Here is a 110,947-nt window from a genome sequence, read left to right as displayed (position 1 = left end):
GTTCGGTAAGCCTGCACCTTGGTCGAAGGATCTGCTTTGATAGTGGCTCAACCTCTACCAGGCCTGCATCAGCAGCAGCGTTGACAGTCTTCCTCCCTACCTGCCATGGAAGCTCTTCAAACGAAATACGATTCAGAGCTCGCAATAACAACGCTAATCGTACCGTCGGTTGATGCATCTGCATGCCTGGCTCCTTATCGATTGTAGATACGTAACCTCCCCAGCTTCTCGATGTTCCACGGCTGCGTGAGCGCGCTTGCACGCAGCCGACTAGTCAGGACTGAATGTCGCTTAGACCGATCAAAAGTACCAGCCGGTTGCCGCTCGGCAGATCGATGTAGCCTTCGTCTTTGAGCGCGTATAGAACGTTGACGATGGTATCCTGGCTGATCCCTTGGTCGATCAGGGGCGGCCCGATCTTGTAGAGGCTGACCGACACGCCTGATTCAAGCTTCATTTCCCTCAACAGCGCTAGAAGAGCGGATCGTGCATCGATATTGGTCATCGGCGAAATCTGCTCCAGGCTTTTCAGTTTAGCAAGCCCGCCCAAATTCGAGCGCAGCGCGTTATCGCCTCGGACCGTTCACCCGGTCACTTTGTATTTTGGTGCACGTGATCATCATCACTGTGCCGAGCGTCTCGCTGAATTCCTCGGTGCCTGGTCCACCAGACGACTTGCGCTGGATTAGGTCGCCTGTGACAGACCGCAGCATCCCGCCGCCGCCAGACATGCGATAGGCGGCAATCTCCCAAACGTCATCGGCAAGACGCCAATGGACGACGGTGTTGTTCATGAGGAGGATTTCGTTGAAGGGGACTTGATCGGGCATCGCGGGAATATCGTGACCGCTCGCGATTTGGTCAATCGGAATCGGTGGGTATGTCGTTCTCGTCCAGCTTCGTGCGGCGCCAGTGGTAGAGGGGTTGGTAGCGATCGGGCATGCGGGTGAGTGTCTCCCACAGATGCTTGTCGAGTGGGTTTCTCCCACAATGCTCCCACAAAGGGAGGTTCAGCAGTATTCGAGAAGATGGGAATTGCCGAGTTATCTCAGGCGTTTGTCGGTGGTCGGAGTGGAGAGATTCGAACTCCCGACCCTCTGGTCCCAAACCAGATGCGCTACCAGACTGCGCTACACTCCGTGCCAACGAGGAGCGCAATACACGGTTCGATCATGCGCCGCAATAACTAAAATCGTCTTTTCACAAGGATCGGCTCTCTCCCCCTCATTCAGGTTGATGTCAGTATCGAATGCCATCCCCCGCGGCTTGGTCGCCCGGCATCTTTGCCGGGCATGCGGTTTCAGGATGGGTAGACTTGGAAGACACGGTTTTAGCGGAGCCCAGCGAGAGCTTTCGACTGAGGATCGGGAGCGTGACGCTATCGGTATTAACGGCGATCTATATTCTCGTGGTGGCCAACCACACCTTCTGGACCCGCGCTTTCGACTATCTCTCCTCGGCCCCGGTTGCCTTCGCCGCTTTCGTGATTGGCATTGCGACGCTGACCATTGCGGCGCTCACGACTTTCTCCGTGAAATACCTGACCAAGCCGGCCCTGATCTTCTTTTTGATGGTGGCGGTGGTGTCGTCGTGGTTCACGGACCAGTTCGGCGTGATCATCGACAAGGAGATGATCCGCAATGCGGCGGTGACGACGCAGGCGGAATCGGCGCATCTGATCACGCCGTCCTTCCTGCTGCACATCCTGCTCGCCGGCGTGCTGCCGTCGCTGTTCATCATCTGGGTCAGGGTCGTTCACAAGCCGTTCCTGAAGAAGTTCGTGTGGAACATGGCCGTCATCGTGCCCTGCCTTGGTATCACCATTGCGGCCGGGCTCGGCTTTTCGCAGACCTATGCCTCGGTCGGGCGTCTCCACAAAGACTTGATGCTGACGCTCAACCCCTTCGTTCCGATCGGCAGTGCCGCGCGTTTCGCCTTCGCCTCGGAGGATGACCGCTATATCGTGCGTCGGCCGCTCGGCACGGATGCGCATCAGCGCACGGCGAGCGCCAATGGTAAGCCCCGGGTGACGATCATCGTGGCCGGCGAGACGGGGAGGGCGCAGAATTTTTCGCTCGGCGGCTATCCGCGCGAGACAAATCCCGAGATGAAGGCGCGCGGCGTCGTCTATTTCAAGAACGCGACGAGCTGCGGCACTTCCACGGCGGTGTCCTTGCCCTGCATGTATTCGGTCTATCCGCGGGCGGACTATACGCACCGCAAGGGGCTCGAGACCGATAACCTCACGGATATTCTCGGCCACGCCAAGGTGGACGTCGAGTGGTGGGACAATGACACCGGCAGCTATGGCGTCGCCAACCGCATCCCCTATCGCTTCCTGCCCGATGCCGCCGATCCGCGCTTTTGCACGGATGGCGAATGCCTCGACACCGTGCTGCTCGACAAGCTCGGCGACTGGCTCTCGAATGTGAAAAGCGACAGCGTTCTCGTGCTGCATCAGCTCGGAAGCCACGGGCCGGCCTATTACCGGCGTTACCCCGACGATTTCCGCCGCTTCACGCCGGATTGTCGCACGCCCGAGTTCGGCGCCTGCAAGCCGGAGGAGGTCGTCAATGCTTACGACAACACGATCCTATTTACCGATCATGTGGTGGCCAAGGTCATCGACAATCTGAAGAAGCACCAGGACAACATTTCTGCGTCGATGCTCTACGTCTCCGACCATGGCGAATCGCTCGGCGAGAACGGGCTCTATCTTCACGGCGCGCCCTATATCATTGCGCCGGCGGAGCAGACGCGGGCGCCGATCATCGTCTGGCTGTCGCCCGATTTCAGCGCGGCCTCGGGCATCGATACGGCCTGCCTTGCGGCAAGTGCTTCCAATCCGGTGTCGCACGACAATTTCTTCCACAGCGTTCTCGGACTGATGGATGTCGAAACCAGTGTCTACGATGCGAAGCTCGACCTGTTTTCCGCTTGCCGGAAGGCGCCGGACAAGGCGGTGCAGGCCTCGTTCAAGGGGTAGGTTGCCAGCGCGCGGCTTCCATGGCTTTTCGCTTGAAAAGGAAGGGATTCGCCGCTAAGCAAAATTCATCTATCTGTGCGATCGTAGATGAAGATGCCCCGCACGGGGGCAATCCATTGATTGCGAAAGCCATAATTCGGAGGCGTGCAGCTATGTCTGCCAAGATCTATCGTCCAGCAAAGACCGCCATGCAATCCGGCAAGGCCAAGACTCACCTCTGGGTGCTGGAGTTCGATCAGGAAACGCCGCGCACGATCGACCCGATCATGGGCTACACCTCGTCGTCGGACATGCGCCAGCAGGTGAAGCTGAATTTCGAAACGCAGGAACTGGCCGAAGCTTATGCCAAGCGCAACGGCATCGAATACCGGGTGATCGCGCCGAAAGATCCGCAGCGTCAGACGGTGGCATATCCGGATAATTTCCGCTATACGCGCACGCAGCCCTGGACGCACTGATCGGACCTACCGATCGCTTCCAGAGCCCATGCCTTCGATGCGCCCAGGCGCATCGGCAGTGTGGCCCCTTAGCTCAGCTGGATAGAGCACCTGCCTTCTAAGCAGGTGGTCGCAGGTTCGAATCCTGCAGGGGTCGCCATTTTCTGTCCGACATGGGCAGCCAGGATTGAGTATGACCACGAACCTATTTTACCGGTTCCTTGACCTCTTCAGCAAGTCGAAAGCCAAGTACCGCGATCACGTCGTATCTTTCCCGACGGATTCGGAGATCGTCTTATCCCGCGGCTTCAAGGGCGACATCGTCGCCTTTCACACGGCGGATTCGTTTTATGCGAACGAGGCAGCGCGTATGGTGGCGTCTGCTGAGCGTCTTGGGCTGACGGTCCATACAACGGCGATCGAGAGCGCTGGCACGTGGGTGCGCAATGCGGCGCTCAAGCCGACATTTCTCCTAGAGGCGCGCAAGAAATTTCGTGGCCCGCTGCTCTACGTCGACGTCGATGCGGTGTTCCATCGTGATCCGTGGCCCGTGCTGGCCGGATATGACTGCGATGTGGCAGTTTATCGTGAGGGCGACCGGCTGATTTCCGCGACCATTCTGCTGAACGATACTCCAGCGACGCTTCGGCTTCTGGAAGTGTGGAAAGAGCGATGCGACAGCGATCCAGATATCTGGGATCAGGTCGTGCTTCAGGAAATTCTTGATCAGGATCGGACCTCGGGTACGCCGCTCTACAAGGTCAAGGAACTCTCCGCGTCCTTTTGCTGGATATTCGACCGGCTTTCGAACCCGAAAGGCGAGACCGTCTACATCGAGCAGCTTCAGGCAAGCCGACAGGCTACAGCGGGCAAAACATACCGCCGCAACAAAAAGCTCGAACGTCGTCGCGAAAGGATCGCCACGATCGAAAAAAGCCTGGCACCCTCCATGCGCAAGGACAAGGCCGCCTAACATCGATGTCGGTTCGTGCGTGTTAAATTCCCTCCCGGACTTGAATTCGCCACATTGACCTCCCATATCAGGTCCATCGGCATTGCTGGTCAGTGTTCCACACAGAGAACGCTCGCAGTTGCCGGTATCGCTTTTATGCTTTTGACCACGGATGTACTGGCACTGGTGTGAGATGCGAATAGGAAGGTCGGTGCGGTTTCGCCCCGGCCTTTTTTATTGCTTGGAATCCAGACGCGCCGTGCGCTTTGTATGATGTTCGAAGACAAAAGGCCAAGCGGGTGCTTCGGCCTTTTGTGGTTTTGATGGTGCTGCGGCTTGCTTCGGCTATTTCGCTGATGTTGCGTGGCGCCGGCCTTTGCCGAGGTCCGGCAGGAAGACGGTGAGCAGGCCGAGCAGCGGCAGGTAGGAGCAGATGTTGTAGACGAAGACGATGCCCATGCGGTCCGCGACCATGCCAAGTGCCGCGGCGCCGATGCCGCCGATGCCGAAGGCGAAGCCGAAGAACAGGCCGGCGATCATGCCGACGCGTCCGGGTACCAGTTCCTGCGCGAAGACGACGATGGCGGAGAAGGCCGACGCCAGGATGATGCCGATCACGAAGGTCAGCACGATCGTCCAGGTGTAGCCCGCATAGGGCAGCGCCAGGGTGAAGGGCAGGGCGCCGAGGATCGAGAACCAGATGGTGAATTTCGTTCCGAACCAGTCGACGATCGGGCCGCCGGCGACCGTGCCGATGGCGACCGCGCCGAGGAAGACGAAGAGCAGGATCTGCGCCTCTTGGACCGACACCTGAAAGCGCTCGATCATGTAGAAGGTGTAGTAGCTCGAAAGGCTGGTCATGTAGACGTATTTCGAGAAGACCAGCATGGCGAGGACCGCGATCGACATGATTACCTTGGCGCGCGGCAGCACGACGGCAGGCACTGCGGCCTTGCGGCCGGCATTGGTGCGGCGGTGGTTCGAATACCAGACGCCGACGCGCCACAGGATGATCATCCCGGTCAGTGCGGCAACCGAGAACCATGCGACGCTGGTCTGTCCGCGCGGCAGCACGATGAAGGCGGCGGCCAGCGGGCCGATGGCCGAGCCGAAATTACCGCCCACCTGGAACAGCGACTGCGCCAGACCGTGGCGTCCGCCCGACGCGAGGCGGGCGACGCGGGAGGATTCCGGATGGAAGACCGCTGAACCCAAGCCGACGACGCCGGCGCCGACGAGCAGCACCCAATAGGCGTGCGCATAGGCGAGCAGGATCAAGCCGATCAGCGTGAAGAACATTCCTGCCGACAGCGAATAGGGCAGCGGCCGTTTATCCGTGTAGATACCGATCAGCGGCTGCAGCAGCGAGGCTGTGACCTGGAAGACCAGGCCGAGCAGGCCAATCTGGGTAAAGTCGAGACCGTAGCCCTCCTTGATCATCGGATAGAGGGCCGGGATGAGCGACTGCATCGTGTCGTTCAAGAGATGGCAGAAGCTCACTGCCATGATGATGCTGAAAACCGTCTGTTCCGCGGAGTGTTTCTCCGCCGTCATTGTACCTGTTGTCACGATGTTCCTCCTGAGAACCTGACTATCCGCATAGTCTCCTTGTGATAGTCCCGCTTTCGTGTTTTGGTCTCATTCTTTCGCGATTGGGCCAGGGCTTATGAAAGCGTTGCAAAATATGACATCGGTCGAGCTGGCCAAGCTCCACGTCGAGCGGCTGGCGGCCATCGAGGCTGCGTCCGAGCCGGTTCACACCATCCCGTCGGAGTATCCCTCGGGCTATCATGTGGCGGCCCATCGGCACAGCCGCGCGCAGTTCGTCTATGCGCGCACCGGCGTGGTCATGGTGTCATCGCGGCAGGGGCGCTGGATGGTGCCGCCGGAGCATGCGCTGTGGATACCAGCCGGACTGGATCACTCGGTAGACATGCTGGGCGAGGTGACCATGCTCTCGGCCTATATCAGTTCGGATGCGCTTGTCGCGCTGCCTGAGGCCATACGCGTAGTCGGGCTTACCGATCTCGCGCGTGCGCTGATCATCGAAGCGGTGTCTCCGAGTGGAGACCTCAAGGGCTCTCGGCGGCAGCGGCTGGTGGTGGCGCTGCTGCTTGAGGAGATTTCGCGGCTGCCTGATCGCTCGCTTGGCCTGCCCATTCCCGGTGACGCGAGGCTTGCGGGGCTTTGCCGCGCCTTTCTGGCGAACCCCACCGCGCGGCTCCTGATCGACGATTGGGCCGAGCAGCTGAACATGAGTCGGCGGGCGTTTACCCGCGCTTTCCGCAGAGAGACCGGCATCAGCCTTTCGACATGGCGGCAGCAGGCTGCCTTGTTTACGGCGTTGCCGCGGCTGGCGGCGGGCCAGCCGGTTACAACAGTTGCGTTCGATCTCGGTTATGAAAGCGTCGCGGCGTTCACCACCATGTTCAAGCGCATGCTCGGCGCGCCGCCCCGCGCCTATTTCAGGGTTGGCGAGCCCAATTGAAATTCCTCGATAATTTCGAATGCGGGCGTTTCGCTCTGTCACACGCCCGACATCGGCGCGCGGCATAACTGTGCGAAACATTCGTTTGACATTCGAATAAGTTTCGCTTTAACTGTTTTCACTTTCGCAATTGCGTTGTCTTGTTTGCGTTGCGGCATTTTCTGGGGGCATGGGACGCGTGAGCGGTCAGATTCACGATCTTTTCGTTATCGGTGGCGGCATCAACGGCTGCGGTATCGCGCGTGACGCGACCGGGCGCGGCTATTCGGTTGCGCTGGCCGAGATGAACGATTTCGCCTCCGGCACGTCCTCTGGTGCCACCAAGCTCATTCATGGCGGCCTGCGCTATCTCGAGCATTACGAGTTTCGTTTGGTGCGCGAATCGCTGATGGAGCGCGAGATCCTGTGGGCGATGGCGCCGCATATCATCTGGCCGATGCGCTTCGTGCTGCCCTATCACAAGGGCGGGATCCGGCCGGCTTGGCTGATCCGGCTGGGGCTGTTCCTCTACGACCATCTCGGTGGTCGCAAGCTTTTACCGCCGACCAAGGTGCTCGACATGCGCCGCGATCCGGCCGGCAAACCGCTGAAGTCGCTGTTCACCAAGGCGTTCGAATATTCCGACGGCTGGGTGGATGACGCTCGCATGGTGGTGCTGAACGCGCGCGACGCGGCCGATAAGGGCGCGCTGATCATGCCGCGCACCAAGGTCGTCTCCGCGCACCGCGAGAACGGTGTATGGGCGATCGAGACCGTGGATAGCGTGACCGGCGAGAAGCGGCACTTCCAGGCGCGGATGTTGGTCAACGCGGCTGGTCCGTGGGTCGATCACGTCATTCGCGCCGCTTTCGGGCAGAACGAGGCGCGGCATGTGCGGCTCGTCCAGGGCAGCCATATCGTCGTGAAGAAGAAGTTCAACGATCCCAGGGCCTACTTCTTCCAGAACCCCGACAACCGCATCATCTTCGCGATCCCCTACGAGCAGGATTTCACGCTGATCGGCACCACCGATCGCGACTACAAGGCCGATCCGAAGGATGTGAGGATCTCCGACGAGGAGACGACCTATCTCTGCAAGGCCGCGAGCGAGTATTTCAACGAGCCGGTGCGGCCTGAAGATATCGTCTGGACCTATTCGGCCGTGCGCCCGCTGTTCGACGACGGCGCATCCAAGGCGCAGGAAGCGACGCGCGATTACGTGCTGAAGCTCGAAGGCGAGGGCGCGCCGGCGCCGTTGCTCAATGTGTTCGGCGGCAAGCTCACGACCTATCGCCGGCTGTCGGAACACGCTCTGGAAAAGATCGGCGCGGCGATCGGCGCCAAGGGTGCCCCGTGGACGGCCAAGAGCCATCTGCCCGGCGGCGACTTTCCGGCGCAGGGATACGAGGCGGAAGTGCGCAAGCTGAAGGGCAGCTATCCGTTTCTCATCGATACGCACGCCCGCCGCCTCGTTCGCCGCTACGGCACGAAGGCTGCGGTGCTTTTGGGACAGGCGCGCGGGACCGAGGATCTCGGGCGCTGTTTCGGGAGCGACCTCTATGAGGTGGAGGTTCGCTACCTGATCGAGCACGAATGGGCGAGACACGCCGATGACGTGCTCTGGAGGAGAACGAAGGAGGGCTTGCGCCTGACGAGGGAGCAAGCCGCGGTTTTGGAGGAGTACATGGCCGCGCTACCGGCTCAGATGGCCGGATAAAAGAGCGGCATGTGGTCCCCGCTGTGAGGAGGCACGGGAACCTGAATGCTGGAATTGCGAAACATCGCAAAGACGGTGGGTGCGGATACGCATATCCACGCGACCGATCTCGCGTTTGAACGCGGCACGCTGAACGTGCTGCTGGGGCCGACGCTGTCTGGCAAGACGTCGCTGATGCGGCTGATGGCCGGGCTCGACCGGCCGACCAGTGGAACGATCCATTTCGATGGCGTCGACGTCACCGGCATGCCGGTGCAGAAGCGCAATGTCGCAATGGTCTACCAGCAGTTCATCAACTACCCCGCCTTTACGGTCTATGAAAATATCGCCTCGCCGATGTGCATATCGGGCAAGGATGCCGCCACCATCGATCGCGAGGTGCGCAAGGCCGCCGATCTCCTGCGGCTGACGCCCTATCTCGACCGCACCCCGCTCAATCTCTCCGGCGGTCAGCAGCAGCGCACCGCGCTTGCCCGCGCGCTGGTCAAGAACGCCAGCCTCGTCTTGATGGACGAGCCGCTGGCCAATCTCGATTACAAGCTGCGCGAAGAACTGCGCGCCGAGTTGCCCAGGATCTTCGCGCAATCCGGCGCCATCTTCGTCTATGCCACGACTGAACCATCCGAAGCGCTGCTGCTCGGCGGCAATACGGCGACGCTGTCGGAAGGGCGGGTGACGCAGTTCGGGCCGACGATTTCGGTCTACCGGACACCACGCGATCTCACCACCGCCAAGACCTTCGCCGATCCGCCGCTCAATTTCATCGACGTGGTGAAAGCCGGCGCGACATTCCAGCGCGACGGTCGCGCGGTGTTTGCGGTACCTGCGCATCTGGCCGGCATGGCCGATGGACCGGTGACGGTGGCGTTTCATCCGCATCATCTCGGGCTTTCCGCGCAGACGCCGAATGCCGTGCAACTCAAGGCGCGCACGCAGCTCTCGGAGATCACCGGCTCGGAGAGTTTCGTTTATCTCGATTACGAGGGCGTGCGCTGGGTGATGCTGGCGCATGGCATTCACGACATCGATCCGGACACCGATATCGACGTGTTTCTGGACGGGCGCCACCTGATGGCGTTCGACACCAGCGGCCGGGCGATCTCGTCCGGCGCAACGGCTTGAAGGGGTAGGGACATGGCACGCATCACGCTCGACCACATCCGCCACGCCTACGGGCCGAACCCGCAATCGGATAGGGACTACGCGCTGCGCGAAGTCGACCACGAATGGAACGATGGCGGCGCCTATGCGCTGCTCGGGCCATCCGGCTGCGGGAAGACGACGCTGCTCAACATCATCTCCGGCCTGCTGCAGCCGTCGCATGGCCGCATCCTGTTCGACGGCAAGGACGTGACCAATCTCGCCACGCAGGCGCGCAACATCGCGCAGGTGTTCCAGTTCCCCGTCATCTACGACACGATGACGGTCTACGACAATCTGGCCTTTCCGCTGCGCAATCGCGGCGTATCGGAGCCCGAGGTCGATCGCCGCGTTCGCGAAATTCTCGAGATGATCGATCTCACGCCCATGGCGAGGCGCAAGGCGCAAGGGCTGACCGCCGACCAGAAGCAGAAGATCTCGCTCGGCCGGGGATTGGTGCGCAGCGACGTCAACGCCATCCTGTTCGACGAGCCGCTGACGGTTATCGATCCGCACATGAAATGGGTGCTGCGCTCGCAGCTCAAGCGGCTGCACAAGCAGTTCGGTTTTACGATGGTCTATGTCACGCACGACCAGACGGAAGCGCTGACCTTCGCCGACAAGGTCGTCGTCATGTACGAGGGCGAGATCGTGCAGATCGGCACGCCCGCTGAGCTCTTCGAAAAGCCGAGCCACACTTTCGTCGGTTACTTCATTGGCTCGCCCGGCATGAACGTCCTGCCGGCAAAGCTCGACGGCAGCAGGGTGACGGTGGGGGCTGAGAGCCTGCAGCTCGACTACGCGCCGAAGGCTGCCGCTGGTGCCAAGACCGAACTCGGCATCCGGCCGGAGTTCATCCGCCTCGGGCGCGAGGGCATGCCCGTCACCATCAACCGGGTCGAGGATATCGGCCGGCAGAAGATCGTGCGCGCGGATTTCGCGGGCCAGCCTATCGCCATCGTTTTGACCGAGGATGCCGAGATCCCCGCGGAGGCGCGGGTCACTTTCGATCCGAAGGCGATCAACATCTACGCCGATTCCTGGCGCGTCGGCAGGGAGGGCTGAGCCATGAACAAGACCTGGAACAACAAGGCCTGGTTTCTGGTGCTGCCGGTGCTGGTGCTGGTCGCCTTCTCGGCGGTGATCCCGCTGATGACCGTCGTCAACTACTCGGTGCAGGATACGTTCGGGAACAACGAGTTCTTCTGGGCGGGCACGGACTGGTTCGTGCAGACGCTGCAATCCGACCGCTTCTGGGCGGCGCTGCAGCGCAATCTCGCCTTCTCGCTGATCATCCTGGCGCTGGAGATCCCGCTCGGCATCTTCATCGCGCTCAACATGCCGAAGAAAGGGATCGGCGTGCCCGTCTGCCTCGTTCTGATGGCATTGCCGCTGCTGATCCCCTGGAACGTCGTCGGCACGATCTGGCAGGTGTTCGGTCGCGTCGATATCGGCCTGCTCGGCCATACGCTGGAGGCGATCGGGCTCGACTACAATTACGTCCGCGATCCCGTCGATGCGTGGATCACCGTCATCGTCATGGACGTCTGGCATTGGACGAGCCTTGTGGTGCTGCTGTGCTACGCAGGCCTCGTTTCGATCCCTGATGCCTATTATCAGGCGGCGAAGATCGATGGCGCCTCGCGCTGGTCGGTGTTCCGCTACATCCAGCTGCCCAAGATGAAGCGGGTGCTTCTGATCGCCGTGCTTTTGCGCTTCATGGACAGCTTCATGATCTATACCGAACCCTTCGTCGTCACCGGCGGCGGCCCCGGCAACTCGACCACCTTCCTGTCGATCGATCTGGTGAAGATGGCCGTCGGTCAGTTCGACCTCGGTCCGGCGGCCGCGATGTCGATCATCTACTTCCTGATCATCCTGCTGCTCTCATGGATCTTCTACACCGTGATGACCAGTGGCGACGAGAACGCGTGAGGAGGAGAGGACCATGGCCCAAGCAACAACACAGACGATGAAATACAAGCCGGCCGGCAACTTCTCCTGGGTCGTCTCGACCGTCTACATCATCTTCCTGCTCTTGCCGATCTACTGGCTGGTCAACATGAGCTTCAAGGAGAATGCCGAGATCACCGGCACCTTCTCACTCTGGCCGCAGAACCCGACGCTCAGGAACTACACGATCATCTTCACGGATCCGTCGTGGTACAACGGCTATATCAACTCGATCACCTATGTGGTCATGAACACGGTGATCTCGGTGCTGGCGGCGCTGCCCGCAGCTTATGCCTTCTCGCGCTACCGGTTTTTGGGCGACAAGCACCTGTTCTTCTGGCTGCTGACCAACCGCATGGCGCCGCCCGCCGTTTTCGCGCTGCCGTTCTTCCAACTTTACTCGGCATTCGGTCTCATCGACACCCATATCGCGGTGGCGCTGGCGCACTGCCTGTTCAACGTGCCGCTGGCGGTCTGGATCCTCGAAGGCTTCATGTCGGGCGTGCCGAAGGAGATCGACGAGACGGCTTATATCGACGGCTACTCGTTCCCGCGTTTCTTCATCCGCATCTTCATGCCGCTGGTGGCATCGGGGATCGGGGTGGCGGCCTTCTTCTGCTTCATGTTCTCGTGGGTGGAGCTGCTGCTTGCCCGCACGCTGACGACCACGGCGGCCAAGCCGATCTCGGCGATCATGACGCGCACGGTCTCGGCCTCGGGGATGGACTGGGGCGTGCTGGCGGCGGCCGGCGTGCTCACCATCATTCCCGGCGCGCTCGTCATCTACTTCGTCCGCAACTACATCGCCAAGGGCTTCGCGCTCGGCCGCGTCTAAAGGGAGACCAGACATGAACTTTTCCTGGATGGCGTGGACGCTGCCGACCGCATTGTTTTTCCTGACGATCCTCGTGCTCCTGATCGGCATGAGCATTTGGGAATATCTGGCGCCGGGCGGCTCGCCGCGTGTGGGGGCCTTGAGGTTCGAGACCACGCGGGGAGACCGTCTCTTCATTTCGCTGCTGGGGGCAGCGTTCATTCATCTCGCATGGTTGGGCCTCGTCGGGCCCAACCTGTGGTGGGCTCTTGGGCTTGCCGTAGTCTACGCCATCGGCGTGTTCCGCTACGTGTGAGGCCAGGGAGATACAGATGGCCGGGGGTACTGGCCGCCTGACGTGAAGACTGCAATCGCAAACCTTGGGAGGATATCATGCGACGGCATCTACTAGCGACAACAGCAGGCATCTTGCTGGCCATGGCGGGCTCCGCCTATGCTGGCATGGACGAGGCGAAATCATTCCTGGACAAGGAAGTCGGCGAACTCTCGTCGCTTTCGCGCGCCGACCAGGAAAAGGAAATGCAATGGTTCATCGATGCCGCGAAACCCTTCGCCGGCATGGATATCAAGGTCGTTTCCGAAACGCTGACCACTCATGAATATGAATCGAAGGTGCTGGCGCCGGCGTTCACCGCCATCACCGGCATCAAGATCACTCACGACCTGATCGGCGAAGGTGACGTCGTCGAGAAGCTGCAGACGCAGATGCAGTCGGGCGAGAACATCTACGACGCCTATGTCAACGATAGCGACCTGATCGGCACCCATTGGCGCTACCAGCAGGCCCGCTCGCTGACCGACTGGATGGCGAACGAAGGCAAGGATGTCACCAATCCGGGACTCGACATCAACGACTTCATCGGCACCAAATTCACGACCGCGCCGGACAAGAAGCTCTACCAGCTTCCCGACCAGCAGTTCGCGAACCTCTACTGGTTCCGCTACGACTGGTTCAACGACGAGAAGAACAAGGCGGACTTCAAGGCGAAGTACGGCTACGACCTCGGCGTTCCGGTCAACTGGTCTGCCTATGAGGATATCGCCGAGTTCTTCACCGGTCGTGAAGTCAACGGCAAGAAGGTCTTCGGCCATATGGACTACGGCAAGAAGGACCCGTCGCTCGGATGGCGCTTCACCGACGCCTGGCTGTCGATGGCTGGCAACGGTGACAAGGGTCTCCCGAACGGTCTTCCCGTCGACGAATGGGGCATCAAGGTCGACGAGAACTCGCGTCCCGTCGGTTCGTGCGTCGCGCGCGGCGGCGATACCAACGGTCCGGCTGCCGTCTACTCGATCCAGAAGTATCTGGATTGGTTGAAGGCCTATGCACCGCCAGCAGCGCAGGGCATGAACTTCTCCGAATCCGGCCCCGTGCCGGCGCAGGGCGAAGTGGCGCAGCAGATCTTCTGGTACACAGCCTTCACGGCCGATGCCGTCAAGCCGGGCCTGCCTGTCGTCAACGAAGACGGCACGCCGAAGTGGCGCATGGCACCCAGCCCGCATGGCGTCTACTGGAAGGACGGCATGAAGCTCGGCTATCAGGACGTCGGTTCCTGGACGCTGATGAAGTCGACGCCAGACGATCGCGCCAAGGCCGCATGGCTCTATGCGCAGTTCGTGACCTCGAAGACTGTGGACGTGAAGAAGAGCCATGTCGGTCTCACCTTCATCCGCGAATCCACCATCCGCGACAAGAGCTTCACGGAGCGCGCTCCGAAGCTCGGTGGTCTGGTCGAGTTCTATCGCTCGCCGGCCCGCGTGCAGTGGTCGCCGACCGGCACCAACGTTCCTGACTATCCGAAGCTGGCACAGCTCTGGTGGCAGGCCGTCGGCGATGCGTCCTCCGGCGCCAAGACCGCTCAGGAAGCCATGGATTCGCTTTGCGCCGAGCAGGAAAAGGTCCTGCAGCGCCTGGAGCGCGCCAAGGTGCAGGGCGATATCGGCCCGAAGCTCGCCGAAGAGCATGATCTCGAATACTGGAACAAGGACGCGGTCGCCAAGGGCAACCTCGCTCCCCAGCTGAAGATCGAGAACGAGAAGGAAAAGCCGGTCACCGTCAACTACGACGAACTGGTCAAGAGCTGGCAGTCCCAGTAACGGGCGCCACGGCCGGGGATTAGCGTCCCCGGCCAATCTCTATGCCGGCGGCACGCGAAGGCTGCTGCCGGTTATCTCCATTTTCAAATCCATGTTGGCAACCTGCCGTTCGAGCGGCGGGAACGGTACTCCTATTCAGTCGGAACAGATCATGGGCGGGTTCATTCTGGCGATCGATCAGGGCACGACGTCGTCGCGGGCGATCATCTTCGACGACGGAATGACGATGGTCGCCTCGGCGCAGATGGACGTCCGGCAGCACTATCCGCAGGCGGGCTGGGTCGAACATGATGCGTGCGAGATATGGGAGAGCGTCGTCGCCACCGCGCGGCAGGCGATCGACAAGGCTGGCATCCCGGCTTCCGCGATAGCCGCGATCGGGATCACCAATCAGCGTGAGACGACCGTTGTGTGGGACCGCAAGACCGGCAGGCCGTTTTACAGGGCAATCGTCTGGCAGGACAGGCGCACCGCCGAGATCTGCGACAGCTTGAAGGCGGATGGCTACGAGAAGCTGGTTCGCGCCAAGACGGGGCTGCTGCTCGATCCCTATTTCTCCGGCACCAAGCTGCGCTGGCTGCTCGACAATGTCGATGGGCTGCGGGAGCGTGCACGGATGGGCGGTGTTTGCTTCGGCACCATCGACAGCTGGCTGATCTTCAACCTGACGGGCGGGCGGGTTCACGCGACCGATGCGACCAACGCTTCGCGCACCATGCTTTACAACATCACCGATGGGATCTGGGACGACGAGCTTTTGGGCGTGCTTGCAATACCGGCGCCGCTGCTGCCTGACGTCAAGGACTGCGCTGACGATTTCGGGGTCACGGACAAGTCGATCCTCGGCGCGGCAATCCCGATCCTGGGTGTTGCCGGAGACCAGCAGGCGGCGACGATCGGTAACGCCTGTTTTGATCCTGGCATGATGAAATCGACCTACGGGACGGGTTGTTTCGCGCTGCTCAACACCGGCGGGGATCGGGTTGCCTCATCGAACCGGATGCTGACGACGATCGCTTATCGGCTGGACGGCGAAACGACCTATGCGCTCGAAGGGTCGATCTTTATCGCGGGTGCCGCCGTGCAATGGTTGCGCGATGGGCTCGGCCTCATTTCGCGTGCCTCCGACAGCGGCGCCTTGGCTGTTGCGGCCGATCATGGGCAACGCGTGTACATGGTGCCCGCATTCACAGGTCTCGGCGCGCCCTATTGGGACCCGCAGGCGCGCGGCGCCATCTTTGGATTGACCCGCAACAGCGGGCCGGCGGAGCTGGCGCATGCGGCGCTTGAATCGGTCGCCTACCAGACGCTGGACCTGCTCGTGGCCATGCGCAAGGATTGGGGCGAACGTCGGATTGGGACCGTGCTCAGGGTCGATGGCGGCATGACGAATTCAGACTGGACGATGCAGCGTCTCGCAGACATCGTCGCCAATCCCGTGGATCGCGCCGCAACGCAAGAAACGACGGCTCTCGGTGCTGCATGGCTTGCGGGGTCGCGGGCGGGTGTCTGGCCGGAGCGCGCCGCTTTCGCGAAAGCATGGCGCAGCGACCGCCAGTTCCTGCCGACGATGCCGGACACCGAAAGACAGGCGAAGATCGCAGGCTGGCGCGATGCCGTGTCTCGAACGCTTTCGCGCCCGCTCAGCCCGTGATCTTCACGTCCGATCCGGCGAGCAGTGAGAGGTCACGCGCGGCCTGTTGCAGCATGACGATCGTCCCGTCGATATCGGGTGCGTCGGGCGCGTTGACGAGGCCGATATAGGGGCAGGTGAGGGCGGCGATGACGCGGCCGTCGGGGCCGAGGATCGGGGCGGAGAGGTTGTGGACGCCGGCGGTCTGGGCGCTCGGCATCTTCTCGTAGCCGCGTTCGCGGATGTCGCTCAGGCGCTGGTAGAACTCCGGTCCCAGCCGCTTGGCCTTGGGATCGCGGGCATGCTCGGCGATCATCATCTCGCGTTCCTCATCGGTGCGGAAGGCCAGCAGCACGTGGCCGGAGCCGGTTTCGAGCAGGCTCATATGCGAGCCGACGCGGATCGAGATGCCCCAGTAATTCGGCGCCTCGTGCTGGGCGATAACGACGGCGGAACCGCGGTCGAAGACCACGAGATGGTTCGCCTGACGGGTGCGCTGCGCAAGGTCGCGCATCAGCGGCATGGCGAAGGAGGCGAGGCGGCGGGCAGGGGCGTGCAGCTGCGACAGGCCGAAGAGCTTGAGCGTCAGCGTAAAGCGATCTCCCTCAAGCTTGGTGACATAGCCGCGGCGCACGAGGCGGTCGAGCATGCGGTAGAATTCGTTGGGACTGCGGTCGAGACGCTTGGCGATTTCCGCCTGGGTCAGCCCCTCCTCGACGCTCGCCAGAAGCTCGAGGATATCAAGCCCCTTGTCCAAGGCAGGCGCCCGGTACCGGTCGGCTTCATCCGCGTCCATGCTGTTCTCCTGTGAATATGCCTTTACATATACAAATAAGCCCTAGCCGAAAAGCGAAAGTTCGGCGGCGATCCCGGCAATCCGGGACAACTTCCCCGTTTCACGAAGCGGCTTGCTACCCAGGTCAGGCGCACATAGCATGCGGCAGATTTGCAGGATGAGGCCGATGTTTCTGACGCAGGAAGAGCTTTCAAATATCACCGCGTTTCGCCGCGAGCTTCATCGCTATCCCGAAGTGTCGGGCGAAGAGGTCGAGACCGCGCGCCGGGTGCAGGAAGCGCTGCTCCTGGCAAAGCCCGATCGGATCGTGTCGAACCTTGGCGGCCATGGCGTCGCGGCGGTCTATGACGGGGCTATTCCGGGGCCGACGGTTCTCATCCGCTGCGAGCTCGATGGGTTGCCGATCGAGGAGATCTCCAACGAGGAATACCGGTCGACGATCCCCGGCAAGGGACATCTTTGCGGTCACGACGGGCACATGTCGATCCTGATGGCCGTTGCCACCGCGCTTGGGCAGAAGCGGCCGAACAAGGGGCGTGTGATCCTCCTGTTCCAGCCGGCCGAGGAGAATGGCGCGGGTGCGGCCGCGGTGCTCGCCGATCCTCAATTCGCGACGCTGAAGCCCGATATGGCGCTCTCGCTGCACAATCTTCCAGGCGTGCCGCTTGGGCATGTGCTGCTGCGCGAAGGGGCCGTCAATTGCGCGTCGCGGGGTATGAAGATCATTCTCAACGGCAAGACCTCGCATGCCTCCTGCCCGGAGGATGGCGTTGCGCCGACATTCGCGCTGGCGAGCCTGCTTGGTGGGCTGACGGCGCTCGGGAGCGTCGCACCTGTCGGTCCCGATTTCGCGCTGGTGACCGTTACCCACGCCCGGCTCGGTGAGCCCGCCTTCGGCATCAGCCCCGGGCGGGCTGAGATATGGGCGACGTTGAGGACACTGACCGACGAGCGGATGGCGGGCCTGGTGCAGCGCGCCGAAATGCTGGCGAAAAGCGAGGCGGATGCGGCTGGGCTGACGATCGAGATCACTTACGAGGATGTGTTTCATCAGTGCTTCAATTCGCCCGAAGCCGTCGATGCGCTGCGGCGCGCGCTGGATGACGAGGGCGTCAGCCACCAGAGCGACAGCCGCCTGCTGCCGATGAAGGGCTCGGAGGATTTCGGGCTGTTTCGAACCGTCGCGCCATCGGCGATGTTCTTCCTCGGGTCGGGCGAAACGCATCCGCAACTGCACAATCCTGACTATGATTTCCCCGAGGCGTTGATCCCGATCGGGGCGGGCGTGTTTTTGCGGGCGATCACCAATATCCTCGGCTGATGATGCCGCAGATTTGATTGATGTCATGTGCGCCGGCTCATCGAAATTGCGCGTGCAGGTCGTTTTTCCCTTTCCCGCTCGGCACGATGAGCCTATCTACGATCGGGTTCGACCGACGCCCCACGCCGCACGTGCTGTTGCCGGCCGTTTGATCCAGATTTCACATTGGCAGATTGATGACAGCAGTTGAGACGGTCGAGGCGGATGGTGACGCGGGCAGCGCGCGCCGTTCGAAAATAGTGGCGCTGGTCGTCGCCGTATCCTTCTTCATGCAGATCCTTGACGGCACGATCGTCACCACCTCGCTGCCGCAGATGGCGGCGAGCTTTGGTGTTCCCACGATATCGATGAGCATCGGCATCACCGTCTACATGCTGACCATGGCGGCATTCATTCCGCTGTCGGGCTGGCTTGGCGATCGCTACGGCGCACGCCGCGTCTTCATGGCGTCCATCGCCGTGTTCACCGTCGCCTCGCTGCTCTGCGGCCTTTCCGAGAATCTGACCGAATTCGTGCTTGCCCGCGCGGTCCAGGGCGCCGGCAGCGCGCTGATGACGCCGGTAGGGCGGATCATCGTGTTGAAGAACGCACGCAAGTCCGAACTGGTGCAGGCCATCGCACTCATTACATGGCCGGCGCTGACGGCACCCGTCATCGGGCCGCTGCTCGGAAGCGTCATCACCACCTACGCAAGCTGGCACTGGAACTTCCTGATCAACCTGCCGATCGGCGTGCTCGGCATGGTGCTCGTCTGGCGTTTCGTGCCGGAGCAGCGCGAGGAGGATGCCGGGCGGCTCGACGTGCGCGGCTTTATCCTGAGCGGCGCCGGGCTGACGCTTCTCTTGGCGGCGCTGGAACTGTCGGCGAAATGGCATGGCGGTCTTTTGCCTGTCGGCGCCATGCTGGTTGCCGGCATCGTGCTGTCTTTCATCGCCTACCGCCATTTCATGCGGGTCGACAATCCGCTGCTCGATCTCTCTTCGTTCAAGGTGCAGACCTTTGCGATCGCCACGCTGTCGGCCGGAACGGCAAGCCGCACGTCCATCAATGCGCCGCCATTTCTGCTGCCCCTGTTGTTCCAGCTCGGCTTCGGGCTGAGCTCGATCGAGGCAGGCATCTATCTGCTGGTCTATTTCCTCGGCAATCTGAGCATGAAAACGGTGACGACGCCGTTGCTCGCGCGGTTCGGCTTCCGGACGGTGCTTTTCTTCAACGGGTTGATCGCGGCGCTGACGATCGCGGCTTGCGGCTTTCTCGTGCCGGAGACGCCGCGTGTGGTGATTTATGCCCTGCTGTTCATCACCGGCCTGTCGCGCTCCATGCAATTTACCGCGCTGAACACGATTGCCTTTGCCGACATCAGCGGCGCGCAGAGAAGCTCGGCTTCGACCTTGTCGAGCATGCTGCAGCAGATGTCGATGTTGCTGGGTGTCGCGATCGCGGCTGCCGTTCTGAACGTCTCGGCGGCGGTTCGTGGACTTGGCGATCCCGGACTTGTCGATTTTCGCTGGGCTTTCGTTGTCATCGGCGCGATCGGCGTCGTGTCGACGCTACGGTTTCTGCAATTGCCTCATGATGCCGGCGCCGAGGTTTCGGGGCACAAGCGCCAGCAATAGCGTTTGAATAGTGATCCGGGTGCGGCCGATTTCCACGTCGCCGCCCGGATCGCGACGTGATAGCGAGGGCTCAGATGATTGCTTCGAGCCGCGTCGCCTTTCTGTCGCCTTTCTTTCCTATGAAAAGCGGGCGCTCGTTCTTACTACCGAAGTTGCTACCAAACTTGGCGGGGATACCTTGCGGCTGACACGTTTTCTGCTTCAGAGCTTATTGTTTGTCTCGCTGGCCGTGGCCGGCGCTGGTTCCAGCCATGCGCAGACCCCGCCACCCGCAGCACCTACGCAGAGCGCTCAACCAGCCGCCGCGCAGAATCCTCCGGCGCAGAGCGGGCCGGGCGAACAGGCCGCCAAGCATATGGCCAAGGCGAAGGCCGATTTTGCGGCACTTCAGGAAAACTTGAAGCAGAACGTCGACGACGATGACGGACTGGTGGCGCTGGCCGGACGGGCGGATGAGCTCAATCGCGGTGTTGCCGGGATTGCCGGCGGTATCACGCCACGCCTCGATCAGATCAAGGCGCGCCTGGCCGAGCTCGGCGAGCCGCCGAAGGACGGGCAGCCGCCCGAGGCCGAGATCGTCGCCAACGAGCGAAACGCCTTGATGTCGGAGCGCGCGCAGCTCAACGTGGTGCAGGGCGATGCCGAAACGCTGACCGCCTCGCTCGGCCGGATGAGCAACCAGATCGCGGAACTGCGTCGCAAGCTGTTTGCCGCAACACTGCTTCGCCGCAGCGACATTTCCGCCTCCGTGCTTGCCGATGCCGGCACCGCGTTTGTCCAGGAAGTCGGCGCATTCCAGCAGGCGCTGGCGAGCTGGCTGGGCTTCGTGCTGAAGTTCAAGGCCTTCGCCTTTGCGGCGGCGATCTTCATGTCGCTCGCAACGGCGCTGATCCTTCTCTCTGGCAGCTACCGGCTTTTCGGGCACTATCTGCAGCGCAAGGAGAGCGATGAGCCGCCGTCCTATATCAGCCGCCTGTCGATCGCCTTCTGGTCGACGCTGGTGAGGACCCTGTCGCTCGCGACACTGCTGGTCACGTCCTATCTCTTCCTTGATAGCTTCAATGTTCTGAGGCCCGACATCGCGCCCGTTGTGGCTGCGCTGTTCTCGACGATCGGCGTCATCTATTTCGTTCGGCGCTTCACCAATGCCGTGTTCGCGCCGCGCGATCCGCAGTGGCGTCTTGTCCGCCTGTCCAATCGTGGCGCGAGCTCGATCAGCGCCTGCCTGCTGGCGATGGCGATCGTTCATGCGCTCGATTTCTTCTTCGGCAGCATCAGCGAATCGATGGGCTCGCCTCTGGTTCTGACTGTCGTCCGCAGCTGGATCGCGGCGCTGATCATCGGCCTGATCCTGATCGCGGCGTCCTTTGGGCGGCCGATGATGGCGAAGAGCCGTGATCCCGATGCGCCCGGCCGGCATTGGCCCAAGGGGCTGGCGATCGTGCTTCGCGTGCTTGGTGGCGGTCTCATTTTCGCGGCGCTGACCGGTTATGTCGGTTTCGCGCGCTTCATCGCATCGCAGCTGATCTTTACCGGCGCGATCGGTGTCACGACCTATATCGGCCTGCTCTCTGGCAAGGCGATTTCGCGCACGGAAACCTTCGGCGATACGCGGCCGGGCCAATATCTGGCGACGCGCTTCAAGCTTGGTCCTGTCGTGATCGATCAGGTCGGGCTGCTCGTCGGCTTCTGCATCTATGGTGTGGCGCTCGCCACCGGTATTCCGCTGATCCTGCTGCTCTGGGGCTTCCATGTGCAGGACCTGCAGCTGATCGCCTATCGCCTGTTCACCGAGGTCCGGCTCGGCGGCATCAGCATATCGCTGGTCGGCATACTCACCGGTATTCTGCTGTTCGCCGGCTGCTATCTCCTGACGCGCTGGATCCAGCGCTGGCTCGACAACAACGTCATGGCGCGCAGCCATGTCGATCTCGGCGTGCGCAACTCGGTCAAGACGGGCATCGGCTATCTGGGCGTCGGCATCGCGGCGCTGATCGGCGTGTCGGCTGCCGGTATCGATCTGTCGAGCTTCGCGCTCGTCGCCTCGGCATTGTCTGTTGGTATCGGTTTTGGCTTGCAGAACATCGTGTCGAACTTCGTGTCCGGCCTGATCCTGCTGGTCGAGCGGCCGTTCAAGGTCGGCGACCATGTGGTCTCGGGGACCGCTGAAGGTATCGTCAAGCGCATCTCGGTGCGTGCAACGGAGATCGAGACCTTCCGCAAGCAGTCGATCATCGTGCCGAACTCGGAGCTGATCAACGCCAATGTCGGCAACTGGACCCATCGCAACAAGATGGGACGCTCCGAAATCCCCGTTTCGGTGAGCTATGATTCCGATCCTCAGAAGGTGATGGATATCCTGCTCGAGCTGGTGAATGCCGTGCCGCTGGTGCTGCGCAATCCGGAACCGCACGTCGAGTTCCTGCGCTTCGGTCCTTACTCGCTGGATTTCGAGCTGCGCTTCATGCTCGGCGACATGGGCGACGGGTTGAAGGTTCGCAATGATCTGAGGATCGCGATCCTCAAGCGCTTCCGCCAGGAGGCGATCGAGATCCCGCTGCCGCAGAGCGACGTGGTGTTCCATCGCCAGCCGGATACCATTACGCCCGACGCCGATGTGCTGGCGACGGAGCCGGCAGTGGAAGAGGCTTCCGCCGACGCCAAGATCGACGAGGACGATGGCCGCGTTCGCCGGCTGCGCGGGAAGACGGCGGACGGCTAAGCCGTCTGCCTGCGCGTCACTAGGCGACAGAATAGCGCTGCGCGAACAGTCCTTTAATCATGTTGCGAAGAAAGGCCCTGCGGCGTGTTCTTGCGGTCATTTGTGCCGCAAGTAAGCTTGCCGTTTAATACTTATTCAAACCGCCCCATGTACCGATTTGAAGCAGGGAGACCGATTTCATTTTGGGGTTTTGACATGGCGTTTTTGGGGATTTCCGGGATGCAGTATTCCGGCGACACATTTAATGATGTTCGTATTGTTCTGGCGGAGGATTCGAACGTTTTCACGTCGATGATCAGCACGCGTTTGAAGGAACTCTTCAACATCGACGTGGAGATTTGCCGGAATTTCGAAGATCTGCAGCTGTGCTACGACAAGTCGTCCCAGGAAATCACGCTCGCCATTTCCAACATCAATCTGCCGGGCGCCGAGAACGGCGAGGCGCTTGAGTATCTGGTCGATCTCAGCATTCCGACGATCGTCTTCACCGGCACGTTCCATGAAGGCATGCGCGACAAGCTGCTGGCCAAGGATATCGTCGACTACATCCTCAAGGACAATGTGTTCGCCGTCGATCTACTGGCCGAATCCATTTGCCGCTTCCTGACCAACCATCGTCATCACGTGTTGATCGTCGACGACAGCGCCACGGCACGCGCGCTGCTTTCGAGCCGCCTCAAGCGCTACAATTTCCGTGTGAGCACGGCCGATAGCGGCGCCAAGGCGCTGGAGATTCTCAAGGCCAATCGCGATATCGGGCTGATGATCACCGACTACAACATGCCTGATATTGACGGCTTCGAACTGACGCGACGCATCCGTTCCAGCATCGGCTCGCATCAGTTGCGGATCATCGGCGTGTCGTCTTCGTCCAATCGTTTGCTCTCTGCGCGGTTCCTGAAGGCCGGCGGCAACGACTTCATGCTGCGACCGTTCATCGACGAAGAGTTCTATTGCCGCGTCAACCAGAACCTCGACACGCTGCTGCAGATCCAATCGATGCAGCCTATGCGCAAGAGCGCCTGACGCGTCGCTTTCGCAGGCCGCCTGTAAACAAGAACCCGAAGCGCCTGGAGCGTTTCGGGTTGTTTTCGCTTTCGGTATTGTGCTTCCGGTTAGGCCGCGATGGCCTGACGGGCCGTTGCCATCGTCATCTTCCGCTCGGCGCGCTCCTGCTGCGGCGAGCGGTGGTAGAGTTCGCGATAACACTTGGAGAAGTGCGACGCGGAGACGAAGCCGCAGGCAACAGCCACTTCGACGACAGGCATCGACGACTGCACCAGCAGGTGACGGGCGCGGTCGAGCCGGATTTCGAGATAGTAGCGGGCAGGGGAGCGGCCCATTTCCTGGCGGAACAGGCGCTCGATCTGGCGACGCGACAGGCCGGCGCCGTCTGCGATCTCCAAAAGCGACAGCGGCTCGGCGAGATTGCCTTCCATCAATTCGATGATCGACAGAACCTTGCCGTTCTGGACACCGAGACGGGCGCGCAGCGGCAGGCGCTGGCGGTCGTGCGGGCTGCGCACACGGTCGGTCAGGTGCTGCTCGCAGACGCGGTTGACCAGCGTCTCGCCGAAGTCCTCACCGATGAGGTTGAGCATCATGTCGAGCGAGGCGGTGCCGCCGGCGCAGGTGTAGAGATTGCTGTCCACTTCGTAGAGATCGGCATAGACCTCCGCCTGCGGGAAGGCTTCGGAGAAGCCCGGCAGGTTTTCCCAGTGGATCGCGCAGCGCTTGCCATTCAGGAGACCGGCCTGGGCAAGCACATGCGCGCCCGTACAGAGACTGCCGACGGCGACGCTGCGATTGTAGGATTCGCGCAACCACGCATTGACGGACTTGTTGTTGAATTCCTCGACGTCGATGCCGGAACAGACCAGCACCATGCTCGGGCGGTTCTCGCCGCCGAGATTGCGACGTTCGTCTGCAAGCGACGTGTTGGCCTCGACGCCGATGCCGCAGGAGGAATAGACCTTTTCGCCATCCACCGATGTCAGGCGCCAGGTATAGGCCTGGTAGCCCAGCATGCGGTTGGCGATGCGCAGCGTATCGATCGCGGCCGAAAAAGGCAGCATCGTAAACTGCGGTACCATGAAGAAGACGATGGAGCGTTTCTTATGCGACATCTTGCTCATGTGAGAAATCCATGATGGAGGGCCAATGTGCTATTGGTGCTTGGATTGCGCCGCTTAGATATTCAGAAAGCGACATTCTCATGGAAAAATGCGGCCGCAAAGAGCAAAAATGCGACATTGCTTTAATTGACGTCGGTCAATTGGCTTTTGACAAGAACAAATGTTCGCCAAAAGCCCCTTTAGAAATACATGTTCCTGATATTCAAGATTAAATGCCGAGGGGCCTAAAACGACGAAAGCGGCGCTGCGGGTAAGCAGGCGCCGCTCTCATGCGGGGAGGTATGTCGCATCCATTACATCGCCTTGTGGTCGTCTACATTATCCGCCGACGGCCAGCCGAAATCCTTGCGCATGTCGATCGGCATGGCTTCGATTTCGCGTGCAGCCTGCCACTGATGCCATGCGCGGGCAACCTTGCGGGCATAGGCTGACAGGGAGTGGTCATGGTGCGCCACATGGGACAGCTTGTTGTCTCTGAAGGTGATCGTGGTCATGTCGAATGTCCTTTCTCGTATCGACCGACGTCTCTCGGTTGTGAATTCGTTGTTACTGATATGGTCCTTCTCGGCCCATCAATCAAACGAATAGAGTTTATGGCTATCATCAATCATTTTGAATGATTGGCCGATCGTGTGGATCGGGCAGCCGATAGCGCTGACGATGACGACGGTGATGCCCGCTGGCGCATACCGGCGCGGCACGTTCACATCGGCGGCAAGGTGGCCGGGCTGGCGGGCGATCTGTTCGATGGCAGTGCGTCGCATCGCCAGAACGCGGCGGCGGGCGATGAAGTCGCGCAGGCTCTCTATCAGGGTTCGAGTGGTCATCGGTTTGTCTCCTTCATCGAAGTGATCCGATGCCAACCAGACTGAACCTCCGTTGACTTTCAATCAAACAAAATGATATTGTGTTATGTATCAAGAAAATTGAAAGATGAGATGATGACAGCTCCGCTTCGCCGTCCCATTCCGCTCCTCGACAACGATGTGCTGCGCACCTTCGTGGCGATCGCCGAGACCGGCAATTTTTCAACGGCCGCCGAAGCCGTCTTCCGAACGCCGTCGGCCGTGTCCATGCAGATCAAGAAACTGGAAGAGCAGCTCGGCGCGACGCTGTTTCTGCGCGACGCGCGCTCGGTTTCTCTGACGCAGCATGGCGAGGTGCTTCTCTCCTATGCGCGCAACATGCTCGCTCTTTCCAACGAGGCCGTGTCGCGCTTCATCATGCCGGAGCTGAGCGGCGTCGTGCGGCTGGGGGCGCCCGAGGATATCGGGGAGCGGATCCTGCCCGGCATCCTGAAGAACTTCGCCGAGAACTTTCCTGGAATCATGGTCGATGTGACCATCGACATGAGCCTGGGGCTTCGCAAGCGCATGGAGGAGCAGAGGCTCGATCTGGCGCTGATCAACTGCGCCACGCGCCCGCTGCCGACCGATGGTGAGATCGTCTATCGCGAAAGGTTGGTCTGGGCCGGCGCCAAATGCGGTACCGCGCATCGCCGCGAACCCCTGCCAATTTCTATATGGGAAGAGGGATGCATCTGGCGGCTTGAGGCGCTTGCGCAGCTCGAGCGGATGAAGCGGGATTTCCGCGTGGCGTTTCTGAGCGGCCATACGATGGCGCAGCGCGCCGCCGTAGTTTCCGATCTCGCGATCGCGCCGCTGCCGCGCTCCTATGTCGGAGAGGACATGGAAATCCTCGGCGCGCAGGACGGGCTGCCCGAACTCGGCTCCTTCGATATCCGCCTTTTGACCGTCTCGCAGATGACTGCGCCGATGAAGACGGTGGCCGAAAGCATTCGGCTGGCATTCAGCGAAAAAGCCAAGGCGATCGCCGCTTGACGGCCATCCGGGCACGGTGTTGGTGCCCGGCTAATATCGCTCATTTAAAAAAGAGAAGTCCGGCTGAAACCTTTTTGGGTTCAGTGCGTTATCAGCGCGCAGCAGTCGTGCGACTGGCTGCGGAGAGCGGTTTTTAACAAGGGATTTCCGACTATGACCACCACGGTAAAGATTGGTGCTGCCATCATGCTTCTGTTCACTCTGGCCTCTTGCGCCAACACCATCCGTGGCGTCGGCCGCGACGCGGCCAACACCGTCAATGCTACGCAGGATGCCGGCCGCAGCGTCAATCACGCCGCGAAGCGCTAAGCCGGCTCAGATCTGCGCCGACGGATAGGCTTTTTCCAGTCCGCCGGACGCCGTCAGGCCCTTGCGGAAGGCGGCATAGGTCGGATGCTGGCTGGACTTGGAAGCTTCCATCAAACGAATCTGGAGACGCGGCGGCGCTGCGTCCCCAACCCATTTCCCTAATGCCTCGAGCTTCAGCGTGTTCAGGAACGGTGCGCGCGACGCATTGTCGAGGTGACGATGGATGCCATCGAGCAGGCTGTCGTCCTGCGCCGGATTTTCCATGATCAGCCCAAGATAGGATTTGTCCTGTTCGCCCAGCGCGGAAAACTTGGCGGCGATCGTCTCGGAATTGGGAAACGGGGCTGAGGTCATCGTCATTCTCCATGTCGTGTCATTCGTCGCTTGAAGCGGCGAGTCGTCTTTGGCGACTTATATGCAACGCGCTTGCTTGCGGAAACCTGTCGCCCGTGCGGCAGCCTGTCTCAACCCGCTCATATCGTTGCCGAAACAAAATCGTCAAAAGGGCGCGAATTCATATTTGGTTAAGTCCTCACTAACCATCCGGTAACAATGTGGCGCTAAGAATAGCGACGTGGCGGGGGACAACCGCTGCTTCTCCGGATCAGGTGTTGCGTCCCGGGGAACGTGAGCTTGGCCGTGTATGGGCAAAGCGCCAGCGTATTTCGGCAAGCCGCGCGACCTTAAGGTCTGCGCGGCTTTCGCATTTCAAGCGGCTGCGATTGAGCCGTTGCGATTGACCGGGGCTGAAACGCCGTTGTACGCCGTCTTCAGTTTTGAGGAGACGCCGCGCCAAATGACCAAAGCCATCATGCTGCAAGGAACCGGCTCGGATGTCGGCAAGACGGTGCTCGTTGCCGGCCTGTGTCGGCTGGCGGCCAATCGCGGCATCTCGGTGCGCCCGTTCAAGCCGCAGAACATGTCGAACAATGCCGCGGTCGCCGATGATGGCGGCGAGATCGGGCGGGCGCAGTGGCTGCAGTCGATGGCAGCGCGTGTGCCATCCTCCGTGCACATGAACCCGGTGCTCTTGAAGCCGCAATCGGATGTCGGCAGCCAGATCATCGTGCAGGGCAAGGTTTGGGGGCAGGCCAAGGGCCGCGATTACCAGCGTCTCAAGCCGCAATTGCTCGACTATGTCACCGAGAGCTTCGAGGAGGTTTCGCGTGGTGCCGATCTTGTCATCGTCGAGGGGGCGGGGTCGCCGGCCGAGATCAACCTGCGGCCGGGCGATATCGCCAATATGGGCTTTGCGACGCGCGCCGACGTGCCCGTAGTTCTGGTCGGCGATATCGATCGTGGCGGCGTTATCGCCTCGCTGGTCGGGACGCACACGATCCTGTCTGACGAGGATCGGGCGATGATCTCGGGCTATATCATCAACAAATTTCGCGGCGACGTGTCGCTTTTCGATGACGGGATCGCTGCTGTCGGGCGGTTCACCGGCTGGCCCTGTTTCGGCGTCGTACCGTGGCTGAAGGCCGCCGCGCGGCTGCCGGCCGAGGATTCGGTGGCGCTGGAGCGGCTGGCGAGGGGGCAGGCCGGGGCGCTGAAGATCGCGGTTCCCGTGTTGCCGCGGATCGCGAATTTCGACGATCTCGATCCGCTGCTGGCCGAGCCGGATGTGGAACTGGTGTTCGTTCGTGCCGACGAACGGTTGCCTGCCGATGCGCAGCTGATCATTCTTCCGGGGTCGAAATCGACCATTTCCGATCTTGCGGATTTCAGGATGCAGGGTTGGGATAAAGATCTCGCCGCGCATATCAGGCGTGGAGGACGCGTCATCGGCATTTGCGGCGGCTACCAGATGCTAGGGCACATGGTGCGTGATCCGCTGGGCATCGAAGGGAGTGTGCGCGAGATCGAGGGGCTCGGGCTGCTCGATGTCGAGACCGTCATGGACGCGGAGAAGACGGTACGCAACAGCATGGCGGTTTCGGCGGAGAATGGTGAGGCGCTCTCGGGCTACCAGATCCATCTCGGGGTCACCGAAGGCGCCGACCGTGTTCGGCCCTTCGCGATCGTCGACGGCAAGCCTGACGGAGCGAGCTCTAGCGACGGGAAGGTCGTTGGGACGTATCTGCACGGGCTGTTTGCGAGTGACGGTTACCGGTCCCGGCTGCTTGCAAGCTTCGGCCTGACAGGCCAAAGCCGCGACTATCGCGCCGGCGTCGAGCAGGCGCTCGACGAGGTGGCTGCCGAGCTCGAAGCTCATCTGGACAAGCGCTGGCTGGACAACCTGTTGGGTTAGATTTCGCCCGAGACCTCGCGGCGGCGGCGGTCCAGTTCTTCGCTGTAGCGGCGCAGCGTGTGGGCTTCGCTGAGCTGGCCGACCACCGTGCGCTCGACGAGATTGTTGACGACGGCGAGCGCTTCGCTCTCGGTCTTGTCGAAGATCGCGGCGGCCTGCTTGGCATTCATCTGCGGGGTCAGGAAGTCGTTGCGGTAGCGCACGAATTCGTCGAGGCCCTTGCTCTCGTCGGCGGTGTCGGTGAGGTTGGCGTAGATATCGGGCACGAGCACGAGGCCGGCATATTTGCCGCTGTCTTCGACCAGGATCACGCGCTGGGCCGAGCCGATCGGGAAGCTTTCCTTGAATTGGTCGATGCTGATGCCGACCTTCGCGGTCTTGACGTCGGCACGCATCAACTTGTTGACCGTCAGATTGCGGATCCAGCCGACATCGTGGGCGCTGCGGATGCTTTCGCCGCGCAGGTGGAAACGCCATGTGGCGAAGGAGTAGCCGAAGGTGCTGCGGACGACGAGCGACGAGGTGATGACGGCGGCCAAGACCAGGGCGGTTATTGGAAAATCGCCGGTGATTTCGAGCGCCAAGAAAGTCATGGTCAACGGTCCGCCGATGACGGCGACGGCAAGCGAGCTCATGCCGACAACGGCATAGATGATCGGCGTCAGCGTTGCATGGGCGAAATAGGGGGCCGAGTAGGCGAAGAACTTGCCGAGCAGCGCGCCCATGAACAGCGAGGCGAAGAACAGGCCACCACGGAAGCCGGAGCCGATCGAGATCGCCGAGGCCAGCGCCTTCAGCAGGAAAAGGCCGATCAGCACGGGAATCACGACCTCACGATCGAGATTGAGATGCAGCGCGCCATGGCCTGCCGACAGCACCTGCGGCGTCACCAGCGCGAGCAGCCCGACGATGATGCCGCCAAGCGCCGGGCGGAAGGGCAGCGCGATCGAGCTGCGGCGTGCGAGCTCCTCGATAAAGGCGACGCCCTGCATGATCAGGATGCCGATGCCGGCGCAGAAGGCGCCGAGCAGGATGGCGGGCACGTAATCGGCCGGCATGACCGTTCCGAAATCGCCGACATCGATGATGAAATCGCTGCCGGCCAGCAGCCGGGCGACCAGCGTGGAAACGAGCGCCGAGACGACGACCGGCGTCAGTGACACGATCGTATAGGTGCCGATGATGAGCTCGAAGGCGTAGAAGGCGCCGGTCAGTGGGGCGTTGAAGGCAGCGGCGATGGCGCCGGCGGCGCCGCAGCCGACGAGAACGCGTAGGTCGGCGCGGCGCAGCTGAAGCTTGAAGCCGAGCTTCGAGGCGATGCCGGACGCCAACTGCGTATAGCCGGCCTCAAGGCCGACGGAGGCGCCGAAGCCGTTGGAGATCAGGTTCTGGATCGCGACGATGATGCTGTCGGTCAAGGACAGGCGGCCGCCATGCAGCGCGTTCGCCTCGATCGGGTCGACCATCGGCTTCTTGCGTGTTTTCGCCAGCACATACATCAACAAGCCGAGCAGGATGCCGCCGCAGACGGGGGCCGCCATCAGCAGGAACTTGTCGTCGATCTGCGAGGAGCTCAATCGCTCGACATCGCTGATCCCGAAGATCAGGCTGTGCATCTCACGCGAGATCAAGCTCATGCCGGTGACGGCGAGGCCAGACGTGACGCCGATCAACGCGCCAGCCAGCACCATGCCCATTTCGCTGCGTCTCAGGAGCGCGCGCATGCGCCCGGCGTCGAGCAGTGTGTGTAGCGGGCCAAGCCGTCTAAGATTGATTTTCAGGCGCATGATGGGGAAACTAGGCGGGCGAAAGCCCGTTCAAGGGTGGCGAAGGAGGGGACATTTGCGGTGCTGCGCCGCATGCGCTGCAAATGCGGCAAAAACCCGGCTGACGCAACAAGTTTTTATGACATTAAGTCTCTGATAATAGACGATAAATCTGGTAGAGATGATCGTCTTGAGAGTTGATATCAATCAATTTGGCCGGTGGGCGCGATTGGCGGTCGATTGACTTCGCAGTCGCGCTTGCCTAACCATGGATCGATAACGGATGGTTCCGGATCGCCAAAAGCGGTGCGGATGAAAAGGGAATGTGACGGGGTGGACCCAACCAGGGCGCTTTCATCACAGCCGACCCCGCGACTGTAGAGCGGTCAGGGTCTTCCGTCCGACGCCGGATGCATTCTTGTCGGCTGCCTGCGTGGTGCAGGCAGGCGAGCGGCTGAAGGCGGCGGAAAAGCCACTGGCAATGCAAGCCATGATCAACCGGGGTTGGACGCCTCTAAATCTACGAATCGTCCGCCTTTTCATGATTGCAGCCGGGAAGGCGAGGAAGAACCGATGGCACGATCGGGATGGCCTGCGTGGCTATCCCGATCGTCGCCTGGACCCGCGAGCCAGGAGACCTGCCAATCGTGCCGGGCGAAAAGCCCACCCCTGGGCAAGTGTGCCCAATGCCAGCACGGAGGTTGTCATGGCAGACAATGAGATTTTGGCGTCGGTGTCAGGCCGGACGCACTTCCATCGTTCCCTCATTCCTGTGCTCGTCACAGGAATCCAGCCACCGCGCGTCCGCGCGGTGAATGACTGCTCACGGCTGGATCGTTGGTCTCTCGCGCCCGAGGACTTGGGCGCACTGGATTCCTGTGACAAGCACAGGAATGAGGGAGATCGTGGTGGATGGCACCGCTTATCGCCGGAAACCGTTCCGGCATGACCACCGCATCCTCTACGCTCATCCTCGGCGGCGCCCGCTCCGGCAAGTCGCGCTTTGCGGAGCAGCTCGTCATCGACAGCGGCCTCGAGCGCCACTACATCGCCACCGGCCGCGCCTGGGACGAGGAGATGCGCGCGCGGATCGATCAGCACAAGGCCGATCGCGGTGATCTCTGGACCACGCATGAGGAGCCGCTCGATCTCGCGGGCCGGCTTGCCGTGATCGATGGCGAGGGGCGGGCGGTGCTTGTGGATTGCCTGACGCTCTGGGTCACCAATCTGATGATGCAGGAGCGCGACATGGCGGCGGAGTTCGCTGCACTGGCCGCCCATCTGCCGAAGGCGAAGGCGCGCCTCGTGATGGTTTCCAATGAAGTCGGCCTCGGCATCGTGCCCGAGAACCGCATGGCGCGCGAATTTCGCGACCATGCAGGGCGGCTGCACCAGATGATCGCGGCGGTCGCCGCAGATGTGTATTTTATCGCGGCGGGACTGCCGCTGAAAATGAAGGGTTGAATTGATGAACCAGCAGAAGATCCCCGCCACCGTTATCACCGGCTTTCTCGGCGCCGGCAAGACGACGATGATCCGCAACCTGTTGACCAATGCGGGCGGCAAGAAGATCGCGCTCATCATCAACGAATTCGGCGATCTCGGCGTCGATGGCGAAGTGCTGAAGGGCTGCGGCGCCGAGAATTGCACCGAGGACGATATCATCGAGCTTACCAATGGCTGCATCTGCTGCACCGTGGCCGACGATTTCATCCCGACGATGAGCAAGCTTCTGGAGCGCGAGAACCGTCCGGACCATATCGTCATCGAGACCTCTGGCCTTGCCCTGCCGCAGCCGCTGGTCGCCGCCTTCAACTGGCCCGACATCCGTACGCAAGTGACCGTCGATGGCGTGATCACGGTAGTCGACAGCGCCGCCGTCGCCGCCGGCCGTTTTGCCGACGATCACGATGCAGTCGACGCTCGCCGCGTCGAGGACGATACGCTCGACCACGAAAGCCCGATCGAGGAGCTCTTCGAGGACCAGCTCACCTGCGCCGACCTGATCGTGCTCAACAAGACCGACCTCATCGACGGCGCCGGCCTTGCCCGTGTGCGCGACGAGGTTTCTTCGCGCACGGCGCGCAAGCCCGCGATGATCGAGGCGAAGAACGGCGAGGTGCCGGCATCAGTGCTGCTCGGCCTCGGCATCGGCACCGAGGAAGATATCGGCAACCGCAAGTCTCATCACGAGCTTGAGCATGAGGACGGCACACCGCACGACCACGACGAGTTCGATAGCTTCGTCGTCGAGCTCGGCCCGATCGCCGATCCCGCGGCCTTTGTCGAGAGCCTGAAGGGTATCATCGCCGAGCACGACGTTCTGCGCCTCAAGGGTTTCGTCGACGTTCCCGGCAAGCCGATGCGTCTGCAGCTGCAGGCCGTCGGTAGCCGTATCGATCACTATTTCGACCGCGCCTGGGCAGCCGGCGAGACGCGCGGCACGCGGCTGGTGGTGATCGGGCTGCACGAGATGGATGAGGGCGCGGTGCGCAAGGCGATCGAGGGGCTGGTTTAAGGCTTATGGTTGGGATGGGCGCGTCCGATTTCGAAGATTGCTTGAGTGGTGCCGTGTGGCCCCCTCATCCGACCCTTCGGGCCACCGACCGGGGTCGAGCCGCTGGTCTCGACCCGTCCTTCGGACCCCCGCTGGGGAGAAGAGACTCGAGGCTGGCCGCTCGCGCCAATCTTCCCTTCTCCCCCACGGGGAGAAGGTGGCCCGAAGGGTTGGATGAGGGGGGCACGCACTCCGCGCCTACGAATAACATTTCCCGTAAAGACATACTGCCATGCACCTTCTCCTAGCCCAGCAGGGAACAATCAGCGACGGCGAGGAGGCGATCGATCTCGGTCAGTCTCCCGGCGACATCCTGTTTCTCTCGGCCGCCGACACGGAACTGGCGGCGGTGGCGGCTACGCATGGCCGACGAGCCGGGGCGCGGTCGCTGCGCATCGCCAGCCTGATGAGCCTCAAGCATCCGATGTCCGTCGATGCCTATGTCGATCGCACGGCGCGGCATGCGAAGCTGATCATCGTGAGGGCGCTGGGCGGCGCCAGCTATTTTCACTATGCGCTGGAGGCGCTGCATGCGGCTGCCGCGCGGCATGGGGCGCTGATCGCGGTGTTGCCGGGAGATTCGAAGCCGGATGCGGGGTTGACGCCGTTTTCGAATGTGCCGCTTGAAGATCTGAATGCGCTCTGGGCCTATCTGATCGAGGGGGGCGATGCGAATACGCATGCGTTTCTCGACTATGCCGAGGCGATGCTGTCAGGGGTCGAGAAGCCGGAGGCGGCGGCGCCGTTGATGAAGGCCGGTATCTGGTGGCCGGGGCGGGGTGTTGTCGGGGTTGAGGAGTGGCGGCTGCTGTCGGCGGGTGAGGTACCCCCCTCTGTCCTGCCGGACATCTCCCCCACAGGTGGGGAGATTGGCTGGGAGCGCCCGCTCGCTCCAACCTCAACTGTTTGGCTGGGAGATAACAACGAGTCGATCTCCCCCCTTGTGGGGGAGATGCCCGGCAGGGCAGAGGGGGGTGCCACGGGCGAGACGCCGGCGGCTACAGTTCGCCCCACCATCGCCATCTCCTTCTACCGCGCCCTCGTACAAAGCGGCGAAACACGCCCGGTCGAGGCGCTGATCGAGGCGTTGATCGCCGAGGGCATCCGGCCGCTGCCGGTCTTCGCCTACAGCCTCAAGGACTCCGTTTCCAAAGGCATTCTCGAAAGCGTCTTCGCCGCCACCAAGCCCGATGTCGTCATCAACACCACCGGCTTCGCGGTCTCTGCGCCTGGAGCGGAGCGGCAGCCGACGGTGCTGGAAGCGAGCTACGCCGTCGTGCTGCAGGCGATCTTTTCCGCATCCTCGAAGGAGGCATGGGAAAGCTCCTCGCAGGGACTGTCGGCGCGCGATCTTGGGATGAACGTGGCACTGCCCGAGGTCGATGGCCGGGTTCTCTCCTGCGCGGTCTCGTTCAAATCGGCAGCGCGCTATGATGCGCTGGTCGAGGCCAATATCGTTGCCAGCGAGCCGGATGCGGGGCGGATGCGCTACACCGCGCGGCTGGCCGCCAACTGGGCGCGGTTGCGGCATGCGAAGCCGGCCGAGCGGCGGGTGGCGCTTGTGATGGCGAACTATCCGAACCGCGATGGACGGTTGGGGAACGGCGTTGGTCTGGACACGCCTGCGGGTACGATCGAGGTGCTCCAGGCGATGCGGAAGGGCGGTTATCCTGTCGCTGACATCCCTGCCGATGGCCACGCGCTGATGCGTCATATCATGGATGGGCCGACCAATTCCGGGCGTGATGGGAAGGTTATCCGCGAGACGATTTCCGTGGGTCGTTACAAAGCTTTCCTGGCAACTCTTCCGAAAAAGATTCAAGATGAGATCGGCGCGCGCTGGGGCGAGCCGGAGGCCGATCCCTATGTCGTGGACGGCGCTTTCGCGCTGCCGTTCACGCGTTTCGGCGATGTGCTTGTCGGCATCCAGCCGGCGCGCGGCTATAATATCGATCCGAAGGAAAGCTATCATTCGCCGGATCTCGTGCCGCCGCATGGCTATCTGGCCTTCTACGCCTTCCTGCGCCATCAGTTCGATGCGCATGCGGTGATCCACATGGGCAAGCACGGCAATCTCGAATGGCTGCCGGGCAAGGCGCTGGCGCTGTCGGAAAGCTGCTACCCTGAAGCGATCCTCGGTCCGCTGCCGCATCTCTATCCCTTCATCGTCAACGATCCCGGCGAGGGAACGCAGGCCAAGCGCCGCACCGCCGCCGTGATCATCGACCACCTGACGCCACCTTTGACGCGGGCCGAGAGCTACGGGCCGCTGAAGGATCTGGAGGCGTTGGTCGATGAATATTATGAGGCATCGGGCGGCGATCCTCGGCGTATCCGGCTGCTTGGAAAGCAGATCCTCGAACTGGTTGCGGATATCGGGCTCGATCAGGATGCGGGGATTGCCAAGGGGGAGAGCGAGAGCGAGGCGCTGAAGAAGCTTGATGCCTATTTGTGCGATCTCAAGGAGATGCAGATCCGGGATGGGTTGCATGTGTTTGGGGTGTCGCCTGAGGGGCGGTTGCTGACGGATCTGACGGTGTCGCTGGCGCGGGTGCCGCGCGGGCTTGGTGAGGGCGGTGATCGGAGCTTGCAGCGGGCGATTGCTGGGGATGTTTTTGGCGGTGATGGTGATGTGGTGGGTGGGATACCCCCCTCTGTCCTGCCGGACATCTCCCCCACAAGGGGGGAAATCGACTTGCGGCCTGCTTTCAGCCAAACAATCGAGGTTGGAGCGAGCGGGCAAGCCCAGCCAATCTCCCCACCTGTGGGGGAGATGCCCGGCAGGGCAGAGGGGGGTAACCCACCCACCGGCGCAACCTTCGACCCCCTCGACTGCAACATGGCCGCCGCATGGACTGGTCCACGCCCCGAGATTCTAGCGGACGTCTCGTCCGATCCGTGGCGCACCCAGGGCGACACCGTCGAGCGCATCGAACTGCTGGCGGCCAAATTCGTTTCCGGCGAACTGCCATGCCCTGCTGATTGGCACGCGACTCGCGCCGTCCTCCACGAGATCGAAACCCGCCTGAAACCCGCCATCCTCGCCTGCGGCGACGCCGAGATCGAAGGCTTGCTGCGTGGCCTCGATGGCCGTTTCGTTGCCCCCGGCCCCTCGGGCGCACCGACGCGCGGGCGGCCGGATGTGTTGCCGACGGGGCGGAATTTTTACTCCGTGGACAGCCGCGCGGTGCCGACGCCGGCGGCTTATGAGCTGGGCAAGAAATCGGCGGAGCTTCTCGTGCGTCGCTATGTACAGGATCACGGCGAATGGCCGGTGTCCTTCGGGCTGACGGCCTGGGGCACGTCGAACATGCGCACCGGCGGCGACGATATCGCCCAGACGCTGGCGCTGATCGGCGTCAAGCCGGTCTGGGACATGACATCACGGCGGGTCACCGGCTACGAGGTCATTCCGCAAGCCATGTTGAGGCGGCCGCGTGTGGATGTGACGCTGCGCATTTCGGGCTTCTTCCGCGATGCCTTTCCGGAGCAGATCGCGCTGTTCGACAAGGCGATCCGTGCCGTTGGGGCGCTGGATGAGGATGCGAACGATAATCCGATCGCGGCGCGAATGCGGGGCGAGGCGGCGCGGTTGGAAGAGGCTGGGCTCGACGAGGCGCAAGCCAAGAGGCGGGCGGGGTATCGGATTTTCGGGTCGAAGCCTGGGGCTTACGGCGCCGGGCTGCAGGCGCTGATCGACGAGAAGGGCTGGGAGCGGCGTGCCGATCTGGCGGAGGCCTATCTGGTCTGGGGAAGCTATGCCTATGGCGCCGGTGAAGAGGGGCGGGCCGAGCGCGGCGTGTTCGAGGAGCGGCTGCGCTCCATCCAGGCTGTCGTGCAGAACCAGGACAATCGCGAACACGACCTGCTCGACAGCGACGATTACTACCAGTTCGAAGGCGGGATGGCCGCGGCGGCGGAGACGCTCGGCGGCAGCAGGCCGTCGATCTATCACAATGATCACTCCATGCCGGAGAAACCGGTCATCCGCTCTCTGGAAGAGGAGATCGCCCGCGTGGTGCGAGGCCGCGTCGTCAATCCCAAGTGGATCGATGGCGTCATGCGCCATGGCTACAAGGGCGCCTTCGAGATCGCCGCGACCGTCGATTATCTCTTCGCTTTCGCGGCGACAACAGGCGCTGTCGGCAACCATCATTTCGAGGCTGTCTACCAGGCCTTCGTCGTCGATCAGCGCGTGCGCGATTTCATGATCGACAAGAACCCGGCCGCTTACGAGGAGATGAAGCAGCGGCTGCTCGAGGCGATCGAGCGGCGGCTTTGGACGCCGCGCAGCAATTCGGCGCAGTTCGATCTCGCCGCCACAGACAACACACACGACAGATCAGGCGGTGCCGACACCGCCGACCGATTGAAGATTGCATCCGGGGAAGTTTGACATGACTGAGGAAACCACCGAGACCACGACGGAAGCCACAGGCCACGACGATGCCCGCCACAGCGAGAAGATGGCCAAGAAGAAGGCCGCGCGCGACAAGATCATGGCGACGAAGACGGGCGAGAAGGGCCTGATCATCGTTCACACCGGGAAGGGCAAGGGCAAGTCGTCTTCGGCCTTCGGTATGATCTTCCGCCATATCGCGCATGGCAAGCCTTCCGCCGTGGTGCAGTTCATCAAGGGCGCGATGTGGACGGGCGAGCGCGATTTGATCGAGAAGCATTTCTCCGATGTCTGCCAGTTCCACACGATGGGCGAGGGTTTTACCTGGGAGACGCAGGATCGCGCCCGCGACGTTGCGGCGGCGGGTGCTGCCTGGGAGAAGGCGAAAGAGCTGATCCGCGACGAGCGCAACTCGATGGTGCTGCTCGACGAGATCAACATCGCGCTGCGCTACGACTACATCGATATCAACGAGGTCGTGGAGTTCCTGAAGACGGAAAAGCCCTATATGACTCACGTCGTGCTCACCGGGCGCAATGCCAAGGATGAGCTGATCGAGATTGCCGACCTGGTGACGGAGATGGAGCTGATCAAGCATCCGTTCCGCTCGGGCATCAAAGGGCAGGCTGGCGTGGAGTTCTGATGACGCAAAGCTGGGTTTTCTGGGCCGTTCTGTCGGCCGCGTTCGCGGCGCTGACGGCGATTTTCGCGAAGATCGGCGTGGCCGGTGTCAATTCGGATTTCGCGACGCTCATCCGCACCGTCGTCATTCTTGTCATCATCAGCGCCATCGTGCTGGCGAGCGGGCAGTGGCAGCCGTTCTCCAGCATCTCGTCGAAGACCTGGCTGTTTCTCTGCCTGTCTGGGGCGGCGACCGGGGCGTCGTGGCTTGCCTGTTTCCGCGCCCTGAAGATCGGTGATGCTGCCCGTGTCGCGCCGATCGACAAGCTGTCGATTGTGCTCGTCGCCATCTTCGGCGTCGTCTTTCTCGGCGAGAAGCTCAACATGATGAACTGGCTCGGCGTCAGCCTGATCGCCGCGGGAGCGTTGCTTCTCGCGCTGTTCTAAGGCTTAGACCCCCAGCCAGACGCGCAGCGGATTGGCGGGGTCGGACAAGAGCTTGATCGTGAACGCGATGCAGACGATGACGAGCAGCGGCTTGATCAGCTTGGCGCCGATGCGCATCGCAAGTCGCGAACCGAGCTGGGCGCCGAGAAACTGGCAGACGCCCATCATCAGGCCGACCTTCCAGAGGATCGCGCCGAAGGAGACAAAGACGGCGAGCGCGCCGACGTTCGAGCCGAAGTTCAGGAGCTTGGTGTGGGCGGTTGCCTTCAGCATGCCGAAGCCAGCCAGCGACACGAAGCCGAGCATGAGGAACGAGCCGGTGCCGGGGCCGAAGACGCCGTCGTAAAAGCCGATGGCAGGCACCAGTGTGAGGCCGAAGGCAAAGGGCGTTATGCGGCGGTGCTTGTCGACATCGCCAAGGTTCGGCTTCAGCGCGAAGTAGAACGCGATCGCGATCAGCAGGATCGGCATGATTGCCCTCAACACATCGCCCGGCACGATCGTCGCAAGGGCCGCGCCGAGCGCGCCACCCATGACCGCCATCAACGCCATCGGCAGCTGATCGCGCAGGTTCACGTGGCCCTTGCGGGCGTAAGCGATGGTGGCCGATGCCGCGCCGAAAACCGATTGCACCTTGTTGGTGCCCAGCGTCTGCAGCGGCGGGATGCCCGCGATCAGCATTGCCGGAACGGTGATGAGGCCACCACCACCGGCGATGGCATCCACGAAACCGGCAAGGAAAGCTGCGAGGGCGAGGAGAAAAAGCAGGTGGGGGGCAAGATCGGACAAGGGGAAACCTGTGGGGCTGCTAATGCGCTGTGTCGTCGCGCTTGTTGCATTTACCTGACGAGGCTGCAATGGCTTGCGTGATACAGGCAACCGGCATTTCGCGCATATGACCGCACTATCCTTCGATACCACCCGCCGCTACGTGCTCGGCCTCGGCTGCGAGCGCGCGGCGTCGCCTGACGAAGTCATGGTGCTGGTCGCTTCGGCCTTGGAGATGGCGGGTGTCGAGCCCGGTCAGGTTGCCGGGCTCGCTTCGATCGGTTCCCGCCGCGACGAGCCGGCGATGGCATTGGTCGCCGCGCGTCTTGCGGTTCCCTCGGTATTCTTCGATGCCGAAACGCTTGAGCGGGAGACGCCGAGGATCAAGAACCCTTCCGACGTCGTCTTTGCGCAGGTGGGCTGCCATGGGGTTGCGGAATCCGCGGCATTGGCTGCGATCGGGCCCGATGCCGAGCTTGTGCTGCCGAAAATCAAATCGGCGCATGCGACAGTCGCGATCGCACGCGCCCTGTTGCGGAAAGAATAGCGCTCGCTATGGTGACCGCCGATGCAGCCGCAGCGGTTCTGCCGCGCGGCTGCCAAGATATGCCATGAAAACACGCAAGAGGGACGATTATGCATAAGGTGATTTACGATACGGATCCGGGTGTTGACGATGCGATGGCGCTGCTTTTCCTGCACCGTCATGCCGACATCGATCTGATCGGCATCACGACCGTGTTCGGCAACGCCTCGATCGAGACGACGACGCGCAATGCGCTGTTCCTCAAGCGCGAATGGAACATCCCTGCACCCGTCGCCAAAGGCGCGAGTGTCACGATCGATCCGTCGCGCAAGGAAGGCGCCTGGCCGACCTTCGTGCATGGCGATGACGGGCTCGGCAATATCAACGTTCCCGAGGTGGTCGATGTGCCGCTCGATCCGCGTCCGGCCTACAAGTTCATCATCGACACCGTGCGCGCCAATCCGGGTGAGGTGACGCTGGTGGCTGTCGGGCGGATGACGAACCTTGCTCTGGCGCTGAAGGAAGATCCTGAGATTGCCGGCCTTGTGAAGCAGGTCGTGATCATGGGCGGCAATTTCTACGTGCCTGGCAACGTGACACCTGTGGCCGAAGCCAATATCCATGGCGACCCCGAGGCCGCCGATATCGTGCTCACCGCGCCCTGGCAGGTTGTCGTCATCGGTCTCGATGTCACCGCGATCACCACGATGAGCCGCGGCTATCTCGGCGAGATGGCTGCCAAGGGCGACAAGGCCGTGCAGCTGCTCGACAAGCTCTCGCAGTTTTACATCGATTTCTACAAGCACGCCGTCGAGGACGGGATGATGGTGCATGACAGCTGCGCCTGCGTCTATGTCGTGGCGCCGGAGCTGTTCACCACGATCTCGGGTGCGATGCGGGTGGCGTGCGGTGGCATCGCCGATGGCCAGACGATCATCAAGCAGGACGGCCGTCGTTTCCCGCCGGGCGATTGGGACGGCCTGCCGAGCCAGATCGCCTGCACCGGTATTCAGTCGCAGGAGGTCATCGACCTGATCCGCGATACGTTGCTGAACGCTTAGTCGGCAATCGTCATCGGTATTTCGGCGCAAGCGCATTGGCGAATCCATTCAGCCGCTTGCGCCGATATCCTCATAATTTGAGTCCGTTTGGCGGGCTACAATCGGCGTGATCGTGATCGGCATCTTCGCCGCGTTTGCGGCGTTGACGTCGTGGTCCGCCGGGCATAGATCATCGTCATGATCGAAACGGTACTTTCTCACCTCCCGGCGATGGATCCCGGCAGTGTTTGGCTCGTGGGCGCGGGGCCCGGCGATCCGGGCCTTTTGACGCTGCTTGCGGTCAAGGGGCTGATGGAAGCCGATGTCATCGTGCATGATGCGTTGGTCGATGCCGAGTGTCTGAAGCTGGCGCGGCTAGGCGCCGTTCTCGAGTATGCGGGAAAACGCGGCGGCAAGCCTTCCGCCAAGCAGCGCGACATTTCGCTTCGCCTCGTCGAGCTCGCGCAGGCGGGAAATCGCGTTCTCAGGCTGAAGGGCGGCGATCCCTTCGTCTTCGGGCGTGGCGGCGAAGAGGCGCTGACGCTGGTCGAATATAACGTTCCGTTTCGCATCGTGCCGGGTATTTCGGCGGGGATCGGTGGGCTTGCCTATGCGGGTATCCCCGTGACCCACCGCGACATCAATCATGCTGTGACGTTTTTGACCGGCCACAATTCATCGGGGCTGGTGCCGGACGCGATAAACTGGGATGCTATAGGCAAGGGCTCGCCCGTCATCGTCATGTATATGGCGATGAAGCATATTGCCGAGATCAGTGCCAACCTGATTGCCGCGGGGCGCTCGCGCAACGAGCCTGTCGCCTTCGTCTGTAACGCGTCGACGAGCGCGCAGCAGGTGCTGGAAACAACGCTCGGCGAGGCACCGGCCGCGGCGCTGACGTCAGGCATCGAGCCGCCGGCGATCGTGGTGGTCGGCGAGGTGGTGCGGTTGCGTGGTTCTCTCGATTGGCTGGGTGCGCTGGCCGGACGACGGTTGCATCCCGATCCGTTCCGGAGGTCCGGCAGTAAGGAGACGGCATGAGTGGTCTGTTGATTGCAGCCCCGTCCTCCGGGTCGGGAAAGACGACGGTGACGCTTGGGCTCCTCCGGGCGCTTCGCAAGCGCGGGGTGGAGGTCGCGCCGGGCAAGGCGGGGCCTGATTATATCGATCCTGCCTTTCACGCTGCGGCGAGCGGCGTCGCCTGCCTCAATTTCGATCCCTGGGCGATGCGTCCCGAACTGATCGCCGCCAATGCGACGCTGCATCGCTCCGGCGACCGGCTGCTTGTCATCGAGGCGATGATGGGCCTCTTCGACGGCGCGGCCGACGGCAAGGGGACGGCGGCAGATCTGGCGGCGATGCTTGGACTTTCCGTCGTGCTGGTGGTTGACGCTTCGCACATGTCGCAGTCTGTCGCGGCCCTTGTGGCCGGCTTTGCCGGGTTCCGCGCCGATGTCCGCATTGCCGGCGTTATCCTCAATAAGGTTGGCGGCGATCGGCATGAGATGATGCTGCGCCAGGCGCTCGAGGCGAGCCGTATGCCTGTGATCGCTGTCGTCCGTCGTGACGCCGAGATCGCGCTGCCGGAGCGACATCTCGGTCTGGTGCAGGCCGGCGAGCATGAGGCGCTGGAGAAATTCGTCGAGCATGCGGCGCAGGCGGTCTCGCAGAACTGCAACTTCGACTTCCTGATGCGTGTCGCAAGGCAGGGTTTCGCACGTCCCTCGACCGCCAATATCGACCGCTTACCGCCGCTCGGCAGCCGGATCGCTGTGGCGCGCGATATCGCCTTTGCCTTCTGCTACGAACACATGCTGCTTGGTTGGCGGCGTCGCGGCGCCGATATCTCGTTTTTCTCGCCGCTTGCCGACGAGCCGCCTGAGCGTACCGCCGACGCCATCTATCTCCCCGGCGGCTACCCGGAACTGCACGCCGGACGGATCGCCGCCGCCTCGACCTTTCGCGAGAGCATGCGCCAGGCGGCCGAAGGCGGGGTGCGGATCTACGGGGAGTGCGGTGGCTACATGGTAATGGGCGATGGGCTGGTGGATGCCAGCGGCGAACGCCACGAAATGCTCGGGCTTCTGCCGCTGGTCACCAGCTATGAGGAGCGCAGGCGCCATCTCGGCTATCGGCGGGTCTATCCCATCAACGGCTCGTTCTTCACGCAGCCGATGACGGCGCACGAGTTTCACTATTCGTCGGTGGTGTCAGAGGGCGAGGCGGATCGGCTTTTCAAGGTGACGGACGCATTGAACAACGATCTCGGTACCGCCGGCCTGCAGCGCTGGCAGGTGGCCGGATCCTACATGCATCTCATCGATGTGGCGGCGCAGGTGAGCGGACCTCCGGGTAAAGCGGGCGGACCGGCACGATGAATGCGCCGATCATCCATGGCGGCGGCATAACGGCCGCCGCGGCCCTTTATGGCGGCAAGCCTGAGGATTGGCTCGACCTTTCCACCGGTATCAGCCCGTTTCCGGTGGTGCTGCCTGAGATCCCCATGCGCGCCTGGCACCGGTTGCCGGATCAGCATCTCGTCCACGAGGCGCGCGAGGCGGCGCGGGATTATTACGGGAGCGGCGACAGCCTGCCGTTGCCGGTGCCCGGCACCCAATCGGTCATTCAGCTTCTGCCGCGCCTGATTGCGGCGGGTGGGTGCGTCGCGGTTGTCGGGCCGACCTACGGTGAATATGAGCGCGCCTTCGTGATGGCGGGTGTCCCTGTCGATCGGCTTGATGAGATCGACGAGATCGGTGACCATCACGCGCTTGTCGTCATCGTCAATCCGAATAATCCCGATGGCCGGATCTATCAGCCCGAGGCGCTCCTTAGTCTTGCGCGTAGGCTGGCGGCGCGGGGAGGGCTTCTCGTGGTCGATGAGGCGTTCGGCGACACCGTGCGCGAGGCCAGTGTCGCCAGCCATGTCGCGGATCACGCCAATCTCATCGTCTTTCGCTCCTTTGGCAAGTTCTTCGGTCTTGCCGGGCTGCGGCTTGGTTTTGTCATCGCGGCGCGGGAGCTTCTCGATCGGTTCGAGAGCCTGCTTGGCCCTTGGGCCGTCTCCGGGCCGGGGCTGTCGATCGCCGCCTCCCTGCTGCGCACAGATACAGAGCCGCTGCGACGTGCAATCGCTGAGCGCAGCGAGGCGATGCGCGAGGTTCTGGCCAAGGGCGGGCTTCGCATTCGTGGCGGCACCGCGCTTTTCTCGCTGGTCGAAGACGAGGCCGCGGATGCGTTGCATGCACATCTGTGCTTGCACCACATTCTGGTCCGCAAGTTCGATTATGCCCCTTACTGGCTGCGCTTCGGCGTGACCGCGGATACCACTGGCGACCTCAGGCTCGCCGATGCCCTGTTGAGCTTCAATCGATGATTTTTGAACTGAATCTTCTCGTGCTGGTGCTTGCTCTGATGCTCGACAGGATCGTTGGCGATCCGGATGTGCTGTGGGCGCGGCTGCCGCACCCGATCGTGCTGTTCGGCAAGGCGATCTCGCGGATGGAGACGCTGTTCAACCGGACGGAACTGCCGGGCAAGAGCCGTCGGCGAAACGGTATGCTCGTCATCGCGGCCCTGCTTCTGATCGCCGTCGTTGCTGGTGTCGCGCTGCATCTGTTCTTCGCGCTGTTCGGGCTTGCGGGCATTCTGCTCGAGGTTCTCTGCGTCACGGTGTTCCTGGCGCAAAAGAGCCTTGCCGATCATGTCGAGGCGGTAGCAACCGGCCTTCGGCAGGGTGGCCTCGATGGTGGGCGAAAGGCCGTGTCGATGATCGTCGGCCGCGACCCGGAAACGCTGGACGAGCCGGCCGTCTGCCGGGCTGCGATCGAGAGCCTTGCCGAGAACTTTTCGGACGGCGTCGTCGCGCCGGCGCTGTGGTATCTGGTGTTCGGCCTGCCGGGGCTGCTGGCCTACAAGATGCTCAACACGGCGGATTCGATGATCGGCCACAAGTCGGAACGCTATGTCGATTTCGGCTGGGCGTCGGCAAGGCTCGATGATCTCGCAAACTGGCCGGCGGCGCGGCTGTCGATCGCGCTGATCGCGGCTGGCGCGTGGCTGAGACGCGGCGGCGATGCTTGCCGCGAGGCGTTCAAAATCGCGATGCGCGACGGCGGCATGCATCGCTCTCCGAACTCCGGACGCCCGGAAGCGGCGATGGCTGGCGCGCTCAACGTTCAGCTCGCGGGACCGCGCGTCTATTCCGGCGTGGTGGTGATGGAGCCGATGATCAACGGCGGCGGAAGAGAGACCGCCGTCATCGAGGATATCGACAGCGCGGTCTCCGTCTTCTATGCCAGCTGCTCGGTTCTTGCCTTTGTCGCGCTGGTGATCTTCCTTTTTCTTCTGTAGATCAGCGCGATACTGTTATCACATTGATTACCATGCTCCTTAAGCGGATGTAACGTCTCACTGCGTAGTCTTGTTCAACTGTATTCATGCAGAATGAACGAGGGGACGATGAGAACTATACTTGCAGGAGCTGCGGCGATTGTATTGCTGCAGTTATCGGCCGTTGCTGCCGAGGCCTCGACCTTGATCGCGAAGATCAGCATCAGCTCGCAGACGATGACGGTCACAGAGAACGGCTTCGTCAAATATCGCTGGAAGGTTTCGACGGCGCGCTCCGGTTATAGGACGCCTGTCGGGTCGTGGAGCGCCAAGTGGCTGTCGCGCGACCACCGCTCGAAGAAGTATGACGATGCGCCGATGCCATACGCGGTGTTCTTCAATGGCGGCTATGCAGTGCATGCGACCTTCGATCTCAAGCGTCTCGGGCGCCCGGCATCGCATGGATGCATTCGCCTGCATCCCAACAATGCCGCGCAGTTTTTCGACATGACGCGGCAGGCAGGCTTGGCCAATACTCGGGTTGTCGTGACCAACTGAGCGAGGCGAAACGTCGCGGAAACGGTTGCCGGCTGCCTTTCGGTGCATGCTGTTTGAGCAACAGTGCCTGCGCAAATTGCGCCTCGGGCTGGACGAAAGCATTGGCTTTTGAAATGGATTTGCCTATGAGGGGGAAAACTATCATTTCCAAGAGGTACAGGCGTGACCGCTACATTCGATAAAGTTGCCGACATCATTGCAGAAACCAGCGAGATCGATCGTGATACGATCACGCCGGAAAGCCATACGATCGACGACCTCGGTATCGACAGCCTCGACTTCCTCGATATCGTTTTCGCCATCGACAAGGAATTCGGCATCAAGATCCCGCTCGAAAAGTGGACGCAGGAAGTCAACGAGGGCAAGGTTTCCACGTCGGAATACTTCGTGCTGAAGAACCTCTGCGCCAAGATCGACGAGCTGCGCGCCGCCAAGGCCTGATCGATACGCACAATTTTTTTCTCCGCCCTGTCGCCATTCACCATGGCGGCCGGGCGGTTTTGTTACTAAGTAGGCCCACAGGGTCGCGCTTTGCGAAATCGGCTCCGATTTTCGCAAGGCTCGGTCCTGTCGATTAAAAAATGATAGAGCGTCCTTTGTGCGTCCAATCGGATGCACGGCGCTCTAGCCGACGGCATGTTGCCTGTGCGGCCGGAGGATCCGATGCTCCTGGAATACTTCCAGATGATCGATCGCGTCGAGGCGGTCGACCTTCAGACCAAGACACTCAAGGCACGCTCCGTCGTGCCGGCGAAGAGCCCGGTGTTCGAAGGTCATTTTCCCGGCATGCCCCTTGTCCCGGGCGTGCTTCTCATTGAAACCATGGCGCAGGCATCCGGCATGCTGGTGCTGGCGGCGACCGATTTCGCGGCCATGCCGTTCCTGATGTCGGTCGACGGCGCGAAGATGCGCACCTTCGTCGAGCCGGAGGCGGTCCTCGATATCGAGGCGTTTCTGGAGCACGACGGCTCGGGCTTCGCGGTCACCAAGGCCAAGATCACAAGCGGCGGCAAGAAGGTTTGCGACGCGCAGTTGAAGCTGCGCACCATGCCTTTCAGCGAAATTCCGCTTGGTGACATCGTCAAGAAACGCGCCAGTGAAATCGGCCTGATGGAAGCAATCGCTGCGCAGGGAGTGAATGGATGAGCAAGGCTCAGAATGATGTCGTCATCACGGGCGTCGGTATCGTAACCTGTCAGGGCGTCGGCAAGGAGCCGCATATCGCGCTGCTCAACGCCGCCGAAGCGCCGAAGACTGTTGTCGAGACCGAGAAGTTCAAGCCCTATCCGATCCATCCGCTGCCCGAGGTGGACTGGTCGCTGCAGATCGCCAAGCGCGGCGATCAGCGGCAGATGGAAAACTGGCAGCGCATCGGCGTGTTCGCGGCGGGCCTTGCGCTCGACGACGCCGGTCTCAAGGACAATGTCGAAGCTTGCGGCACGATGGACATGATCGTGGCGGCCGGCGGCGGCGAGCGCGACATCAATGTCGACACGCTGATCGTCGATGAGGGACTGAAGCGCAACGACCGCGAAGTTCTCTTGAACGAGAAGCTCACGACCGAGCTTCGCCCGACGCTCTTCCTCGCGCAGCTCTCCAACCTGCTCGCCGGCAATATCTCGATCGTTCACAAGGTCACCGGCTCGTCGCGCACCTTCATGGGTGAGGAATCGGCCGGCATTTCCGCCGTCGAGACCGCGTTCTACCGCATCAAGTCGGGCGAATCCTCGCATGCGCTGGTTGGCGGCGCGTTTTCGGCCGAGCGTCTCGACATGGTTCTGCTGTTCGAGGCGATCGGCTCGCATTCGCGCGGCGAATGGCAGCCTTTGTGGTCGCGCAACGATGGCGGCATCGCCAGCGGTTCGCTCGGCGCGTTCCTGGTGCTCGAATCGCGGGCGCATGCCGAAGCGCGTGGAGCCCATATCTATTCGACGATCTCGTCCATCGAGGGCGATCGCGGCAATCGCGGCGCCGGCAATCTCGAAAAGCGCCTTGAGCGGCTGCTCGAGCCGGCCCGGGGCCTGCCTGCCGAGAGCACGGCGATCTTCTCCGGTTCCTCTGGCATGCCCGAGCTCGCCTCGCGCGAGAAGGCGGTTCTGGAGCATCAGCTGCCGGGCGCTGCCATCCGCGGCTTCGGCGGCGTGACCGGCCATGGGCTGGAGGCGCACTTCACCCTCGGGCTGGCGCTGGCCGCCCTTGCCATCGACGGTGAGGCCAAGGTGCCGGCATTCGACGGCGCACATGAAAAATCCATGAGTTCAGGCACGAAGGCCGCTGTCGTCACGACGGTCGGACATCAGCGTGGCGAAGGCGTCGCCGTTCTGTCGGCGGACGCGTGAGGAGCAGGCACATGACGGATCAAGCTTACAAGGATCATCTCGGCCGCCCGATCGTGGCTGTTACCGGCGTCGGCATCATGACCTCGCTGGGGCAGGGCCTCAAGGACAACTGGTCGGCGCTGATATCGGGCAAATCCGGTATCCACGACATCAATCGCTTTCCGACGGACGGTCTTTCGACGCGCATCGCCGGCACTGTCGATTTCATCGACGTTCCGGCACCGAATGCCGTCGAGCGCTCCTACGCATTCGCGCGCGAGACGACGATCGAGGCACTGGCTGACGCCGACATATCAGGCGACTTCAACGGCCCGCTGTTTCTCGCGGCACCGCCGATCGAGCCGGAATGGATTGCCCGCTTTGAACTCGGCGATCGTTCGCCGCCGCCCTCGCAGCCGGGCGATGCCTACGATCGTTTCCTGACGGCCATGCGCCAGCGTCCTGATCCGGCTTTCCACGAAGCAGCCCTGTTCGGCGCCATCTCGGAGCGTCTTGCCGATCGTTTCGGCACGCGCGGTCTTCCGGTGACGCTGTCGACGGCCTGTGCTTCGGGCGCGACTGCGATCCAGCTCGGCATCGAGGCGATCCGCCAGGGCCGTACGAACCGGGCGCTTGCCGTTGCGACCGACGGCTCGGTGAGTGCCGAGGCGCTGATCCGTTTCTCGCTGCTCTCGGCCCTGTCGACGCAGAACGATAACCCGACCAAGGCCTCCAAGCCGTTTAGCAAGGATCGCGACGGCTTCGTCATCGCCGAAGGTGCGGCGACGCTGGTGCTGGAATCGCTGGAATCGGCGATCGCGCGCGGCGCCAAGGTTCTCGGCATCATGAAGGGTGCTGGCGAAAAGGCCGACAGCTTCCACCGCACACGGTCTTCGCCCGATGGCGGCCCGGCGATCGCTACGATCCGCGCGGCACTTGCCGATGCCGGCATGGATGAAGGCGATATCGGCTATATCAACGCCCATGGCACCTCGACGCCTGAGAACGACAAGATGGAATATGGCTCGATGCTCGCTGTCTTCGGCGACCGCATGGCGTCCATTCCGCTGTCATCCAACAAGTCGATGATCGGCCATACGCTGACAGCGGCGGGTGCCGTGGAAGCCGTGTTCTCGCTGCAGACGATGCGCACCGGCACGCTGCCGCCGACCATCAACTACACCAACCCGGATCCGGCGATCGTTCTCGACGTGGTGCCGAATGTGAAGCGGGACGCGCAGGTCAATGCCGTGCTTTCCAACTCCTTCGGCTTCGGCGGCCAGAACGCCAGCCTTGTCATGGCGCTGGAACCGGCTTAAGCGGTTTGCGACCATAAATTCCATTGTTGCGGCCGCGCCTAGTAACGGCCTGCGGGACGCAACAGCAAACATAAACCGCGCATCGGCCGTCCGGCTGGTGCGACCGCGAAGGATTTTGCCATGCGCGCTCTGCAACTGATCGACGACCGCAAGCTTGAGATCACCGATCTGCCTGAACCCGATGCGCCCGGCGCCGGCGAAGTGACGCTGCGCGTCAAGGCGGTTGCGCTCAACCATATCGACGTCTGGGGCTGGCGCGGCATGGCGTTTGCCAAGCGCAAGATGCCGCTCGTCATCGGTGCCGAAGCATCGGGTGTCGTCGAGGCGATCGGTCCCGGCGTCTCCAACGTGCTTCCGGGCCAGCTGGTCGCCGTATACGGCGCGCGCACCTGCGGCCTCTGCCGTCCGTGCCGCGAAGGTCGCGACAATCTTTGCGAACACGTCTCGGGCGTTCACGGCTTCCATCTTGACGGTTTCGCGCAGGAGAAGGTCAACCTTCCGGCGCGCCTGCTGGTTCCTGCACCTCCGGGCGTCGATGCCGTTGGTGCCGCCGTCGCGCCGGTTACCTTTGGTACCGTCGAGCACATGCTGTTCGACAACGCCAAGCTTGAGCCCGGCGAAACCATTCTCGTCCATGCCGGCGGCTCCGGCATCGGCACGGCGGCGATCCAGCTTGCCAAGAAGATCGGCTGCACCGTCATCACGACAGTTGGCTCCGACGACAAGATCGAGAAGGCCAAGGCGCTCGGCGCCGATCACGTCATCAACTACCGCACGGACCGCTTCGAGGGCGTGGTGCGCAAGCTCACCAAGAAGAAGGGCGTTGACGTCGTCTTCGAACATGTGGGCAAGGATACCTGGGCGGGCTCGATGCTCTGCCTGAAGCGCGGCGGGCGTCTCGTCACCTGCGGCTCGACATCGGGCGTCTCGACCGACATGAACCTGATGATGCTGTTCCAGCAGCAGCTGAAGCTGCTCGGCTCTTTCGGTTGCCGCATGGAGAACATGGCCGACGCCATGCAGAAGATGGGCCGCGGCCTCGTGCACCCCGTGATCGACACCGAAGTCAGCTTCGACGATATCGACCGGGCGCTGGAGCGCATGGAATCGCGCCAGATCTTCGGCAAGATCATCCTGAAGATGGATTGATCCGTTGGAGCTGTTCATCACCCGGATCGTCCTGAAACTGGACCATTTTCGCCAGTGGCTGATCGCGCAGGTGATGTTCGGCTTCCTGAACTTCCTGAAGATCTTCCCGGCCGACGGGGCGATCAACTTCATCGACTGGCTGATGCGCAAGATCGGCCCGAAGATGAAGCGCCACAAGCTTATCCTCGCCAATCTCCGCAACGCCTTTCCCGAAAAGAGCGAAGAGGAGATCAACCGGATCGCGCTTGGCAGCTGGGCCAATATGGGCCGGCTTGCGGCGGAGTACGTGTTTCTCGACCGGCTGTTCGATTTCGATCCCGAAAAGAGCGAGCCGGGCAGGGTGGAGGTGTCGGGGATCCCGATCTTCCTCGATCTTCTGGAAAACCCGCGTCCCTTCATCGTCTTTACCGGTCACACCGGGAATTTTGAGCTGCTGCCGGTCGCGGGTGCCACCTTCGGCCTCTATGTCAGCGTCCTCTTCCGACCGCCGAACAATCCCTATGTGGCGCAGAAGGTGTTCGACTTCCGCAGCGCCCGCATGGGCAAGCTGGTGCCGTCGCATGCCGGATCGTCCTTCGCGCTCGCCCGCCAGCTGGAGGCGGAGCAGGGGGTTGGCGTGCTCGTCGACCAGAAATTCGGCCGTGGCCTGAAGACGGAGTTCTTCGGCCTGCCGGTTAAGACCAATCCGTTGCTTGGCAAGCTGGTGCGCCAGTTCAACTGCGAGGTCTATCCGGCCCGCTGCATCCGTCTTCCCGGCAATCGCTACCGGCTGGAAATCGAGCCTAAGGTCGAGCTGCCGCGCGACGCGAACGGCAACCTCGATATGACCGGTACGGCGCAGCTTTTGAACGACAAGGTCGAAAGCTGGGTTCGCGAGTATCCCGAGCAGTGGCTCTGGTATCACGACCGGTGGGAAATCAAGCGCCAGATCATGTAGACGGGCGCTCCTCTCACATCTTGTCATTGAAAAACAAGGTGTCTTCGTCATTGAACATGAAACGGCGTCATGTTACCGATTTCTGACAAGAAGGGTTATGAACGGTAAATACGCCGTTTTAATCCTTTAGATCGAATCTATTCCCTCACGGAAATCGGCATGGGAGGTGTCGTGCTCGGGCTTTTTCAGGCATTCTCGTTGCGGTGTTCGCAGATTGACGAGGCCATAAGGCTTGGTGACGATGCGCGCGTAAGCAGCCTCGACGGCTCGATCGACGCGCTTATCGAGACAATCCTTGGCTACCGCGCTACCAATCTGTTCTACGCGCACATGCAGATGCAGTTTGTCGGCTGCTTGATCGATCAGTACGCCGAAGACAGCGAATCTGTGCGCGAGCATGTTAAGCTGCTCGCCTACATGATGGAGCAGTATCTCGGTTCGACCGTTCCGCGCTGGCAGATGCCGCCGCTGGAGCGCATGGACAGGGAACGCGTATCTGCGCCTGCCGCCTATGTGCCCAATACCGACAATGGCAACTTCCTGAACTCGGCGATCCTCGAATCCTTGCCGGATCGGGTTGCGGTCGTGACCAAGGATTACCGCTACCTCTACGCCAATGCCGCGAGTGCCGCCTACGCCAAGCGCAAACCGTTTGAGATGGTGGGGCGGCATATCAAGGAGGTTCTCGGCGAAGCGCGCTTCGTGGACTGCATCAAGGGCATGCTCGACACGTGTTTCGCGGGTGGAACATGCGATCAGACCTATGAACGACCTGAGGAAAACGCCGTGCATAGAACACGGTACCGCATGTCGCCTTTGCGGGATTCGTCCGGCTATATCATCGGGGCGCTTATCGTCTCGCAGGATGCAGGGGCGTCATCGTCGGCGGCCAATCTGGCCGCCTGATCACGCCTTCGTCCACACCGCCAGTTCATATCCATCGGGATCTGCGAAGTGAAAGCGGCTGCCGCCCGGGAAGCCGAAGATCGGGCGAACGATCGTGCCACCCGCGCCTTCGACTGATTTAAGCGCCGCCGGCAGGTCATCGGCGTAGAGGATGACGAGCGGGCCGCCGGGGCGGGGTGCCTCGAGATTGGTGAAGCCGCCCTTCAGGCGCCCATCGTCGAACTCGCAGTAGTTGGGGCCGTAATCGGTGAAGCGCCAGCCGAATGCCTTGCCGTAGAACGCCTTTGAGCGCTCGATGTCGGCGACGTTGAACTCGACATAGTCGATGCGAAGCTCGGTTTTCGTAGATGTCATCGGTGCTTCCTAGATTTCCATCAGCTTCTTCAGCGCCTCGAGATCGCGCGCCACATGCGCCGCATCGGCCTCGAACTGCTCGTCCGTCATATCCGGCAGCCGCAGCAATGTGAACATCACTTCGCAGCCGTCGCCATTCGGGATGATCCTCAGCGCGTTATAGACCCGCAAGCCGTTGGCGATCGTGACGGTATGGTCGAGAACGCCGAATTCGTTGTGTGGCGCGAAGCTCACGCGAACCGTGCCGAGGACGCCCTTGGCGATCCAGTCGTCGCCGCTTTTTTCGAGGCCGGACGCGAGGCCCGATGCCCAGAGCGGCATGTTTTCAGGCGCGCCGGCAAAAGCCCAGACGTCGCGCAAGTTCCGCTCGATGGACCGGTGAATGATTCTTGCAGGCATGGTTGCCACGGGGTTCTCCTCCTTCATTTTCGCGGGCGGCTTAACGTCGCATATTGACCACGCATCACTGCCGCTCGGGTGCCAACGGCACCAAAACCGCCGACATCAGGGCCTCGTTGGCAATATGGTTCACTTGGCGCCGGACGCAATACGCGACCGATCCGGGGCGAATCGAACTTGCCGTGCGAGCCAGAGAGTGCCACAACACCGGTCCAATTTGACTAAAGCGCCTCGCGATCTTTCAGATTCACTCGTTGCGCTTTAGATCTTTGTTTTACCGCATGTCGTTATCGCAAAACCGCTTCACACTTTTGCGCGACATGCTCTAACCGGAGAGATATCGTGGAAAAGGCAGAAATCGGGCTGATCGGCCTTGCGGTCATGGGTTCCAACCTCGCTCTGAATATTGCTGAGAAGGGCAACAAGATTGCGGTTTTCAACCGCACGCCCGACAAGACGGACGAGTTCTACGAGAGCGCCGGCGATCTGAAGAAGCAGATCATTCCGTGCAAGACGATCGAGGAATTCGTCGAGGCGATCCGCCCGCCGCGCCCGATCATCATCATGATCAAGGCCGGCGAGCCGGTTGACCAGCAGATGGAGCTGCTGCGTCCGCATCTCTCCAAGGGCGACATCATGATCGATGCCGGCAACGCCAACTTCCGCGACACGATCGCCCGCTTCGATCGCCTCAAGGACACCGACCTGACCTTCATCGGCATGGGTGTTTCGGGTGGCGAGGAAGGTGCGCGTCACGGCCCGTCGATCATGGTCGGCGGCACGGAAGATAGCTGGAAGCGTGTCGAGCCTGTGCTGACCTCGATCGCCGCCAAGTACAAGGGCGACCCCTGCGTTGCCTGGCTCGGCAATGACGGCGCCGGTCACTTCGTCAAGACGATCCACAACGGCATCGAATATGCCGACATGCAGATGATCGCCGAAATCTACGGCGTCCTGCGCGACGGTCTCGGCAAGAGCGCCAAGGACATCTCCGGCATCTTCGGCGACTGGAACAAGGGCCGCCTGAACTCCTACCTGATCGAGATCTCCGAGAAGGTTCTGGCCGCGACCGACCCGATCTCCGGCGGTGCGATGGTCGACATGATCCTCGACAAGGCCGGCCAGAAGGGCACCGGCAAATGGTCGGCGATCGAAGCGCAGAACATGGGCATTCCGGCAACGGCGATCGAAGCGGCCGTTGCCGCCCGCAGCCTGTCGTCGATGAAGACCGAGCGCGAAGCCGCCGAGAAGATCTTCGGCAAGCCGGAATACAACTTCCCGGTCGCCTACGGTCCTGAGCTCGTCAAGGATCTGGAACTGGCTCTGTTCGCCGCCAAGATCGGCGCTTACGCGCAGGGCTTCGCGGTGATGGCGGAAGCCTCGCGCGAGTTCAAGTGGTCGCTGCCGATGCCAACGATCGCCAAGATCTGGCGCGATGGCTGCATCATCCGTTCGCAGTTCCTCGACGAGATCACCTCGGCCTTCACCAAGGCGCCTGACGTCGCCAACCTGATCGTGACGCCGGCCTTCGCGGATATGGTCAAGGAATCGCTGCCGGCGCTTCGCCGCGTTGTCGGTGCTGCCCTGCAGGCTGGTCTGCCGGTTCCGGCGCTGACCTCGGCGCTCACCTACTTCGACGCCTATCGCCAGGGCCGCGGCACCGCCAACCTGATCCAGGCACAGCGCGACTTCTTCGGCGCCCACGGCTTCGATCGTCTCGACGGCAAGGACTTCCACCACGGCCCATGGGGTAGCGGTGCGGCAACCTTCTAAGGTTCGCTCTCTGAAAATGAAGACAGCCGGGCCATTGGCCCGGCTGTTTTGCGTTTGGGCCAGTTGAACTGATTCAGAACTGGATCTCGGCGGCGGGGCGGACGATCGACACCGCCGATCCGGCATCGAAATCATCCAGCGTCTCGTTATGGTGGGCGACGATCTCGGCGAAGGTCAATGAGCCCGAATCTGCGGTCGTGTGGCCGTCGGCGATCAGGGTGACGTTGTAGCCAAGCGAGACGGCGCGGCGGACCGTGGTGTCGACGCAGAACTGCGACATGCAGCCGCCGATGACGAGATGGGTCACGGAGCGTTCCGCCAGCCGCTCGGCTAGGTCGGTATCGAAGAAAGAGTCGGCGCTCCTCTTGTGAACGACGGTATCATCGCTGCCGGGCGCGAGTTCCGGTCTGATTTCCCAACCTTGCGTGCCGACAGCGAGGCGATGGCCCGGATCGCCGTCGTGCTGTACGAGGACGACGGGGACGCCGCCATGCCATGCGCGTTCCCTGAGCGCGGCAAGGCGCGCGACGGTCTCATCAAGCGCGACGTCGATTGATGGCTGCCGCTCGGGCGTGCCCTTGCCCGCAACGATGGCGTTCTGCACATCGATGATGAGGAGAGCCTTGGTCATGCGTTGTCTTTCCTCGTTGACTTCCGTCAGCTGCCCGGCCGTGTCCAGACCGGCTGACTGACGCTCTGCAGCAGTTCCGGCTCGACGCCGTCGATGCGGGCGATGACGGCCTTGGCCATCTCGCGGCCGGCGTGGCGGACGTCTTCGTAGGCGGTGATGATCTCGGGACGGATCCAGTTGAGGATCGGCGCCGATTCCTTCGAGGCCATGTCGACATCGTGGCCGAGGCGCTTGCCGGCGGCTTCGATGCCGGCGTTGACGGCGATGGCCGCGCTGCCGGCGAGACAGACGATGCCGTCAGGCGCGTTGCTGGAGCGCATCATGGTCTCGACGGCGTTGCGGATATCGTCCAGCGGCGTGTCGATGGTGACGCGTAGCGGCACTTCCTCGGCGCCGTAGTCATGCAGCCCGGTCTGGAAGCCGATGCGGGTGTGCGTGTAGTAGGTGAGCTTGCTAGGGGGCTGGAGGAGGGCGATGCGCTTGCGGCCGCGCGCGACCAGCTTCTCGACCGCCTGGTGGGCGAAGGCTTCGTTGTCGAAGTCGTGGAACGGGTGCATCAGCCCGGCGTCGGTGCGTCCATGCGTGGCGAACGGCATGTTGCGCTCGCTGAGCAGCCGCACACGGGGATCGTCGGGCTCGATGCGGGAGATGATGACGCCGTCGGCAGAGCCTGTCTCCAGGATATAGCGCACCGGCAGCATCGGGTCCTTGCTGTGCGAGTGCGGCGTGACGACGATGTGATAGGGGGTGCCGGTCAGGACCTCGGAGATGCCGAAGACCAGCTGGCTCGAGAAGCCCATGATCTCTTCGTCGATGCTCAAAACGAGCGCGATGACGTTTGTCTTGCCGGTTCTGAGGCGCACGCCGGCGCGGTTCGGCTGATAGCCGAGCTGGCTTGCCACCATCCGCACGCGTTCCTTGGTCTCCGCGCCGATGTCGGGTGCATCCTTCAATGCGCGAGACACAGTGGTGATGCCGAGGCCGGTCATGAAGGCAATCGTCTTCAGTGTCGGTCTCTCCCGAGAAGCCTCGGTCACCGTCGTCCCGAAATTCGCTTTGTTTTTCATCCCTCTAGGCCGTCCTACGCGATTTGGTTCGCTTATAGATGCTTTTCGCAGTGCTGTAAGCCTGAATACACAAATGCCGTTCCCTCCCACGGGCCTTAAAATCTGTAACGTTACAGTGAAATTGTCGAGCGATTTTTGCGATGGTTTTATCGTGCATGCGCCCAATGGTTGAATCGGTGGTTTTTGCGCGAAATTTTTGCACTTGCGAACGATAATGAGAAATTACGTCATGATACCAGTAGAATAAAATACATAAAAACAGACATATATAAGCGGTGTGCACTTGCACATGGGTGCGCTACACCTTTGCGGCGCCTTGCGGGAATGGCGTTGTTTCAGCAGGCAAAGGTAGCAAAGCATGGGCTGAAAGAAAATTTTAAGGGGTGGCTGTTGCGCGGCAATATCGATTGAACTAAGTTTTTCCGGCAACGTTTCAGTGAGGGAGGAGAACTCATGAATATTCGTTTGATGGCGGCAGCGCTGTGCGCATCCGTCGCCCTGCCGCTTGGTGCGGCACACGCCACCGATCTCGAAGTCACGCATTGGTGGACCTCGGGCGGCGAAGCCGCTGCCGTGGCCGAACTCGCCAAGGCATTCGACGCAACCGGCAACAAGTGGGTTGATGGTGCCATCGCCGGTTCCGGCGGCACGGCGCGTCCGATCATGGTCAGCCGCATCACCGGCGGCGATCCGATGGGTGCCACCCAGTTCAACCATGGCCGTCAGGCAGAAGAACTCGTTCAGGCCGGCCTGATGCGCGACCTGACCGATGTCGCGACCGCCGAGCACTGGAAGGACATCATCCGTCCGGCAAGCCTGCTCGACAGCTGCACGATCGACGGCAAGATCTATTGCGCTCCGGTCAACATCCACTCCTGGCAGTGGCTGTGGCTCTCGAACGCCGCCTTCAAGAAGGCTGGCGTTGACGTGCCGAAGAACTGGGATGAATTCGTCGCGGCCGCTCCCGCGCTTGAAAAGGCCGGCATCGTGCCGCTCGCCGTCGGCGGTCAGCCGTGGCAGGCAGCAGGTGCGTTTGATACGCTGATGGTGGCGATCGCCGGCAAGGACACCTTCAACAAGGTGTTCAAGGACAAGGACGCCGACGTGGCTGCTGGTCCCGAGATCGCCAAGGTCTTCAAGGCTGCGGACGACGCACGCAAGATGTCCAAGGGCAGCAACGTCCAGGATTGGAACCAGGCAACCAATCTGGTCATCACCGGCAAGGCCGGCGGCCAGATCATGGGCGACTGGGCGCAGGGCGAATTCGCTCTCGCCGGCCAGAAGGCCGGTACCGATTACACCTGCCTTCCGGGCCTCGGCGTGAACGAAATCATCTCCACCGGTGGTGATGCCTTCTACTTCCCGCTGCTCAAGGACGAAGCCAAGTCGAAGGCTCAGGACGTTCTCGCCAAGACGCTGCTCGATCCGAAGACGCAGGTCGCCTTCAACCTGAAGAAAGGCTCGCTGCCGGTTCGCGGTGACGTCGATCTCGAGGCTGCCAACGACTGCATGAAAAAGGGTCTCGAGATCCTGAAGAAGGGCAACATCGTCGAAGGCACCGACCAGCTGCTTTCGGCCGACAGCCAGAAGCAGAAGGAAGACCTCTTCTCGGAGTTCTTCGCCAATGCCTCGATGACGCCTGAGGCGGCGCAGAAGCGCTTCGCCGAAATCATCGGCTCCGCCGACTGATCGTCTGCTCGTGCTGCCGTGATCCGGTTTTCCGCCCAGGAACGGGAAGCCGGATTTGCCCTAACCGCCAGTGGCGGCGGGCTCGTGGCAGTGCTTTCCCGATGAGTTCCGGCCGCGGAGGATGCGGTCGGAACCATCCGGGGCAAGAGACGGGAGCGGTGTCCGGCATCGGCCGCTGCTCTCGGTCAAAAAAGCAAGTGCGTGTCAGGAGGAAACACAATGACGGGTCCAGCGAAAGCCGGCCGGCCAAATCAGTTGCTGCGCAATCTGAATTCCAAAATTGCATCCATCCCAATGATCCTTACCGCCCTGGTCATTTTTCTCGGCGGTACGGTCTGGACGGTGTTCTATTCCTTCACCAACTCGAAGCTCCTGCCAAGGATGAGCTTCGTTGGTTTCGACCAATACAAGCGGCTCTGGGCCGCGCCGCGATGGATCGTGTCCATCGAAAACCTCGCCCTTTACGGCATATTTTCCCTGATCTTCAGCCTGGTGATCGGCTTTACGCTGGCCGCGCTGATGGATCAGAAGATCCGGTTCGAGAATGCGTTCCGGACGATCTTTCTCTACCCCTTCGCGCTGTCCTTCATCGTCACCGGCCTCGTATGGCAGTGGGTGCTCAATCCCGAATTCGGCGTGCAGTCGGTGGTGCGTTCGCTCGGCTGGACGAGCTTCACCTTCGATCCGCTCTATACGCCGAGCATCGTGATCTACGGTGTGCTGATCGCCGCACTCTGGCAGGGAACGGGCCTCGTGATGTGCCTGATGCTCGCCGGCCTGCGCGGGATCGACGAAGATATCTGGAAGGCCTCGCGCGTCGACGGCATTCCGATGTGGAAGACCTATCTCTTCATCGTCATCCCGATGATGCGTCCCGTCTTCATCACCACGCTCGTCATCATCGCGTCGGGCATCGTCAAGGTTTACGACCTCGTGGTGGCGCAGACGTCGGGTGGACCCGGCATCTCGTCGGAAGTGCCTGCCAAGTATGTCTACGACTACATGTTCCAGGCGCAGAACCTGGGGCAGGGCTTCGCCGCCTCGACCATGATGCTGATCACGGTCGCGATCATCATCATTCCATGGGCCTATCTGGAATTCGGGGGAGGGCGTAAACGTGCCTGATACCATCGCTCTCAAGACGGCCGAGGTCGCTCTTTCGCCCACCAAGTCCTTCGACGGACCGAACGGCAAGAAGCCGAAGCGGGTGCTCTCGCCGCGCAACATCATGCTCTACGGCACGCTGTTCGTCGCCGCCGCCTACTACCTGCTGCCGCTCTACGTGATGATCGTCACGTCGCTGAAGGGGATGCCCGAAATCCGCATGGGCAACATCTTCTCGCCGCCGATGGAAATCACCTTCGAACCGTGGGTGAAGGCCTGGGCAACGGCCTGCACGGGTCTCAACTGCGACGGTCTCTCGCGCGGTTTCTGGAATTCGGTGCGGATCACCGTGCCATCCGTCATCGTCTCGATCGCGATTGCCTCGGTCAACGGCTACGCGCTCGCCAACTGGCGCTTCAAGGGATCGGAACTGTTCTTCTCGATCCTCGTCATCGGCGCGTTCATTCCCTACCAGGTGATGATCTATCCGATCGTCATCGTGTTGCGTGAAATGGGGATCTACGGGACGCTGACGGGCCTGATCATCGTGCATTCGATCTTCGGCATGCCGATCCTGACGCTGCTCTTCCGCAACTACTTCGCATCGCTGCCGCAGGAGCTGTTCAAGGCCGCCCGCGTCGATGGCGCCGGTTTCTGGCAGATCTTCCTAAAGATCATGGTGCCGATGTCGCTGCCGATCTTCGTCGTTGCCATGATCCTGCAGGTCACCGGCATCTGGAACGACTTCCTGTTCGGCGTCGTCTTCACCCGGCCGGAATACTATCCGATGACCGTGCAGCTCAACAACATCGTCAATTCCGTCCAGGGCGTGAAGGAATACAACGTCAACATGGCCGCAACCATCCTCACGGGTCTGGTGCCGCTCATCGTGTATTTCGTGTCTGGACGTCTGTTCGTCCGCGGTATCGCCGCCGGCGCAGTGAAAGGCTGATCCATGAATTCAAGCGTTTCCATCAAAGACCTTTCGCTGAACTTCGGCGCCGTCAGCGTGCTCAAGGACCTGAACCTCGAGATCAACGACGGCGAGTTCCTGGTGCTGCTCGGCTCGTCCGGCTGCGGCAAGTCGACCCTGCTCAACTGCATCGCCGGCCTGCTCGACATCAGTGAGGGACAGATCCACATCAAGGGCCGGAACGTGACCTGGGAAGAGCCCAAGGACCGCGGCATCGGCATGGTGTTCCAGTCCTACGCGCTCTATCCGCAGATGACGGTGGAGAAGAACCTCTCCTTCGGCCTGCAGGTCGCCAAGATCCCGCAATCCGATATCGACAAGCGCGTGGCCCGCGCTTCGGAAATCCTGCAGATCCAGCCGCTCCTGAAGCGCAAGCCGGCGGAGCTTTCCGGTGGTCAGCGCCAGCGCGTGGCGATCGGCCGTGCGCTGGTGCGCGATGTCGACGTGTTCCTGTTCGACGAACCGCTCTCCAACCTCGACGCCAAGCTGCGTTCGGAACTGCGCGTCGAGATCAAGCGGCTGCACCAGTCGCTGAAGAACACGATGATCTACGTCACGCACGACCAGATCGAGGCGCTGACGCTCGCCGATCGCATCGCGATCATGAAGAACGGCGAGATCCAGCAGCTTGCCGATCCGACGACGATCTACAACAAGCCGAAGAGCTTGTTCGTCGCCGGCTTCATCGGCTCGCCGTCGATGAACTTCCTGCGCGGCGAGATCGCCAAGCGGGGCGACGCTACCGTGTTCACCGCCAATGGTGTCGATTTCAACGTCGATGCCTATGAGGCGAGCGGACCGCTGCAGGCGGGCCGGAAGGTGACGCTCGGCGTGCGGCCGGAGCATATCAAGGTCAACGAGAACCTCGGTGCCGAAGTTCATGACGCGACCGTCGATATCGAGGAGCCAATGGGCGCCGACAACCTGCTCTGGCTGAAGCATGCCGGACACACCATGTCGGTGCGCATCAACGGTGCCCGCCGCTTCAGCCCGGGTTCACAGGTCAAGCTCGGCTTCGACATGTCGCTGGCGTCGATCTTCGACGCCGAGACGGAACTGCGCCTTTAGACGACTACGCTGCGGGCGGGGCCGTCCCAAGCGGTTCCGCCCGTTCTTCCAATACCACATTCGGTCGCAGCCCGGTGACGGGTTCTCCCAAGAGCGGCCTGATCGGACAGTGCTATGACATCCTTGCCCACCAACGGGTTCAACCTCGACCTCTCAGGCTCGTGGAAGCTCACCTCCACGGATGGTGAAATCACCGCGCCGATCACGCTTCCCGGCGACGTGCATTCGGCGCTCCATGCCGCCAAGCTTATCCCCGATCCCTATTTCGGCCGCAACGAAGAGGTCGTGCAGTGGGTGGCGCATCGCGACTGGTCGATCGAACGCAGCTTCACGGTGTCGGAGCCGGACGGCGACTGGTATCTCGATATCGACTATCTCGACACGGTGGCCGCCGTCTTCATCAACGGCTCGCCGGCGGTCGTCGCCGACAACAGCTTCCGCCGCTATCGCCCGGATGTCAGCAGCCATCTGAAGTCCGGCGAGAACGTCATCCGCATCGTGCTGCATTCCAGCATCGCGGCGGGTGCCGATCGCCAGGATAAGCAGCCCTTCTACATTCCCTATTCGACCGGCAATTCGCCGATCCCCAACGGCAACATGCTGCGCAAGCCGCAGTGCCATTTCGGCTGGGACTGGAACATCGCGATCGCGCCGCTCGGGCTTTACGGCACGATCGCGCTGCGCCGCCTCGACACCGCCCGCATCGAGCATGTGACGACGCAGCAGGTGCATAATCTCGACGGCTCGGTCGATCTCAAGGTCTCCGCAACGCTGTTCTCCAAGAACCCCGGCATCGTTCCCGTGCATTTCTCGCTCGATGGCGAACGGGTGCGCCTCGATGTCGGCGTCAGCGCCGGCGAGACGGTCGTCAACCATGTGTTCGAGATCGCCAAGCCGCGCCTCTGGTGGCCGGCAGGGAGCGGCGAGCAGGCGCTTTATGCGCTGACCGTCGATCTGCCATCCGATGCGGTCACCAAGCAGATCGGTCTTCGCACGGTCGAGCTCATCACTACGCCAGACGCTGCCGGCGCCCGTTTCGCGCTGAAGGTCAACGGTCGCGAAATCTTCTGCCGCGGCGCCAACTGGATCCCGGCCGACGCACTGTTTTCGCTGTCCTCGCCCGAGAAGACCGAGGACCTGTTGCAGTCGGCCAAATCCGCCAACATGAACATGATTCGCGTCTGGGGCGGCGGGTTCTACGAGCATGATCATTTCTACGATCTCTGCGACCGTCTCGGCCTCATGGTCTGGCAGGACTTCATGTTCGCCTGCAATCTCTATCCCTCGACCGAGGACTTCCTCGACAATGTCGCGCTTGAAGTCGACTACCAGGTCCGTCGCCTGAACTCGCATCCGTCGATCGCGCTCTGGTGCGGCGACAACGAACTGGTGGGCGCGCTCACTTGGTTCGAGGAATCGCGCAAGGATCGTGACCGCTATCTCGTCTCCTACGACCGCCTCAACCGGGTGATCGAGCAGGCGATGAAGAAGGCGGCACCGGATGCGATCTGGTGGCCGTCGAGCCCGGCTTCCGGCTATCTCGATTTCGGCGATGCCTGGCATGCCGATGGCTCCGGCGACATGCACTACTGGTCGGTCTGGCACGAGAACAAGTCGTTCGACAATTACCGTTCCGTTCGCCCGCGCTTCTGCTCGGAATTCGGCTTCCAGTCCTACACCTCGCTGCCGGTTATCAAGACCTATGCCGAGGCCAAGGACATGAACGTCGCGTCTCCGGTCATGGAGCTGCACCAGAAGAACGCCGGCGGCAACGAGCGCATTGCCGGCACGATGTTCCGCTATTTCCGTTTCCCGAAGGATTTCCCGAACTTCGTCTATCTCAGCCAGATCCAGCAGGGTCTCGCGATCAAGACGGCGGTGGAATACTGGCGGTCGCTGAAGCCGCATTGCATGGGTACGATCTACTGGCAGCTCAACGACACATGGCCGGTGGCCTCGTGGTCGAGCCTAGATTACGGCGGCCGCTGGAAGGCGATGCACTATCTGGTCAAGCGCTTCTTCCAGCCGGTCGCGGTCGCCGCCATCCCATCCGACGACGGCAAGCAGATCCGCTTCTCGCTGGTCAACGACACGCTCGATGACGTCAGCGTCGACCTGTCGATCTCCGTCATCGACATGAAGGGCGAGCGCAAGCACCTCAAGGATGTGCAGGCGGTCTGCACGCCCGACGCGGCGGTGACGGCTGCCAGCATCGATGTGTCCGATATCCCCTCGGGCACGCTGCTTGCCTGGCGCTTCACGGCGTCGAACGGCATGGGCGGCGAGGGGCACTACGTTGATGGCACCTACAAGGCGCTGGAGCTAGAGCCCGCGGGCCTGATGGTCACGCACGAATATGTCGAGGAAGACGGCTCCGTCTGCCTCAACGTCACCGCGAAGGGACTTGCGCTCTTCGTGATGATCGAAACCGAGATCGACGGCAAATATTCCGACAATGCCTTCGATCTGGCGGCGGGCGAGACGCGCCGCATCACCTTCACCCCGGCCACGCCGCTCGCTGATGGCGCCTTGCCGGACTTCCGCTTCTACGACCTGCAATCCTGTCAGTCCGTGGATTGATCCTGATGAATTGAATGGGCACGAGGCCCGAGGAGGATATTATGACGAAACTGAGTTTCCAGCTTTATAGCGCCCGCAACTTCCAGCCCTATTCGGCGATCTTCGAAAAGCTCGGCAAGGCCGGCTATCAGGAAGTCGAAGGCTTCGGCGGCATCTATGCCGATCTCGACGATGCCGGCCTCAAGGGCCTGCGCGCCGAACTCGACAAGAACGGCCTCACGATGGCGAGCGGCCACTTCAGCCCCGATTTCCTCGATGGCGAAGTGCAGAAGTCTTTGAATATCGCCAAGATCCTCGGCATGGATTCCATCTATGCGCCGCATCTGGCTGCCGATGAGCGCCCGACCGATGGTGCCGGTTGGCTGGCATTCGGCAAGCGCCTGCAGGAAATGAGCAAGCCCTACAAGGACGCGGGCTACGAGTTCGGCTGGCACAATCACGACTTCGAATTCGTCAAGCTCTCAGACGGCTCGCTGCCGATCGAGCGCATCTTCGAAGGCGCGCCCGACATTTCCTGGGAAGCGGATATCGCCTGGGTCGTTCGCGGCGGTGCCGATCCCTTCGCATGGATCGAGAAGCTGGGCTCGCGCATCACCTCGGCGCACGTCAAGGACATCGCGCCAGCTGGCGAGAACAAGAACGAAGACGGCTGGGCCGATGTCGGCCACGGCACGCTTGATTGGCCGAAGCTCGTCGCGGCGCTGAAGGGCACCAAGACCAAGCACTACGTCGTCGAGCATGACAATCCCGCCGATATCGATCGCCTGATCACCCGCTCGATCGCATCCTTCAAGACCTACTGAGGACCATCATGACCAAGGAACTTGGCGTCGGCATCATCGGATGCGGCAACATCTCCACCACCTATTTTTCGCTGGCCCCGCTGTTCAAGGGCCTCAAGGTCGTCGCCTGCGCCGACCTCAACATGCAGGCTGCCGAAGCCCGTGCCGCCGAGTATGGCGTCAAGGCGCAGACGATCGAGGACCTGCTCACCAATGACGAGGTCGACGTCGTCGTCAACCTCACCATCCCGGACGCGCACTTCCCCGTGTCGAAGGCGATCCTGCTCTCCGGCAAGCACGTCTATTCGGAAAAGCCGCTGGTTCTCACCCTCGAGCAGGGTGAGGAGCTGCGCCGCATCGCCAAGGAGAAGAACCTCTCCGTCGGTTGCGCGCCCGACACCTTCCTCGGCGGCGCGCATCAGCTTGCCCGCAAGTATATCGACGAGGGCGGCATCGGTCGCGTCACCTCGGGCGCGTGCTATGTCATGAGCCCCGGCATGGAGATGTGGCATCCGAACCCGGACTTCTTCTTCCTGCCCGGCGGCGGCCCGATCCTCGATCTCGGCCCTTACTACATCGCCAACCTGATCAACCTCATCGGTCCGGTGAAGCGCGTCGGCGCGATGACCTCGATGGCGTCGCCGACCCGCACGATCACTAGCGAGCCCCGCAACGGCGAGACGATCCCGGTGAAGACGCCGACGACGATCCAGGCGATCCTGGAATTCGTCAACGGCGCGACGGTGACGCTGACCGCGAGCTGGGATGTATGGTCTCACCGCCATGCCAACATGGAGCTCTACGGCACCGATGGTTCGCTCTACCTGCCGGATCCGAACTTCTTCGGCGGCGTGGTCGAGGCAAGCGGCCGCGACAAGGACATCAAGCCGCTTGATGGCTGGGAGCATCCCTTCGGCATTTCCAACCAGGAGAGCCCGCAGGGACCGCGCGCCAACTATCGTACGGCCGGTCTCGCCGACATGGCGATGGCGATCATTGAGGGGCGCGATGCGCGCTGCTCGCTCGATCGCACGCTGCATGGCGTCGACGTGATGACCTCGATCCTGAAGTCGGGCGAGGAAGGCCGCTTCATCGAGCTGACGACCACCTGCACGCAGCCGGCCGCACTCGGCATCGAAGAGGCCCAGGCTCTTCTGAAGTGATTGGCACTACTGAAGTGACGGGCACTCTTGAAGTACGTGCCTAAAGGTCTATGGTCCGGCGCGGGCGAGGAGCCCGCGCCGTTTCTACATGAGGGATGAGGATTATGAGCTGGCAACCGGCTTCCGACCGCTATTCGAAGATGAAGTACAACCGCACGGGCCGTTCCGGCCTGAAGCTGCCGGCCGTTTCGCTCGGCCTCTGGCACAATTTCGGCGGCGACACGCCGCATGACCGCAAGATCGACATGTGCCGCACGGCGTTCGAATCCGGCATCACCCATTTCGATCTCGCCAACAATTACGGCCCGCCTCCCGGCAGCGCCGAGACCGCCTTCGGCGAGATCATGCGCACCGAATTTTCCGGCCTGCGCGACGAGCTGATCATTTCGTCCAAGGCCGGCTACGACATGTGGCCAGGTCCCTATGGCGAGTGGGGCAGCCGCAAGTACCTGATCGCCTCCTGCGACCAGAGCCTGAAGCGCATGGGTCTCGACTATGTCGATATCTTCTATTCGCATCGCTTCGATCCGGATACGCCGCTGGAAGAGACCTGCGGCGCGCTCGACCACATCGTGCGCTCCGGCCGCGCGCTCTATGTCGGCATCTCGTCCTACAATTCGCAGCGCACCCGTGAAGCCGCCGCCATCCTTAAGGATCTCGGCACGCCGTGCCTCATCCACCAGCCGAGCTATTCCATGCTCAACCGCTGGGTCGAGGACGACAAGCTGCTCGATACGCTCGACGAGGTCGGCATGGGCTCGATCGTGTTCTCGCCGCTGGCGCAGGGCATGCTGACCACGAAGTATCTCGGCGGCATCCCTCAGGACAGCCGCGCGGCGCAGAACCACTTCCTGAAGAAGGACTTCATCCGCCCGCAGATCATCGACAATATCCGCAAGCTCAACGAGATCGCGGAACGTCGTGGCCAGACGCTGGCGCAGATGGCGATCGCCTGGGTGCTGCGCGGCGACCGGGTGACCTCGGCGCTGATCGGCGCCAGCCGCTCGTCGCAGATCGTCGACTGCGTCAAGGCGCTCGACAATCTGCAGTTCACGGCCGAGGAGCTGAAGGAGATCGATGGTTACGCCCGCGAGGCGGACATCAATCTCTGGGCGAAGTCTGCGGAACGCGATTAAACAGAAGCGCCCGGAACGATCTTCCGGGCGTTTTTCATATATGATGTGATGTACGTGCCGCAAAAATGCACGCCTGTGGGAGGAGACGTCACCATGATCCGCAATCCAATCCTGCCGGGTTTCAATCCGGACCCGTCGATCTGCCGTGTCGGCGAGGATTACTATATCGCGACCTCGACCTTCGAGTGGTATCCTGGTGTGCAGATCCATCACTCGCGTGATCTGGTGAACTGGACGCTGGTGCGGCGGCCGCTGGAGCGGGCGTCGCAGCTCGACATGCGCGGCAACCCTGATAGTTGCGGCATCTGGGCGCCCTGTCTTTCCTATGCCGACGGGCTTTTCTGGCTTGTCTATACCGACGTCAAGCGCTTCGACGGCAACTTCAAGGATGCGCATAATTACATCGTGACCTCGTCGACGATCGAGGGCGAATGGTCGGAGCCCGTCTACGTGAACTCTTCCGGCTTCGACCCGTCGCTGTTCCACGACGATGACGGCCGCAAGTGGTTCCTCAACATGCAGTGGAACCACCGCGCCGAGAGCTTTGGCGGCGCGCCGAAGTCTCCGGCCTTCGACGGTATCCTCATGCAGGAGTGGGATGCTGAAACGAAATCGCTGAAGGGGCCGATCAGTAACATCTTCGCCGGCAGCTCGCTCGGGCTGGTCGAAGGGCCGCATCTCTTCAAGCGCAACGGCTATTATTATCTGACTACCGCAGAAGGTGGCACGGGTTACGATCATGCGGTGACCATGGCGCGGTCGCGTGACATCGCCGGCCCATATGAGATGCACCCTAACAAGCACCTCATCACCTCGAAGGATCACCCGGAGGCCGTTCTGCAGCGGGCAGGGCATGGGCAGTATGTCGAAACGCCCGACGGTCAGGTCTATCATACGCATCTCTGCGGCCGGCCGATGCCGCCGAAGCGGCGTTGCACGCTCGGGCGCGAGACCAGCCTGCAGAAATGCGTCTGGAAGGATGACGGCTGGCTCTATCTCGAAAATGGCACCACGGTCCCCGACGTCACCGTACCGGGACTTGGTGGTGCCGTGCAGGCCGAAAAGCCTATGCGCAGCGAACACAGCTTCGATGGCGGTACGCTTCCAGCGGACTTCCAGTGGCTGCGCACGCCGAAGCCGGAGCGGATATTCAACCTCACGGAGCGGCCCGGCCATCTCAGGCTGATCGCTCGTGAGAGCATCGGCTCATGGTTCGAGCAGGCGCTGGTGGCGCGGCGGCAGGAGCATCACAGCTTCAGGGCCGAGACGGTCGTCGAGTTCGATCCGGATACCTATCAGCAGGTGGCCGGGCTGACGCACTATTACAACAGGCACAAGTTCCACGCGGTCGCGGTGACGCTGCACGAGAAGCTTGGGCGCTGCGTGACGATCCTCTCCTGCGACGGCGACTATCCGAACGGGCGCCTGAGCTTTCCCGCCGGCAGTGGCGAGGCGCTTCCCGCCGGCGGCCGTGTCCAGCTTTCCATGGAAATCCGCGACAACGACCTGCAGTTTTTCTGGCAGACCGGGGGCATGGGCGCGTGGCGGGCGATCGGTCCGGTGCTCGACGCCGGCGTGGTTTCGGACGAAGGCGGGCGGGGTGAGCATGGCTCGTTTACCGGCGCATTCGCCGGCGTCTTTGCCTTCGATACGTCGGGCCGCGCGAAGACGGCCGATTTCGACTGGTTCAATTACGACGAGCTGTAAAAGAGAACACGCATGACTGAGACCGTCATAGAGCCGATCGCGGAACGGCATATTGAGAGCTTCCATCAGGCCCTCGACACTGTCGCACGTGAGCGGCGTTACCTAACCTTTCTCGAAGCGCCGCCGCTTGAGAGTACGCGTGATTTCGTCCGAGATATGATCGCCAATGGGCACTCGCAGTTCGTGGCGGTGTCGGATGGGTCGGTTATCGGCTGGTGTGATATTCGGCGTCATTCGCAGCCGGTTCACGCGCATGGCGGCTCGCTCGGGATGGGTCTTGTCCCAGCGTTTCGCGGCCAGGGGCTTGGGGAGCGGTTGATCCGTTTGACGGTCGACGATGCGCTGGCAAAAGGCTTGCTCCGCATTGAGCTTAGCGTCCATGCCGACAATGTTCGCGCCATTCGCCTGTATGAGCGTGTCGGCTTCGTACGGGAGGGAGTTGGGCGCCACGCTGTGTGCATCGACGGACGATTTCTTGACGTCATCCAAATGGCTCTCGTGCAAATTTAAACATTAGAATATTGTAATAAGGCATTGTGCGAATTACGAAAATTTAATCTAACTTTCAGTTTCGGTTCATCATTTCGGGGCTAGGTATGGGGCGTGTTCAACACGAGGAAACCCCGATGAAAAAGATGTTTGCCGTTCTTCTCTCCGCTTCTTTCCTGGCCGCGCCGCTGGTTGCTGCCACCGAAGCAAGCGCCCAGGAACATCATCGCCGCCCCGTTCACGTCGAGCGTGAAGTGCATGTCACAAAGTACAAGTGGAGCCGCGGACATCGCATGAGCCCTGCCGAGCGCCGCAACATGCGCGAAGTGCGCGATTATCGCCGCTACCGCCTGGCGCCTCCGCCGCGCGGCTATCGCTGGGTGCAGGTCAACAACGACTACCTGATGATCAACATTGCCAGCAATGTGATCTCCAACATCATCACCGGCCGCTGATCGGCCGATGTGACTTGTGCGGAAGGGGCGGCTTCGGCCGCCCTTTCTCATGTCTGTCTTTCGGGCGTATTGAGCGCCAGCCGGGCCGCCAATTTGCTGAGAACGCCGGTGCCAGACTTACGCTCTTCGGCATCGGTCGGCGCTGCCAGCCCTTCGATTGGCGGCAGCGGGTCGCATTCCTCGCAGACGCATTGATACCTTCTGATCGCTTGCGCCTTCATGCGGCCTGATCTCCCCAGCGGGCGAAGGGGTCGGGCATGTCGCGCCATTTGTCCGGCGTGAAGTGCTCGGCGCTGACAAGACATGCGTCGAGACGCGCGCGGATCCAGGCTTCGTCCATCGGGTCGGCGCCGATGAAGACGATTTCCTGGCGGCGGTCGCCCCAGACGGGGTGCAGATAGGGGCCGATCGCCGTCATGAAACGCGGGTCGTCCGGCCAACGCTCGCGAGGTACCGCCGACCACCATGTGCCCATGCGGCTGGTGCGCAGGATGGCGCCGGCCTGGCTGACTTCGCCAACATGATGCGGCCGGGTCGCCAGCCAGAAGAAGCCCTTGGCGCGGACCACGCCCGGCCAAGCGGTGTCGAAGAAGCGCTGCAGCTTGGCCGGATCGAACGGGCGCTTCTCGCGGTAGACGAAGGAGCGGATGCCGTATTCCTCGGTTTCCGGCACATGGTCGTTGAAGCCATGCATCTCCTTGTACCAGAGCGGATGGGTCTCGGCCTTGTCTATGTCGAAGAGGCCGGTGCCGAGCACCTCCTGCGGTCGAACGTTGCCGAAATCGGCCTCGATCAGCCGAGCATCCGGGTTCAGGCCGATGACGATGTGGCGGGCGGCCTGCAGCTGCTCTCTGGTGGCGGTGCCGACCTTATTGAGGATGACGACGTCGGCGAATTCGATCTGTTCGACCAGCAAGTCAATCACAGTGCGGTTGTCGCCATCGCCCGCCGTCTCGCCGCGATCACCGAGGAAATCGGTGGAGGCGTAATCGGCGAGCAGGCCGGCGGCGTCGACGACGGTGACCATGGTGTCGAGCTCGGCGATATCGGACAGACTCATGCCGTCCTCGTCGCGGAACTCGAAGGTAGTGGCAACGGGCAGGGGCTCGGCGATACCCGTGGATTCGATCAGCAAGTAGTCGAAGCGGTTCTGCTCGGCGAGCTGGCGAACCTCCTTCAGGAGGTCGTCGCGCAGCGTGCAGCAGATGCAGCCATTGGTCATCTCGACCAAAGCCTCATCGGTGCGCGACAGGTTGGCGCCGCCATCGCGCACCAGCGCCGCATCGATGTTGACCTCGCTCATGTCGTTGACGATCACGGCGACACGCAGGCCATCGCGGTTCGCCAGTATGTGGTTCAGAAGCGTCGTCTTGCCGGCGCCGAGGAAGCCGGAGAGGACGGTGACCGGCAGTTTCCTGTTCATTGCGATCTCCAGTTAATGTTATAATATTACATTGGTCGACCTGAAAAAGGCGGACTGTGTGCCCGCCTTTTTCGATATGCGGTGGGGACGGCCTCAGCTTTCGCGCGACAGGCAGTCCTTGAGATTGTTGGCGATCCCGCGCATCAGCTTGAAATAGAGGTCCGGGCCGGCATCGAGCGTTGCGGCTTCAGGATCGAGCACGCCGGCCTTGGCCTTGGTGCCCTCGAGCACGACATCGACCAGACGCGGCTGGAACTGCGGTTCGGCGAAGACGCAGGTTGCGCCGAGGTCCGACACCTTCTTGTGGATCTCAGCGATCCGCTCGGCGCCGGGGATGGTTTCCGGGCTGACGGTAATGGAGCCCGCGACCCGCACCTTGTACCGATTTTCGAAATACTGGTAAGCGTCGTGGAAGACGATGAAGGGTTTGTCCTTGACCGGTGACACGATGCCGGAGATTTCCTTGTCGAGCGCGTCGAGCTTTGTATTCAGCGCCTCGGCATTGGCCTGGTAGGCAAGGGCGTTGGCGGGGTCGGCGGCAACTAGCGTCGTGGTGATCTCGGCGGCCATGGCCTTGGCGTTTTCGGGGTCGAGCCAGAGGTGGGTGTCGAAGGCGCCGTGGCCGTGGTCATGGTCGTCATGTGCCTCGGCGGTGTGATCGTGATCGTGACCGGCCGCTTCCTTGGCGTGATCGTGGCCTGCCTCGTGCGCATCGCCATCATGGTCGCCATCGTCATGCGCTTCGAAGGCGCCGCCCTCGCGGAACTTTAGCTTGGTGAGGCCCGGCGCCTTGTCGAGTTCGGCGACGCTGGCATCCTCCCCTAGCGCTTCCAGCGGCTTTTCCAGGAAGGCTTCCATGCCCGGGCCGACCCAGAAGACCACCTTGGCATCCTGCAGCGCCTTGGCGTTGGAGGGCTTCATCGAATAGGTGTGCGGAGAGGCTGCACCGTCGACGATGAGTTCCGGCGTGCCGACGCCCTGCATGATGGCGGAGACCAGCGAATGCACCGGCTTGATCGAGGTGACGACGACGGGCGCATCGGCACCATGGGCCGTGCCGGCGAGGAGGAGGGCCGGGAGTGCGAGGCCTTGTAGCGCCAGGGAAAGGCCGGTCGCGAGTTTCATGTGCATGCTCCGCTTGAATTGCATAGGTAATGTTATTACATCAATTGCGTTATGCTATAACGTGTGCGATAGCAGGGCGCAACAGCACTTTCGGAAAAATGATGCCATTACCCGCAAATTCCGAGGCGAGGCCGCTCGTCTCGCTTTCCAATGTCGGTGTCCGCAGAAACGGCCGCTGGCTGGTTCGCGGCGTCGATTTTTCCGTCTCGCGCGGCGAGATCGTCACGCTGATCGGCCCTAACGGCTCGGGCAAGTCGACGACGGTGAAGACGGCGATCGGGGTGATGAAGGCCGACGAGGGCAAGGTGACGCGCGCCTCCGGCCTGAAGGTCGGCTATGTTCCGCAGAAGCTCGCCATCGACTGGACGCTGCCGCTGACGGTGCGCCGGCTTATGACGCTGACGGGGCCGCTTTCCGCCACCGACATGAGCGAGGCGCTCGATGCAGTCGGTCTTTCGCACATGATCAATGCCGAGGTGCAGCATCTCTCCGGCGGCGAATTCCAGCGGGCGCTGATGGCGCGCGCCATTGCCCGCAAGCCTGATCTGCTCGTGCTCGACGAGCCGGTGCAGGGCGTCGATTTTTCCGGCGAGATCGCGATCTACGAGCTGATCAAGACCATCCGCAACACGACGGGATGCGGCATCCTGCTGATTTCGCACGACCTGCATGTGGTGATGGCGGCGACCGATACCGTCATCTGCCTCAACGGCCATGTCTGCTGCCGGGGCACGCCGCAGGCGGTGACGCAGAGTGCGGAATATGTGCGCCTGTTCGGCAGCCGCGCGGCGCAGTCGCTTGCCGTCTATAGTCACGATCACGATCATACGCATCTCCCCGATGGCCGCGTTCTGCATGCGGATGGCTCGGTGACGGACCATTGCCACCCTGACGATGGCCACCACCATGGCCATGATCACGCCGGCCACGATCATGCGCCCCATGATCATTCCGGGCACTCTCATGATCATGCTCATCATGACCACGGGCATGCTGGCCATGACCACGGGCATGCGCATCATGGCCACGCCCATCATCATACGGCCGATGACGGGCACGGGCACAAGCATCCGGCGGGAGAGCGCCATGTTTGACGATTTCTTCGTCCGCGCCATCATCGCAGGCGTCGGACTCGCGCTGACCACGGGGCCGCTCGGCTGCTTCATCATCTGGCGGCGCATGGCCTATTTCGGCGATACGATCTCGCATTCCGCACTGCTCGGCGTCGCGCTGTCGCTGCTCATGCAGTTCAACCTGACGCTCTCGGTCTTCGTCGTCGCGGCCGCCGTCTCGATCCTGCTGCTCTTGCTGCAGAAGCGGCAGGCTCTCTCGGCCGATGCGCTGCTCGGTATTCTCTCGCATGCGACGCTGGCGATCGGGCTTGTCATGGTCGCCTTCATGACGTGGGTGCGCATCGACCTCATCGCCTTCCTGTTCGGCGATATTCTCGCGGTCTCCAAGGCTGATATCGCCTTCATCTGGGGCGGCGGCATTCTGGTGCTTGGCGCGATCGCCTGGCTGTGGCGGCCGCTGCTTGCCTCGACCGTCAATCCCGAACTGGCCGAGGCCGAAGGGCTAAAGCCGGAGCGGGCGCGGCTGTTCTTCATGCTGTTGATGGCCGTCGTCATCGCGATTGCCATGAAGATCGTTGGCATCATGCTGATCACCTCGCTGCTGATCATCCCCGCCGCCGCTGCCCGTCGTTTCTCGTCGACGCCGGAGATCATGGCGGTGCTCGCCTCGCTGATCGGTGCCGTCGCCGTGGTCGGTGGACTGTTCGGCTCGCTCACCTACGACACGCCGTCGGGCCCGTCGATCGTGGTCGCGGCTCTCATTCTCTTCATTCTCAGCCTGCTGCCCAAATTCGGGCGGGGTCAGGCCGCCACGGAAGGACAAGGCTCATGAGCGCACCCGCACTGACCAAGAACCAGGCGCTTGTCTTCGACGTTCTCGAAAAGGCGGACGGCCCGCTCAGCGCCTATACGATCCTCGACAAGCTGCGCGACCACGGCTTTCGCGCGCCGCTGCAGGTCTATAGGGCGCTTGAGAAGCTGCTCGAATATGGCGTCGTGCACCGGCTGGAGAGTATCAACTCCTTCGTCGCCTGCGCCCACCCCGGTGAGAACTGCCACAGCCACGGCATCGTCGCCTTCGCCATTTGCGAGAGCTGCGGTCAGGTGATGGAGTTCCACGACCACGAGGTCGACCATCGCCTGATGGACTGGACCAAGTCCAAGAAGTTCAAGGCCGAGAAGACGACGATCGAGATCCGCGGGCTTTGCGAGGCTTGCGCGGCGTAGCGCTTGGCGTGGACGAGGAGGGAGGCAGGCCGTTTATCTCCTCATGGAGCTCAAAGTGAAGGCGCATAAGGCGTTCGACCTCGCTGGCGTTTCGTTCTTCGATCAACAGTTCGCCCAGCTGATATCGAGCGCATCGGGTGCTTTGGGCGGCGATCCAGGCGCGAAGCAGCAAGTACGCGTACCTCATCATCGCGGCGGTCAACAAGCCAAGCGGCCCATATGGAAGTAGCGCATTCACTATCTCTGCAAACATAGCCGCATCCTGCACGATGAACAGTTGTCGACCTGTATGCTTGCTACTCAGATATGACGCAAAGCACAGGTGTCGGAGGACATCGTCAGGTGCTTCAAAGTGCGTTCAGTGTGAAATGCGATAAAAAAGTCTGCTGGCGCTGGGACGCAACGGATGCTGGCTGATTCTTATATTCTCTCCTGATGTTTGAGATGGGTTAAGTGCGGGATTAGGTCGCTTCTCCTGATCAATCCAGCCGCTTCAAATCGCGCGCGAAACGCTGCCAGTTCCCGACGTACTTTTCCGCCGAGCGCCTGAGGCTTTCGATCGCTTTGTCGTCGAGGGTGCGGATGGCGCGGGCGGGGGAGCCGACGATCAGGGAGTTGTCGGGGAATTCCTTGCCTTCCGTCACCAGCGCATTGGCGCCGACGAGGCAGTTGTTGCCGATCTTCGCCCCATTCAGCACCGTGGCGCCCATGCCAACAAGCGAATTGTTTCCGATTGAGCAGCCATGGACAATCGCATGATGACCGATGGTGCAGCCTTCGCCGATCGTGAGGGGATAACCGGGATCGGTATGCAGCATGGCGCCTTCCTGGATATTCGTCGCCGCGCCGACCGTGATCGGCTCGTTGTCGCCGCGCAGCACCGCGCCGAACCAGACGCCTACACCACTGCCGAGCGTGACTTTGCCGATCACATGCGCATCGGGCGCGATCCAGTATGTGCCTGACGGTGGCAGATCCGGTTCGTGGCCTGAGAGCGCATAGATCGGCATGGGCATTCCTCCTTAGGCGACGTTGATCGACAGCTTTGCAATGCCGTCGATGCCGCAATCGATATGGTCGCCGCGCTTGACGGCACCGACGCCCGCCGGTGTGCCGGTCATGATCACGTCGCCGGGGGCGAGTTCGAACAGCTTCGAGAGTTCGGAGATGATTTCAGGCACCTTCCAGATCATCTGGTTGAGATCGCCATCCTGCACGCGCTTGCCGTTGAGATCGAGCCACACGCGGCCGGCATCGGGATGGCCGAGCTTTGCGGCGGGTACGATCGAAGAGACGGGTGCGGAGTGTTCGAAGGCTTTCGCCAGCTCCCACGGGCGGCCGAGCTTCTTGGCTTCGGCCTGCAGGTCGCGGCGTGTGAAATCGATGCCGACGGCATAGCCGTAGACGCAGTCGAGCGCGTTTTCGAGAGCGATATCCCTGCCGCCCGATTTCAGCGCCAGTACGCATTCGACCTCGAAATGCACGTCGTTCGACAGCGGTGGGTAGGGGAAATCCTTGCTGTCAGCGAGCAGATTGTCGGCGTTCTTCTGGAAGAAGAAGGGCGGCTCGCGGCTCGGATCATGGCCCATCTCGATGGCGTGGTCGGCATAGTTGCGGCCGACGCAATAGACGCGACGGACCGGAAAGCGATCGGTGGTGCCTTCGACGGGGAGGAGGACAGGCGCGGGAAGGGGAATGACGGTGCCTGCGGCCGGGGCGGAAGAGGAGGTGGACATGGGACGGGGATGCTCTTGCTGTTTCCTTGAGTCCGATCATCTTAGCCGCAAAAGCGAAGCTGGGGGAAGCGTGGAAGGCGGTCTTGCGGTACGCCTGTTCCGGCATTGCTGCCCTGCATGGGGAAACTGGCGTTTTCGCGCGCTTTGCGCTATGAGCGCGGCATGACATCATCGCATTTCTATAAACAGGCGCTCAAAACAAAGCGGCCGGTCTTTGCCGTCGCACCTATGATCGACTGGACGGATCGTCACTGCCGTTACTTCCACCGGCAGATCAGCCGCAACGCGCTGCTCTACACGGAAATGGTCGTCGCCGACGCGATCATCCATGGGCCGCGCGAGCGGTTGCTGTCCTTCGACGCCGCCGAGCATCCGGTGGCGCTGCAGCTTGGCGGGTCCGATCCGGAGAAGCTGGTGAAGGCGGTGGAGATCGCGGCGCCCTATGGCTACGACGAGATCAACCTCAATGTCGGCTGCCCGTCGGACCGGGTGCAATCCGGCACCTTCGGAGCCTGCCTGATGCTGACGCCTGAGGTCGTGGCGGATTGCATCCGGGCGATGAAGAAGGTGTCCTCGGTGCCGGTTACCGTGAAGTGCCGGATCGGGGTGGATGAGCAGGAGCCGGAGAAGGCCTTGCCTGATCTTCTCGACCGGGTGCTCGATGCCGGCGCCGACGCGATCTGGATCCATGCGCGCAAGGCCTGGCTGAAGGGCTTGTCGCCGAAGGAAAACCGTGAGATCCCGCCGCTCGATTACGACATCGTCTACCGCACCAAGCAGGCGCGGCCGGATGTGTTCATCGGCATCAATGGCGGCATTCAGACGCTGGATCAGGCCGAAGAGCATCTGCGGCATGTCGATGGCGTGATGTTGGGGCGGGCGGCCTATCAGAATGCCGGCGTGCTTGCCGATGTCGATCATCGCTTCTTCGGGGCGGAGGCGCAGGCCTTCGACTGGGAGCTTCTGCGCGACCGGATGATGGATTACGCGGCGCGGCATATCGCCGATGGCGGGCGGCTGCAGCAGGTGGCGCGGCATATGGTGGGGCTGTTCACCGGCCTGCCGGGCGCGCGGCGCTATCGGCAGATATTGTCGACCGACGCGGTGAAGGCCGGGGCCGGGCCGGAGGTGATTGCGGCGGCTTTCGCGGCGGTGGATTTTTCGGGTGTGGTGGAGGATGCGGTCAGCGCTTGAGGGGGTAGGCACAAGGTCTCCACGACACACCAAAACCCCACGCCGCCCGAAAGCCCGTGTCTCCACCATGCAATCTTCACTCGGACGGGGCGCTGGAAATCACCTCGATTGAGTAAGTAAGATATGGCGCTTCCCAGCGCCCCGTTCGGCGGTTTTTATCCGCGACTTCGATCTCTCTGCCTTCTCGCCCAACTTCGCGGCGAGACCATGTGTGCCTCACAGGCACGTCCGGGCTCAACTCAGGCACCATCTCGCGATGGAACCCGCCGTCACCGGAGGGAGATCATTTTCCGCGGACCCGGATCGTAAGGTTTTGCGTCTCACCCTCACGCTTCGCGCCGATCCCGCCTCGCCGGCACGCCTGCCGGTGTATCCGATGACGGGACATGTGCATCTTAGAGCGCTGTCTATCGAGCGGGGAAAATTGTGATGGTGATTTTTCATGAAGCGCTGATGTGCAACCAACATCATGCCGACAGAGCGGCGGCCACGCCGCCGCCCTTGACCGACACCCCCCTACAAACTCCGACAAAACGCCAACGACGGCATGAAGAAATACTCCCCGCCCTTCATCGTCACCGCCTGGGGTGTCGCGGTCGTGGTCGCGGTGGTCGTGCCGCCCCATTCGACCGGACAGTGGATGTCGGGGCGCGGGTTGGGGCTTTGGCCGATCACGAGGTCGAGGCCCGGGGCGCCGGCGCCCGGGGGGACGCGGGGGAAGCCGGGGTTGTTGGCCCAGGTCGATTGCGCGAACTCGAACTGCTCGGCGATGTCGGCGTTGAAGGCCATGAACAGCAGGCCGACATCCTTGCTCGGTTTGTTTTCGATACGGCCGTCATTGGGCTGGTCGGTGCGCACGCCATAGGTCTGGCCGCGCCGCGCCATGATGTGCAGGCGTTCGCCGTCGACGGGCTCGAAGCCGCCGGAGCCGCGCGGGTTGACCTTGCGGATATGGGCGAAGAACGGACACTTGGCGCCGTTGGGATCGCTGTCATAGTCGAAGTCGTTGGGCACCGGGTGGTGGTTGCCGTCTGCGAACTGGGTGGTGAGCGGCGTGCCGTCCTCGAAGCGGCCGACCAGCATGGCGCCCGCCCGTTCGGCATCGTCGCCCTTCAGATGCAGCCGTTTGGCCAGGGCTTTTTCCTGCTTCTTGAACTGCTTGACGTTCTGCTCGAGCTTGCGGAACACGAAGTAGCTGCCGAAGTGCTTGGCTGGATCGGGGGCGGCGGTATCGGGCACGATCACGCGGTTCAGCGCGAAGGCGGGGTCCCAGTTGGTGGCGCCGTCGGCCGTCAGGCGTTCGTCGTCGATATCCTCGGTCAGGAACAGCGGCTGGCTGCGGCCGTCGACATAGCCGAAGTGCTCGATGCCGTCGCCATTGCTGTTGTGCAGGCCGTGGCCCTTTTCCTCGCCGAGAATATGGACGCCGTGGCATGCCTGGATCAGGTGACGCACCGCCGTCAGCGCCTTGTTGCGTGGGCCGGACATCTGGTCGCCGACGAGGATGACAGCGTGGATGGCGTCGCGGAAATGCGGTTCCCAGCTCGCGGGCGCCGGGTCGTTCAGGCCGGCGTTCTTCATGCCGGAGCGGAACGAGGCATCCGGCGGGATTTTCGGAGCGGGGATTTGCAGCGCCGTGTAGCCATCGCCGGTGAGGCCGACGCTGACATAGGGCGTGCCCTTGGTGCCCGTCGCCTTGAAAGCCTTGACCTCCTGCAGGTGGGTCTTCGCCGATTTCAAGAGTGGCGTACCTGTCGACGGCTGCGACAGCGCCTTTAGAAGCGCGCGGCCGCCGGCGGGGTCGGAGAACTTCAGGAACAGGATGGTCAGGAATTCGCGGGTGTGGGCCTTGACGATATTCGGTTGAAGTTCGTCGAGCATCACGGCGGCGTCTCCCGCAGCGCTCTCCCATGAAAGCGGTTGGGTCAGATCGAAAGGCATGGCTCCTCCTCCTCGGGGCTGGTCGGCCTAGGATGTCTTCATGCGCATAGCTGGAACTGCTCAGACCGACGGTTGATCTGCTATTGTCTTGCTCAGGTCTAAAATCATCGATTTTTCGCAAGCGGTATCATCGCCGCCAGAGACTGGCGGGCGCATTGCCGGTATGGATGCAATCTATCTGTGCTTGCTTTTTATGGTTGCATATGCAACCTGACATTTATATCTCACATTTTGCTAATAATCGCAATAGCTATTTAGAAGCAGGTACTTGGCCGGAATTTTTGCGCCAGAATGAAACGCTCGCCCTTTGGTGGTCGCTTAGCAAGAGGTTGCGTGTGGCGGCGACAAGACCATCCATAGGCGCGGTGCGATCACGACAAACGTGATGGAACAAGGGCAGCGTTGCTGACGTTTCGAAAGCGCTGCCTGTCACAGCTCCACCCCGCCCATATCAGGGCGCCCCCTCTCTTCGACGGCATCCGGATTTGCCCCGCTTCGCCGCCGCTTTCGGACGGAGGATCCGTTATGTCCGCATTGGAAAGCCTGCGCCGGCTGACGCCGCAGCAGCGCAATACCGTTATCGCCAGCTATCTCGGCTGGACGCTCGATGCCTTCGATTTCTTCATACTCGTCTTCGTTCTCAAATATATCGCAGCAGAATTCAAAACCGACGTTCCCGCCGTCTCGGTGGCGATCCTGCTGACGCTCGCCATGCGGCCGGTCGGCGCGCTGCTGTTCGGTCTGGCGTCCGACAAATACGGGCGGCGGATCACGCTGATGGTCAACGTGCTGCTCTATTCGATATTCGAATTCCTCACCGGCTTCTCCACCGGGCTCACCATGTTCATCGTGCTGCGTGCGCTTTATGGCATCGCCATGGGCGGCGAGTGGGGTGTCGGTGCGTCGCTGGTGATGGAGACCGTGCCGGAAGAGAGCCGCGGCATCGTCTCCGGCATTCTGCAGGCCGGCTATCCATCGGGTTATCTCCTGGCGTCGATCGTGTTCTTCCTGCTCTTTCCCATCATCGGCTGGCGCGGCATGTTCTTCGTCGGCGCCGCACCGGCGCTTCTGGTGCTCTATATCCGCCGCAGCGTCGAGGAGAGCCCGGCCTTCCTGAAGCAGCAGGAGCGGGGACGTCGGCCGTTCCTGACGGTGCTCAGGGAGAACATTCCGCTGTTCATCTGGTCGGTGTTGCTGATGACCGCGTTCAATTTCTTCAGCCACGGCACGCAGGATCTCTATCCGACCTTCCTCGAGACGCAGCGCAACTACGACAGCTACACCACGGGTGCGATCGCCATCGTCTACAATATCGGCGCGATCTGCGGCGGGCTGTTCTTCGGGGCGCTGTCGCAGCGGATCGGTCGCAAGAAGGCGATCGTCATCGCGGCGCTGATCGCGGTGCCGGTGGCACCGCTGTGGGTTTATGCGCCGGGTCCGGTGCTGCTTGCGATCGGCGCCTTCCTGATGCAGTTCTTCGTGCAGGGTGCCTGGGGCATCGTGCCCGTGCATCTCAACGAGCTTTCGCCGGATGAGGTCCGCAGCACCTTTCCAGGTTTCGCCTACCAGCTCGGTAATCTGCTGGCGTCGGGCAATGCCACGATCCAGTCCGGCCTGGCGGCTCACTGGAATGGCGACTACGCCTATGCGCTTTTGATCGTCGCCGGCATCGTGGCGGTTGTCGTGGCCGTGCTGGCGGCGTTCGGCTACGAGAAAAAAGATGTGCGCTTCGGCTCGGAGGATGCCGGAGAGCCGCACCGCGCCCTGCGCGCGTGAGCGGCAAGGGGCGGCCTCTGACAATCTGGGGCTGCCCCTTGCACCTGTATCGATCGATATGTAGTCTACCGCAGGTAGGCTTTTGTTAACGTTGAGTGGCTAGCGCTTTTCATCGAGGCGGTGTTTGCACACCGGGCCTCGTCATCATCGTTCGATGGGTGCCGCAGTGAATTTTGCCTTTATGCTTCCGGTCATGATGCTGACCTTCGGCTGCACCTTCCTCGTCGTTTCAAGGTTCGGATCGCGCGAAGCAGGCTTGTGGGCGGCGGGTTTTCTCTCCGCTGCCGTTGCCTTCTCTGTGCCGATGTTTTTCGCCTGGCTGCCGATCCCCGTTCAGGCGCTCAGCGCCGATGCGCTCTTTCTCTCCGCCTTCTATTTCTACAGCGGCGCGCTCCTGAGGCGCTTTCGCCGGCCATCGCGTATCGCCTTGCGCCTGGGCGTCTGCGTCGTGGCCTATGCTGCACTCGCCTATGCGGTGCTGGTGCTCGAAAGCCTGCCGGCTGAGCTCCTCATCAGCGATATCGCCTGCTCGGCCTTGCTGATCTTCGCGATCGGCTCCTCCTTGCGCAGCACGCGCAGGGCGATCGACCGCATTCTGCTCGGCGTCGCCTCGTTGATCGTGCTCGAAGCGATCGTCCGCAATGCCATCCTGTTGGTGATATTCTCGCCTGGGGGCGATTTGGAGAGCTTCGGCACCTCCACTTACGCGTTCGTCATGCAGGCGGGCGCTTCCGTCATCGCGTTGCTCTTTGCGCTCTCGGCGCTGGCTGCAACGACGCTCGACACGATCGAGCGCTACCGCGATGCAGCTGAGAGCGATTCCCTGACTGGCCTGCTCAACCGGCGCGGCTTCGAGGAGACAGCGAGAAGGCTGAAGGCGTGCGGCGCGCTGAAGGGCGCAATACTCCTCTGCGACATCGACCATTTCAAGCGGATCAACGATACGTTCGGCCACGCGGCCGGCGACGGCGTGATCGCGGGTCTCGCCGAACTGTTGAAAGCGCGCTTGCCTGAGGGCGCCTTTGCCGCGCGTTTCGGCGGCGAGGAGTTCGTCGCGTTTCTGCCGGGCGCGGAGCTCGCCGATGGCGGCAAGGTCGCGAACGCGATCCGGCTCGCCTTCTCGGCGGCCGGACAGCCCGATGTCGCCGGTGTCGGGAAGATCACCGCAAGCTTCGGCGTTGCCTGCGTGGCATCAAGCGACGCGTCGCTGACCGAAACGATCGGCCGTGCGGACGCAGCCCTTTACGCAGCCAAGGATGCCGGGCGAAACCGGGTGATGCTGGAAGGCACGCCGGCGCGGGAAGCGCCCGCCATTCACGTGGCGTCCTAGGTTCGCGTTGCCTTCGGTTCGGCGTCGTTGCGCTTTGCTGATGCGCGCGGCGCGATTGCCTCGCGGCCGAGCATGAACAGCGCCAGCGCGAAGAGCGCGACGCCGCCGTGTACCCAATAGGCGAGCCCATATCCGCCCCGGTCGGTCAGCCATCCGGCGACCACGTTGCTCAGCGATGCGCCGATGCCCTGTACGGTCATCACCGCGCCGAGGCCGACGTTGAAGCGGCCGGTGCCGGCGAGAATCCGTTCGGCCGCGATGGGCGTTGCGATGCCGATCAGGCCGGCGCCGACACCATCGAGACTGTACCGGATAGATCGAGCCAAAGCTCGGCACGCTGCCGGCGATCGCGCCACGCAAGGGTAAAGCGCAGAGCGCGATGATGAAGACGGATGCCAGGCCGAAGCGCTTGATGAGGACGGGAGCAAGAAGCGCCATTGCGATCATCGACAGCTGCGACACGCCGGTGACGATCGCCGTGGTGCGAAAGGGCGTGCCAAGCTGGATGGAGAAGTTCTGGGCGATCAGCCGGCTCATCGGCGCGTTGCCGAAGTGGAAGACCAGCAAGGTCAGCGCCAGCAGCACGAGACCACGCGAATTCGCCAGCACCGAGTAGCCGGAGGGGCTGGCTGTTGCGGTCAATCTCTCGTCCGAGTTCTTATCCTTGGTGAGGCCACGGGCGACGTCGTTGTCGATATCCTCAGGGCGGATCGCCAGCGTTGCGACGATCGCGGCGAGCGCGGTGATGAGCATCAGGCCGATCACGCCGTTCAGCCCCCAGACTATGGTGGCGGCGTAGACGCAAGCGAGCGAAAAGACGTTGCCGGCATGGTTCCAGAATTCGTTGCGGGCGACCTGCGCTGAGAATGCACTTTCGCCGACGAGGCCGAGCGTCAGGCCCATCAGCGCCGGGCCGATGACTGCGCCGACGATTGCGGTCATCGACTGGCCGCCGAAAACCGAGGCATTTCCGGGACTGGCAAGCGTCCAAAGCGCCGCTGCGGTGACCAGCGTAACCGGGATGACGATCAGCAGGCGCTTATGCGGCGAGGCATCGACAAGGGCGCCGAACAGCGGCGTGGCGATGAGACCGAGAACGCCGCCAAGGGTCGCCACGATACCCAATGTCATCGGGCTCCAGCCGTGCGTTGCAAGGAAGCCATCGAGAAAAGGACCGAGGCCATCGCGGGCGTCGGCGAGGAAGAAATTCAGAACCGCGAGCGCCACCAGCGAGCGACCGGACAGACCACTGTTCGAAACTGAGTTCACGCCATGTCTCCGCCAAAGGGTCTGTGGACTGCGATTGCCAGATACATCATTCGGGCTGCCTGGCTTCCGGTGCTGCCTCAAACGGTCGGTCCGGTGAAATGTTCCGGTTGGCGTGACGTTCTGATGGCACGGGGACGATATATTTCGCGGAGGCTCCCCGACCTCTTGAAGCCTTTTCGTTCAGCGGTACATGCTGCCGCCAGCTTCAACTCTCGGGAATCACACATGCCCTTTGCCCTCAGCCCCGCGGCCATCTGGCCGATCGTCATGCTGCTTGCCTCCAACGTCTTCATGACATTCGCCTGGTACGGGCATCTCAAGCACAAGGGGACGGCGATTTTCGTCGCCATCATCGTCAGCTGGGCGATCGCCTTCTTCGAATATTGCCTGGCGGTGCCGGCCAATCGCATCGGCTCGGCGGTCTATTCGACGGCGCAGCTGAAGACGATGCAGGAAGTGATCACGCTTCTGGTGTTTTCCGGATTCTCCGTGTTCTGGCTGGGCGAGAGCCTCACCTGGAACCACGCGATCGGATTTGCGCTGATCGCGGTCGGGGCGTCCTTCATCTTCCGCGGGTGATGGCGATCCCGCCTGATGGGACCGGGTAAGTCCTTGAATTACAAATTGTCCATGTCACGTCTCTGCCTCAATTTCCGACGGTTTTGACCGCAGCCTGTCACCATCCAGGGATATGGAGGTGACAGGTCATGAGTCTTTCCTTTCCGACGATGGCGGCGATCCGCTTTGGCTACGGTTTTCGGCCGGGCGAGGTGGCGGCGCAGAACAAGGACGACCTGTTGAAACAGGTGAACGCGGATGCGCGGGCACCGGTCTCGTTTCCCGTCGGCGGTATCGAGCAGCGGCATCAGGTGATCGCCGACCTGCAGGCCAATCTCCGCGATCTCAGGCAAAGCGGCGACGATGACCAGACACGGCGCGAGCGGCGCAAGGTGTTGCAGAAGCAGGCGCAGCGTAGCTTCCAGCAGGATGCGAATGCGCGGCTGCTGCAGGCGGTGATGTCGCCCAACGGTTTTCACGAGCGGCTTTCCACCTTCTGGACCAATCATTTCTCCACCAGCGCCAACAAGAGCCTGCCGATGCGGCTGCTCGTGCCGCTTTACGAGGCCGAAGCGATCCGGCCGCGTATCGGCGGACGTTTCGCCGATCTGTTGCGCAGCGCCACCGAGCATCCGGCGATGCTGATCTATCTCGATCAGGCGGAATCGCTCGGGCCGGATTCCAAGGGCGGCATGCGGCAGAAGAAGGGGCTCAACGAAAACCTCGGGCGCGAATTGCTGGAGCTGCACACGCTTGGGGCCGGCAGCGGCTATACGCAGGCCGATGTGCGGGCCGCGGCCATGGTCTTGACGGGGCTGACGATCGACCGGCAGGAGATGGACATGGCGTTTCGCCCCAACATCGCCGAGCCCGGTCGTCACGAAGTTCTCGGCGTCAGCTATGGTGGCGACAGGCGGCGGCCGGGCGATTATCTTGCCATGCTCGACGATCTCGCCGCCAATCCGAAGACGGCGGCGCATATCTGTCGCAAGCTGGCGGTGCATTTCGTTTCCGACCAGCCGGATGACGGGCTGATCGCCGCGATGACCGACGCCTGGAAGAAGACCGACGGCGATCTCAGGGCCGTTTACAGCGCCATGCTCGACCATCCCGCCGCCTGGGCGAACGAGGGCGCGAAGGCGCGTCAGCCATTCGATTTCGTCGTGGCCGGTCTCAGGGCGCTGAATGCGGGCTCTGGCGATGGCACCGTTGTCGCCTTCTTCAAGGACAACGAGCAGGATGATGACGCGCAGGCCATGGGCGCGCAGGGGGCCATGGCTCCGAGCACTCCCGATATGGGCGGTGCGCTGAGTGGTGGCACGAAGGGCGATATGAAGGGCGGAGACACTGCTGCTGGCGGCGGGACGTCGGTGATCGATCCCGGCGACGAGGACAGGGTGAAGCGCCGCAAGGCGATGCAGACGGCGAGGGCGCTAGGGCAGGGCGCCTTGAGGCGCATGGGGCAGCCGATCTGGTTGCCGCCGAGCCCAGCCGGTTTCGAGGAGAGTTTCTCGGCCTGGATCACGGCCAGTCAGCTGGCGGAGCGGCTCGGCTGGGCGCGGCGGGCGACCGCGCAGTTCGGGCAGGGGCTCGATCCCCGTGAATTCCTGAAGGCAACGCTTGGCGATGCCGCGCGCGACGACACGATCCGCGTCGTCAGCCAGGCACCCAACAAGACAACCGGGCTGATGCTTGCGCTTGCGTCGCCCGAGTTCAACCGTCGATAGGAGCTTTGAAATGACCGATTTCACGCTATCGCGCCGCGGCTTCCTTGCTTCCGCCTGCTGCCTCGCTGCGGCCCCGATCCTCACCCCGGTCACTTTCGCGTCGATGCCCGGAGACAAGCGCTTCGTCACCATCGTGCTGCGCGGTGCGATGGACGGGCTGGCGCTTGTGCAGCCTTATGGCGATGCCGGCTTTGCGGCGTTCCGGCCGACGCTGGCGCTGACGCCCGACACCGGGCTCATCGATCTCGACGGGCATTTCGGCCTCCATCCTTCCGCCGCCGATCTGATGCCGCTGTGGCGAAGCCGCGAACTCGCCTTCGTGCATGCGGTGTCGACGCCCTATCGCGACCAGCGCAGCCATTTCGACGGCCAGGACATGTTGGAATCGGGCGGCGAGCACGTCTCGGAGGAAAAGACCGGGTGGCTCAACCGCGCGCTTGCCGTCATCCCGCGATCGGATGCGCGCAAGGCGATCGATGTGAACACCTCGACGGAGTTGATCCTGACCGGGCCGAACAACGTCGATGTCTGGGCGTCGGATTCCAATCTCGGGCCGGCCCGCGACGAGACGCAGTTCCTTCAGCGGCTCTATGCCGGCGACCCTGCCTTTGCCAAGGCGATGGAGGAGGCGACGCGCGCCAACAGCGCATCCATGGTGGCCGAACCCGGCGGGCCGCGCGGGCAGAAGGTGGCGGATGTGGCGGCCCTTGCCGGCAACATGCTGAAGGGCGACTACCGGATCGCCAGCTTCTCCATTACCGGCTGGGATACGCATGTCGGCCAGATTGGACAGTTCAAGCGTCCGGTGCAGGACCTGACGGAGGCGATCACTACGTTGAAGTCGACGCTGGGGCCGGATATCTGGTCGAAGACCGTGGTGCTCGCGATGACCGAATTCGGCCGGACGGTTCGGGAGAACGGGTCCGGAGGGACAGACCATGGCACCGGCGGCTGTGCCGTGCTGGCGGGCGGCGCGATCAATGGCGGTCGCATCCTCGGCCGCTGGCCGGGGCTTGGCGATCAGCAGCTACTCGACGAGCGCGATCTGGCGCCGACCGCCGATGTGCGGGAGATCGCCGCCGCCATGCTCTATCGGCAGTTCGACGTGAGTATGGATGATCTGACGGCCAAGATATTTCCTGGCGTCACCTTCGACAAGGGATCGCAGTTCCTGCGGGCGTGAGCCGGCTGACGGATTTCGCCGGGCTCAACGCTCGACGAAGGCGCGCAGGCGTTCCAGCGCGTCGTCCCATTGCCTGGAGACGCCGTCGAGATAGGCGCGCATGATGTCGATGCGGTCGCGGCGGAAACTGTAATGGCTTTCGCGGCCGACCTTGATGCTTTCGACGAGACCGGCTTTTTCAAGGACAGTCAGATGCTTGGTGACCGCCTGGCGTGTCAGCTCGGTGCCACCGGAGAGGCCGGCGATCGAGGATGGGCGACCGTCGCTCAGCGCTGTCAACAGAGACAGGCGGGTGGGGTCACCGAGAGCCGCGAAAAGTGCTGCGGCGTCTCGGCCGGCCGTGGTGGCGCCAAGGTTCGGCATTTGCTCAGCGTTCGACATGGGCCTTTACGTTCTTGATCTGCTCGGCCCATCCGCCGTCGTTCATGCGGAAGGCCTCGGCGCGGCGGTATTCGGGCACCTTGTCGAAGCCGGATTCGGTAATGGTCAGCCGGGTGCCCTTTGATATCGGCTCCAGCCGGAATTCGACCAGCGTCGGGATCTCGGCGGAATAGTCTCTATCCGGATCGACCGCATAAGGAAGCCAGGTGAAGGAAAACAGCGTTGGTTCCTCGATGCGCTTGACGGTGACCGTCCAGCGGAGATGCTCGTAGCCGGGATAGAGGATCTTGCCGGTGGCTTCCTCTCCGGCGACGAAGGGCGCGTCGATCTTCACGCGGAACCATTCGCCGAATTCGCGATAGTCGCTGATGGCCTGCCACACACGGGCAACAGGGGCATTGAGTTCAATGGTCTTTTCGATGCGATCGGACATATTGGCAACCTCCTGGTTGCCTTTTTATCGCTTGGTTCGTTGAAAAAGGCAACCGAAAAGTTGCCTTTCTCGTGTTTTGGTCTATTCGGCGGGAACCGGCTTGGGCTGTCCGTTCTCGTCGAGCGCCACCATGATGAAGGTGCCGGCGGTGACTTTTTCCATCTTGTTGTAGCGAGCCCGGGTCGCCCAGGCCTCGATACAGAGGGTGATCGAGGTGCGGCCGACGCGCTCGATCTCGGTGTAGATCGACAGCGTGTCGCCGATCTTGACGGGCAGGGCGAAGGCCATTTCCTTGACGGCGGCGGTGACGACGCGCGCCTTGGCGCGCTCGGCGGCCGAGATGCCCGATGCAAGGTCCATCTGCGCCATGACCCACCCGCCGAAGATGTCACCGGCCGGGTTGGCATCGGCGGGCATCGCCATGGTCCTCAGGGTCAGCGTGCCTTTCGGCTTGGGGTCTTCGGTCATTGGCGCTCCTTTTGAAGGCGAGTTTCTTGCTCAACGCTGGTTTCAGGGTCGATTCCTGCGGACCCTAGCGTATCGGCCGAAAAACCGAAATCGGAGCGTTTCGACAAAAGTGTCGCGCCCTTGCGACCATACATCTGTTCCTGCTCAGCAATCGCCATTTGATCGCCGTCAGCGAGCAATCCTGCTGATCTCGCTTGAGTTTTCGCCCTCCGGTAGTAAGGTCGCAGCGTGACATTGAAAATGGGGGCTTTCGATGCGGCTTTTGGCGATGGGTGTGGCGACCGTGGGCCTTGCGCTGCTTTCCGCTCTCTCATTCAATTCAGGACGGGCTGTCGCCGCCGATTTCGACAACAGCAGGATCGCGCCGGAGCGCGAGTGGGCCGTCATCGTCAGCCCTTACGTGTGGGCCGCATCGCTGAATGGCAGCGGATCGCTGGCCGGCTTCGATACGGATGTCGACGTTCCTTTCTCCGATATCTTCGACCATCTCGATTTCGCTCTCATGGGCAATATCGAGATCACCAATGGCCAATGGGGCGTCTATTTCGACGGTCAGCATGTAAAGACCAGCCAGGACGAGCAGGTGTTCTCACAAGAGATCGGGCTCGACATCACCACGACCACCCTGTCGGCTGGTGCCTTCTTCAAGGCCTATGAGGCGGTGCTCGGCGGCGACACGGTATTCGGCAAGCCACGGACGCTATCGATCGAGCCGACCGCCGGCGTGCGCTGGACGAAGCTCGAGGCCGATGTCGCGGCTTTCGGCCTTCGCGCGTCCAAGAGTTCCGACTGGACCGATCCCTTCGTCGGCCTGCGGCTCAATGCCGATCTCACCGAACGCTGGAACCTGTTTGCCGAGGCCGATGTCGGTGGCTTCGGCGTGGGGTCGAAGGTGAGCGTCAACGCACAGGCCTATCTCGGCTATCGCACCATGATGCTCGGTCATCCGACGGTGCTCAGGGCAGGGTACAGGCTTCTCTACCAGGATTACGAAAACGACGACTTCACCGGCGCGAACAAGTTCAAATGGGACGTCAGCCAGCACGGCCCTGCGATCGGGTTTTCCATGCGCTTCTAGCTTCCGCGATCAACGATATTGGAGAAGCCCCGTGTCTTCGAACCGCCGTCCATCTCGTTCACGCGCTCGCACGGTCGCGACCGCCGTCATCGCATCCGCGCTGCTTTTCGCTGACGTCGCCGATGCCTGCACCCGCCTGGTCTATCTCGGCCCCGATGCGAACGTCATCACCGCGCGGTCGATGGACTGGAAGAGCGACATCACCACCAATCTCTATATCCTTCCGCGCGGCACTGAGCGCAGCGGCAAGGCGGGGCCGAACTCCATTCACTGGACCTCGAAATACGGGAGCGTCGTCGCGACCGGCTATGATGTGTCGACCACCGATGGGGTGAACGAGGCGGGGCTGAACGCCAACCTCTTGTGGCTGGTCGAATCCGAATATCCGCCCTTCGACAAGTCCAGCAAGCCCGGCCTCACCATCGCGGCATGGGCGCAATATGTGCTCGACAACTTCGCCACGGTCGATGAGGCCGTGGAGGCGCTCCGCAAGGAGCCTTTCACCGTCGTCACCGACAATGTGCCCGGCGAGAACCGGCTGACGACGCTGCATCTTTCGATGTCGGATGCAACAGGGGATAGCGCCATCGTCGAATATATCGGTGGCAAGCAGGTCATCCATCATGATCGCAAATATCAGGTGATGACGAATTCGCCGATTTTCGATGAGCAGCTCGCCTTGAACTCTTATTGGAAGCAGATCGGCGGCACAGTCATGCTGCCCGGCACCAACCGGGCGGCCGACCGCTTCGCGCGCGCCTCCTTCTATGTCAACGCGATCCCCAAGGACGAGCGCCCCAACCGGGCACTCGCAAGCGTCTTCAGCGTCATCCGCAATGTCTCGGTGCCCTATGGCCTCAACACGCCGGAGGAGCCAAACATTTCGTCGACGCGCTGGCGCACCGTGTTCGATCACAAGCGCAAGCTCTACTTCTTCGAGTCGGCGCTGACGCCCAACACCTTCTGGGTAGACCTGAAAGCGATCGACTTCGACAAGGAGACCGGCAAGGTGAAACGGCTCGACCTCGGCGAGAGCCAGGACCATACCTATTCCGGCAACGCGACATCGGAATTCAAGGATGCCAAGCCCTTCGTCTTTCTTGGTCTGGGTGAGTAGAAGGCGCGCGGCGCAGGGCTTATCTTCGTCTGAGATCGCCGTAAGTGGATGCGGCTAAAGGTTGGGGAGTTGCATGAGGCGTCTGCTCGGTGGTCTTTTTCGCTCTCTGTCGGTGATCGGGCTGACGCTCGCCTTCGCCTTCTTCGCCGCGTCGCTGACGCCGACGCTGATGCCGCGATCCTATATCGTTCAGGGGGCGCTGTCGGGTATCTGCGCGGCCGTCGGTTATCTCATCGGGGTCGCCGTCGTCGGTCTCTGGAAATATCTCGAACTGCCTTATCGCGGGCCGCTTCTGTCGCAGAGGATCGCGGTGCTGATCTGCGGCCTGATCGTGGCCGTCGTCTTTCTCTGGCAGGCGGCGGGCTGGCAGAATTCGATCCGCGAGCTCTGGCATATGGAGCCGCTCGAAAGCGCCGAGCCGTTCAAGCTCGGGGCGCTCGCGTTCGTCGTGTTTCTCGTTGCGGTGCTGCTGGGTCGCCTGTTCCTGCTGACCTTCAGGTGGACATCGCGGCGGCTCGATCGCTTCGTGCCACGACGTGTTTCCAATGTCATCGGCTTTGCGATCGCGGTGGCGCTGTTCTGGTCGGTGGCTGAGGGGGTGTTGATGCGCGGGGCGCTGCATGCGATCGATTCCTCGATGCAGCGGCTGGATGCGCTGATCGAGGATAACGTTCCTATGCCCGCAGATCCGGCGAAGACGGGGAGCAAGGCGTCTCTGGTCGCCTGGGACGGTCTCGGGCGGCAGGGGCGGCATTTCGTGGCGTCGGGGCCGAGCGCTTCCGATATCAGCGGCTTCTGGAAGGGCGAGGCGCGCGAGCCCATTCGCGTCTATGTCGGCCTCAACAATGCCGACACGATCGAGGCGCGCGCCAAGCTTGCGCTCGAGGAACTGAAGCGGGACGGGGCGTTCGAGCGCTCGATGCTCGTCATCATCGCGCCGACCGGCACCGGCTGGGTCGATCCGGCGGCGATGGATACGCTGGAATACTTGAAGCAAGGCGATGTCGCGAGCGTGGCGCTGCAATATTCCTATCTCTCGAGCTGGCTGTCGCTGCTGGTTGAATCGGAATATGGCGCGCAGTCGGCCAAGGCGCTGTTTCGCGAGGTCTACGGCTACTGGACGACATTGCCGCACGATAAGCGGCCGAAGCTCTACCTGCATGGTTTGAGCCTCGGCGCGCTGAACTCGCAGCTTTCGGCCGATATCTTCGATGTGATCGCCGATCCGTTCCAGGGCGCTCTGTGGAGCGGCCCGCCTTTCGAGAGCCGGATGTGGAATGCGGTGACGGCAGGGCGCAATCCGCAATCGCCGGCCTGGCTGCCGACCTTCCGCGACGGCTCGATGATCCGTTTCACCAATCAGGAGAACCATCTGGACCTTCCGGGTGCTGCGCAATGGGGGCCGATGCGGATCGTCTATCTGCAATATGCAAGCGATGCGGTGACGTTCTTCGATCCGCACTCCTTTTATCGTGAGCCGGCATGGATGCAGGCGCCGCAGGGGCCGGATGTGTCGCCGAGCCTCAGGTGGTTTCCCGTGCTGACCATGTTCCAGTTGCTGTTCGACCTGATGATCGCCACGACGTCGCCGATGGGCTACGGCCATGTCTATGCGCCCGAACATTATATCGACGCCTGGATCGCCGTTGCCGGATTGACGGTCGATCCCGGCGAGGTGGCGGCGCTGAAGATGCGTTTCGCGCAAGCGGCCGCTCAAGGCGGGAACGACTGAGGTCGGGTGGCGCGATGGCGGTTTGTGTCGGTTCGACTGTTCATAAGCGGGAATATGATCGTGATTAACCACGTTCATTATGGGTTCGTTTAGGCTCCCGTAGCAGTTTGCCCGGGCGTGGCTGGGAAACCACATCTTTGAGGTTCAAACTGATGACCTATAGCGGGTTGCTTCTTTCCGCCGTCGTTGCCGGCCTGATCACGATCCTTGCGATCGGCAGCCGTCCTGCGTCCGAGACTGCGTCCAATTGGCCGCAGATGGAACTGACGAAGACCGATCGCATCGTCACCGGAAGTGTGCCGGCGCGGTAATTCTCTGCGATCCGGCGAAGCCGCTTTGGGCGGCTTTGCCAATTCCGTCAAAGCTCGCTCTGCCCGTTATGGCTCCACTATAATAAATCACTCATTTGTTTTCATGGGTGGCGCAAGTAAACGATTAATTTACGGCAACCTAAGAGAGTGGGGTATTGAAGGCGTTACCCGATGAATAGCTCCACACCTCGTTACGATGTAATTTGCGATCCGCTCGACATGTGGATGGTCTGGGACCATCAGGCAGAAGAGCCCGCATGCTTTGGCGGCCAGATCCTCAACGGATTGACCGAAGGCCATGCCGTGGAGGTCGCCAAGATCATGAACGAGATCTATGGCAGCGGCCGTCCGGTTCGTCGCGCCGCGATCAACTTGTCCGACGACAAGGATCTGCGTTACGTCAGCTGACGCTGCGGCTCGTCCGCTCTGCGGTTCCCGTCATGTTGTTCGCAGCACCTCTTTCCAGCCTCGCAAGCAAACCTGCGCGCACGTCGCCGATCGGTGACTATTGCGCGCCGATCCCGGATTTGTCGCCCGAATTAGGGCTTTTGTTTCAAACGCTTCCGTAATCGTGATCGGCCACGCTGGCCTTGTCCGGGCTTGTCCGGGCTGGGAGTAAGGTTTCGTTCACCGCTTTTTATTAAATTTGGACCGAAGTTTTTTGGTCACTGCCGATCTTCGGAAGCGATGAGAGTATGGCGTTTGTTTCCATCATGCGGCGTTATGTGCTGCCCGTGCTGCTGTCGACAGCGCTGACGACGTGCTCGACGGATGCGCTCGTTCCGCCTGGCAGTGTGGATAGCGGCACGAAGGTCGGCTCCATCTCGCCGCCCCGGCGCCAGGCGCCGGTCAGCATGCCCTCGACTGCGATCGATCAGGCCTATCCCGCCGGCAGTCAGCCCGTCCAGGGCTCCGTCGATTATATGAATACGCCCAATCTTGCCGGTCGCGGTCAGGCGAGCGCAGCACCTCCGATGACCAACGATCAGGCGTCCGCCGGTGCGCGCGGTGCTGCCGGCCAGTTCAGCGGTCAGCCGGCCACCTGGGGCGGGACGCAGACGCTTTCGGTGCCGCCCGAGGGCGTCAACATGGATGCCGAGCTCGGGGCGGAGCCGGTCACCGGTCTTGCGCAGGAAGAGCAGCAGCAGATCGCCGAGGGGCAATCGGACCAGCCTGTCGTCGATGGCATCGGCACGGACAATCCAACCCAGATGAACCGGATGCGCGCGCCACGGCCAGCGAGCCAGGCTGCGATGGGGCAACAGCAGCAGGTCTGGGGCGACGGCAGCGCTGTCGTGGCGCCGGCGCGCGTGCCTGAAGAGAGCGAGCCGCAGGAAGTCGCAATGCTGAGGCCGAACAATCCGATGGACAGCGAACCGCAGATGAGCCAGCCGGCGCCGACGGTGCCCGGCGTGATGCCGAGTTCTGAGCTCTCCTGCCGGCGCGAGTTGAAGCGCATGGGCGTGGTCTTCACCGACAAGCCGCCGATCTCCAACGGGCCTGCGTGCCAGGTGCCTTATCCGATCTCGCTGCAGGGGTTGTCCGGCAATATCGGTGTTCGCCCGGCGGTGACGCTGAACTGCCAGGTGACGCTCGCCTTCGCCAAGTGGGTGAAGAACGAGCTCGCGCCATCCGCACGGTTTCGCTACTGGTCCGGCATCAAGACGATCCAGCCGCTTGGCGGCTATAGCTGCCGCCGGATGAACAACAGCCGCCAGCGCTACAATCCGATGTCCGAGCACGCACACGGCAACGCGATCGATGTCGGCAAGTTCGTGTTGAAGAGCGGCCATGAGATCGATGTGCGCAAGAAGGGCCTATTCTCCTTCCGCGAGGGCAAGCTGCTGAAGGCCGTACGGACTGACAGCTGCAAGTATTTCAACACGGTGCTCGGCCCCGGCAGCAATCCGGAGCATTGGAACCACTTCCACTTCGATCTGCGCGAGCGCAAGAGCGGCAAGGTCTATTGCGACTGACGGGATCCGCGGCCCGGCATCGACGCGGCCGCGGGAATCGCTTTAAACGGGCTCCCTATCAATAAGAGGAGATCGTTGTGGCTGAGAAAAAGCGCCCGAATATTCTGTTTTTCATCGCGGTCGTGGTGATCGCCGCCGTCGCAGTGTTCGGCGGCCGTTGGTATGCCTATGTGGCCTATGCGAGCGATCCGTTCGATGAAGTGGGCATCAGCCTCAATATGAAGATGCCCGATTTCATTCGTGCGAAGGGCTGCGAGATGCTGAAGGCGCGCTTCGAAGGCAAGACGTTGCCGCCGGCGGGCTGCAGCGTGAACGGCGCCTGGTAGCAAGGCTATGGGGGCCTTGAAGTCCTGACGATCGGGGAACCGCATTTTCAAATGCATCGTTTTCGAGCAAATGAATACTCTGTTCGCAGTCAATGGGATGTAAAACTGTCGCGGAGCGGCTATATAGCGGCGAAATCCTTCCTTTCGTCTTCAAGAGCCCTTCATGGCCCCCATCATTTCCATCCGCAATCTTACGAAAATCTATGGTAACGGCTTCCAAGCGCTGAAGGGCATCGATCTCGATGTTGAGAAGGGCGAGATCCTCGCGCTTCTCGGCCCGAATGGCGCCGGCAAGACGACGATGATCTCGATCGTCTGCGGCATTGCCAATCCGAGCGGGGGAACCGTGCTTGTCGGCGGCCACGATGTGGTCAAGGACTTCCGGGCGACGCGGGCGATGATCGGGCTGGTGCCGCAGGAGCTGACCACCGACCAGTTCGAGACGGTGTGGAACACGGTCAGCTTTTCGCGCGGCCTGCACGGCAAGAAGGCCGATCCCGCGCATATCGAAAAGGTGCTGCGCGACCTTTCGCTGTGGGACAAGAAGGACAATACGCTGCGCCAGCTCTCCGGCGGCATGAAGCGGCGCGTGCTGATCGCCAAGGCCCTGAGCCACGAACCTGAAATCCTGTTCCTCGACGAACCGACGGCAGGCGTCGATGTCGCGCTGCGCAAGGACATGTGGCACGTCGTCGAGAAGCTGCGCGAGGCGGGCGTCACCATCATCCTGACGACGCATTATATCGAAGAGGCCGAGGAGATCGCCGACCGCGTCGGCGTGATCAATGGCGGGGAGCTGCTTCTGGTCGAGGACAAGACGGCGCTGATGGCCAAGCTGGGTCGCAAGCAGCTTATCCTGGAGCTGACCGAGCCGCTGGACGAGCTGCCCGCGAGCTTTGCCGGCAACGGCCTTGCGCTCACCGCCGGCGGCAATCGTCTGACCTATGAGTTCGACGCCGAGAACGACCAGGAAAGCATCGCCGCGCTGCTGACCCGGCTTGCCGAACACAACATCCATTTCAAAGACCTGTCGACGCAGCAGAGTTCGCTCGAGGACATCTTCGTGGCGCTCGTAGGAGGCGCAAAATGAACTTCGAAGCCGTCAAATCCATCTATTTCTTCGAAATGGCCCGCACCCGCCGCACCTTGCTGCAGAGCGTGGTCTCGCCGGTCATCTCAACGTCGCTCTACTTCATCGTCTTCGGTGCGGCCGTCGGGTCGCGCATCCAGGAGGTCGAGGGCATCTCCTATGGCGCCTTCATCACGCCGGGCCTGATCATGCTGACGCTGCTCGGGCAGTGCATCGGCAACGGCTCCTTCGGCATCTACTTCCCGAAGTTCACCGGGACGATCTACGAAGTGCTGTCGGCGCCGGTGGCGATGGCCGAGATCCTGCTCGGCTATGTCGGGGCGGCCGCGACCAAGGGGCTGATGATCGGGGTGATCATTCTGCTGACGGCGAATTTCTTCGTCGAGGTGAGGATCGAGCACCCGTTCATGATGGCGCTGTTCTTCGTGCTGACCGCGGTGACCTTTAGCCTGTTCGGCTTCATGATTGGTCTCTGGGCAAACAATTTCGAGCAGCTGAACCTGATCCCGATGCTGGTCGTGCCGCCGCTGACCTTCCTCGGCGGCAGCTTCTACTCGATCAACATGCTGCCGCCCTTCTGGCAGGCGGTCAGCCATTTCAATCCGGTGCTTTATCTGGTCAGCGGCTTCCGCTGGAGCTTCTACGGCATCGCCGACGTCAACCCGCTGATCAGCCTCGGTATGATCTCGCTGTTCCTGGCGATCTGCCTCGGAACGCTCGGCTGGATGTTCAGGACCGGTTACAAGCTGCGCAACTGATGCTGCTTCATCGCCGATCGATGGCCTCGCGCGACGGGGAATCTTCGTCGCGTTCCGGTCGGGCACTCGGCGTCATGTAGGTGACGATGACTACGATCGCGCCGAGGAAGAGAAGGCTCGTGTAGATCGTGCCGAAGCCGAGGCCGCCATACTCGACCGGCTGTGACAGCAGGTCGCCGAGGGATGCGCCGAGCGGGCGCGTGACGATATAGGCAAGCCAGAAGGCGAGAATGGCGTTCATGCCACCGCGATAGTAGGCGAGTGCTATAGCCGCGATCACGCCGGCGAATAGCAAGGCTGTGCTGAGATAACCGAGTTCCATCCGTTCGGCGATGAGGTCGCCTGCGGCTGTGCCGAGCGCGAAGGTGAACAGGATCGCCAGCCAGTAAAGGGCTTCACGTCGCGTCGTAAAGATGGTGTGGATGGAGAGCGTGCGTTCGAGCGCGTACCAGCCGAGGAAGGTCAGAAAGAGCGCGATCGAAAAGCCGATGGTGGTGACATCAAGCGGGACGCCGAAGTTGTCGACCAGATTGTCGGTGACCAAGGTTCCGACAATGCTGATCAGCACCACGGCGGCCCAGTAGGCCGACGGGACGTATCGCTTCATCGAAAACTGGATGGCGATGGCGACCGCAAGGATCGCCGACATGATCATGGAGGTCACGGTCAGGCCGAGCCCCAGATTGACGGCGAGATAATCGGCGGCCGTCTCGCCCATGGTGACGGCCATCAGCTTGATCAGCCAGAAATCGACCGTCACGTTTGGGACGCGGTTGGCGGGCTCGTGGCCCGCTCGAATGGCGTTTGTCATCACGATGCCTCGCTTCTTACTTGCCCATGATCTTCATGGCTTCGGCCAGAAACTTGTCCGAGCGCGCGTCGTCGTCGGCGTTGCAACGTTCGACGGCCTTGGTCTCCAGGTCGTTCACCTTCTTTGCGTCGGCATCCGCGAGCTTCGCCGTTGCCTTTGTGGCACGCATGTCCTTCAGCATGTCCTCGCAAGGTGCCGGTGCAGCATGCGCGGGCATCGAGACGAGAACGAAGCCCAGGGCGACGAGGGCGTTCAGGATGCCTGCTGCGGCGATGGTCTTCATGATGCGTTTCCTTCTATTGAGTGGTCGTGTTGAGCGGTGCGAGGCTTTGCTCGCCGATCCGCAAACAGACACTAGGGGCACCGACATACGCTGGCCTCGCCGGCACCATACGTTTTCGTAGGGTTTGCAAAGCGCGATGGCATTCCCGCCGGAAACGGGTAGCTTGGCGATGCCGAATGGTAGGCGGAAGCAACGGACTTCAGGCATGTGGGTATTGGTGGTCGAAGACGACCGGCGGGCGGCCGATTACGTGGCGCGAGGGTTTATCCAGGCTGGCCATTCTTGCGATGTCGTTCACGACGGGCGCGACGGGCTGTTTCAGGCTACGCGCGAGGCCTATGATGTCGTCATCGTCGACCGCATGCTGCCGGGGCTTGACGGCCTGTCCCTCGTGAAGGCTTTGCGCGCCGCGCGGATCAGTACGCCGACGCTGTTTCTGACTGCTGTCGGCGGGGTCGACGATCGTGTGGATGGACTGGAGGCGGGCGGGGATGACTATCTGGTCAAGCCCTTTGCCTTTTCGGAGCTTCTGGCGCGCGCGAACGCGCTGGCGCGGCGGCCGCGTCTGCAGGAGCAGAAGACGGTGCTGCGTGTGGCGGATCTGGAGCTCGATCTCCTGCGTCGCCAGGTGACACGGGCAGGGCAGGTCATCGACCTGCAGCCGCGCGAGTTTACGCTGCTTGAAGTGTTGATGCGCGGCGAGGGGCGTGTCGTGACGCGGACCATGTTGCTGGAGCGCGTATGGGACTTCCATTTCGATCCGAAGACGAGCGTAGTTGAAACGCATATCAGCCGCCTGCGGGCAAAGATCGACCGGCCGTTTCCGGTGCAGCTGCTGCATACGGTCCGCAACACGGGCTATAGTCTGCATGCGCCGCGTTAATCTCTTGCGCAGCACGCCCTTTCGCCTGGCGATGACCTTCGGCGTACTTTTCGTCGCCGCCTTCCTGGTTGCCGGCGCGATCACCTATCACATGCTGAATAGCGGTCTCGAACGTCAGCTCGATGATACCGTCAACGAAATCTACAGCGCGATCGCCTCGACCTACGCGCAAAACGATGTCGAGGACCTGATCGCGGCGGTGAACACCTATTCCAGCCTGCGCTCGCCGGATCAGGGCGTGTTCTTGCTGAGCGACCCGAACGGCAAACGACTGGCCGGCAATCTGGCGTTTCCCGTTACGAGCGAGGGGTTGTCGAGCGTCGGTGCGCAAGCCCTGGGGTTGCCTGACGGACATTCCTATCGCGTGCGCAGCGGTCTCGTCGGTGGCAACCACCTGGTGGTGGGCCGCAGCTTCGCGGAGAAGGAGAGGCTTGGCGAAATCCTGCTGGTAAGCCTCGGTTGGGCCGCCGGCGTCATCGTGCTGATCGCGGTTGGTGGCGGCGCTTTCCTGGCGACCCGAGCCCAGCGACGGCTCGACGCGGTGGCGCGCACCATGATCGATGTGTCGAATGGCGAGCTTGCAACGCGCATTCCGTTGCATGGGAATGGGGATGATATCGATCTGGTGTCCGAGAAGATCAATCATGCGCTCGATCGGCTGTCGGGGCTGGTGGAGGGCATGCGGCAGGTGAGCGCCGATATCGCGCACGAGCTCAAGACCCCGCTCAACAGGTTGAAGATGACGCTTGAGGACGCGGCGGAGCGAACCGATCGCGGTGAGCCGGTCGGGCAGCAGATCGCCGACGCCTGCATGGAGAGCGATCAGATCAACGCCACGTTCGAAGCGCTGCTGAGGATTTCCCAGATCGAGGCCGGTGCCCGGCGGGCGCGTTTCCAATCCGTCGATCTGGCCGACGTCATGTCATCGGTCACGGAGATTTACCGCGATGTGGCTGTCGATGCCGGCCAGACATTGCGTTTTGTCGCAATTGATGGTGCCGGCATGCAAGTGATGGGGGATCGCGAACTGCTGGTCCAGATGTTCGTCAACCTGATCGAGAACGCCATCAACCACAGTGGAACAGGAACGCTCATCGAATTGTCGCTGGCCCGCCGCGACAATCTGCTTCTTGCCGGTGTGGCGGACAACGGCGTCGGTATTCCGACCGCGGAGCACACGAAGGTGTTTCGCCGGCTCTACAGGCTCGACAAGAGCCGGACGTCGGCGGGCAGCGGTTTGGGGTTGAGCCTCGTCAAGGCTGTCGCCGATTTGCATTCCGCCGAGGTGGCTCTGGAGGACAACGAGCCCGGAACGCGCGTGCTGGTTCGCTTTCCCGCCCTCCGCTAGGCAGCTGCAGCTAGTCGCGCATCCTGAGTTCGTCGGTCTGCATCTGCAGCGAACCCAGCGTCTCCAGGAAGCTCATGCCGAGCAGGCTCTGATCGAGCCGTCCGTCCTCGGCGACGCTGCCGGCGACGTTGTTGCGCACGATCGGGCCGATCGCCACTTCAGATAGCGTGACGGGTGCTGCCTGGGCGCGGCCGTTGGCGGTCATGACGCTCATCGAATAGGTCAGGTTGTCGGGTATGATGCCGACGCGCTCCGCGTCTTCGCGCGATAGCGCGATCATGCTGGCGCCGGTGTCGACAAGCATCGTGATGGTCTGGCCGTTGATCTCGACATCGGCCTCGAAATGACCATTCAGCAGCTTGTGCAGGATGACTTCCTTGCCGCCCTCGCTGGTGGTCACGACCACGGCGCGGCCGGGAATGAGGCCCGCCAGCAGGCGGTTGCCGACGCTGAGGGCGTCGTAGCGATAGAGATAGACGGTGGCGAGGCCGAGGATCAGCACCAGCCAGATCATCATGTGGCGCATCGTCTCGCCGACGCTGATGCGCCGTCCCCATATGCCCGCGGCGAGCATGAGCGCGATGGGGAGAAGATAGAGCATGCGGCCGAAATCGTCGGTCCTGACGCCGAGGATCTTTGGGCTGTCGTGATTGAAGAGCAATATGAGAAGGCCGATGCCGAGACCGCCAAGTCCAATCGTCAGCCTGTTCATGCGGTGAGCTCCGTGCTTGCCATCGTCTCGCGCGAGGCCGAGGGCGGTATCGCTTTCATCCTGGCGGGCAGCAGGCGCATGACCGCGTCCCTCTTTTCATCCGAAAACGCCGCCCAGCCGGCAATCTCCTCGATCGTTCGGCCGCAGCCCGCGCAAAAGCCGCTGGATGAATCAATGGAGCAGATGTTGATGCACGGGCTTATCATGACAAATGATATCGTTGTTTCACAAAGCCATGGCAAGAGCACACAATGCCGCCATCTCGGAAATTTGAGCGGTGGCGCCCAGCGTATCGCCGGTATGGCCGGAAAGGGTCACGCGGGCCACTCGGGTGAAGATCATTGCGCTCAGGCCGCAGGCGAGCAGGGCGCAGATGAGCGGCAGAAGGCCGAGGCTCGGCCAAATCAGCAGCGCTGCCAGTGCGCAGGCCGAGACGACCGCCATCTGCATGACGCCTTCGCTGGGCTGTCCAACAGCGGCTGCAACTCCATCGGCCTTGGCCGGCGGCAGGCGGTGCCAGTGCCAGACGAGCGCGCCGCGGCTGATGCAGCCGATGGCGGGCAGGGCGAGTGCCGCGGCAAACGGCACGACGCCGCGCGCAATCGCGGCGATGGCGGTAGCACGAATGGCGAAGGAGAGGATCAACGCGATGGCGCCATAGGTGCCGATGCGGCTGTCCTTCATGATCGACAGCCGCTGGGCGCGGTCGCGGCCGCCACCGATGCCGTCGGCGCAATCGGCAAGGCCATCCTCGTGCAACGCGCCCGAGATGATCACCTGTACCGCCAGAGCCACCAGCGCCGACATCAGCCGGTCGGCGCGTAGGCCGAGCATGACGAGCAGAACGATTGCAGGCAGCAGGCCGATGATGATGCCGGCGACCGGAAAGGCGCGCGCGACGCGGCCGAGTTTTCCGTCGTATCCAGCAAAGGCCGCGCTAGGCATCGGAATACGGCTCAGGAATGCGACGGCGCGCGCGATATCGGCCACATAGGTTGCGATGTTCATGGCGCGTCCGCTCCCGGGGATGATGTCTGGCGCTTTTTAGAGTTGTTCCGCTTCGCGGCTGGATTTAAGAGTGGCCGCGAAAGAAGCTGATTTGCAGCCATAAGACAAGTTTACAGACGAGACAAGGAAGCCGCATCCATGAGCGTTTCAGGCCTGCCGTTCGACGATTTCCGGACACTTCTGCGCGATCTGCCGGGGCCGGATCCACGGGCGCTGGTCGCTGCCCGCGAGCGCGATGCCCAGTTGACCAAGCCGCCGGGCTCGCTCGGGCGCCTTGAGGAAATCGCCTTCTGGCTCGCCGCCTGGACGGGCCGCACGCCCGCCGTCAACCGGCCGCTGGTGGCGATCTTCGCCGGCAACCATGGTGTCGTGAAGCAGGGCATCACGCCCTTTCCGCCGACAGTGACGCAGCAGATGGTCGAGAATTTCGCCGCCGGTGGAGCCGCGATAAACCAGATCTGCGTCGCCTATGATCTCGGGCTGAAGGTATTCGACCTGGCGCTCGATTACCCGACCGGCGACATCACCGAAGAGCCCGCGCTTTCCGAGCGCGATTGCGCCGCCACCATGGCCTTCGGCATGGAAGCGATCGCCGGCGGCACCGATCTGCTCTGCATCGGCGAAATGGGCATCGGCAACACGACGATCGCCGCGTCGATCAACTACGCGCTTTACGGTGGCAATGCCCGCGACTGGGTCGGTCCCGGCACCGGTTCTGAAGGCGACATGTTCGAGCGCAAGGTCGCTGCCGTCGAAAAGGCGGTGGCGCTGCACAGCGATCATCTCGACGATCCGCTTGAAATCATGCGCCGCCTCGGCGGCCGCGAGATCGCCGCGATGGCGGGCGCGATCCTTGCCGCGCGCGTCGAGCGTATTCCGGTGCTGATCGACGGCTACGTGGCAACGGCCGCCGCCGCCATCCTGCAGGCCGCCAACCCATCGGCACTCGATCACTGCCTGATCGGCCATGTCTCCGGCGAGCCCGGCCATCTGAAGGCGATCGAGATGCTAGGCAAGACGCCGCTTCTGGCGCTCGGCATGCGGCTCGGCGAGGGGACGGGTGCAGCGCTTGCCGCCGGTATCGTCAAGGCGGCGGCGGCATGTCACTCCGGCATGGCGACCTTCGCGCAGGCAGGTGTGACAAACCAGCACGAACACTGATCTCATTGCCTGGGTTCAGGGGCGGCGTTCAGGTTCGTGACAGGTTTATGACAGATGGCTTGCGACGCGGGCGTGTACACGCTATTCGCATTTTTCTGATATGAAGCGGCAGGCATTGCCGCCATCTACCTGACGACGAGGACGCCTGATGAAACCTGCCGTGACCAAACTCACCGGCATCAGCCACTTTTTTGCCGCCGCCAGTTACTCGCTCGGCGGCTTCAAGCGACTGATCAAGGAGGCCGCGTTCCGGCAGGAGCTACTCTTCGCCGCCGTCGCGCTGATCCTGCTTCTGGCGGTTGGTGCGACGCTTGTCGAACTGATGGTCGCGGTCGTCCTGTTCCTGATCGTCTTCGCCATCGAGGCGCTCAACACGGCGATCGAGGAAGTCATCGACCGCATTTCGCCGGAGATCTCAAGCGTCGGCAAGCACGCCAAGGATCTTGGCTCGTTCGCCGTGCTCTGCATGCTGGCCGCCTGCGGCATCTTCATGCTGTTTACGATCGGCAAGCATTTGATGTTCGGCTGAGCCTATCAAGCAAAACTGCGGCGCTTGCGGGAGACGGCCTGGGCGTTTTCGACGGCCGGAACTGACTGCAGCACGCGTCGTGCCGGCAGGATGGCGATGACTTCGGTGCCTTCGCGCAGCTTCGATTTCAGGATGAACTGGCCGTCGTGCTTGGCGAGGATCGCCTGAACGATCGGCAGGCCGAGGCCTGTGCCCTGTTCGGCGCTCTTGATGGCGATGGAGCCCTGGCCGAAGGCGGAAAGCACGACCGGTATTTCCTCCTCCGGGATGCCCGGTCCGTTGTCTTTGATGGAGATGTACTGGCCGCCGCCGGCGGTCCAGCCGACCTTGACCATGATCTCGCCGCCCTGTGGGGTGAACTTCACGGCGTTGGACAGAAGATTGAGGATCACCTGGCGCATCGATTTCTCGTCGGCCCAGACTGCCGGCAGTTCGAGCTCGAACTGCTGCGAAATGGTGATGTTCTTGCCGCGGGCGCGCAGCTGCACCATGCCGATGCAGTCTTCGGAGATATCGAGCAGCGAGATCGCCTCTTCGCTGAGCTCGTACTTTCCGGCCTCGATGCGGGATAGGTCGAGGATTTCGTTGATCAGGTTCAAGAGATGCTGGCCCGAGCGGTGGATGTCGCTGGTATATTCCTTGTAGGTCGGGTTGTTCAGCGGTCCCATGACTTCCGCCGACATCACCTCGGAGAAGCCGAGGATGGCGTTCAGCGGCGTTCGCAGCTCGTGCGACATGGATGCGAGGAAGCGGGACTTGGCGAGGTTTGCCTCTTCGGCCCGGCGGCGAGCTTCGTCCGACATGGACTTGGCGACTTCAAGCTCGGCGATCAGGTCGTCCTTCTCCACCTGGTAGGAAAGGATGCGCAGGTTCTGCCGGAAGAGACGGTCGCTGATATAGTGAAAGAAGATGACCGTCGTGGTCAGCGTCGCGGTCAGGCTTATCTCAAGGAGCTCGCGGGAAATGCCGGATTTGGCGACGAGTGCGAAGACGACCGGCGAGAAGGTTACCAGCACGCACAGCGTCAGCATGTAGTTCCACATCGCCGTCAGCGACAGCGCGATCAGAAGCGTCGCGCCCTTGTAGAGCACGAGGTTGGCCGGCTCGCAGGCGGCGCAGTCCTGGATGGCGAAATAGGCCCAGCAGCAGCCGATCAGGAACTGGCCGAGCAGCAGCAGGCGGCGCCATTTGCGGGTGCGGATCGCCGTCATCTCGCGCTTGCGGGCGCGGCGCGCGAGAAACACGTTGGCTGCGTGGGCCGTCAGCGTCAGTATGGCCCAGAGCACGATCTGGGTGTCGCCGGTGAAATAGATGCCGAGGATCGCGATGATGATCACGAACAGCGGGATGATCGAGGCGCCCTGCAGCACGGCATTGATATAGAGGTTCAGGACATCGCGATCGAAGGCGCCGCTCGGCGCATGGCTCGATTGCAGGCGCTCACGCGTCACCCGCACAGCCTTTGCGACGGGCTTGTTGCGGTGACTCCGTGATTTGTCGACGATATTCTTATCTGTCGATGTGCTTACGCCGTTACTCATTATACACGTGACGCTTGATCTGCGGATGCTTGCACACTAGGGCTCAAATATTAAGAAGTTGTTTGCCAATTTTCCCAAGGGTTTGTTTTTGAAGGAGGCGAAACCGTGACGCGGGGTTTCAGAACCGTTCGTGACGGTGTGACGGCCTTTGCGCTGCTCGCATTCATCTGGCTGATCGCGGCCAAGCTGAACGATGTCCCCGAGATTTCCCACTCCGGCCGCTTCCACGCCGCCGATGGCGACAGCCTTGCGATCGGCGAGGAGAGGATGCGGCTGAAGGGGATCGATGCGCCCGAGCTTGCCCAGACCTGCGAGCGTGGTGGGGCGCGGTGGCCGTGCGGGCAGGAGGCCAAGCGGCTGCTGCAGAGCCTTATCGCCGCCGATGATGCGCGCTGCGTGGGAACCGAGAGGGATCGCTTTCAGCGGTTGCTTGTCGTGTGCCATGCGGACGGTACGGATATCAATGCTATGATGGTGCGGCGGGGCATGGCGGTTTCCTACGGCGCATATGGTGACGAAGAGGCTGAGGCGAGGGCGGAGAAGGCCGGTCTTTGGGCCGGTGCTTTCGAGAGGCCGCGTGACTTCCGCGATCACAGGCAGGATACCGAACGCGCGGGCGGCGTCAGAGGGTTTTTCGGATGGTAGGGGAGGCTGATGGGCTGGAGGAGATGCGCGAGGCGATCGCCGCCTGCAGGATCTGTCGCGACGAGCCGCGGCGCGGGCCGGATCATCGGCTGCCGCATGAGCCACGGCCGGTGGCTGTCATTTCGACCAAAGCGAGGATACTGATCGCGGGGCAGGCGCCGGGGCTGAAGGTGCATGAGAGTGGCATTCCCTTCAACGATGCATCGGGCGACCGGCTGCGCGAATGGCTGCAGGTCGATCGCGACACCTTCTACGATCGCGACCGCTTCGCCATCGTGCCGATGGGCTTCTGCTTTCCAGGCTATGACGCCAAGGGAAGCGATCTGCCGCCTCGGCGGGAATGCGCGCCTCGCTGGCGGCAGCCTGTTATCGCGGCCATGCCGCAGATCGAACTGGTGCTGGTGATCGGCCAATATGCGCAGGCCTGGCATCTGGGCAACGAGCGGCGCGGCAGCGTGACCGAGACGGTGCAGGCGTGGCGGGAGATCCTGTTTGCCAATCGTGCGCCCGCGATCCTGCCGCTGCCGCATCCGAGCTGGCGCAACACGGGCTGGATCCGGCGCAATCTTTGGTTCGAAGAGGAATTGCTGCCGGCCTTGAGGGCGCGCATCACAATGCTTGTGAACTGAAACAAATTTCTTTCAACTGGCCGGAATCGCGCTATACATAGAAAATAATTCGTAGGGGTGGGGTAAATGGACCGTCTAGACCGCAAGATTCTGCGCCTTTTGCAGGAAGATTCCACGTTGGCGGTTGCCGATCTCGCAAAGAAGGTCGGTCTTTCCACGACCCCTTGCTGGCGCCGTATCCAGAAAATGGAAGAAGACGGCGTTATCAAGCGTCGTGTTGCCATCCTCGATCCAGAGAAGGTCAACACCAAGGTCACGGTTTTCGTCTCCATCCGCACCGCGACGCATTCGATCGAATGGCTGCGGCGGTTTTCGGAAGTGGTGGCGGACTTCCCTGAAGTCGTCGAATTCTATCGCATGAGCGGCGACGTGGATTATCTGCTGCGCGTCGTCGTGCCCGATATCGCGGCCTATGATGCCTTCTACAAGCGGATGATTGCCAAGATCGAGATCCGCGACGTCTCCTCGGCTTTTGCGATGGAGCAGATCAAGTATTCGACGCAGCTGCCGCTCGACTACATGATCCTCGACACATCGAAGTCCAACGAGGACTGAGTTCAGTCCTAGAGGACTGAGCGCTTATTCTGAACTCGGGCGAGAATTTTCTCGCTCGTCAGTTCCCTTGCTGCATCCTTGCCGATCCACCGTGCGGTCTTGTCCGCGCCGGCGGCCAGCCGCTCCGCCAGCGTCAACGCGAGGGGGTGGCAATGCCGGTTGCGCTTGCCGATGTTGCGGAGCGCCCAGTTGACGGCCTTGCGCACGAAGTTGCGCGGATCGGTGGCGTGGCGTTCGATGAGCGGCAGGAAGCCGATGAGCGTTTCGTCCGGCTCCGTCTTCATGTGAACGGCGGCGCTGGCGATCATCGCGAAGGCGGTGCGGCGGACGAATTCGCGATCATCAGCCGCCATGGCGGGGATGAGCGAGAGCAGCCTTGCCTTGATAAAGAGGTCGGCTGCGGTATCGACAATCTCCCAAGAGCGGAAGTCATCGGCCCATTTCCGGGCCTGTGTCTGCGTCAGCTGCTTCGGGTCGGCCGTGTAAAGCGCGAGCAGGCGCGCTTCCCTGATATCGCTTTTCCAAAGTTCCAACGCCCGCGCGTGGTCTTTCTTAACCGTTCGGGCGATCGCCTGCATGGCCGGGTTGGAAATGCCGAGCGCCGTATCGGTCACGATGCCGAAACGGCGCATTCCTGCGATCGCTTCCTCCGAGCGCAACGTGCGCAGATGCGCGATCAGCTCCGCTGCGCTGGAGGAGGGGCCGATCATTTTTCGAGGCGGGCGAGCAGCGAGGACGTGTCCCAACGATTGCCGCCCATGGTCTGGACGTCGCCGTAGAACTGGTCGACGAGCGCGGTGAGGGGCAGCTTGGCGCCGTTGTGGCGGGCTTCGTCGAGAACGATGCCGAGATCCTTGCGCATCCAGTCGATGGCGAAGCCAAAGTCGTACTTGCCCTCGTTCATGGTCTTGTGGCGGTTTTCCATCTGCCAGGAGCCGGCGGCACCCTTGGAGATGACGTCGACGACCTTCTCGATATCGAGACCGGCGCGCTTGCCGAAATGGATACCCTCGGCGAGACCCTGGACAATGCCGGCAATGCAGATCTGGTTGATCATCTTGGTGAGTTGGCCGGCACCCGGAGCGCCCATCAGCCCGACCATGCGAGCGAATGCGTCGATCACGGGCTTGGCCTTCTCATAGACGGCGTCCTCGGCACCGCACATGACCGTCAGCACGCCATTCTCTGCGCCGGCCTGTCCGCCCGACACGGGAGCGTCGATGAAGCCCACGCCCTTTTCCTTGGCGGCGGCATAGAGTTCGCGGGCGACATCGGCGCTGGCGGTGGTGTTGTCGATCAGGATCGCACCCGCTTTCATCGTCTGCAGAACGCCGTCCTTGCCTGAAGTCACCGAGCGGAGATCGTCGTCATTGCCGACGCAGGTGAAGACGAAATCGGCATCGCGGGCGGCCTCGGCCGGCGTCGGGGCCGACTTGCCGCCGAATTTCTCGGCCCAGGCGGCCGACTTGGCGGCGGTGCGGTTATAGACCGTGACATCATGGCCGCCTTTCACCTTCAGGTGACCTGCCATGGGAAAACCCATGACGCCGAGACCGATGAATGCGACTTTTGCCATGTACCTATCCTTTCATGAATGCGTGCTTGAGGAGTAGCCCAAATAGGCCGGGGCGAAAAGCCGCCGAAATGATGCGAGGCGTTCGGCTTGGAACAAAATTCCGCTCAAGGCCCGAAATCGGGTCAGGATAATTTCGAGCGGGCCTAAAATCACAAACATAATTGTCGATCTAATTTATAGATTTCAGCAGAATTTCCCCATCGCAAACACAGCGGCTTCGGAGATCGGACCCGAAACACGCTGATCGAAAGGGGACAGCTATGATTTCTCGTCGACAGACACTGGGTCTTCTTGGGGCCGCTGCAGCAACCGCGGTACTGCCCGCCATCCGGCCGGCGCGCGCCGCTGCCACCGAGTTTCGCATCGGCTGGCAGAAGAACGGCGTGCTGGCGCTCGCCAAGCGCAGAGGGGCGCTGGAGAAGCGGCTTGCCGACAAGGGCATTACGGTGAGCTGGTCCGAATTCACCTCGGGGCCGCCGCTGCTGGAAGCGCTGGGGGCCGGTGCGCTTGATTTCGGGGCGACGGGCGATGTGCCGCCGCTGTTTGCGCAGGCCGCGGGCGGCCAGCTCTATTATGTCGGCACCTACCGCGGCAGTGCCGCCGGGTCGGCGATCGTCGTCCGCAAGGATTCCGATATCAAGACGGTCGAAGACCTGAAGGGCAAGAAGGTCGCCTTCAAGCGCGGGTCGAGCGCCCATAACGTGACCGTCAAGATCCTGCGCAAGGCCGGCCTCAAGATCGATGATGTCGAGCCGATCGATCTGTCGCCGCCGGACGCTGCGGCCGCCTTCAAGAACGGCAGCATCGACGCATGGTCGATCTGGGATCCCTATCTCGCCATTGTCGAGGCCGATCCGCAGACGCGTATCCTGTCCACCGCCGAGGGGATCGTGCCGTCCTACAGCTACTTCCTCGCCAATGCCGGCTTCACAGATGCGAACGGCCAGGTCGTCAGCGATGTGATCGATGAACTCGCCAAGGTCGGCCGGTCCGCGCAGGGCAAGCTCGACGACACGATCAAGGAGCTCTCGGAGATAACAGGCGTTCCCGTCGATATCACCCGCGTGACGCTGACGCGGGCGGGCGCCGATCTCGGCGGCGTGTCGACCATCAGCGACGATGCGGCGGCATACCAGCAGGCGTTGGCCGACGAGTTCTACAATCTCGGCATCGTGCCGAAGCAGCTCACCGTCAGCAATGCCATCTGGCATCCCGCCAGCTAAGCCGTCTTCCATACAAGGATCATTCCCATGAGCAACAAGCACGATCCCATCAATTTTCTCTGGTTCATCCCGACATCGGGTGACGGCGCCTATCTCGGCTCCAACGATCTGAACCGCGCGCCGGAGTTCGACTATCTCACGCAGATCGCTCAAGCCGCCGATCGTCTCGGCTATTCCGGCGTGCTTCTTCCCACCGGGGTCTCCTGCGAGGAATCCTTCGTGACGGCGGCGGCACTTGCGACCAAGACGGAGAAGCTGCAGTTCCTCGTCGCCATCCGCCCCGGCACGGCGTCGCCCGCCTATTACGCGCGGCTGACGACCACGCTCGACCGGATTTCGAACGGTCGTCTGCTGCTCAATATCGTCGTGGGCGGTAGCCCCGCCGAGCTTGCCGGCGACGGCATCACGCTGGCGCATGACGAACGCTACGCCCATGCCGACGAGTTCTTCACGGTGTTCGAGGAGCTGCTGGAGAAGGGTGTCGCCAGCTATGACGGCAAGTACATCAAGGCGACCAATGCGCGCCTCGGTTTCCCCTCCGTTCAGAACCCGCGTCCGCCGCTCTATTTCGGCGGCTCCTCGGATGCCGG

111 protein-coding genes, 2 tRNA genes, 1 pseudogene and 1 riboswitch (1 of these 115 cut by a window edge) are annotated in these 110,947 nt (G+C 62.1%); of the genes and pseudogenes, 80 read left to right on the top strand and 34 right to left on the bottom strand.

The window, feature by feature from the left end:
* Window positions 1-274: 274 nt before the first annotated feature.
* The 3 genes from QTL96_RS03140 to QTL96_RS03130 form a co-directional block, all read right to left on the bottom strand.
* On the bottom strand, window positions 275-505 hold the full coding sequence (locus QTL96_RS03140; protein WP_289726630.1) for a hypothetical protein: 231 nt from the start codon (window positions 503-505) through the stop codon (window positions 275-277).
* Window positions 506-566: 61 nt separating this feature from the next.
* Complete coding sequence (locus QTL96_RS03135; protein ID WP_289726629.1) at window positions 567-830, bottom strand: hypothetical protein; 264 nt, start codon at window positions 828-830, stop codon at window positions 567-569.
* 233 nt (window positions 831-1,063) lie between these two features.
* A tRNA-Pro gene (locus tag QTL96_RS03130) sits at window positions 1,064-1,140 on the bottom strand.
* 232 nt (window positions 1,141-1,372) lie between these two features.
* On the opposite strand from QTL96_RS03130, the gene QTL96_RS03125 reads away from it, so the two are divergent.
* The 4 genes from QTL96_RS03125 (at window position 1,373) to QTL96_RS03110 (ending at window position 4,396) form a co-directional block, all read left to right on the top strand.
* Window positions 1,373-2,986: a phosphoethanolamine--lipid A transferase gene (locus QTL96_RS03125; protein ID WP_289726628.1), complete on the top strand. Its 1,614-nt coding sequence runs from the start codon at window positions 1,373-1,375 to the stop codon at window positions 2,984-2,986.
* Between the two features lie 152 nt (window positions 2,987-3,138).
* A complete protein-coding gene (locus QTL96_RS03120; protein WP_183898998.1) occupies window positions 3,139-3,444 on the top strand; it encodes an ETC complex I subunit in 306 nt (101 codons plus the stop codon).
* A 62-nt stretch (window positions 3,445-3,506) separates the two neighbouring features.
* Window positions 3,507-3,583 (top strand) — tRNA-Arg (locus QTL96_RS03115).
* 33 nt (window positions 3,584-3,616) lie between these two features.
* Window positions 3,617-4,396 carry a putative nucleotide-diphospho-sugar transferase gene (locus QTL96_RS03110; RefSeq protein ID WP_289726627.1) on the top strand — a complete coding sequence of 260 codons (780 nt, stop codon included), beginning with the start codon at window positions 3,617-3,619 and terminating at the stop codon, window positions 4,394-4,396.
* Between the two features lie 324 nt (window positions 4,397-4,720).
* Here QTL96_RS03110 and QTL96_RS03105 read toward each other — a convergent pair whose 3' ends face one another.
* Window positions 4,721-5,929 (bottom strand): MFS transporter, encoded by a 1,209-nt coding sequence (locus QTL96_RS03105; protein WP_289727162.1) that lies wholly within the window; start codon window positions 5,927-5,929, stop codon window positions 4,721-4,723.
* A 130-nt stretch (window positions 5,930-6,059) separates the two neighbouring features.
* Here QTL96_RS03105 and QTL96_RS03100 point away from each other — a divergent pair, with 130 nt between their 5' ends.
* From QTL96_RS03100 to glpK, 9 genes are all read left to right on the top strand, one after another.
* Entirely contained in the window at window positions 6,060-6,863 is an 804-nt protein-coding gene (locus tag QTL96_RS03100; RefSeq protein WP_289726626.1) for a helix-turn-helix transcriptional regulator, read from the top strand.
* Window positions 6,864-7,032: 169 nt separating this feature from the next.
* Complete coding sequence (glpD, locus tag QTL96_RS03095) at window positions 7,033-8,559, top strand: glycerol-3-phosphate dehydrogenase (protein WP_289726625.1); 1,527 nt, start codon at window positions 7,033-7,035, stop codon at window positions 8,557-8,559.
* Between the two features lie 45 nt (window positions 8,560-8,604).
* The gene (locus QTL96_RS03090) at window positions 8,605-9,681 is read left to right on the top strand and encodes an ABC transporter ATP-binding protein (protein WP_289726624.1); all 1,077 of its coding nucleotides are present in this window, start codon (window positions 8,605-8,607) and stop codon (window positions 9,679-9,681) included.
* 12 nt (window positions 9,682-9,693) lie between these two features.
* Window positions 9,694-10,764: an ABC transporter ATP-binding protein gene (locus QTL96_RS03085; RefSeq protein ID WP_289726623.1), complete on the top strand. Its 1,071-nt coding sequence runs from the start codon at window positions 9,694-9,696 to the stop codon at window positions 10,762-10,764.
* Between the two features lie 3 nt (window positions 10,765-10,767).
* On the top strand, window positions 10,768-11,634 hold the full coding sequence (locus QTL96_RS03080) for a sugar ABC transporter permease (protein WP_037178749.1): 867 nt from the start codon (window positions 10,768-10,770) through the stop codon (window positions 11,632-11,634).
* Between the two features lie 37 nt (window positions 11,635-11,671).
* Window positions 11,672-12,487: a carbohydrate ABC transporter permease gene (locus QTL96_RS03075; RefSeq protein WP_037178748.1), complete on the top strand. Its 816-nt coding sequence runs from the start codon at window positions 11,672-11,674 to the stop codon at window positions 12,485-12,487.
* Window positions 12,488-12,500: 13 nt separating this feature from the next.
* Window positions 12,501-12,782 carry a DUF2160 domain-containing protein gene (locus tag QTL96_RS03070; RefSeq protein ID WP_111561978.1) on the top strand — a complete coding sequence of 94 codons (282 nt, stop codon included), beginning with the start codon at window positions 12,501-12,503 and terminating at the stop codon, window positions 12,780-12,782.
* 77 nt (window positions 12,783-12,859) lie between these two features.
* Window positions 12,860-14,584, top strand: a complete 1,725-nt coding sequence (locus QTL96_RS03065) for an ABC transporter substrate-binding protein (protein ID WP_047505507.1) — start codon at window positions 12,860-12,862, stop codon at window positions 14,582-14,584.
* A gap of 151 nt (window positions 14,585-14,735) precedes the next feature.
* Window positions 14,736-16,238, top strand: coding sequence for a glycerol kinase GlpK (gene glpK / locus QTL96_RS03060; protein WP_289726622.1), 1,503 nt, complete (start codon window positions 14,736-14,738; stop codon window positions 16,236-16,238).
* Here glpK and QTL96_RS03055 read toward each other — a convergent pair.
* Window positions 16,228-17,013, bottom strand: a complete 786-nt coding sequence (locus QTL96_RS03055) for an IclR family transcriptional regulator (RefSeq protein WP_112980556.1) — start codon at window positions 17,011-17,013, stop codon at window positions 16,228-16,230. The genes glpK and QTL96_RS03055 overlap by 11 nt on opposite strands.
* A 166-nt stretch (window positions 17,014-17,179) precedes the next feature.
* On the opposite strand from QTL96_RS03055, the gene QTL96_RS03050 reads away from it, so the two are divergent.
* From QTL96_RS03050 to QTL96_RS03035, 4 genes are all read left to right on the top strand, one after another.
* Window positions 17,180-18,334, top strand: a complete 1,155-nt coding sequence (locus QTL96_RS03050) for an amidohydrolase (RefSeq protein ID WP_289726621.1) — start codon at window positions 17,180-17,182, stop codon at window positions 18,332-18,334.
* 176 nt (window positions 18,335-18,510) lie between these two features.
* Complete coding sequence (locus QTL96_RS03045) at window positions 18,511-19,950, top strand: MFS transporter (RefSeq protein WP_289726620.1); 1,440 nt, start codon at window positions 18,511-18,513, stop codon at window positions 19,948-19,950.
* A 178-nt stretch (window positions 19,951-20,128) separates the two neighbouring features.
* Window positions 20,129-22,672 (top strand): mechanosensitive ion channel family protein, encoded by a 2,544-nt coding sequence (locus QTL96_RS03040; RefSeq protein ID WP_289726619.1) that lies wholly within the window; start codon window positions 20,129-20,131, stop codon window positions 22,670-22,672.
* A 195-nt stretch (window positions 22,673-22,867) separates the two neighbouring features.
* On the top strand, window positions 22,868-23,698 hold the full coding sequence (locus QTL96_RS03035) for a response regulator (RefSeq protein WP_112941732.1): 831 nt from the start codon (window positions 22,868-22,870) through the stop codon (window positions 23,696-23,698).
* 89 nt (window positions 23,699-23,787) lie between these two features.
* Here QTL96_RS03035 and QTL96_RS03030 read toward each other — a convergent pair whose 3' ends face one another.
* On the bottom strand, window positions 23,788-24,807 hold the full coding sequence (locus QTL96_RS03030; protein WP_018900461.1) for a GlxA family transcriptional regulator: 1,020 nt from the start codon (window positions 24,805-24,807) through the stop codon (window positions 23,788-23,790).
* Between the two features lie 11 nt (window positions 24,808-24,818).
* Here QTL96_RS03030 and QTL96_RS03025 point away from each other — a divergent pair, with 11 nt between their 5' ends.
* Window positions 24,819-25,019 carry a hypothetical protein gene (locus QTL96_RS03025; RefSeq protein ID WP_162726935.1) on the top strand — a complete coding sequence of 67 codons (201 nt, stop codon included), beginning with the start codon at window positions 24,819-24,821 and terminating at the stop codon, window positions 25,017-25,019.
* An 81-nt stretch (window positions 25,020-25,100) separates the two neighbouring features.
* On the opposite strand, the gene QTL96_RS03020 is transcribed toward QTL96_RS03025, so the two are convergent.
* Entirely contained in the window at window positions 25,101-25,301 is a 201-nt protein-coding gene (locus QTL96_RS03020; protein WP_018900462.1) for a hypothetical protein, read from the bottom strand.
* 78 nt (window positions 25,302-25,379) lie between these two features.
* Window positions 25,380-25,670 carry a hypothetical protein gene (locus QTL96_RS03015; RefSeq protein WP_289726618.1) on the bottom strand — a complete coding sequence of 97 codons (291 nt, stop codon included), beginning with the start codon at window positions 25,668-25,670 and terminating at the stop codon, window positions 25,380-25,382.
* Window positions 25,671-25,706: 36 nt separating this feature from the next.
* Between QTL96_RS03015 and QTL96_RS03010 the strand changes: the two genes are divergently transcribed.
* Together QTL96_RS03010 and QTL96_RS03005 are read left to right on the top strand one after the other, a co-directional pair.
* Window positions 25,707-26,648, top strand: coding sequence for a LysR family transcriptional regulator (locus tag QTL96_RS03010; protein WP_026283379.1), 942 nt, complete (start codon window positions 25,707-25,709; stop codon window positions 26,646-26,648).
* A gap of 153 nt (window positions 26,649-26,801) precedes the next feature.
* The gene (locus tag QTL96_RS03005) at window positions 26,802-26,957 is read left to right on the top strand and encodes an entericidin (RefSeq protein ID WP_113010586.1); all 156 of its coding nucleotides are present in this window, start codon (window positions 26,802-26,804) and stop codon (window positions 26,955-26,957) included.
* Window positions 26,958-26,963: 6 nt separating this feature from the next.
* Here QTL96_RS03005 and QTL96_RS03000 read toward each other — a convergent pair whose 3' ends face one another.
* Entirely contained in the window at window positions 26,964-27,311 is a 348-nt protein-coding gene (locus QTL96_RS03000; RefSeq protein WP_289726617.1) for a hypothetical protein, read from the bottom strand.
* Window positions 27,312-27,753: 442 nt separating this feature from the next.
* Between QTL96_RS03000 and QTL96_RS02995 the strand changes: the two genes are divergently transcribed.
* Window positions 27,754-29,208 carry a cobyric acid synthase gene (locus QTL96_RS02995; RefSeq protein ID WP_289726616.1) on the top strand — a complete coding sequence of 485 codons (1,455 nt, stop codon included), beginning with the start codon at window positions 27,754-27,756 and terminating at the stop codon, window positions 29,206-29,208.
* Here QTL96_RS02995 and QTL96_RS02990 read toward each other — a convergent pair.
* Complete coding sequence (locus tag QTL96_RS02990) at window positions 29,205-30,995, bottom strand: chloride channel protein (protein ID WP_289726615.1); 1,791 nt, start codon at window positions 30,993-30,995, stop codon at window positions 29,205-29,207. The genes QTL96_RS02995 and QTL96_RS02990 overlap by 4 nt on opposite strands.
* A gap of 246 nt (window positions 30,996-31,241) precedes the next feature.
* A riboswitch (cobalamin riboswitch) is annotated at window positions 31,242-31,635 on the top strand.
* 284 nt (window positions 31,636-31,919) lie between these two features.
* On the opposite strand from QTL96_RS02990, the gene cobU reads away from it, so the two are divergent.
* The 5 genes from cobU (at window position 31,920) to QTL96_RS02965 (ending at window position 38,998) form a co-directional block, all read left to right on the top strand.
* Window positions 31,920-32,438: a bifunctional adenosylcobinamide kinase/adenosylcobinamide-phosphate guanylyltransferase gene (cobU, locus tag QTL96_RS02985; RefSeq protein WP_289727161.1), complete on the top strand. Its 519-nt coding sequence runs from the start codon at window positions 31,920-31,922 to the stop codon at window positions 32,436-32,438.
* Between the two features lie 4 nt (window positions 32,439-32,442).
* Window positions 32,443-33,492: a cobalamin biosynthesis protein CobW gene (cobW, locus tag QTL96_RS02980; RefSeq protein ID WP_289726614.1), complete on the top strand. Its 1,050-nt coding sequence runs from the start codon at window positions 32,443-32,445 to the stop codon at window positions 33,490-33,492.
* Between the two features lie 271 nt (window positions 33,493-33,763).
* Entirely contained in the window at window positions 33,764-37,927 is a 4,164-nt protein-coding gene (gene cobN / locus QTL96_RS02975; RefSeq protein WP_289726613.1) for a cobaltochelatase subunit CobN, read from the top strand.
* 1 nt (window position 37,928) lies between these two features.
* Window positions 37,929-38,573: a cob(I)yrinic acid a,c-diamide adenosyltransferase gene (gene cobO, locus QTL96_RS02970; protein ID WP_037178722.1), complete on the top strand. Its 645-nt coding sequence runs from the start codon at window positions 37,929-37,931 to the stop codon at window positions 38,571-38,573.
* Entirely contained in the window at window positions 38,573-38,998 is a 426-nt protein-coding gene (locus tag QTL96_RS02965; protein WP_289726612.1) for an EamA family transporter, read from the top strand. The genes cobO and QTL96_RS02965 overlap by 1 nt, the downstream gene beginning before the upstream one ends.
* Window positions 38,999-39,001: 3 nt before the next feature.
* Here the strand turns inward: QTL96_RS02965 and QTL96_RS02960 are convergent, their stop codons facing one another.
* Window positions 39,002-39,787, bottom strand: coding sequence for a TSUP family transporter (locus QTL96_RS02960; protein WP_289726611.1), 786 nt, complete (start codon window positions 39,785-39,787; stop codon window positions 39,002-39,004).
* Window positions 39,788-39,893: 106 nt separating this feature from the next.
* Between QTL96_RS02960 and QTL96_RS02955 the strand changes: the two genes are divergently transcribed.
* The 14 genes from QTL96_RS02955 (at window position 39,894) to QTL96_RS02890 (ending at window position 52,851) form a co-directional block, all read left to right on the top strand.
* Window positions 39,894-40,313 carry a cobalamin biosynthesis protein gene (locus tag QTL96_RS02955; protein WP_289727160.1) on the top strand — a complete coding sequence of 140 codons (420 nt, stop codon included), beginning with the start codon at window positions 39,894-39,896 and terminating at the stop codon, window positions 40,311-40,313.
* An 89-nt stretch (window positions 40,314-40,402) separates the two neighbouring features.
* Window positions 40,403-41,353 (top strand): nucleoside hydrolase, encoded by a 951-nt coding sequence (locus tag QTL96_RS02950; protein ID WP_113199909.1) that lies wholly within the window; start codon window positions 40,403-40,405, stop codon window positions 41,351-41,353.
* A gap of 177 nt (window positions 41,354-41,530) precedes the next feature.
* Window positions 41,531-42,373, top strand: a complete 843-nt coding sequence (cobA, locus tag QTL96_RS02945; RefSeq protein ID WP_289726610.1) for a uroporphyrinogen-III C-methyltransferase — start codon at window positions 41,531-41,533, stop codon at window positions 42,371-42,373.
* Window positions 42,370-43,710 carry a cobyrinate a,c-diamide synthase gene (locus QTL96_RS02940; protein WP_289726609.1) on the top strand — a complete coding sequence of 447 codons (1,341 nt, stop codon included), beginning with the start codon at window positions 42,370-42,372 and terminating at the stop codon, window positions 43,708-43,710. The genes cobA and QTL96_RS02940 overlap by 4 nt, the downstream gene beginning before the upstream one ends.
* Window positions 43,707-44,708, top strand: a complete 1,002-nt coding sequence (cobD, locus tag QTL96_RS02935; RefSeq protein WP_289726608.1) for a threonine-phosphate decarboxylase CobD — start codon at window positions 43,707-43,709, stop codon at window positions 44,706-44,708. The genes QTL96_RS02940 and cobD overlap by 4 nt, the downstream gene beginning before the upstream one ends.
* Window positions 44,705-45,685 (top strand): adenosylcobinamide-phosphate synthase CbiB, encoded by a 981-nt coding sequence (gene cbiB, locus QTL96_RS02930; RefSeq protein WP_289726607.1) that lies wholly within the window; start codon window positions 44,705-44,707, stop codon window positions 45,683-45,685. The genes cobD and cbiB overlap by 4 nt, the downstream gene beginning before the upstream one ends.
* Window positions 45,686-45,793: 108 nt before the next feature.
* Window positions 45,794-46,222: a L,D-transpeptidase gene (locus tag QTL96_RS02925; RefSeq protein ID WP_026283377.1), complete on the top strand. Its 429-nt coding sequence runs from the start codon at window positions 45,794-45,796 to the stop codon at window positions 46,220-46,222.
* A 162-nt stretch (window positions 46,223-46,384) separates the two neighbouring features.
* A complete protein-coding gene (locus QTL96_RS02920) occupies window positions 46,385-46,663 on the top strand; it encodes an acyl carrier protein (protein WP_018900650.1) in 279 nt (92 codons plus the stop codon).
* A gap of 222 nt (window positions 46,664-46,885) precedes the next feature.
* On the top strand, window positions 46,886-47,368 hold the full coding sequence (locus QTL96_RS02915; protein WP_289726606.1) for a 3-hydroxyacyl-ACP dehydratase FabZ family protein: 483 nt from the start codon (window positions 46,886-46,888) through the stop codon (window positions 47,366-47,368).
* Window positions 47,365-48,561, top strand: coding sequence for a beta-ketoacyl-ACP synthase (locus QTL96_RS02910; protein WP_289726605.1), 1,197 nt, complete (start codon window positions 47,365-47,367; stop codon window positions 48,559-48,561). Before QTL96_RS02915 ends, QTL96_RS02910 begins: the two co-directional genes overlap by 4 nt.
* A gap of 11 nt (window positions 48,562-48,572) precedes the next feature.
* Complete coding sequence (locus tag QTL96_RS02905; RefSeq protein ID WP_047505454.1) at window positions 48,573-49,859, top strand: beta-ketoacyl-ACP synthase; 1,287 nt, start codon at window positions 48,573-48,575, stop codon at window positions 49,857-49,859.
* A 120-nt stretch (window positions 49,860-49,979) separates the two neighbouring features.
* Entirely contained in the window at window positions 49,980-51,008 is a 1,029-nt protein-coding gene (locus tag QTL96_RS02900; RefSeq protein ID WP_047505452.1) for a zinc-binding dehydrogenase, read from the top strand.
* 4 nt (window positions 51,009-51,012) lie between these two features.
* Window positions 51,013-51,945 carry a lipid A biosynthesis lauroyl acyltransferase gene (locus QTL96_RS02895; protein ID WP_289726604.1) on the top strand — a complete coding sequence of 311 codons (933 nt, stop codon included), beginning with the start codon at window positions 51,013-51,015 and terminating at the stop codon, window positions 51,943-51,945.
* 159 nt (window positions 51,946-52,104) lie between these two features.
* Window positions 52,105-52,851: a PAS domain-containing protein gene (locus tag QTL96_RS02890; RefSeq protein WP_289726603.1), complete on the top strand. Its 747-nt coding sequence runs from the start codon at window positions 52,105-52,107 to the stop codon at window positions 52,849-52,851.
* Here QTL96_RS02890 and QTL96_RS02885 read toward each other — a convergent pair whose 3' ends face one another.
* Both QTL96_RS02885 and QTL96_RS02880 read right to left on the bottom strand, forming a co-directional pair.
* On the bottom strand, window positions 52,852-53,205 hold the full coding sequence (locus tag QTL96_RS02885; RefSeq protein WP_289726602.1) for a VOC family protein: 354 nt from the start codon (window positions 53,203-53,205) through the stop codon (window positions 52,852-52,854).
* A gap of 9 nt (window positions 53,206-53,214) precedes the next feature.
* Window positions 53,215-53,613 carry an SRPBCC family protein gene (locus tag QTL96_RS02880; protein WP_018900642.1) on the bottom strand — a complete coding sequence of 133 codons (399 nt, stop codon included), beginning with the start codon at window positions 53,611-53,613 and terminating at the stop codon, window positions 53,215-53,217.
* Window positions 53,614-53,946: 333 nt separating this feature from the next.
* Here QTL96_RS02880 and gndA point away from each other — a divergent pair, with 333 nt between their 5' ends.
* The gene (gene gndA / locus QTL96_RS02875) at window positions 53,947-55,377 is read left to right on the top strand and encodes an NADP-dependent phosphogluconate dehydrogenase (RefSeq protein WP_018900641.1); all 1,431 of its coding nucleotides are present in this window, start codon (window positions 53,947-53,949) and stop codon (window positions 55,375-55,377) included.
* 73 nt (window positions 55,378-55,450) lie between these two features.
* Here gndA and QTL96_RS02870 read toward each other — a convergent pair whose 3' ends face one another.
* Together QTL96_RS02870 and QTL96_RS02865 are read right to left on the bottom strand one after the other, a co-directional pair.
* The gene (locus tag QTL96_RS02870) at window positions 55,451-56,008 is read right to left on the bottom strand and encodes a cysteine hydrolase family protein (RefSeq protein ID WP_289726601.1); all 558 of its coding nucleotides are present in this window, start codon (window positions 56,006-56,008) and stop codon (window positions 55,451-55,453) included.
* Between the two features lie 26 nt (window positions 56,009-56,034).
* Complete coding sequence (locus tag QTL96_RS02865; RefSeq protein ID WP_018900639.1) at window positions 56,035-57,075, bottom strand: LacI family transcriptional regulator; 1,041 nt, start codon at window positions 57,073-57,075, stop codon at window positions 56,035-56,037.
* 453 nt (window positions 57,076-57,528) lie between these two features.
* Between QTL96_RS02865 and QTL96_RS02860 the strand changes: the two genes are divergently transcribed.
* The 11 genes from QTL96_RS02860 to QTL96_RS02810 all read left to right on the top strand — a co-directional run bounded on the left by QTL96_RS02860 (window position 57,529) and on the right by QTL96_RS02810 (window position 70,221).
* Window positions 57,529-58,764, top strand: coding sequence for an ABC transporter substrate-binding protein (locus QTL96_RS02860; protein WP_112941712.1), 1,236 nt, complete (start codon window positions 57,529-57,531; stop codon window positions 58,762-58,764).
* Window positions 58,765-58,983: 219 nt separating this feature from the next.
* Entirely contained in the window at window positions 58,984-59,889 is a 906-nt protein-coding gene (locus QTL96_RS02855; protein WP_018900637.1) for a sugar ABC transporter permease, read from the top strand.
* A gap of 4 nt (window positions 59,890-59,893) precedes the next feature.
* Window positions 59,894-60,820 (top strand): carbohydrate ABC transporter permease, encoded by a 927-nt coding sequence (locus tag QTL96_RS02850; RefSeq protein WP_289727159.1) that lies wholly within the window; start codon window positions 59,894-59,896, stop codon window positions 60,818-60,820.
* Window positions 60,821-60,823: 3 nt separating this feature from the next.
* Window positions 60,824-61,909, top strand: a complete 1,086-nt coding sequence (locus QTL96_RS02845) for an ABC transporter ATP-binding protein (RefSeq protein WP_112941710.1) — start codon at window positions 60,824-60,826, stop codon at window positions 61,907-61,909.
* Window positions 61,910-62,023: 114 nt separating this feature from the next.
* Window positions 62,024-64,489: a glycoside hydrolase family 2 protein gene (locus QTL96_RS02840; protein WP_289726600.1), complete on the top strand. Its 2,466-nt coding sequence runs from the start codon at window positions 62,024-62,026 to the stop codon at window positions 64,487-64,489.
* Window positions 64,490-64,530: 41 nt separating this feature from the next.
* The gene (locus QTL96_RS02835) at window positions 64,531-65,292 is read left to right on the top strand and encodes a sugar phosphate isomerase/epimerase (RefSeq protein ID WP_289726599.1); all 762 of its coding nucleotides are present in this window, start codon (window positions 64,531-64,533) and stop codon (window positions 65,290-65,292) included.
* An 8-nt stretch (window positions 65,293-65,300) separates the two neighbouring features.
* Window positions 65,301-66,434: a Gfo/Idh/MocA family oxidoreductase gene (locus QTL96_RS02830; protein ID WP_289726598.1), complete on the top strand. Its 1,134-nt coding sequence runs from the start codon at window positions 65,301-65,303 to the stop codon at window positions 66,432-66,434.
* A 104-nt stretch (window positions 66,435-66,538) separates the two neighbouring features.
* Window positions 66,539-67,570: an L-glyceraldehyde 3-phosphate reductase gene (gene mgrA, locus QTL96_RS02825; protein WP_289726597.1), complete on the top strand. Its 1,032-nt coding sequence runs from the start codon at window positions 66,539-66,541 to the stop codon at window positions 67,568-67,570.
* Between the two features lie 93 nt (window positions 67,571-67,663).
* The gene (locus tag QTL96_RS02820) at window positions 67,664-69,277 is read left to right on the top strand and encodes a glycoside hydrolase family 43 protein (protein ID WP_289726596.1); all 1,614 of its coding nucleotides are present in this window, start codon (window positions 67,664-67,666) and stop codon (window positions 69,275-69,277) included.
* 12 nt (window positions 69,278-69,289) lie between these two features.
* Window positions 69,290-69,787: a GNAT family protein gene (locus QTL96_RS02815; protein WP_289726595.1), complete on the top strand. Its 498-nt coding sequence runs from the start codon at window positions 69,290-69,292 to the stop codon at window positions 69,785-69,787.
* A 116-nt stretch (window positions 69,788-69,903) separates the two neighbouring features.
* Entirely contained in the window at window positions 69,904-70,221 is a 318-nt protein-coding gene (locus QTL96_RS02810) for an RcnB family protein (RefSeq protein WP_113199889.1), read from the top strand.
* A gap of 47 nt (window positions 70,222-70,268) precedes the next feature.
* Here the strand turns inward: QTL96_RS02810 and QTL96_RS02805 are convergent, their stop codons facing one another.
* The 3 genes from QTL96_RS02805 to znuA all read right to left on the bottom strand — a co-directional run bounded on the left by QTL96_RS02805 (window position 70,269) and on the right by znuA (window position 72,769).
* Entirely contained in the window at window positions 70,269-70,442 is a 174-nt protein-coding gene (locus QTL96_RS02805; protein ID WP_289726594.1) for a hypothetical protein, read from the bottom strand.
* On the bottom strand, window positions 70,439-71,644 hold the full coding sequence (locus tag QTL96_RS02800; protein ID WP_289726593.1) for a GTP-binding protein: 1,206 nt from the start codon (window positions 71,642-71,644) through the stop codon (window positions 70,439-70,441). Before QTL96_RS02800 ends, QTL96_RS02805 begins: the two co-directional genes overlap by 4 nt.
* Window positions 71,645-71,737: 93 nt before the next feature.
* Window positions 71,738-72,769 carry a zinc ABC transporter substrate-binding protein ZnuA gene (gene znuA, locus QTL96_RS02795; protein ID WP_289726592.1) on the bottom strand — a complete coding sequence of 344 codons (1,032 nt, stop codon included), beginning with the start codon at window positions 72,767-72,769 and terminating at the stop codon, window positions 71,738-71,740.
* A gap of 101 nt (window positions 72,770-72,870) precedes the next feature.
* Between znuA and QTL96_RS02790 the strand changes: the two genes are divergently transcribed.
* From QTL96_RS02790 to QTL96_RS02775, 4 genes are read left to right on the top strand one after another with little or no spacing between them, the layout of a single operon-like run.
* Window positions 72,871-73,863, top strand: coding sequence for a metal ABC transporter ATP-binding protein (locus tag QTL96_RS02790; RefSeq protein WP_289726591.1), 993 nt, complete (start codon window positions 72,871-72,873; stop codon window positions 73,861-73,863).
* Window positions 73,856-74,674: an iron chelate uptake ABC transporter family permease subunit gene (locus QTL96_RS02785; RefSeq protein WP_018900624.1), complete on the top strand. Its 819-nt coding sequence runs from the start codon at window positions 73,856-73,858 to the stop codon at window positions 74,672-74,674. The genes QTL96_RS02790 and QTL96_RS02785 overlap by 8 nt, the downstream gene beginning before the upstream one ends.
* Window positions 74,671-75,069, top strand: a complete 399-nt coding sequence (locus QTL96_RS02780; protein ID WP_018900623.1) for a Fur family transcriptional regulator — start codon at window positions 74,671-74,673, stop codon at window positions 75,067-75,069. The genes QTL96_RS02785 and QTL96_RS02780 overlap by 4 nt, the downstream gene beginning before the upstream one ends.
* Window positions 75,070-75,124: 55 nt before the next feature.
* Window positions 75,125-75,298, top strand: coding sequence for a hypothetical protein (locus QTL96_RS02775; protein ID WP_289726590.1), 174 nt, complete (start codon window positions 75,125-75,127; stop codon window positions 75,296-75,298).
* Window positions 75,299-75,548: 250 nt separating this feature from the next.
* Here QTL96_RS02775 and QTL96_RS02770 read toward each other — a convergent pair whose 3' ends face one another.
* Window positions 75,549-76,079, bottom strand: a complete 531-nt coding sequence (locus QTL96_RS02770; RefSeq protein ID WP_289726589.1) for a gamma carbonic anhydrase family protein — start codon at window positions 76,077-76,079, stop codon at window positions 75,549-75,551.
* Between the two features lie 12 nt (window positions 76,080-76,091).
* A complete protein-coding gene (locus tag QTL96_RS02765; RefSeq protein WP_289726588.1) occupies window positions 76,092-76,805 on the bottom strand; it encodes a fumarylacetoacetate hydrolase family protein in 714 nt (237 codons plus the stop codon).
* A 162-nt stretch (window positions 76,806-76,967) separates the two neighbouring features.
* Here QTL96_RS02765 and dusA point away from each other — a divergent pair, with 162 nt between their 5' ends.
* Entirely contained in the window at window positions 76,968-77,999 is a 1,032-nt protein-coding gene (dusA, locus tag QTL96_RS02760) for a tRNA dihydrouridine(20/20a) synthase DusA (protein WP_289726587.1), read from the top strand.
* 516 nt (window positions 78,000-78,515) lie between these two features.
* Here the strand turns inward: dusA and QTL96_RS02755 are convergent.
* On the bottom strand, window positions 78,516-79,940 hold the full coding sequence (locus QTL96_RS02755; protein ID WP_289726586.1) for a hypothetical protein: 1,425 nt from the start codon (window positions 79,938-79,940) through the stop codon (window positions 78,516-78,518).
* A 525-nt stretch (window positions 79,941-80,465) separates the two neighbouring features.
* Here QTL96_RS02755 and QTL96_RS02750 point away from each other — a divergent pair.
* Together QTL96_RS02750 and QTL96_RS02745 are read left to right on the top strand one after the other, a co-directional pair.
* Window positions 80,466-81,716, top strand: a complete 1,251-nt coding sequence (locus QTL96_RS02750) for an MFS transporter (protein WP_047512348.1) — start codon at window positions 80,466-80,468, stop codon at window positions 81,714-81,716.
* A 166-nt stretch (window positions 81,717-81,882) separates the two neighbouring features.
* The gene (locus QTL96_RS02745; protein ID WP_289726585.1) at window positions 81,883-83,046 is read left to right on the top strand and encodes a GGDEF domain-containing protein; all 1,164 of its coding nucleotides are present in this window, start codon (window positions 81,883-81,885) and stop codon (window positions 83,044-83,046) included.
* Here the strand turns inward: QTL96_RS02745 and QTL96_RS02740 are convergent.
* A pseudogene (locus QTL96_RS02740) lies at window positions 83,043-84,315 on the bottom strand (MFS transporter). The gene QTL96_RS02745 and the pseudogene QTL96_RS02740 sit on opposite strands and share 4 nt — an antisense overlap.
* Before the next feature lie 225 nt (window positions 84,316-84,540).
* On the opposite strand from QTL96_RS02740, the gene QTL96_RS02735 reads away from it, so the two are divergent.
* The 3 genes from QTL96_RS02735 to QTL96_RS02725 all read left to right on the top strand — a co-directional run bounded on the left by QTL96_RS02735 (window position 84,541) and on the right by QTL96_RS02725 (window position 87,783).
* On the top strand, window positions 84,541-84,894 hold the full coding sequence (locus QTL96_RS02735; RefSeq protein WP_047512340.1) for a DMT family protein: 354 nt from the start codon (window positions 84,541-84,543) through the stop codon (window positions 84,892-84,894).
* A 128-nt stretch (window positions 84,895-85,022) separates the two neighbouring features.
* Complete coding sequence (locus tag QTL96_RS02730) at window positions 85,023-86,600, top strand: DUF1800 domain-containing protein (RefSeq protein WP_289726584.1); 1,578 nt, start codon at window positions 85,023-85,025, stop codon at window positions 86,598-86,600.
* Between the two features lie 10 nt (window positions 86,601-86,610).
* The gene (locus QTL96_RS02725; RefSeq protein ID WP_289726583.1) at window positions 86,611-87,783 is read left to right on the top strand and encodes a DUF1501 domain-containing protein; all 1,173 of its coding nucleotides are present in this window, start codon (window positions 86,611-86,613) and stop codon (window positions 87,781-87,783) included.
* Window positions 87,784-87,807: 24 nt separating this feature from the next.
* Here the strand turns inward: QTL96_RS02725 and QTL96_RS02720 are convergent, their stop codons facing one another.
* The 4 genes from QTL96_RS02720 to QTL96_RS02705 form a co-directional block, all read right to left on the bottom strand.
* Window positions 87,808-88,146, bottom strand: coding sequence for a metalloregulator ArsR/SmtB family transcription factor (locus tag QTL96_RS02720; protein ID WP_289727158.1), 339 nt, complete (start codon window positions 88,144-88,146; stop codon window positions 87,808-87,810).
* A 4-nt stretch (window positions 88,147-88,150) separates the two neighbouring features.
* A complete protein-coding gene (locus QTL96_RS02715) occupies window positions 88,151-88,597 on the bottom strand; it encodes an SRPBCC family protein (protein WP_289726582.1) in 447 nt (148 codons plus the stop codon).
* 81 nt (window positions 88,598-88,678) lie between these two features.
* Complete coding sequence (locus QTL96_RS02710) at window positions 88,679-89,065, bottom strand: acyl-CoA thioesterase (RefSeq protein WP_112980509.1); 387 nt, start codon at window positions 89,063-89,065, stop codon at window positions 88,679-88,681.
* Window positions 89,062-89,223 (bottom strand): hypothetical protein, encoded by a 162-nt coding sequence (locus QTL96_RS02705; RefSeq protein WP_289726581.1) that lies wholly within the window; start codon window positions 89,221-89,223, stop codon window positions 89,062-89,064. The genes QTL96_RS02710 and QTL96_RS02705 overlap by 4 nt, the downstream gene beginning before the upstream one ends.
* A gap of 95 nt (window positions 89,224-89,318) precedes the next feature.
* Here QTL96_RS02705 and QTL96_RS02700 point away from each other — a divergent pair, with 95 nt between their 5' ends.
* The 9 genes from QTL96_RS02700 (at window position 89,319) to QTL96_RS02660 (ending at window position 97,453) form a co-directional block, all read left to right on the top strand.
* Complete coding sequence (locus QTL96_RS02700) at window positions 89,319-90,143, top strand: hypothetical protein (protein WP_289726580.1); 825 nt, start codon at window positions 89,319-89,321, stop codon at window positions 90,141-90,143.
* Window positions 90,144-90,231: 88 nt separating this feature from the next.
* Window positions 90,232-91,260 (top strand): linear amide C-N hydrolase, encoded by a 1,029-nt coding sequence (locus QTL96_RS02695; protein ID WP_289727157.1) that lies wholly within the window; start codon window positions 90,232-90,234, stop codon window positions 91,258-91,260.
* Between the two features lie 73 nt (window positions 91,261-91,333).
* Window positions 91,334-92,992 carry an alpha/beta-hydrolase family protein gene (locus tag QTL96_RS02690; protein ID WP_289726579.1) on the top strand — a complete coding sequence of 553 codons (1,659 nt, stop codon included), beginning with the start codon at window positions 91,334-91,336 and terminating at the stop codon, window positions 92,990-92,992.
* Window positions 92,993-93,129: 137 nt separating this feature from the next.
* Window positions 93,130-93,303: a hypothetical protein gene (locus QTL96_RS02685; RefSeq protein WP_155947803.1), complete on the top strand. Its 174-nt coding sequence runs from the start codon at window positions 93,130-93,132 to the stop codon at window positions 93,301-93,303.
* A gap of 171 nt (window positions 93,304-93,474) precedes the next feature.
* On the top strand, window positions 93,475-93,711 hold the full coding sequence (locus QTL96_RS02680) for a hypothetical protein (protein ID WP_026283371.1): 237 nt from the start codon (window positions 93,475-93,477) through the stop codon (window positions 93,709-93,711).
* A 287-nt stretch (window positions 93,712-93,998) separates the two neighbouring features.
* Complete coding sequence (locus QTL96_RS02675; RefSeq protein WP_289726578.1) at window positions 93,999-95,279, top strand: extensin family protein; 1,281 nt, start codon at window positions 93,999-94,001, stop codon at window positions 95,277-95,279.
* A 77-nt stretch (window positions 95,280-95,356) separates the two neighbouring features.
* On the top strand, window positions 95,357-95,605 hold the full coding sequence (locus tag QTL96_RS02670) for a hypothetical protein (protein ID WP_289726577.1): 249 nt from the start codon (window positions 95,357-95,359) through the stop codon (window positions 95,603-95,605).
* A gap of 163 nt (window positions 95,606-95,768) precedes the next feature.
* Window positions 95,769-96,695, top strand: a complete 927-nt coding sequence (locus QTL96_RS02665) for an ABC transporter ATP-binding protein (RefSeq protein WP_289726576.1) — start codon at window positions 95,769-95,771, stop codon at window positions 96,693-96,695.
* Window positions 96,692-97,453 (top strand): ABC transporter permease, encoded by a 762-nt coding sequence (locus QTL96_RS02660; RefSeq protein ID WP_018900601.1) that lies wholly within the window; start codon window positions 96,692-96,694, stop codon window positions 97,451-97,453. Before QTL96_RS02665 ends, QTL96_RS02660 begins: the two co-directional genes overlap by 4 nt.
* A gap of 7 nt (window positions 97,454-97,460) precedes the next feature.
* Here QTL96_RS02660 and QTL96_RS02655 read toward each other — a convergent pair whose 3' ends face one another.
* Window positions 97,461-98,264: a hypothetical protein gene (locus QTL96_RS02655; RefSeq protein WP_289726575.1), complete on the bottom strand. Its 804-nt coding sequence runs from the start codon at window positions 98,262-98,264 to the stop codon at window positions 97,461-97,463.
* A gap of 16 nt (window positions 98,265-98,280) precedes the next feature.
* Window positions 98,281-98,547, bottom strand: coding sequence for a hypothetical protein (locus QTL96_RS02650; protein ID WP_047512316.1), 267 nt, complete (start codon window positions 98,545-98,547; stop codon window positions 98,281-98,283).
* Window positions 98,548-98,752: 205 nt separating this feature from the next.
* Between QTL96_RS02650 and QTL96_RS02645 the strand changes: the two genes are divergently transcribed.
* Entirely contained in the window at window positions 98,753-99,430 is a 678-nt protein-coding gene (locus QTL96_RS02645; protein WP_289726574.1) for a winged helix-turn-helix domain-containing protein, read from the top strand.
* On the top strand, window positions 99,417-100,778 hold the full coding sequence (locus QTL96_RS02640) for a HAMP domain-containing sensor histidine kinase (RefSeq protein WP_289726573.1): 1,362 nt from the start codon (window positions 99,417-99,419) through the stop codon (window positions 100,776-100,778). The genes QTL96_RS02645 and QTL96_RS02640 overlap by 14 nt, the downstream gene beginning before the upstream one ends.
* Before the next feature lie 10 nt (window positions 100,779-100,788).
* Here the strand turns inward: QTL96_RS02640 and QTL96_RS02635 are convergent, their stop codons facing one another.
* The 3 genes from QTL96_RS02635 to QTL96_RS02625 are packed head-to-tail and all read right to left on the bottom strand — an operon-like array spanning window position 100,789 to window position 102,498.
* Window positions 100,789-101,490 carry a TIGR02281 family clan AA aspartic protease gene (locus QTL96_RS02635; RefSeq protein WP_018900600.1) on the bottom strand — a complete coding sequence of 234 codons (702 nt, stop codon included), beginning with the start codon at window positions 101,488-101,490 and terminating at the stop codon, window positions 100,789-100,791.
* A complete protein-coding gene (locus QTL96_RS02630; protein WP_113199929.1) occupies window positions 101,487-101,696 on the bottom strand; it encodes a DUF1289 domain-containing protein in 210 nt (69 codons plus the stop codon). The genes QTL96_RS02635 and QTL96_RS02630 overlap by 4 nt, the downstream gene beginning before the upstream one ends.
* Window positions 101,697-101,715: 19 nt before the next feature.
* On the bottom strand, window positions 101,716-102,498 hold the full coding sequence (locus tag QTL96_RS02625) for an adenosylcobinamide-GDP ribazoletransferase (protein WP_289726572.1): 783 nt from the start codon (window positions 102,496-102,498) through the stop codon (window positions 101,716-101,718).
* Window positions 102,499-102,636: 138 nt separating this feature from the next.
* On the opposite strand from QTL96_RS02625, the gene cobT reads away from it, so the two are divergent.
* Entirely contained in the window at window positions 102,637-103,659 is a 1,023-nt protein-coding gene (cobT, locus tag QTL96_RS02620) for a nicotinate-nucleotide--dimethylbenzimidazole phosphoribosyltransferase (RefSeq protein WP_112941679.1), read from the top strand.
* A 148-nt stretch (window positions 103,660-103,807) separates the two neighbouring features.
* Window positions 103,808-104,188: a diacylglycerol kinase gene (locus QTL96_RS02615; protein ID WP_289726571.1), complete on the top strand. Its 381-nt coding sequence runs from the start codon at window positions 103,808-103,810 to the stop codon at window positions 104,186-104,188.
* A gap of 5 nt (window positions 104,189-104,193) precedes the next feature.
* Here the strand turns inward: QTL96_RS02615 and QTL96_RS02610 are convergent, their stop codons facing one another.
* Window positions 104,194-105,729 (bottom strand): HAMP domain-containing sensor histidine kinase, encoded by a 1,536-nt coding sequence (locus tag QTL96_RS02610; protein WP_289726570.1) that lies wholly within the window; start codon window positions 105,727-105,729, stop codon window positions 104,194-104,196.
* 105 nt (window positions 105,730-105,834) lie between these two features.
* On the opposite strand from QTL96_RS02610, the gene QTL96_RS02605 reads away from it, so the two are divergent.
* The 3 genes from QTL96_RS02605 (at window position 105,835) to QTL96_RS02595 (ending at window position 107,558) form a co-directional block, all read left to right on the top strand.
* Window positions 105,835-106,374, top strand: a complete 540-nt coding sequence (locus QTL96_RS02605; RefSeq protein WP_289726569.1) for a thermonuclease family protein — start codon at window positions 105,835-105,837, stop codon at window positions 106,372-106,374.
* On the top strand, window positions 106,368-107,003 hold the full coding sequence (locus QTL96_RS02600) for a uracil-DNA glycosylase family protein (RefSeq protein WP_289726568.1): 636 nt from the start codon (window positions 106,368-106,370) through the stop codon (window positions 107,001-107,003). Before QTL96_RS02605 ends, QTL96_RS02600 begins: the two co-directional genes overlap by 7 nt.
* A 66-nt stretch (window positions 107,004-107,069) precedes the next feature.
* Window positions 107,070-107,558, top strand: coding sequence for an Lrp/AsnC family transcriptional regulator (locus QTL96_RS02595; protein WP_112941673.1), 489 nt, complete (start codon window positions 107,070-107,072; stop codon window positions 107,556-107,558).
* A gap of 8 nt (window positions 107,559-107,566) precedes the next feature.
* Here the strand turns inward: QTL96_RS02595 and QTL96_RS02590 are convergent, their stop codons facing one another.
* Both QTL96_RS02590 and QTL96_RS02585 read right to left on the bottom strand, forming a co-directional pair.
* The gene (locus tag QTL96_RS02590) at window positions 107,567-108,268 is read right to left on the bottom strand and encodes a DNA alkylation repair protein (RefSeq protein WP_289726567.1); all 702 of its coding nucleotides are present in this window, start codon (window positions 108,266-108,268) and stop codon (window positions 107,567-107,569) included.
* Window positions 108,265-109,134: an NAD(P)-dependent oxidoreductase gene (locus QTL96_RS02585; RefSeq protein WP_289726566.1), complete on the bottom strand. Its 870-nt coding sequence runs from the start codon at window positions 109,132-109,134 to the stop codon at window positions 108,265-108,267. The genes QTL96_RS02590 and QTL96_RS02585 overlap by 4 nt, the downstream gene beginning before the upstream one ends.
* A 260-nt stretch (window positions 109,135-109,394) precedes the next feature.
* Here QTL96_RS02585 and QTL96_RS02580 point away from each other — a divergent pair, with 260 nt between their 5' ends.
* Both QTL96_RS02580 and ssuD read left to right on the top strand, forming a co-directional pair.
* On the top strand, window positions 109,395-110,357 hold the full coding sequence (locus QTL96_RS02580) for an aliphatic sulfonate ABC transporter substrate-binding protein (RefSeq protein ID WP_112941670.1): 963 nt from the start codon (window positions 109,395-109,397) through the stop codon (window positions 110,355-110,357).
* A 27-nt stretch (window positions 110,358-110,384) separates the two neighbouring features.
* A protein-coding gene (gene ssuD, locus QTL96_RS02575) for an FMNH2-dependent alkanesulfonate monooxygenase (protein ID WP_289726565.1) crosses the window boundary here: on the top strand, window positions 110,385-110,947 show its beginning. Its footprint extends 613 nt past the window's final position; the window shows 563 of its 1,176 coding nt (coding positions 1-563); the start codon lies at window positions 110,385-110,387; its stop codon lies beyond the right edge, outside the window.

Origin of the sequence: Rhizobium sp. S163, from assembly GCF_030380805.1 — a bacterium.
GTDB lineage: Bacteria > Pseudomonadota > Alphaproteobacteria > Rhizobiales > Rhizobiaceae > Rhizobium.
The sequence above is the reverse complement of the archived record's forward strand: the minus strand, read 5'-3'. Positions and strand labels throughout refer to the sequence as shown.

What these genes read in the sequence shown, in the direction of transcription:
- QTL96_RS02805 (WP_289726594.1), bottom strand. Translation starts at nt 70,442, where the DNA reads ATGAAGGCGCAAGCGATCAGAAGGTATCAATGCGTCTGCGAGGAATGC.
- QTL96_RS03050 (WP_289726621.1), top strand. Translation starts at nt 17,180, where the DNA reads ATGTTTCTGACGCAGGAAGAGCTTTCAAATATCACCGCGTTTCGCCGC.
- QTL96_RS02900 (WP_047505452.1), top strand. Translation starts at nt 49,980, where the DNA reads ATGCGCGCTCTGCAACTGATCGACGACCGCAAGCTTGAGATCACCGAT.
- QTL96_RS02650 (WP_047512316.1), bottom strand. Translation starts at nt 98,547, where the DNA reads ATGAAGACCATCGCCGCAGCAGGCATCCTGAACGCCCTCGTCGCCCTG.
- QTL96_RS03110 (WP_289726627.1), top strand. Translation starts at nt 3,617, where the DNA reads ATGACCACGAACCTATTTTACCGGTTCCTTGACCTCTTCAGCAAGTCG.
- QTL96_RS02790 (WP_289726591.1), top strand. Translation starts at nt 72,871, where the DNA reads ATGCCATTACCCGCAAATTCCGAGGCGAGGCCGCTCGTCTCGCTTTCC.
- QTL96_RS02730 (WP_289726584.1), top strand. Translation starts at nt 85,023, where the DNA reads ATGAGTCTTTCCTTTCCGACGATGGCGGCGATCCGCTTTGGCTACGGT.
- cobD (WP_289726608.1), top strand. Translation starts at nt 43,707, where the DNA reads ATGAATGCGCCGATCATCCATGGCGGCGGCATAACGGCCGCCGCGGCC.
- QTL96_RS02735 (WP_047512340.1), top strand. Translation starts at nt 84,541, where the DNA reads ATGCCCTTTGCCCTCAGCCCCGCGGCCATCTGGCCGATCGTCATGCTG.
- QTL96_RS02720 (WP_289727158.1), bottom strand. Translation starts at nt 88,146, where the DNA reads ATGCCGAACCTTGGCGCCACCACGGCCGGCCGAGACGCCGCAGCACTT.
- QTL96_RS02705 (WP_289726581.1), bottom strand. Translation starts at nt 89,223, where the DNA reads ATGGCGATTGCTGAGCAGGAACAGATGTATGGTCGCAAGGGCGCGACA.
- QTL96_RS02665 (WP_289726576.1), top strand. Translation starts at nt 95,769, where the DNA reads ATGGCCCCCATCATTTCCATCCGCAATCTTACGAAAATCTATGGTAAC.
- QTL96_RS02625 (WP_289726572.1), bottom strand. Translation starts at nt 102,498, where the DNA reads ATGAACATCGCAACCTATGTGGCCGATATCGCGCGCGCCGTCGCATTC.
- QTL96_RS02660 (WP_018900601.1), top strand. Translation starts at nt 96,692, where the DNA reads ATGAACTTCGAAGCCGTCAAATCCATCTATTTCTTCGAAATGGCCCGC.
- znuA (WP_289726592.1), bottom strand. Translation starts at nt 72,769, where the DNA reads ATGAAACTCGCGACCGGCCTTTCCCTGGCGCTACAAGGCCTCGCACTC.
- QTL96_RS03100 (WP_289726626.1), top strand. Translation starts at nt 6,060, where the DNA reads ATGACATCGGTCGAGCTGGCCAAGCTCCACGTCGAGCGGCTGGCGGCC.
- QTL96_RS02580 (WP_112941670.1), top strand. Translation starts at nt 109,395, where the DNA reads ATGATTTCTCGTCGACAGACACTGGGTCTTCTTGGGGCCGCTGCAGCA.
- QTL96_RS03120 (WP_183898998.1), top strand. Translation starts at nt 3,139, where the DNA reads ATGTCTGCCAAGATCTATCGTCCAGCAAAGACCGCCATGCAATCCGGC.
- QTL96_RS02750 (WP_047512348.1), top strand. Translation starts at nt 80,466, where the DNA reads ATGTCCGCATTGGAAAGCCTGCGCCGGCTGACGCCGCAGCAGCGCAAT.
- QTL96_RS02765 (WP_289726588.1), bottom strand. Translation starts at nt 76,805, where the DNA reads ATGTCCACCTCCTCTTCCGCCCCGGCCGCAGGCACCGTCATTCCCCTT.
- QTL96_RS02815 (WP_289726595.1), top strand. Translation starts at nt 69,290, where the DNA reads ATGACTGAGACCGTCATAGAGCCGATCGCGGAACGGCATATTGAGAGC.
- QTL96_RS03005 (WP_113010586.1), top strand. Translation starts at nt 26,802, where the DNA reads ATGACCACCACGGTAAAGATTGGTGCTGCCATCATGCTTCTGTTCACT.
- QTL96_RS02655 (WP_289726575.1), bottom strand. Translation starts at nt 98,264, where the DNA reads ATGACAAACGCCATTCGAGCGGGCCACGAGCCCGCCAACCGCGTCCCA.
- QTL96_RS03020 (WP_018900462.1), bottom strand. Translation starts at nt 25,301, where the DNA reads ATGACCACGATCACCTTCAGAGACAACAAGCTGTCCCATGTGGCGCAC.
- glpK (WP_289726622.1), top strand. Translation starts at nt 14,736, where the DNA reads ATGGGCGGGTTCATTCTGGCGATCGATCAGGGCACGACGTCGTCGCGG.
- QTL96_RS02715 (WP_289726582.1), bottom strand. Translation starts at nt 88,597, where the DNA reads ATGTCCGATCGCATCGAAAAGACCATTGAACTCAATGCCCCTGTTGCC.
- cobN (WP_289726613.1), top strand. Translation starts at nt 33,764, where the DNA reads ATGCACCTTCTCCTAGCCCAGCAGGGAACAATCAGCGACGGCGAGGAG.
- QTL96_RS03000 (WP_289726617.1), bottom strand. Translation starts at nt 27,311, where the DNA reads ATGACCTCAGCCCCGTTTCCCAATTCCGAGACGATCGCCGCCAAGTTT.
- glpD (WP_289726625.1), top strand. Translation starts at nt 7,033, where the DNA reads ATGGGACGCGTGAGCGGTCAGATTCACGATCTTTTCGTTATCGGTGGC.
- QTL96_RS02610 (WP_289726570.1), bottom strand. Translation starts at nt 105,729, where the DNA reads ATGAGTAACGGCGTAAGCACATCGACAGATAAGAATATCGTCGACAAA.
- mgrA (WP_289726597.1), top strand. Translation starts at nt 66,539, where the DNA reads ATGAGCTGGCAACCGGCTTCCGACCGCTATTCGAAGATGAAGTACAAC.
- QTL96_RS02835 (WP_289726599.1), top strand. Translation starts at nt 64,531, where the DNA reads ATGACGAAACTGAGTTTCCAGCTTTATAGCGCCCGCAACTTCCAGCCC.
- QTL96_RS02585 (WP_289726566.1), bottom strand. Translation starts at nt 109,134, where the DNA reads ATGGCAAAAGTCGCATTCATCGGTCTCGGCGTCATGGGTTTTCCCATG.
- QTL96_RS02690 (WP_289726579.1), top strand. Translation starts at nt 91,334, where the DNA reads ATGAGGCGTCTGCTCGGTGGTCTTTTTCGCTCTCTGTCGGTGATCGGG.
- QTL96_RS03105 (WP_289727162.1), bottom strand. Translation starts at nt 5,929, where the DNA reads ATGACGGCGGAGAAACACTCCGCGGAACAGACGGTTTTCAGCATCATC.
- cobT (WP_112941679.1), top strand. Translation starts at nt 102,637, where the DNA reads ATGAGCGTTTCAGGCCTGCCGTTCGACGATTTCCGGACACTTCTGCGC.
- QTL96_RS02855 (WP_018900637.1), top strand. Translation starts at nt 58,984, where the DNA reads ATGACGGGTCCAGCGAAAGCCGGCCGGCCAAATCAGTTGCTGCGCAAT.
- cbiB (WP_289726607.1), top strand. Translation starts at nt 44,705, where the DNA reads ATGATTTTTGAACTGAATCTTCTCGTGCTGGTGCTTGCTCTGATGCTC.
- QTL96_RS02780 (WP_018900623.1), top strand. Translation starts at nt 74,671, where the DNA reads ATGAGCGCACCCGCACTGACCAAGAACCAGGCGCTTGTCTTCGACGTT.
- QTL96_RS03070 (WP_111561978.1), top strand. Translation starts at nt 12,501, where the DNA reads ATGAACTTTTCCTGGATGGCGTGGACGCTGCCGACCGCATTGTTTTTC.
- QTL96_RS02630 (WP_113199929.1), bottom strand. Translation starts at nt 101,696, where the DNA reads ATGATAAGCCCGTGCATCAACATCTGCTCCATTGATTCATCCAGCGGC.
- QTL96_RS03090 (WP_289726624.1), top strand. Translation starts at nt 8,605, where the DNA reads ATGCTGGAATTGCGAAACATCGCAAAGACGGTGGGTGCGGATACGCAT.
- QTL96_RS02885 (WP_289726602.1), bottom strand. Translation starts at nt 53,205, where the DNA reads ATGACATCTACGAAAACCGAGCTTCGCATCGACTATGTCGAGTTCAAC.
- QTL96_RS02590 (WP_289726567.1), bottom strand. Translation starts at nt 108,268, where the DNA reads ATGATCGGCCCCTCCTCCAGCGCAGCGGAGCTGATCGCGCATCTGCGC.
- QTL96_RS02680 (WP_026283371.1), top strand. Translation starts at nt 93,475, where the DNA reads ATGAATAGCTCCACACCTCGTTACGATGTAATTTGCGATCCGCTCGAC.
- QTL96_RS03075 (WP_037178748.1), top strand. Translation starts at nt 11,672, where the DNA reads ATGAAATACAAGCCGGCCGGCAACTTCTCCTGGGTCGTCTCGACCGTC.
- QTL96_RS03055 (WP_112980556.1), bottom strand. Translation starts at nt 17,013, where the DNA reads ATGGACGCGGATGAAGCCGACCGGTACCGGGCGCCTGCCTTGGACAAG.
- cobA (WP_289726610.1), top strand. Translation starts at nt 41,531, where the DNA reads ATGATCGAAACGGTACTTTCTCACCTCCCGGCGATGGATCCCGGCAGT.
- cobO (WP_037178722.1), top strand. Translation starts at nt 37,929, where the DNA reads ATGACTGAGGAAACCACCGAGACCACGACGGAAGCCACAGGCCACGAC.
- QTL96_RS03045 (WP_289726620.1), top strand. Translation starts at nt 18,511, where the DNA reads ATGACAGCAGTTGAGACGGTCGAGGCGGATGGTGACGCGGGCAGCGCG.
- QTL96_RS02915 (WP_289726606.1), top strand. Translation starts at nt 46,886, where the DNA reads ATGCTCCTGGAATACTTCCAGATGATCGATCGCGTCGAGGCGGTCGAC.
- QTL96_RS02995 (WP_289726616.1), top strand. Translation starts at nt 27,754, where the DNA reads ATGACCAAAGCCATCATGCTGCAAGGAACCGGCTCGGATGTCGGCAAG.
- QTL96_RS02830 (WP_289726598.1), top strand. Translation starts at nt 65,301, where the DNA reads ATGACCAAGGAACTTGGCGTCGGCATCATCGGATGCGGCAACATCTCC.
- QTL96_RS03035 (WP_112941732.1), top strand. Translation starts at nt 22,868, where the DNA reads ATGGCGTTTTTGGGGATTTCCGGGATGCAGTATTCCGGCGACACATTT.
- QTL96_RS02770 (WP_289726589.1), bottom strand. Translation starts at nt 76,079, where the DNA reads ATGCCGATCTATGCGCTCTCAGGCCACGAACCGGATCTGCCACCGTCA.
- QTL96_RS02820 (WP_289726596.1), top strand. Translation starts at nt 67,664, where the DNA reads ATGATCCGCAATCCAATCCTGCCGGGTTTCAATCCGGACCCGTCGATC.
- QTL96_RS02710 (WP_112980509.1), bottom strand. Translation starts at nt 89,065, where the DNA reads ATGACCGAAGACCCCAAGCCGAAAGGCACGCTGACCCTGAGGACCATG.
- QTL96_RS02635 (WP_018900600.1), bottom strand. Translation starts at nt 101,490, where the DNA reads ATGAACAGGCTGACGATTGGACTTGGCGGTCTCGGCATCGGCCTTCTC.
- QTL96_RS03025 (WP_162726935.1), top strand. Translation starts at nt 24,819, where the DNA reads ATGATGGAGGGCCAATGTGCTATTGGTGCTTGGATTGCGCCGCTTAGA.
- QTL96_RS02800 (WP_289726593.1), bottom strand. Translation starts at nt 71,644, where the DNA reads ATGAACAGGAAACTGCCGGTCACCGTCCTCTCCGGCTTCCTCGGCGCC.
- cobW (WP_289726614.1), top strand. Translation starts at nt 32,443, where the DNA reads ATGAACCAGCAGAAGATCCCCGCCACCGTTATCACCGGCTTTCTCGGC.
- QTL96_RS02990 (WP_289726615.1), bottom strand. Translation starts at nt 30,995, where the DNA reads ATGCGCCTGAAAATCAATCTTAGACGGCTTGGCCCGCTACACACACTG.
- QTL96_RS02955 (WP_289727160.1), top strand. Translation starts at nt 39,894, where the DNA reads ATGACCGCACTATCCTTCGATACCACCCGCCGCTACGTGCTCGGCCTC.
- QTL96_RS02890 (WP_289726603.1), top strand. Translation starts at nt 52,105, where the DNA reads ATGGGAGGTGTCGTGCTCGGGCTTTTTCAGGCATTCTCGTTGCGGTGT.
- QTL96_RS02925 (WP_026283377.1), top strand. Translation starts at nt 45,794, where the DNA reads ATGAGAACTATACTTGCAGGAGCTGCGGCGATTGTATTGCTGCAGTTA.
- QTL96_RS02645 (WP_289726574.1), top strand. Translation starts at nt 98,753, where the DNA reads ATGTGGGTATTGGTGGTCGAAGACGACCGGCGGGCGGCCGATTACGTG.
- QTL96_RS03065 (WP_047505507.1), top strand. Translation starts at nt 12,860, where the DNA reads ATGCGACGGCATCTACTAGCGACAACAGCAGGCATCTTGCTGGCCATG.
- QTL96_RS02950 (WP_113199909.1), top strand. Translation starts at nt 40,403, where the DNA reads ATGCATAAGGTGATTTACGATACGGATCCGGGTGTTGACGATGCGATG.
- QTL96_RS02755 (WP_289726586.1), bottom strand. Translation starts at nt 79,940, where the DNA reads ATGCCTTTCGATCTGACCCAACCGCTTTCATGGGAGAGCGCTGCGGGA.
- QTL96_RS02870 (WP_289726601.1), bottom strand. Translation starts at nt 56,008, where the DNA reads ATGACCAAGGCTCTCCTCATCATCGATGTGCAGAACGCCATCGTTGCG.
- QTL96_RS02845 (WP_112941710.1), top strand. Translation starts at nt 60,824, where the DNA reads ATGAATTCAAGCGTTTCCATCAAAGACCTTTCGCTGAACTTCGGCGCC.
- QTL96_RS02810 (WP_113199889.1), top strand. Translation starts at nt 69,904, where the DNA reads ATGAAAAAGATGTTTGCCGTTCTTCTCTCCGCTTCTTTCCTGGCCGCG.
- QTL96_RS02700 (WP_289726580.1), top strand. Translation starts at nt 89,319, where the DNA reads ATGCGGCTTTTGGCGATGGGTGTGGCGACCGTGGGCCTTGCGCTGCTT.
- QTL96_RS02785 (WP_018900624.1), top strand. Translation starts at nt 73,856, where the DNA reads ATGTTTGACGATTTCTTCGTCCGCGCCATCATCGCAGGCGTCGGACTC.
- QTL96_RS03030 (WP_018900461.1), bottom strand. Translation starts at nt 24,807, where the DNA reads ATGAGCAAGATGTCGCATAAGAAACGCTCCATCGTCTTCTTCATGGTA.
- QTL96_RS02595 (WP_112941673.1), top strand. Translation starts at nt 107,070, where the DNA reads ATGGACCGTCTAGACCGCAAGATTCTGCGCCTTTTGCAGGAAGATTCC.
- QTL96_RS03140 (WP_289726630.1), bottom strand. Translation starts at nt 505, where the DNA reads ATGACCAATATCGATGCACGATCCGCTCTTCTAGCGCTGTTGAGGGAA.
- QTL96_RS02965 (WP_289726612.1), top strand. Translation starts at nt 38,573, where the DNA reads ATGACGCAAAGCTGGGTTTTCTGGGCCGTTCTGTCGGCCGCGTTCGCG.
- QTL96_RS02615 (WP_289726571.1), top strand. Translation starts at nt 103,808, where the DNA reads ATGAAACCTGCCGTGACCAAACTCACCGGCATCAGCCACTTTTTTGCC.
- QTL96_RS02600 (WP_289726568.1), top strand. Translation starts at nt 106,368, where the DNA reads ATGGTAGGGGAGGCTGATGGGCTGGAGGAGATGCGCGAGGCGATCGCC.
- QTL96_RS03010 (WP_026283379.1), top strand. Translation starts at nt 25,707, where the DNA reads ATGATATTGTGTTATGTATCAAGAAAATTGAAAGATGAGATGATGACA.
- QTL96_RS03080 (WP_037178749.1), top strand. Translation starts at nt 10,768, where the DNA reads ATGAACAAGACCTGGAACAACAAGGCCTGGTTTCTGGTGCTGCCGGTG.
- QTL96_RS03085 (WP_289726623.1), top strand. Translation starts at nt 9,694, where the DNA reads ATGGCACGCATCACGCTCGACCACATCCGCCACGCCTACGGGCCGAAC.
- QTL96_RS02725 (WP_289726583.1), top strand. Translation starts at nt 86,611, where the DNA reads ATGACCGATTTCACGCTATCGCGCCGCGGCTTCCTTGCTTCCGCCTGC.
- QTL96_RS02910 (WP_289726605.1), top strand. Translation starts at nt 47,365, where the DNA reads ATGAGCAAGGCTCAGAATGATGTCGTCATCACGGGCGTCGGTATCGTA.
- QTL96_RS03135 (WP_289726629.1), bottom strand. Translation starts at nt 830, where the DNA reads ATGCCCGATCAAGTCCCCTTCAACGAAATCCTCCTCATGAACAACACC.
- dusA (WP_289726587.1), top strand. Translation starts at nt 76,968, where the DNA reads ATGACATCATCGCATTTCTATAAACAGGCGCTCAAAACAAAGCGGCCG.
- QTL96_RS02905 (WP_047505454.1), top strand. Translation starts at nt 48,573, where the DNA reads ATGACGGATCAAGCTTACAAGGATCATCTCGGCCGCCCGATCGTGGCT.
- QTL96_RS02840 (WP_289726600.1), top strand. Translation starts at nt 62,024, where the DNA reads ATGACATCCTTGCCCACCAACGGGTTCAACCTCGACCTCTCAGGCTCG.
- QTL96_RS02860 (WP_112941712.1), top strand. Translation starts at nt 57,529, where the DNA reads ATGAATATTCGTTTGATGGCGGCAGCGCTGTGCGCATCCGTCGCCCTG.
- QTL96_RS02940 (WP_289726609.1), top strand. Translation starts at nt 42,370, where the DNA reads ATGAGTGGTCTGTTGATTGCAGCCCCGTCCTCCGGGTCGGGAAAGACG.
- QTL96_RS02675 (WP_289726578.1), top strand. Translation starts at nt 93,999, where the DNA reads ATGGCGTTTGTTTCCATCATGCGGCGTTATGTGCTGCCCGTGCTGCTG.
- cobU (WP_289727161.1), top strand. Translation starts at nt 31,920, where the DNA reads ATGACCACCGCATCCTCTACGCTCATCCTCGGCGGCGCCCGCTCCGGC.
- QTL96_RS02865 (WP_018900639.1), bottom strand. Translation starts at nt 57,075, where the DNA reads ATGAAAAACAAAGCGAATTTCGGGACGACGGTGACCGAGGCTTCTCGG.
- QTL96_RS02640 (WP_289726573.1), top strand. Translation starts at nt 99,417, where the DNA reads ATGCGCCGCGTTAATCTCTTGCGCAGCACGCCCTTTCGCCTGGCGATG.